The organism is Dietzia aurantiaca, from assembly GCF_021033825.1.
Lineage (GTDB): Bacteria > Actinomycetota > Actinomycetes > Mycobacteriales > Mycobacteriaceae > Dietzia > Dietzia aurantiaca.
Genome location: NZ_JAIFXZ010000002.1, coordinates 1 through 115019, shown reverse-complemented (window position 1 = coordinate 115019; position 115019 = coordinate 1). Strand labels below are relative to the sequence as shown.

Below are 115019 nucleotides of genomic sequence, written 5' to 3'. Positions count from 1 at the left end.
CGTCCGCTCCCCCGGCGACGCCCGAGAGCAGGTACTTCTCGGCGGCGGGAGCCGACACGTAGGGATCGGTGTCGAGTACGCGCGAGAGCGCGGCGGACTCTCCGGGTCCGACCTCCCGGCAGTCGCCGACCCCGGAAGGTGGGGCAACCGTGTCGGTCACGGCCTATCGCGTGACCTTGACCTGGGGGCCCTGGCCCTCCACGGCCTCTCCGACGGGCTCGCCCATCTCCTCGGCGATCCGCATCGCCTCCTCGATCAGCGTCTCGACGATCATCGCCTCGGGGACGGTCTTGATGACCTCACCCTTGACGAAGATCTGCCCCTTGCCGTTTCCGGATGCCACGCCGAGATCCGCCTCGCGGGCCTCGCCCGGGCCGTTGACGACGCAGCCCATCACGGCCACACGTAGCGGGACGCTCATGCCCTCGAGGCCGGCCGTGACCTCATCGGCGAGCTTGTAGACGTCCACCTGCGCGCGCCCACACGACGGGCAGGAGACGATCTCGAGCTTGCGGGGTCGCAGGTTGAGCGACTGAAGGATCTGGGTGCCGACCTTGATCTCTTCCGCCGGAGGTGCGGAGAGGGAGACACGGATGGTGTCGCCGATACCCTCGGAGAGCAGCGCCCCGAACGCCACCGACGACTTGATGGTGCCCTGGAACGCCGGGCCGGCCTCGGTCACGCCCAGGTGCAGCGGGTAATCGGTCCGGGCCGCGAGCTGGCGGTAGGCCTCCACCATGATCACCGGGTCGTTGTGCTTGACCGAGATCTTGATGTCGCCGAACCCGTGCTCCTCGAACAGTGAGGCCTCCCAGACCGCGGACTCGACCAGCGCCTCGGGGGTGGCCTTGCCGTACTTGGCCAGCAGACGCGGATCAAGAGAGCCGGCATTGACGCCGATCCGGATGGGGATCCCGGCCTCCCCGGCCGCCTTGGCGACCTCCTTGACCCGCCCGTCGAACTCCTTGATGTTGCCCGGGTTGACGCGCACGGCCGCACACCCGGCATCGATCGCCGCGAAGATGTACTTCGGCTGGAAGTGGATATCCGCGATCACCGGGATCGGGGACTTGCGGGCGATGGTCGCCAGCGCGTCCGCGTCCTCCTGTCGAGGACACGCCACCCGGACGATGTCGCAGCCCGACGCCGTGAGCTCGGCGATCTGCTGGAGCGTCGAGTTCACGTCGTGGGTCTTGGTGGTGGTCATGGACTGGACCGAGATCGGATGGTCGCTGCCCACGCCCACCTGTCCCACGAAGAGCTGACGGGTCTTCCGACGCGGCGCCAGGGCGGGCAGCGGCGCGTCGGGCATTCCCAGACCGACGGGGATGGAGGACGAGTCGTTCACGTGAAGGGCCTTCCTTAGGGGCTTGGCAGCCGGATGCTGATGAGTCCCGCCCGCCATTATCCGGGTCGGGGCCACCGCGTGCGAGCAGGAGTCGCCGGGATCACCCGGTCAGCAGGATCGGGTTGACGAAATCAGCGGTGATGACGATCGCGGACACGCCGATCAACAGCACGAACACGGTCATGGTGATCGGGGCCAGCTTCTCGTAGTCGGCCGGCCCGCCCGGGGCCAGGCCGCGGAGGCGGCGCAGGGCATCCCGGATCTTCTCGTAGAACACGACCGCGACGTGGCCGCCGTCGAACGGGGTGAGCGGGACCAGGTTGAACGCGCCGAGGAACAGGTTGAGCCCGGCCAGGAAGAGCACGAACAGCCACCACGCGCCCTGCTCGGCCGCCTGGCCGCCGATATGGCTCGCGCCGACGACCGAGACCGGCGAATCCTCGGCCCGCTCGGCCCCGAAGATCGAGGCCGCCACAGCCGGGATCTTGGACGGGAACGAGATGAGCCCCTGCACGGTCGCGTCGACCATGTCCCCGGTGAACACGATCGTCGCCGGGACCGCGCTCCACACGTCATAGGTGTTGACGGTCTGATAGGCGGGATCGTCCAGGATCTCCTGTGGGATCCCCTCATCCGAGAGCCGCACACCGAGCGCACCGCGCTCCTGCCCGTCGACGGTGGACGAGGTCAACGTCGCCGTCGTCGTCGTCTCCTCACCGCCCCTGTCCACGACCACCGGCACGGTCTCGCCGGGTAGCCCCGCGACCTCCTCCGACAGATCGGCCCAACTCGATACCGGCACACCGTCGACCGCGACGATCCGGTCGCCGGGGAGGATCCCCGCCGCACCGGCGGGGCCCAGCCCCGGTCCACACGCCGGCTCCCCCGCCTGTCCGGCCGCGCAGGTGTCCCCCACGACCGCCGCCACCCGATCGGTCGGGATCGGCTGCACATCCCGGTTCACCAGACCCCACCCGAGGGCCACGCCATAGAACAGCGCGATTGCCAGGAGGATGTTCATGGCCGGCCCTGCCAACAGCACAGCCACGCGCTTCCACCACGCCTGCCGCCACATCGCCCGGGGCTCGTCCTCGGGAGACAACTCGTCGTACGCCGTCATTCCCGCGATGTCGCAGAACCCGCCGAGCGGGACGGCCTTGAGCCCGTACTCGATCCCACCGCGGTTGGTCGACCAGACGGTCGGGCCGAAACCGACGAAGAACCTGCGGACCTTCATCCCCGACCACTGCGCGACCTTCATATGGCCGAACTCGTGCAGCACGATCGACAGCATGATCCCGAGGGCGAACAGGATGATTCCCACGACCAACACGTCTCAGCCCTCCAGCCCGGTCACGAGCGTAGCCGCATGACGGCGCGCCCAGGATTCAGCGGCCACGACATCGTCCAGATCCCGGGGATCGGCGGACCACTCGTCCGCCGCCCCGACCGTCGCCGCGACCACGTCGACGATCTCGGTGAAACGGATACGCCCGTCGAGGAAGGCCGGCGCGGCCTCCTCGTTGGCGGCGTTGAAGACAGCCGTGCGCAACCCGCCGGCCACGCCTGCGGCACGCGCCACGGAGATCGCCGGGAACGTCACCTCGTCGACGGGCTCGAACGTCCAGGTGTGCGACTGCGAGAAGTCCAGGGGCGTCGACACCCCCGCGATCCGCGACGGCCAGCCCAAGGCCAACGCGATAGGCAATTTCATCGACGGCGGCGAGGCTTTGGCCACTGTCGCGCCGTCCACGAAGGTCACCGCGGAATGCACCACCGACTGGGGATGGACCGTCACGTCGATCCGGTCATACGGCACCCCGAACAGCAGGTGCGCCTCGATCAGTTCGAGGGACTTGTTGACCAGGGTCGCGGAGTTCAGCGTGATCATCCGACCCATCGCCCAGGTGGGGTGCCGGAGGGCCTGCGCCGACGTCACGTCGGCGAGCTCCGCACGACTCCGGCCACGGAACGGGCCGCCCGATGCGGTGAGCACGAGCGACGCCACCTCGTCGGATGTGCCGGCACGTAGGCACTGGGCCATCGCCGAGTGCTCCGAATCGACCGGGACCAGCTGCCCGGGCGCGGCCCTGCCCGTCACGAGCGCCCCGCCGGCGACGAGGGACTCCTTGTTCGCGAGCGCCAGCCGGGCGCCGGTGTCCAGTGCGGCGAGGGTCGGCCCGAGACCGATCGACCCGTCGATCCCGTTGAGGACGACATCGGCCTCGACCTCGCGGACGAGCCTTGTCGCGGCCTCCGGGCCGTCGAGCACCCTGACCTCGGGGAACTCTGCCCGGATCTTCTCCGCGGCGATCGGATCCGACACCGCGACGGTCCCGGCCCCGGTACTGCGGAGCTGGTCGGTGAGCAGATCCACGCGGCCACCGCCTGCGGCAAGACCCACCACCAGGAAGTGGTCGGGGCCGGACTCGGAGGTCACCTCGAGGGCCTGGGTACCGATCGATCCGGTACTGCCGAGGACGAGAACACGCGTGGTCACCCTGTCATTGTCCACATCATCGGTGTCTGATGCCGCATCGCGGCACCCGGTGTGTGGGGCGACACGGGCGGGTTACCCGTCGGCCGCCCGACCCGGTGTGACAAACTGGGTCCGATGTCGGCGGCCCGCAGGGCTGCCAGCGAGCCGTGAGGAGAACCGGGGAGCATGAGCGCGGACGGACACACCAGTGCAGAGGTCGTCGTGGACGGGGTCAGCTCGCTCGACGAGCCGTCGGTCGAGTGGGGCTGGCACAAGCACAGCGCGAAGTTCGGCTGGGCGGTGGGAGGCTTCTTCGTCCTGTTCCTGCTCGGCATGCTCTTCGGCAATCACATCGGAAACGTCGAGAACATCTGGCTGGTCGCGATCGCCGCGTTCCTGCTGATCTGGATGATCCTCTCGCTGCGCCCCAAGAAGGACACCTACGCCAAGTCGCACAGGGTCTTCTCGGTCCCCTCGGACCACTACGCCGTGGCCGGCGGTGTGGCCACCGGCGCCATCACCGCCTCCCGCGCCAACTGATTCCGGAACCACAACCGGCTGACGAGGGCCGCCCCGCTTAAAGCGCGGGGCGGCCCTTGTTCTGGTCGGTGAGGCGGCGGGGTGTCACTCCTCTGCGGCGAGCTGGCCGCAGGCGGCCGCGATCTCCTGCCCCCGTGTGTCACGGACGGTGCAGGAGACGCCCGCTGCACGAACCGCCTCGACGAACGCGTCCTGCTGATGCCTGGGGCTGGCGTCCCACTCACTCCCCGGGGTCGGGTTCAGCGGGATGAGATTCACGTGCGCCATCGCGCCCAGGCGCTGCGCGAGGAGACGGCCGAGCATCTCGCCCCGCCACGTGTGGTCGTTCACGTCACGGATCAGCGCGTACTCGATCGATACGCGACGACCGGTCGCATCCGCGTAGTGGCGGGCGGCGTCCATGACCTCGGAGACCGGCCACCGGTTGTTGACCGGCACCAGCGTGTCGCGCAGCTCGTCGTCCGGAGTGTGCAGCGACACGGCGAGGGTGACCTGCAAGCCTTCCTCGGCGAGCCGGTGGATGGCCGGGACCACGCCGACCGTCGACACCGTGACCGCGCGCTGGGAGAGCCCGAAGCCCGACGGAGGCGGCGAGACGATACCCCGCACCGCGGTGAGCACCCGCTTGTAGTTGGCCAGCGGCTCCCCCATCCCCATGAAGACCACGTTCGACAGGCGGCCGGGACCGCCCGGGATCTCGCCGTCGCGCATGGCCCGGGCGGCCACCCGGACCTGGTCGAGGATCTCCGCCGCGGACAGGTTGCGTTGGAGGCCGCCCTGCCCGGTCGCGCAGAACGGACATGCCATGCCACACCCGGCCTGGCTGGAGATGCAGACCGTCGCCCGATCCGGGTACCGCATCAGCACACTCTCCACGAGCGAACCGTCGTGGAGCTTCCACAGTGTCTTACGCGTGGTGCCCTCGTCGGTGGTGATATGCCGCAGTGAGGACGTCAGGGGCGGAAACAGCTCGTCCGCGACCCGGTCGCGCAGGCTGGCGGGGAGGTCGGTCATCTCCCGCGGGTCCGCCTCGAGACGACCGAAGTACTGGTTTGCCAGCTGCTTGGCGCGGAACGCCGGGACCTCCAACTCCGCCATCGCCTCCGCCCGCCCCTCGGCGTCGAGGTCGGCGAAGTGACGAGGGGGCAGCCCGCGGCGGGGCGCATCGAAGACGAGGGGAAGTGGTTCAGCCATGATGCGGCCATTGTGTCAGAACCGAGGCCGGACAACACACCGAGTGGCGGTGCTCACGAGCGCCGGGAAGGCTTACAGTTCACCTATGACCACGCGTTCACACGACCCTGCCGACGCCGGCAACACCGAGTCGTCCCCTGAGACGGCCGTGGTGCCCGCCGAGAATTCAATCACCGACGTGCCCGCGCCGTCGGCCCCGGAGGCGACCGATCACGATCGCCTCTCGCCTCAGGCCGTGCCCGACAGCGCGGCGGGCAGGCTCGGATCGGCGTGGGTCGGTCTGGTGCTGGGCGCGTTGGTCACGATTCTCCTGCTGATCTTCATCGCACAGAACACCACCTCGACGGACGTGCAGTACCTCGGTCTGCATTTCAGCCTGCCGCTGGGTGTCCTGATCCTCTTCGCCGCCATCGCCGGCGCATTGATCATGGCCCTGTTCGCCGGGTTCCGGATCCTGCAGCTCCGGATGCGCGCGCGCAAGGCCCGAAAGCTCTCGGCACGATCCCACTGATGTCGCTGGTCGGCCGGGCGGAACGACAGTCCGGCCGGCCGAAGTGTCCGCTATGTCGGGACGACGAATGTGAAGACGATCCAGACCACCACCGCGCTGGGCAGAACGGAATCGAGGCGGTCCATGAACCCGCCGTGACCCGGCAACAGCGTCCCCATGTCCTTGATCCCGAGGTCGCGCTTGACCTGGGACTCCACGAGATCGCCGAGGGTCGCGGTGAACACCGCGAGCACGCCGAGGAGGATGCCCTTCCAGATGTCGTCGTCGAACAGCAGCCACACGACCAGCGCACCGCCGACCATCGCGAGGATGAGTGAGCCGGCGAAGCCCTCCCAGGACTTCTTCGGACTGATGGCGGGCGCCATCGGGTGCTTTCCGAACAGCACGCCGGCGATATAGCCACCGACGTCCGAGCACACCACGAGCAGGATGAGCGCGATGACGCGTTGCGCGCCGTACTCACCGTCCGAGAGCATCGCGCCCAGGGATCCCGGCACGGCGATCCAGACCAGGACGAACACCGTGACCGAGACGTCCCGTAGATAGTTCTTCGGAGCGGTGTCGAGGCCGCCCATGAGCAACCGCCAGACCAGCACGACCACCGCCGTGGCCGCGAAAGCCGCGAAGGCCCCGGTCGCGCCGATCAGGAACCCTGACCACACCATCGCCTGACCGCCGAGGAGCAGGGGAACGAGGGGCAGCGTGAACCGGGCCTGACGGAGGCGTTTGAAAACCTCCCACGTCCCGATGGCCACGGCTCCGCCCGCGACCAGATACCACGCCCGCGGATTGAACGCGATACTGGCGATCACGAGGGCACCGAGCCCGATCCCCACCGGGATCGCCCGGGTCAGGTCGCGGCCGGCGCGGGACGGGGGCGCCGCGGCCGCGGCAGTGGGCCCGGGCGGGCCGGACGGAGCGTCATCCACGGCGTACTCCTCGACTGTTGTGGTGGTTGAACGGCTGGCGGAGAACCCGGGAGGGGTCAGACCTCCATCAGTTCGGCTTCCTTGCCCTTCACGATCTCGTCGACCTCGGCCACATAGCGCTGCGTGACCTTGTCGAGCTCCTTCTCCGCGGCGTTGACCTCGTCCTCGCCCGCCTCGCCGTCCTTGTCGATGCGCTTGAGCTCGTCCATCGCCTTGCGGCGCACCCCGCGAAGCGCGATACGACCGTCCTCCGCCTTGGCCTTGGCCTGCTTGACCAGGTCCTTGCGGCGCTCCTCGGTGAGCTGCGGGACGGTCACGCGGAGCACCTGGCCGTCGTTCGTCGGGTTGACGCCGAGGTCCGAGTTACGGATCGCGTTCTCGATGGGGCCCATCTGCGACATCTCGTACGGCTTGATGATGAGCATGCGGGGCTCCGGGACCGTGATGGTCGCCATCTGGGTGATGGGTGTCATCGTTCCGTAGTACTCGCACATGACCCGGTTGAACATGCCCGGATTCGCACGACCGGTGCGGATGGCGGAGAGCTCGTCGCGGACGTGCTCGATCGCCTTCTCCATCTTCTCCTCGGCCTCGAGCAGGGTGTCGTCGATCATCTTCGTCTCTTTTCGTTCGTGTCGGCTGGTGGGTGCGTGGTCCTACTGCGGCCGGGTCAGGCCGGGCTGCTCACCAGGGTCCCGATCTGCTCACCGGCCACCGCGCGGGCGATATTGCCCTCGGTGAGCATGTTGAAGACCAAGATCGGCATGTTGTTGTCCATGCAGAGGCTGAACGCCGTGGCGTCCGCGACCTTGAGACCCTGCTCCAGGCACTCACGGTGCTCGATGCGGGCGTACAGCTCGGCATCCGGGTTCGTCCGCGGATCATCGGAGTACACCCCGTCGACGGCCTTTGCCATGAGCAGCACGTCCGCCCGGATCTCCAGCGCCCGCTGGGCGGCGGTGGTGTCGGTGGAGAAGTAGGGCATGCCCATGCCGGCACCGAAGATCACGACCCGGCCCTTCTCGAGGTGCCGCTCGGCGCGCAGCGGGATGTACGGCTCTGCCACCTGACCCATGTGGATGGCCGTCTGCACCCGCGTGGAGATGCCCTCCTGCTCGAGGAAATCCTGGAGGGCCAGGCAGTTCATCACGGTGCCCAGCATCCCCATGTAGTCGCTCCGGGCGCGGTCGAGTCCGCGCTGCTGCAACTGGGCGCCACGGAAGAAGTTGCCACCACCGATCACGATCGCGATCTGAGCCCCGGTCCTGGAGACCTCTGCGATCTGGCGCGCGACGGACTGCACGACGTCCGGATCGATGCCCACGCCACCGCCGCCGAACATCTCGCCACCCAGCTTGAGCATCACACGCTTGTACCCGTGCAGCGGGTCGGTCATCGTTCTCCTCGTCCCGGGCGGATCGAGCCCGTGTCGCGCGTCGACGCTCCTGACACCGTGTCGTCGAGGAGCTGTTCGGCCCATGGTGGAGCCGGGTACATTCTGCCCTATCCGCACGCCCTCCACAGCGCAGCCCGCCGGTGGCGTGCGCACCCGGCGGGCACGACGAGCGACGGCGGCACCCGATCCTCGGGTACCGCCGTCGCTGGTTCACCGCACGAAGCGGTTCAGGCGCGGGTCAGGCCTGACCGACCTCGAAGCGCAGGAACGAGGTGACCTTCGCGCCGGCCTCCTCGAGAAGCGCACCGACGGTCTTCTTGCTGTCGGTGACGGAGGCCTGGTCCAGGAGGCAGACGTCCTTGTAGAAGCCGTTGAGCCGACCCTCGATGATCTTGGGCAGTGCCTGCTCCGGCTTGCCCTCCTCGCGGGCGGTGGCCTCGGCGATCTCGCGCTCCTTGGCGACGACGTCGGCGGGGACCTCGTCACGCGAGAGGTACTGGGCCTTGAGCGCGGCGATCTGCATCGCGGCGGAACGGGCCGCGGACTCGGCGGCCTCGCCCTCGCCCGAGTAGGCGACCAGGACGCCGACGGCCGGCGGCAGATCCGACGAACGCTTGTGCAGGTAGACGGCGACGGGGCCGTCGAGCTTGCCCACGCGACGCAGGACGAGCTTCTCGCCGGACTTGGCGGAGAAGGCGACGACCGCGTCGGCGACGGTGGTGCCGTCGAGCTCGGCGGCGTTCAGCGCGTCGAGATCGGAGATGCCCTGGGCGGCGGCCACGCCGACGATCTTGTCGGCGAGCGCGATGAACTCGGCGCTCTTGGCGACGAAGTCGGTCTCGGAGTTGAGCTCGACCATGACGCCGTCCTTGACGGCGACCAGGCCCTCGGCGGTGGCGCGCTCGGCGCGCTTGCCCACGTCCTTGGCCCCCTTGATGCGCAGGACCTCGACGGCCTTGTCGAAGTCGCCGTCGGTCTCCTCGAGAGCCTTCTTGCAGTCCATCATCCCGGAGCCGGTGAGCTCACGCAGACGCTTGACGTCGGCAGCGGTGTAGTTCGCCATTGTGGGGCGACCCTCCTTATTGGGGTTGGATGTGTCGTGAAAAGTAGTCGCGTCGGTCGGCGGACGAATCCGCCTCCACCCTAGACGCCGAAGCGCCGATGGAGACCGGTCCCACCGCCGGTGACACGTCGGGCCCGGCCACCCGGAGACCCCGCGAGGGTCATGGGCGGCCGGGCCCGACATGTCTCGAGCGGGTGCCTGAGGATCAGACCTCGGTGGCGGGCGCCTCGGGGGCGGCCTCGGCGGCGGGCGGCTCCGCCACGGGCGACTCGGTGCCGGTGATCTCGGCGGGGGCCTCGGCGGCCTCCGGAGCGGCGGCCTCGCCGGTGACCTGGTCGAGTTGCTCGGTCTCCCACTCGGCGAGGGGCTCGGCCTGGTCGCCGGTAGTCTTGCCGGCCTGCGAGCGGGCCTTGAGGCCCTCGGCGACGGCGGAGGCGATCACGCGGGTCAGCACGGTCACGGAGCGGATCGCGTCGTCGTTCGCCGGGATCGGGTAGTCGACGACATCCGGGTCACAGTTGGTGTCGAGGATCGCGACGACCGGGATGTTGAGCTTGCGGGCCTCGCCGACGGCGATGTGCTCCTTGTTGGTGTCGACGACCCACACGATCGAAGGTACCTTGGCCATGTCACGCATACCGCCGAGCGTGCGCTCGAGCTTGTTCTTCTCACGCGTGAGCATGAGGATTTCCTTCTTGGTGCGACCCTCGAATCCACCCGACTGCTCCATCGACTCGAGCTCCTTGAGTCGCAGGAGCCGCTGGTGCACGGTCTGGAAGTTGGTGAGCATGCCGCCCAGCCAGCGCTGGTTGACGTACGGCATCCCGACCTTGGCGGCCTCCTCGGCGATGGCCTCCTGGGCCTGCTTCTTGGTGCCGACGAACAGGACGGTGCCGCCGTGGGCGACGGTCTCCTTGACGAACTCGTACGCCTGGTCGATGTACGTCAGGGTCTGCTGCAGGTCGATGATGTAGATGCCGTTGCGGTCGGTGAAGATGAACCGACGCATCTTCGGGTTCCAGCGACGGGTCTGGTGACCGAAGTGAGCACCTGCGTCGAGCAGCTGCTTCATGGAGATAACTGCCATGATGGGTTGAGGGCTCGTCCGGCTTGGAAGCAGCCGGACCGCGAGGCCCTCGTCCTCGCTTTCTGAATCTGTATCGGGTTACGCCCTTCAGCCGGGTGGCCTCGGGCCCTGGTGTCCGCGCCGGACCTCACCCCTGAACAGCCAGGGGCACCAACTGGTCCGTCGTCCGGAGATTCCGTGATCCGGGGGATCACGGGTCCGGATGCTCCACCGCAGGCGGGGCAGGACACGCGAAGTCAATCGACTGCAGAGTCGACCGCACGGGAAGCATATCCGTTGGTGCGTCTGTCCGCCAAGACGGCGACGGCGACGAACACCTGTGGATGGTCGTCGAGTTTCTCCACACCCGGCGCCGGGACTCTCGCGCCGCGCCCCGGGACACGCTCCACTGGAGTCATGGGAGACGAGCGAGGCATACCGGGAGCCGTGCGGATCGTCCGTGCCGGAGCCACAAGGGCCGGCGCCGCCGCGGTCGGGGTGGCGGTGGCGGGGGTTCTGCTCGCCGCTGTGCTGCCCCACCCCGCCGCGCCTGCCGCCCCGACGGTGCGGTTCCGCAGCCCCGTCCCGGGCCCGGCGGTCCCGGTGACCGGCTTCGATCCCCCCGATCACCGCTGGCTCGCCGGGCATCGGGGCGTCGATCTGGCGGCCGAGCCCCTGTCGCCCGTGCTCGCGCCGGCACCCGGCACCGTGCTGTTCGCGGGGTCGGTGGGCGGAAAGCCGGTGCTCTCCCTGGATCATGGCGACGGCCTACGGACCACCTACGAACCGGTGACGGCGAGTGTCAGGAAAGGCGATGAGGTCTCGACGGGCCAGACGGTCGGCCACCTCGTCGCGGGACACCCGGGGTGCCCCATGGAAGCGTGCCTGCACTGGGGCGCACGCGTCGCTTCGGGGAACCCGGGAGGTGACGACGACGACTACGTCGACCCACTGTCGCTGACACTCGCCTCGGACCGGCCGATCCGACTCAAACCCACCCGACCCGGGGACGGCGAAGCCTGATCACTGCGCCGGGCCGCGCCTGCCTTACTCGCCCTTTCCCCCGCCCCGGTCTCATGCCCGCGGGTGGGCTCCGCGGTATGCGGCGCGGAGGCGATCGGCCGAGACATGGGTGTAGATCTGCGTGGTCGCCGGCGTCGAATGCCCCAACAGTTCCTGAACATGGCGCAGGTCGGCGCCGCCCTCGAGGAGGTGTGTCGCCGAACTGTGCCGCAGGGCGTGCGGCGAGACCCTGGGCGATCCCGGGGTCACCGCCGTAACCTCGTTGACGATCCGACGTGCGGCCCGCGGGTCGAGCCTGCCGCCCCGGGCCCCCAACAGCAGAGCTGGTCCGGAACGGTCGGTGGCAAGAGCTCGTCGCCCCGCGTCGAGCCAGACCCGCAATGCGGCCTCGGCCGGGCGGCCGTAGGGAACCGAACGTTCACGGCCACCCTTGCCGAGTACCCGCAGCAGGCGTCGTTCCCGGTCGAGGTCGTCCACGTCCAGTCCACACAGCTCGGCCACCCGGATCCCGCAGGAGTACAGGAGTTCCACGACGAGCTGGTCCCGTACGGCGATCGGGTCGCCCTCCGCCGCCCCGAGTTCGGTCGTCCGCAGCACCTCGGCGGCCTGGGCGGTCTGCAGCACCTCCGGAAGGTGCCGCTGCGCCTTCGGCGCCTCGAGGCGGGCGGCGACATCCGTCGGGACGAGTCCCACCCGGCTCGCCCAGGTGCTGAATGATCGCGCCGCCGCCACCCGCCGCGCGACGCTCGAGCGCGCCGCCCCGGCGGAGACCTGTTCGGCGAGCCACCCCCGGAGGGCGGGCAGGGTGAACGCCCCGGCGAGATCGGCTGCGCAGGCCGGGCCCCCCGGCTCGGTCGAGAGCCGGGACAGCAGCGCTCGCGCGTCGGAACGGTAGGCGCGGACCGTCGCCTCGGAGCGGGACCGGCCGGCGCGGAGATGGTCGGCGAAGTCGTCCAGGACGGGTTCGAGCGCGGGAGGCACTTCGCGACCGACCGCCCCTTGTGAACCCATGCGTCCCATGAGTCCCATCATCACCCCACCCGCGATCGCACGCAAGAAGAACACCGCGGGCTTCGCGCAGCCATCACCGGCCGGGCCCGCTGGCGCCCAGTCAGCCCACCGACAGGCTCATCTGCACGCCGCCCCCACCGGATCGTCGCCAGCCCTGCGATCCCCGGACCGCCGCTCCGGTCGACATCAGTCGACCCAGCACCGCCCGGGTCGTGCTCGGCGGGATCCCCGCCGACGCCGCGACCTCGGCCGGTGCCACACCACCGGTGGTGGGGAGGGCCTCCAGCACCCGCCGGGTCACGTCATCCAGCCCGTCCCAGGTCGAGGTGCCCCCGGACGGCGGCGCCGCCGTCTCCCCCATATCGCCGGCCAACTCCACCACGTCGGCCGTCCGTCCGATCAACACGGCTCCGCGATCGCGGATCAGCAGATGGGTCCCGACCGATGCCACCGACGTCACAGGACCCGGAATCGCGCCGACCGGCCGCTCCAGCGCCGCCGCCCACGCCGCGGTGCTCAGGGCCCCGCTCCGTGCGGCCGCCTCCACCACGATGGTCGCGGATGTCAGGGCCGCGATGATCCTGTTCCGGTCCAGGAACCTGTACCGGGTCACGCCGGTCCCCGGGGGCTGTTCCGAGATCACCGCCCCGGTTTCCGCGATCTGCCGGAGCATGGAGTCGTTCCCCCGGGGGTACAGCCGGTCCACGCCTCCTGCCAGAACCGCGATGGTCACCCCTCCCGCCCCCAACACGGCACGGTGCGCGGCGGCGTCGATCCCGAACGCTCCCCCGGAGACCACGGTGAAGTCCTCGGCCGATACCCCGGCGGACAGGTCCGCGGTCACCGCCCGCCCGTACGCGGTGGGTGCGCGGGTTCCGACCACCGCCACCGACCGACCCAGCGCCGTGGCCGGATCGGCGGGACCACGCCACCACAGCCCCAGCGGCCGTAACGCCGTGGGCACCCCGCCCGTGCCATCGCGCCGTCTCCCCCGTGGTCGATCGAGGGGCGCGACAAGCCAGTCCGGCCAGCCGGGATCGCCCGGCACCAGCAGCCGTGCCCCCGACCTGTGGGCGTCATCCAGAAGTCCGGCCCCGTCGACCACGTCTCGTCGTGCCTCGGTCTGGTCCGCCAGCCCCTCGGGCACCTGCTTCCTCCGGATCCGGTCGCGGGCCTCGACCGGCCCGACCGTGTCCACCAGGTCCCAGAGTTGTGCGGTGGGCCTTTCCGTCACCGCGCCCAGATAGGCGTACGCCGCGCGGACCTCATCCGTCGCCGGGACCACCGTCTCGAAAAGCCCTGCCATCAGTCCTCTCCTCTCAGCACCATCGCCTCGGCGACATGCGATTCGGTGGGCACGACGGCCCCCTGCAGGTCCGCGACCGTCCACGCCAGACGGAGACACCGATCCACACCACGTGGCGACAGGACACCGTGGGCCAGCGCACGGTCCAGCGGGCGGAGGGCACGCCTGTCCAGCGCCTTCAGTGATCGCAGGACCCGCCCGGGCACGCCGGCGTTGGCCGTGGCGCCGTTCGCCTCCGCGCACCCCGCCCACCGATCGGCAGCGGCGGCCCTCGCCGTCGTCACCCTGGCCCGCACGACCGCGGTGTCCTCGATCTCCCCCACCGCGAACAATCCGGAACCGACCGGCAGAGTCCGCGCGGCGATATCGATCCGGTCCCGCAGCGGACCGGTCAGAGCCCGCCCGTAGCGGCGGCGCGCGTCAGGCGAGCAGGTGCAGTCGTCCGGCCTCGCGGCGCCACAGGGGCAGTCGTTCGCCGCCATGACGAGTTGGAACCTCGCGGGAAAGACCATGATCCCGTCGCTGCGGGCGATCCGTATCTCGCCCTCCTCCAGCGGTGTCCTGAGGCTGTCGAGCACGCGGCCGGAGAACTCCGCACATTCATCGAGGAACAGCACTCCCCTGTGCGCCAGCGAGACCGCCCCGGGTCGCGGTGTGGTGGAACCGCCGCCGACGAGGGCCGCCGTCGACGCGTCGTGGTGCGGTGCGACGAACGGCGGACGACGCAGCAGCGGGTCCCGAGAGGAGAGCTTGCCCATGACCGAGTGGATCGCGGTGGCCTCGAGCGCCGCCTGCTCGTCCAGATCGGGCAGCAACCCGGGGAGCCTGCGCGCCAACATCGTCTTGCCCGTCCCGGGGGCCCCACGGAGGAGAACCGCGTGGCCGCCGGCCGCCGCGACCTCGATGGAACGTCGGCAATCGTCCTGGCCCACCACCTCGGCCAGGTCGGAGTCATCACCGTCCGCGACGCCCCGCGGCGCCGCCGCTTCCGAGACCAGATCCCCTGAGCCGCGGCACCAGACGGCGATCATCGCGAGCGAGTCCGCCCCGGCCGTGGCGATCCCCCTGACGAGACGAGCCTCCGCCAGGTTCGCCCCCGGCACGATCGCCCGTTCCAACCCGGCCTCCCGTGCGGCGAGGACCGCGGGCAGGACGCCTCTCACGGGCCTGATACGCCCGTCCAGCGCGAGTTCCCCCACCAGCAGCGTCCCCTCGAACGCCGCGGCCGGGAGCTCGCCCGACGCGGTGAGGACCCCGATCGCGAGCGGGAGATCGAAGCCCGAGCCCCGTTTGGGCACCGCCGCCGGCGACAGTGAGAGCACGACCCTACCCGGCGGCCAGGTGAGGCCGGAGTTGACGACCGCAGCCCGGACCCTGTCCCTGGCCTGCAACACCGCCTTGTCCGGCAGACCCACGATGCTCACCGCCGGTAACCCACGGCCCACATCCGCCTCGACCTCGACCAACTGTCCCCCGACCCCCTGGAGGGTGACCGCCCACGTGCGTCCGAGCGCCACTGTCACATCACGTCCTCGAGCAGCTCCAGCCGCGGACGATCGGACTCGGACAGGTCCACCCCGACGACGTCGAAGCACACCTGACGCCACCCGCCCGGGTTGGCTGCGAGCCAGTACTTCGCCACCATGCGAACCTGGTGCTGCTTGGCCGGTGTGACCGACTCGGCGGGGGTGCCGAAGCCCGGCCCCGTACGGGTGCGCACCTCGACGAACCGGAGACGACCCGCGGCGTCGAGCACCACCAGATCGAGCTCCCCGGCCGCACACCGCCAGTTCCGTGCCAGGACCTCGGCGCCCCTGGACCTCAGGAGCGATTCCGCGTGCTTCTCACCCGCCCTCCCGATCTGTTGCCTCCGGTCCGGCCTGCGTCGCCCGGACGTCCCCGCCCTCCGGCTCCGGTCCCCCTCGTGACCCGACATCGCCCGCCCCTCCCGGCGACCCGGCCCACCCGGGTCCGCCGGGGATCACCCTGCCGGACGCAGACGACCCGGCCCGCTGGACGCGAGCCGGGTCGGCGACGGTCTGTGGAGAGTCCGGGGCCTGTGGACAATCGCCCCGGATGCCTACTCGGGAAGGCGGAGCTCGGGCTTGTCCAACTCCTCGATATTGACGTCCTTGAACGTCAACACGCGCACGTACTTGACGAAACGAGCAGGTCGGTACATGTCCCACACCCAGGCATCGGACATGCGGACGTCGAAGTACACCTCGCCGTCAGCGGACCTCGGGATGAGTTCGACGGCGTTGGCGAGGTAGAAGCGGCGCTCCGTCTCGACGACATAGGTGAACTGCCCGACGATGTCGCGGTACTCGCGATAAAGCGAGAGCTCCATCTCGGTCTCGTAGTTCTCCAGATCCTCGGCGCTCATCTCGTGCTCCTCGAATGCGCCTGCGCGGCGCGACGGACGTTGGCGTACGACATGCGATGAATGTCGCTGGGACCGAGTTCCTCGATCGCCCTGGCGTGACGTGCGGTCCCGTATCCCTTGTGGGAGGCGAACCCGTAGCCCGGGTACCGCGAGTCGAGGTCCACCATAATCCGATCCCGCGTCACCTTCGCGAGGACACTCGCAGCGGCGATGGATGCGACCACCGCATCACCCCCGATGACCGCCGTGGACTGACACCCGAGCCCGTCGACGGCGAACCCGTCCGTGAACACGAAACCCGGCGACGGATCCAGCCCGGCCACCGCGCGACGCATCCCCTCGAGGTTGCAGCGGTGGATCCCCCGCGCATCGATGCGCTCCGGATCGATCACCACCACAGACATCGCCACCGCACGGCGCATGACCGCGTCGTGGAGTCGTTCACGGGTGGCGGGCGAGAGCTTCTTCGAATCATCGAGGTCCGCGAGCTCGGGGTGTAACCGGTCCCCGAGAACGCACGCCGCGACGACGAGAGGGCCGGCGCAACAACCCCGGCCCGCCTCATCGACCCCGGCGGCGGGGCCCAGACCGCGACGTGAGACGGCCGCCTCGAGAGCCAGACGACCAGCCCTGAGGGTCACCCGCGCGCGGTCCGGCAGGGCCGGCCTGAGACCGACCGGCCTCACCCGACGCTGATGTCCGGGGAGGAGACCGTCCCGATCCGGTTGAAGGGCAGGATGATCGCCTGGACCTTGCCGATGATGTTCTCGCCCGGCACCGTCCCCTGGAACTCGTCGCCCATGTGGAAACGCGAGTCGGCCGAGTTGTTCCGGTTGTCACCCATCACCCAGTAGTTGCCCTCGGGCACCGTGACGGGCCCGAACGCACAGTTCATGGGATTGCGGTTCACCGTCGGATCCTCGTTGAGGTACGGCTCGGCCAGCGGCTGACCGTCCACCAGCAGCCGGCCGTCCGGGGAACATCCGCCCACCGTCTGGCCACCCACGGCGACGACGCGCTTCACGAGGTCGTTCTGGTCGGGCGGGACGACGCCGATGACGCCGCCGATGTTCTCCAGGGTGCGGATGACGGGATTGTCCGATCGGATCGACTGGTAGCCCTGGTTCCAGGAATCCGGCCCCTTGAACACCACCACATCGCCGGGCTCCGGGTCACCGAACCGATAACTGATCTTGTCGACGAAGATCCGGTCCCCGGTGCATCCCACGCAGCCGTGGAGCGTGGGCTCCATCGACTCGGAGGGGATCTGGTACACCCGCCCCACGAAGGTCTGGAACACGAAGACCAGGACGAGCGCGATCACCACCAGCAAGGGAATCTCTATGTACCAGGGCTGGCCCTTCTTCTCGACGCCGCGAGCCGGGGCCCCGTCTTCACGGGGCCCCGGCTCGGCGGGGTCATGTCCAGGCGATTCGGTGCTGCTCACCCGGACGAGCGTAGTCGATTCCCTGCCACCGTCGGCGGCCGAGTAGGACTCGCTCTACGCGATCAGCGCTTCTCCTTGATCTTCGCGGCCTTGCCGCGGAGAGCACGCAGGTAGTACAGCTTGGCGCGACGGACGTCACCGCGCACCAGCACATCGATCCGGTCGATGTTCGGCGAGTGCACCGGGAAGGTGCGCTCGACGCCGACGCCGAACGAGACCTTGCGGATGGTGAAGGTCTCGCGGACGCCGCCGCCCTGGCGACGGATCACGACGCCCTTGAAGACCTGGATACGCTCCTTCGTGCCCTCGATGACCTTGACGTGCACGTCGAGCGTGTCGCCGGCCCGGAACTCGGGGATGTCGTCCCGCAGGGACTTGTTGTCGATGAAATCGAGAGTGTTCATTGATGTTCCTTGCATGTCAGGAATGAGGACAGAGGACCCTGGCGCCCACCGCACGCGGTGGGACAACCGGTTCGTGCCCCGGATCAGCGCGACCGACGACGGGCGTGCAGGACGCCCCGAAGGTCAACCTCGTTAGTGTGCCATCACCGGTGCGCACGCCCCAAATCAGGGCTGCGGCGGCACCCATCCGAGCTCGGCGAGCAGGGCCAGATCCGGTGTGTCCAGTTCGGCGCGGGCCAGCAGCTCCGGTCGCCGCTCGGCCGTCCGGCACAGCGACTGGTCCCGACGCCAGCGGTCTATCCTGGCGTGGTTCCCGGACTTGAGTACCTCCGGCACCGCGCGATCCCGCCAGACCTCGGGCCTGGTGTACGAGGGCCCCTCGAGCAGGCCGTCGGAGAAGGAGTCCTCCTCGTGGCTGCGGCGATTGCCCAGAACTCCGGGCAGGAGGCGGACGACCGCCTCGGCGATCACGAGTACGGCCACTTCTCCCCCGATGAGGACGTAGTCGCCGATGCTGACCTCTTCGACGTCCATCGTCTCGGATGCCTCGTCGACCACACGCTGGTCGATCCCCTCGTAGCGCCCGCACGCGAACAACAGGTGTCGCCGGCGCGCGTAGCGATGGGCGTCGGACTGGGTGAACGGTCGGCCAGCGGGGGTGGGCACGATCAGCAGCGGCCGGTCGTCACCTCCGGTGTCCGGGTGCGGCACGGGGACGAGATCGTCCAGTGCCTCGCCCCACACGGTGGGGCGCATGACCATGCCGGGGCCACCGCCGAACGGGGTGTCGTCCACGGATCGGTGGACGTCATGCGTCCAGTCACGCAGGTCGTGTATCCCCACCTCGACGATCCCGCGGTCGACGGCTCGGCCCAGCAGGGCCAGCCGGAGCGGGGCGAGGTACTCGGGAAACACCGTGACGACGTCGAGTCGCAGCGCCGGGCCGGCCCCACCACGTTCGTCGGCGGCGGTCACGAGCTGCCCAGTTCGAGCAGTCCTTCCGGCGGATCGATCACACACGTGCCCCCGGCGAGATCCACTTCCGGGACCATCTCCGTCACGAAGGGCACCAGCGCGTCGGATCCGTCGGCGAGACGGATGCCCAGCAGTTCGCCCGCGGCGGTGTGCACGACCTCGACGACCTCACCGAGGCGGTCGCCCGAGGTATCGAGCACACGGAGTCCGACCAACTGGTGGTCGTGGAATTCGTCCGGGTCCTGCGGGTCGGGAAGCGCCCCGGAGTCGACGAGCAGCAGCATGCCGCGCAGCGCGTCGGCGGTGTCCCGGTCCCCCACCCCTTCGAGACGCACGAGAAGCCGCCCGGAGTGACTCCGGGCGGCTTCGATCGTCACGTCACGATCCGCCGTGTTGTTGCCACGGCCGGTGCGGCCGACGAGACGGCTCGCGGGGGCGAACCGCTCCTCGGGGGAGTCGGTCCGCACCTCGACCACGAGCTCGCCGCGGACGCCGTGCGATTTGACGACGCGTCCGACGACGAGCTCCATGGTGTCCTTGTCCTCCGGCTAGCGGTGGGTCAACGGTCGGTGTCGACCACGTCGACACGGATTCCCGGGCCACCCACAGCGGTGACGATGGTCCGGATCGCCGATGCGGTGCGACCACCACGGCCGATCACCCGACCGAGGTCGGACGGGGCGACCGTCACGCGGATCACGGCGCCGCGCCGGCCACCACTCGACCGCACTGCCACCGCGTCGGGATCCGACACGATGCCGCGGACGAGATGGTCGACGGCGTCGACAACCATGTCGTTCATCAGACTCAGGCCTCTGTGGACTCGGCCTCGGCGGCCTCGCCCTCGGTGGACTCGGCCGCAGCGGCCTCCTCCGCCTTCTTGGCCTCTTCGGCCTTCTTGGCCTTCTCGGCCTTGCGCTTGGTGGTAATGGCCTCGGCGGACGGCTCGCCCTGGGCCTCCTCGAGCGCCTTGTTGAACAGGTCCAGCTTGCTGGGCTTGGGCTCGGCGACCTTCAGTGTGCCCTCGGCGCCCTCGATGCCCTTGAACTTCTGCCAGTCACCGGTCAGCTTGAGCAGCTGCTCGACGGCCTCGGTCGGCTGGGCGCCGACGCCGAGCCAGTACTGGGCGCGCTCGGAGTCGATCTGGACGAAGCTGGGCTCCTCCTTGGGACGGTAGAGACCGATGGTCTCGATCGACCGGCCATCACGACGGGTGCGGGCGTCGGCCACGATCACGCGGTACTGCGGGTTGCGGATCTTGCCGAGGCGGGTGAGCTTGATCTTGACGGCCATGTGGGCGTCTCACTTTCTGTTGCAGGTCACGTGGCGATTCAGCGACGCCCGCACTGGTTGCGGGGCCCGGTTTCGCCTTGCGGGTGACCGCCGGTCGGCACGGAGCCCGCGCTTGCGCGCGTGGTTCCACCGGTGACGGCGTCCGGCAGTCCAGTCTAGACCGCCGCGCCGCCGGGGCACCAATCGCCCCGCCCGGCGCAGCATCGTGTGTCAGCGCTTGGGGAACTTCAGGTCGTTGATGTCGATCCCCTCGAGACCGGGCGGGAGCTGATCCAATCCCGGCGGCATCTGTGACAGGTCGGGCATTCCCTGAGGCATACCGGGCATGCCGCCCGGCATCATCCCGCGGTTCTTGGGCGGTGTGGGGCCGCGCCCCTTCTTGCCCTTCTTGCCCTTGCGCTGGTTCTTGCGGCCCGCACCCGGCATACCCATCTGGCCGGCCATCCGGCTCATCATCTTGCGGGCCTCGAAGAAGCGGTCCACGAGTTGATTGACGTCGGTCACGGTCACGCCGGACCCCTTGGCGATGCGCTGGCGGCGGGACCCGTTGATGACCTTCGGGTTGGCCCGCTCCTCGGGGGTCATGCCGCGGATGATGGCCTGGATGCGGTCCAGGTACTTCTCGTCGATGTCGCCGACGGCGGACTTCATCTCCTTGCCGCCCGGGAGCATGCCGAGCAGGTTCCCGATGGGACCCATTTTGCGGATCATCAGCATCTGGTCGAGGAAGTCCTCGAGGGTGAGCTCGCCCGAGCCGATCTTCGCGGCGGTCTTCTCGGCCTCCGTGGCGTCGAAGACGGTCTCGGCCTGCTCGATCAGCGAGAGCACGTCGCCCATGCCGAGGATGCGGCTCGACATCCGCTCCGGATGGAAGACGTCGAAGTCCTCGAGCTTCTCGCCGTCGGAGGCGAACATGATCGGGGTGCCGGTCAGCTCGCGGACGCTGAGCGCCGCGCCGCCTCGGGCATCACCGTCGAGCTTGGTGAGGACGACACCGGTGAAGCCGACTCCCTCACGGAACGCCTCGGCGGTGATGACGGCGTCCTGACCGATCATGGCGTCCAGGACGAAGAAGGTCTCGTCCGGCTGGACGGCGTCACGGATCCCCCGCGCCTGGGCCATCAGCTCGTCGTCGATACCGAGCCGACCGGCGGTGTCGACGATCACGACGTCGTGCATCTTGGCGCGGGCGTGTGCGAGTCCGCGCTGGGCCACGGAGACGGGCTCCTGCACCCCGACGACCTCGCCGTCACCACCGACGGAGGTGCCGGGGTGCGGCGCGAACACCTGGACCCCGGCCCGCTCACCGACGATCTGCAGCTGATCCACCGCGCCGGGGCGCTGCAGGTCGCAGGCCACGAGCAGCGGGGTGTGGCCCTGGCCCTTGAGCCAGTGTGCGAGCTTCCCGGCGAGGGTGGTCTTACCCGCGCCCTGGAGGCCGGCCAGCATGATCACGGTCGGGGGCTGCTTGGCGAACTCGATCCGCCGCGCCTCACCGCCGAGGATCGCCGTGAGCTCGGCATCGACGATCTTGACGACCTGCTGCGCCGGGTTGAGTGCCTCGGACACCTCGGCGCCCTTGGCCCGCTCCTTGACCCGCGAGATGAAGGCGCGCACGACCGGCAGGGCGACATCAGCCTCGAGTAGCGCCAGCCTGATCTCGCGCGCCGTGGCGTCGATGTCCGCGTCACTGAGCCGGCCTTTGCCACGGAGGTCCTTGAGCGCACCTGTGAGGCGGTCGGACAAGGATTCGAACACGGCAACAGCTCCCTGGTTCGCGGCCCGGGGACGGAGAACCCCGGTGTCGTCGGCGACGACTCCACACAGGGTATCGGGACACACCGCGTCAGCACACGCGGAGGTAGTCGAGTCCGTATCAGGACAGCGCGGCCTCGACGACCGCCGCCGTGCCGAGCACTGCTCCCCGCCCGGACAGCGCGAAGGCGTCCTCGACCGCCGAGCCGCGGGTTCTCACCAGAACCCAGTCGATTCTCGCACCGGCACCCAGGAGCGACGAGACGATCGAGGCGAGCAGCCCCGGCCGATCCCGGGCCCGCACCTCCAGGATCAACCCGTCCCCGTCGGAGCGTGGGCTGACGATGACCGACGCCGGGACGTCCGGGGGCCGGTGCGCGGGTGCCCGCCCCAGCGCGTTGCGCATCGTGCTCGGCAATCCCGAATCGATCGACCGCCGCAGGTCCTTGGCGAGCAGCCGGGGGTCCACCGGCGCCCCGAATCCCGTGGACACCGTCATCGTCGCCCGCATGCCGCCGGGCGGCCGCAGGTCGATCCGTGCGTCCACGACCTCCAGCCGGTGGAATGCCAGGACCTGTGCCGCGACCTCGAGCGAGCGTCCCCCACCGGGCACGACGAGAGTGACGTCGTGACGGGTCCCGGCCCCCCGGGTCCGGAGGTCGACGACGACGTCGGGCGGCCCGTGCGGGCGGGTCGCGTCCACCGCGGGCGGCTCGAGATCCCCGGGACGACCGGACGGTGTCGCCCGGCACGCGGCCACCAGGGCTGCGTGAGCGGCCGCCCTCCCCTCGGTCCACACCGTCGGTCCGGTGGCGATCGAGTCCGCTTCGGTCAGGGCGGCCAGGACGTCCATCGCCACCGCGTCGTGTTCCAGCACCGACATGAGCATGGCGGGCGTGGCCGGGTCCCGTGGGTCGTGACGAGATCCCGACCTGGCGAACAACAGGTGGTGTCGAACGATTCGTACGAGCGTCTCGCCGTCGTCATCATCCAACCCGAGCCGTACCGCCACCGGCCGCACCATCTCCGCACCGTTCTCGCTGTGATCCCCGGGCCGGCACTTGCCGATGTCGTGGAGCAACGCCCCGAGTAACAACAGATCGGCGCGGCGCACCGAGGTGGTGAGTCGCGAGGCGACCACCACCGTCTGGATGAGGTGGCGGTCCACCGGGAAGACATGGGCGCGCTCCCGGGCCGGTAGGTCGCGGATCCCGGACCACTCGGGCAGCAGCCGCTCCCACAGCCCGCTGCGGTCGAGCGCCTCGAACACCGGCGGCAGGGTGTCGCCGGAACCCAACAACACCAGCAGATCGGACAGCGCGGCCGCGGGCCACCGCCCCTCCGGCTGCGGGCAGCGCTCCGCGAGCACACCGAGAGTCGCGGGAGCGATGGGGAGCCCTACGCGTGCCGCGGCGGAGGCGACGCGCAGCGGCAGCCACGGATCGGTCTCGACCCGCGCGCCACGGGCCAGCGCCACCTCCCCGGCGTGCTCCACCACCCCGTCCGCCAACGGACGGCGAACCGGTGACCGCCGCAGTAATCCGGTGAGCCCGCGTGTGGACAGCGCCGCGCACGACACCCGCAGCGCCTGATCGGTGGTGAAGGCGATCGTGCGGGAGGCGTCGCCGAGGGACCGGGCCAGTTCGAACCGGTCACCCACGCCGAGCGCACGGCCGACCTCGTCGCCGTACTGGGCATGCAGGACCTCGCGCGCGCGGCCGCTGATGCGGTGCAGTTCGGTTCGCGCATCGAGGACCCTGGCATGCGCTGTCGCCAGATCCTCGGGCCTGGCCGACCGACCGTCACACAGGTGCGCCAACGTCAGCGCCGACACGAGCTGGCGGTCCCGCAGGCCTCCCGCCCCGTTCTTGAGGTCGGGCTCGGTGAGATGGGCGATCACGCCGGCGCGCCGGCGGCGGGCCGCGGCCGCGTCGACCAGGTCGTCGTATCGGGAGGCGATCTGGCTCCGCCACTGACGGCGCGCGCCGTCGATCACGAGCGCTCCCAGGTCGGCGTCGCCGGCCACGACGCGGGCGTCCAGCAGACTCAGCCCGGCACACACGTCCGAGGCGGCGACGGTCAGACACTGGTCGACGGTCCGGACGCTGTGGTCGAGCTCGATCCCGGAATCCCACAACGGGTACCACAGCGACTCGGCGATTCTCGCGAGCTCCCGGTCCGGGCGCCGTTCATGCACGAGAACCAGGTCGAGATCCGAGAAGGGGAGCACTTCGCGGCGCCCGAGGCCGCCGAGCGCGACGAGCACGAACCCGCTCCGGTCCCCGATGCCGGCCTCCTGTGCCAGGAGGGCGAGTTCCCGCTCGTACAACTCGCACAGGGCGCCCCTCAGGGCGTCCGCGGGTAGGTGCTCGGGAGACACACCCAGGAGTTCCGCGCGTCCCTCGCGGAGCGCCCGGGCACGCTGGATACCGAATGTCCCGCTCATGGGGACTCCTCTCCGCCTCGCGGCGATACCCGGGCTCCGGCGGGCCGCTCAGATGGCGGCCGGGCCCTCTTCGCCGGTGCGGACCCGGACGACGGACTCGACCGGGGTGACCCAGACCTTGCCGTCGCCGATCTTGCCGGTGCGGGCCGAATCGACGACCAGGGCGATGACCGCGTCGACAGCCTCGTCGTCGACCACCACCTCCACCCTGATCTTGGGGACGAAATCCACGGCGTACTCCGCGCCTCGATAGACCTCGGTGTGTCCCTTCTGGCGGCCGTACCCCTGCACCTCGCTGATGGTCAGTCCGTGGATTCCAGCCTGCTCCAGCGCCGCCTTGACGTCGTCGAGTGTGAACGGCTTGATGATCGCGGTGACGAGCTTCATGTCGTGATGTCCTTTCGTGGGGCCGGCTCAGCGGATGAGCGCGGTGGTGGAGGGTTCGTACGCCGTCTCCGCGTGCTGGGAGCCGTCGATTCCCGACTGTTCGTCGGTAGCATCGATCCGCCACCCGAGGGGCCTGCAGATCGCCCAGGCGATCGTGGTCATCACCGCGGTGAACACCAGCGCCGCCACCGCGATCACCGCCTGGATCACGAGCAGTTTCCAACCGTCGGCGGAGTAGAACAGTCCGGCCGCGGTGTCGAAAGTGCCGGTGGCGAACAGGCCGATCGCCACGGTGCCCCAGAGCCCGGCGACGAGGTGGACACCCACCACGTCGAGAGAGTCGTCGTATCCGAACCGGTACTTCAGCCCCACCGCGAGCGCGGACAGGATGCCGGCGACCGCTCCGAGCGCGACAGCACCGAGCGGACTGACCGAGCCCGCAGCCGGCGTGACGGCCACGAGTCCGGCGACCACGCCCGAGGCGGCCCCGAGGCTGGTGGCATGCCCGTCCCGGATCCGCTCGGCGAGCAGCCAGCCGAGCATCGCGGCGGCGGCGGCCGCGGTCGTGTTGACCCATGCCAGCCCGGCCGCGCCGTCGGCACCGAAGGCCGAGCCGGCGTTGAAGCCGAACCAGCCGAACCACAGCAGTGCGGCACCGAGCATGACCAGCGGCAGGTTGTGCGGACGGTAGGCGGTGCGCCCGAACTCCAGACGTTTGCCGAGGAGCAGGACCAGCACGAGCGCAGCGATACCCGCGTTGATGTGGACGACCGTGCCGCCGGCGAAGTCGATCGGGGCGACCGACGCGGTCAGGCCGCCCTCACCGTCGTCGACGGTGCCGAAGATCCTCGCGGCGATCCCGGTCTCCGAGTGCGAGAGCAGACCGCCTCCCCACACCATGTGTGCGAGCGGGAAGTACGCCAGGGTCACCCAGACGCCCGCGAAGGCCAGCCAGGTCCCGAACCTCACCCGCTCGGCGAGCGCCCCCGAGATGAGCGCCACCGTGATGATCGCGAAGGTCACCTGGAAGGCGACGTCGACGACCTGCGGGTAGGCGCCGGAACCCGACGCCACCCAGCCCGAGGCGTCGCCGATCACCCCGGAGAGCCCGAACATCTCGAAGGGGTTGGCGAACACGCCGCCGACGGACTGTCCGCCGTAGGACATCGACCAGCCCCACAGCAGGTAGATGATGCCGACCAGGCCCATCGACCCGAACGACATCATCATCATGTTGAGCACGGACTTCTGCCGGGACATCCCGCCGTAGAACAGCGCCAGCGCGGGTGTCATGAGCAGGACCAGGGATGCCGCCATGAGCATCCAGGCCGTGTCTCCCGTATCGAACTCACCTGTCACGATGCGGTCCTCCTCGTCTCGCGGGGAGGCGTCTTGTCGCCACCCCGTCCGAGATAAGAGATTTCCGCCGTCGTGTTGCGGCCGGTGCGCCCGCACGTTTCCGGTCGGTTACGCGCGGGCGCCTTTCGTTCCGTTCCTGTGTCCTGCGCCCCGGTACTTACACGGCAGCCCCCGACCGGGTCAGGTGCCGAGCAGCGCGTCGACGAACGCCTCCGGGGTGAACGGTGCCAGGTCGTCGGCGCCCTCCCCGAGTCCGACGAGCTTCACCGGCACGCCGAGTTCGTGCTGCACCTGGAAGACGATTCCGCCCTTGGCGGTGCCGTCGAGCTTGGTCAGCACGACGCCGGAGATGTCCACGACGTCCTTGAACACGCGCGCCTGCATGAGGCCGTTCTGACCGGTGGTCGCGTCGATCACGAGCAGGACCTCGTCCACGGGGGTCTTCTTCTCCACGACGCGCTTGACCTTGCCGAGCTCATCCATGAGGCCCGTCTTGGTGTGCAGTCGACCGGCGGTGTCGACGAGCACGGCGTCGACTCCGGTCTCCACACCACGCGCGACGGCGTCGAAGGCCACGGAGGCCGGGTCGGCGCCCTCCTTGCCGCGCACGACCTCGGCGCCGACACGCTCGGCCCAGGTCTGGAGCTGGTCGGCGGCCGCAGCACGGAACGTGTCCGCGGCGCCGAGGAGGATGGCGCGGCCGTCGGCGACCAGCACGCGGGCGAGCTTGCCGGTGGTGGTGGTCTTACCCGTGCCGTTGACGCCGACGACGAGGAGGACGGCCGGCGTCCCGTCGTTCGGCAGCGCCCGCAACGAACGGTCGTACTCGGGGTGGAGGTTGTCGATGAGCGTCTGCCGCAGCAGGTCGCGCACCTGCGCCTCGGTGCGGACCTGGCGGGTGGCGATCTCCTCGCGCAACGTGTCGACCACGCGCTCGGTCATGGCGGCGCCGAGGTCGGCCATGATCAGGGTGTCCTCGATCTCCTCCCACGCGTCCTCGTCGAGATCGCCCGCACCGAGCAGTCCCAGCAGGCCCTGACCGACCGAGTTCTGCGACCGCGACAGGCGGCCGCGGAGCCGATCCAGGCGTCCGGCGGACGGATCGATGCGCTCTATGGGGGCGACCGGCTCGGGGGTGCCGGTGATGACGTCCGGCGAATGGACGGGGACCTCGTCGTCGGGGACCTCGGGTGGGACCACCACGGGCTCGACAGGGGTCGGCTCCACGACCACGGTCTCCGCGCTCGGCCCGGGTTCGATGTCCGGCTCGGGCGCCGGCTCCGGCTCCGCCGACGGCACCGGGGGCACGGCAGTCGGAGCCGACGACGCGGGCTCGGCAACCGGCGCGGCGGGCGCCGGATCGGCCGACGGGATCGAGGGCTCGACAGGGTGCGTGGTGGGCCCGGACGGAACCGCGGGTTCCGCGGGGGCGGACGTCTCGCGCGGCAGCGGCTCCTTCGGTGGCGCGGCGGTGGCAGCCCCTCCGGCCTGGGTGAACGAGAAACCCGTTCCAGCCTGATAGTTGCCGGAGCGCTCCTGTTGGGTGAGCTCCTTGTTCTCCTCGGGTTTGCTGAGGGTGATCTGTCGGTTCCTGCGGAGCTGCAGCCCCACGACGAGCGCGATGACTGCCAGCAACAGCACGACGGCGACGGCCACGATGATCCAGGTGGTGGTGTTCACGGTGCCCAGTATGGCCGAACGCCCCCTTCGTCATCTCGATCCCGGGGGTCCGGAGCGGCCCTAGACTGACGCTCGTCACCGGAAGGAGGTGCTCGTGCCGTGACCGATGTCCACGCCCCACCGCACGCCGGCCCACCGACCCCGCCCCGCGCACGCAGAGCCCCTGTCCGCCGCGCCCCGGTCGTGCCCACCTGGGTCGCCAAGGCCGTCATGGCGGTGACCGGGCTGGTCTTCACCGCCTTCGTCGTGGTGCACATGGTCGGCAATCTCAAGGTGTTCAGCGGTGCGGCCACGTTCAACGGTTACGCCGCGTGGCTGCGGTCGTTGCTCGAGCCCCTGGTCCCGCACGAGGGTGTCCTGTGGGCACTCCGCGTGGTGCTCGCGCTGTGCCTGGTCGCCCACCTGTGGTGCTCCGTGCTGTTGGTGCGCCGCTCGCGGTCGTCGGCGGGCCTGCATCGGCGGCGGCTGTCCGCCGGATCGTTCGGGGCGCGGTCGATGCTGGTGACCGGCGTGGTGCTACTGCTGTTCGTCGTCTTCCACATTCTGGATATGACCACCGGCACCCCGCCGGTCGCGCCGTCCTCCTTCGTCCCGGGCTCGGCCCACGCCAACCTCGTGGGGAGCCTCGCGCGGCCGTGGGTGGCCGCCTTCTACGGGGTCACGATGCTGCTGCTGGCCGTGCACATCGCGCACGGTGTCCGCACAGCGGCCGGCGATCTCGGCGTGACCGGGGTCCGGAGCCGTGGCGGTATCGCGGTCATCGGCGGAATCGCCGCCGTGGCGGTCCTTCTCGGCAATGCGGCGATCCCCGTGGCTGTCCAGATGGGGTGGCTGACGTGACGTTCACGCCGCCTCCGGTGTCGATCCCGGGCGTCACGCTCGGCCGGGCACTGGCGAGCGGCGTGCCGGACGGCGACCCCGCCACGGCATGGGCGCGGCGTCGCGACGCCTACCCCCTGGTCGCCCCGGGGAACCGCCGGCGCTTCCACGTGGTCGTGGTGGGTACGGGGCTGGCGGGCGCGGGAGCGGCCGCCGCGCTCGCCGAGCTCGGCTACCGGGTCACAGCCTTCACCTACCACGACGCGCCGCGCCGCGCGCACTCCGTCGCCGCCCAGGGCGGCATCAATGCGGCCCGGGGCCGCCGGGTGGACGGCGACTCGGTCGCCCGCTTCGTCACCGACACCGTCAAGGGTGGTGATTTCCGTGGTCGGGAAGCCGAGGTGTTCCGACTGGGCGAGGAGTCGGTGCGCGTGATCGACCACTTCTCCGCCATCGGCGCCCCGTTCGCCCGTGAGTACGGCGGCGTCCTGGCCACCCGTTCCTTCGGCGGGGTGCAGGTCTCCCGCACGTACTACTCCCGGGGCCAGACCGGGCAGCAGCTCCAGATCGCCGGGACACAGGCCCTACTGCGGCAGGTCCGGGCGGGCGCGGTGGAGCTGCACACCCGCCACGAGATGCTCGACCTCGTCGTCGACGACTCCGGCTGCCACGGGGTCGTGGTGCGCGACCTGGTCACCGGCCGGATCCGGGCCGAGACCGCGCACGCGGTCGTCCTGGCCACGGGCGGGTACGGCACCGTCTTCCGCGACTCCACACTCGCCGTGCACTCCAATGCCTCGGCCGTGTGGCGCGCCCACCAGCGGGGTGCTCTGTTCGCCTCGCCCTCGTTCGTCCAGTTCCACCCCACCGCCCTGCCCAAGGACACCGACTGGCAGGCCAAGACCATCCTCATGAGCGAGTCGTTGCGCAACGACGGGCGGATCTGGGTCCCGCTGCGTGCCGGCGACACGCGGGCCCCGGGGGATATCCCCGACGCCGAGCGGGACTACTTCCTCGAGCGCCGGTACCCCGCGTTCGGCAACCTGGTGCCCCGTGACGTGGCCTCGCGCGCGATCACCACCGAGATCCGGGCCGGCCGGGGCGTCGGACCCCGGAGCAATTCGGTGTACCTGGACTTCCGGGACGCGCTGGTACGCGTGGGTCGCGAGGTGATCGCCGAACGCTACGGCAACCTGTTCGACATGTACACCCACGCCACCGGCGAGGACCCGTACACGGTCCCGATGCGGATCGCCCCGACCTGCCACTTCACGATGGGCGGGCTGTGGAGCAACTACGATCTCCAGACCTCGGTTCCCGGACTGTTCGTGGGCGGAGAGTGCGGCTGGGGCTACCACGGGGCCAATCGGCTCGGCGCGAACTCGCTGCTCAGCGCCAGTGTCGACGGGTGGTTCACCCTGCCCTATTCGGTGCCGGCGCACCTGGCCACCCGTCTCGGACGGGAACTACCGGCGGACGACGACGAGGTGGTCGCGTCCGCCGTGAACCGCGCCCGCCAGCGTGTGGACGCCCTCCTCTCGGTGGGCGGGACGACCGGGCCGGGCCACTTCCACCGCGAACTCGGGCAGATCCTCTACGCCGGGTGCGGGGTCACGCGGACCGCGGAGGGGCTCACCGAGGCGATCGACCGTGTCCGTGAGCTGCGCGCCCGTTTCTGGGCGGATCTCCGGGTCACCGGGTCCGGAGAGCACCTCAACCAGGTCCTCGAACTGGCCGGCCGAGTGGCCGACTATCTGGAGCTGGCCGAGCTGATGTGCGTCGACGCCCTGGACCGGGACGAATCCTGCGGCGCCCATTTCCGCGACGAACACCAGACCCCGGACGGGGAGGCGCTACGCGACGACGCGTCGTGGTGCTTCGCCTCGGCGTGGGAGTCCACGGGCGACGACCGGGGCGGCCCGCGCGCCTTCACCCGGCACGCCGAGCCTCTCGGATTCCAGACGGTCGGTGTGACCACGAGGGACTACCGATGAGAGCCGCCGACGAGGGGCAACCGATGAGGTCTCAGACCGGGAGGCGGACACCATGGATCTGACACTGCGCATCTGGCGCCAGGACGGGCCGGAGGACACGGGACGGTACGAGCGTCACGAGGTGTCCGGCGCCCGGCCGGAGATGAGCGTGCTGGAACTGCTCGACGTGCTCAATGAACGGTTGGTGGACTCCGGTCGGGAGCCCGTGGCGTTCGACTCCGACTGCCGCGAGGGGATCTGCGGCGCGTGCGGGGTGACGGTCGACGGTCGCCCCCACGGTCCGGCGGCGAACACCCCGTCGTGCCACCAGCGGCTCACCGCGTACTCCGACGGAGACACCCTGCGCATCGAACCACTGCGTGCGGCCGCCTTCCCGGTGGTGCGGGACCTGGTGGTAGACCGCTCCGCTCTCGACGGCGTGGTCGAGGCCGGTGCGTACGTGCGCATTCCCGCGGGGACCGCGCCCGACGCCGACAGCACGTTGCAGGACCGCGACACGGCCGACACCGCCCTGGACTTCGCGGCCTGCACCGGCTGCGGCGCCTGCGTCGCGGCGTGCCCCAACGGGTCGGCGAACCTGTTCGTCGGTGCCAAGCTCGGACACCTGGCGCTCATGCCGGTGTCCGCGCTCGACCGCGCCCCGCGCGCCCGGGAGATGGTCCGGGAGGCGGACCGCGAGTTCGGTCCCTGCTCGCTCTACGGCGAGTGTTCGAGGGTGTGCCCCGCCGGGATCCCGCTGCGCGCGATCGGGGCCGTCAACCGTGAGCGCCTGCGCTCGGTGTTCCGCCGGGGGTGAGCGGCTAGACGTCGTCCTCTCCGACGGGGCCGCCCTCGCCCTCCCATCGCTCGATCATCCGGACCTTTGTCCTCGTGAACTTCCGTCGCACCCCCACGCCCCCGCCGTCGTCCTCGGCGATGAAGCGCGCCCCGAAGTGCGACAGCGCGTCGGTGAGCGCCTGGACCTCGGCATCGCTGAGGTCGACGACCCCGCGTTCGTAGTCCTTGAGAAGCTGTGGATCGATCCCCGACCGCAGTGCGACCACCTTGGTGGAGACCTGACAGAGGATCCGCGCGGCCCGTGCCAGTGCGGCGTCCATGTAGAACTCGTGATCAGTCATGACCCCAGCCTGCCAGTGGTTCAGCGCATCCGTTGCGAGATGACCTTGGAGATGCCGTCGCCCTGCATGGACACGCCGTAGAGGACGTCGGCGACGTCCATGGTGGGCTTCTGGTGGGTGATCACGATGAGCTGGCTGGTCTCGCGGAGCTGCTCGAACAGCCCGATCAGACGCCGTAGGTTGGTGTCGTCGAGCGCGGCCTCGACCTCGTCCATCACGTAGAACGGACTCGGGCGCGCCTTGAAGATCGCCACGAGCATCGCCACCGCGGTGAGCGACTTCTCGCCACCGGACAGCAGGGACAGTCGCTTGATCTTCTTGCCCGGCGGCCGGGCCTCGACCTCGATGCCCGTGGCCAGCATGTCCTCGGGCTCGGTCAGGATCAGCCGGCCCTCGCCGCCGGGGAACAGCACCGAGAACACGTCACGGAACTCCCGCTCGACATCGATCCACGCTTCGGTGAAGATCTGCTCGATGCGCTCATCGACGTCGTCGATCACACCCTCGAGGTCCGAGCGGGCCTTCTTGACGTCGTCGAGCTGGGTGGACAGGAACGCGTACCGCTCCTCCAGGGCCGCGAATTCCTCCAACGCCAGCGGATTGACCTTACCCAGCGTGGCCAGATCCTTCTCCGCGCGCTTGAGTCGGCGTTCCTGCTCGGCACGGACGAACGGCATCGGGGGCGGTGGGGTCACGTCCTCGCCCCGCTCGCGGGCCGCCTCGTATTCCTCCATCTCCAGGGCCGACGGGGGCAGTTCGATATCCGGCCCGTAGTCGGTCACCAGCGCCTCGGGTTCAATGCCGTGGCGCTCCAGTACCGATGACTCCAATTCCGAGACCTTGACCTCGAGTTGCGCCCGGACGACCTCGTCCCGGTGTGCGGCGTCCCCCAGCCGACCGACCTCGGATTCCGCCGCGGTCAGCTCGCTGCGGAGCGTCGACAGTCCCGTGGTCGCCGCCGTACGGGCGGCCGCCAGCCGGTCGCGTTCCGCTCCGGCGGTGCTGATGACCTCGTCGAGTCTGGCCAGCAGTCGCTCGCTGAGTTCGTCGACGACCCCGGCGACCTCCGCGCCCCTGCGTCTGGCTGCGGCGGCGCGGGCGGCCCGGGCGCGCGATTCCCGCTCGGCCTGGGCGGCACGGCGCAGTGAAGCCGATTTGCCGCGCACGCCGGTGGCTCGCTCCTCGGCCGACCGATGCGCGAGCCGGGCCTCGATCTCCGCAGCCCGCGCGGTGGAGACCGCCGCCTGCGCGGCGAGTCGACCGTCATCGGCGGGCATCTGGTCCTCGTCGTGGTCCTCTCCCGCCCGCGCGAGTCGATCGGTGAGTTCGGTGTGCTCCGCGCGGGCGGCGTCGAGTTTGTCGACGGCGATCCGCCGCGTCTGCTCCAGGCGCCGGACTTCGGCTTCTGCGCGGCGGCGTCGCTGTCCGATCCGGGCGAGTTCCGCGTAGATCTCCTCGATCGCCGCGTCGGATTCGGTGATCGCGGCCATCGTCTCCGCGAACCGGTCGGCGCGGTCCGCATCCTCTGCCTCGGCTCCGGCGAGCTCGGCGCGAGCGGTCTCGATCTCCGCGCGGACGGTGTCCCGCTCGGCGACCGCCGCATCGATCGCCGACTGGATCTCGATTCCGGTCCGCCCCGACGCGGAACCACCCACCGCCCATCCGGATCCCGCGAGTTCGCCGGCCCGGGTGACGGCCCGGACGCGCCGGTCGGCGTCGACCTGCGCGGAGGCGACGGCCAGTTCATCGACGAGCACGACGTCGACCAGCAGAGCCGTGACGGACGCGGTCAGGCCGTCGGGGACGTCCACCACGTCCAGCGCCCAGCGCGCCCCGTCGACCAGCTCCACCTCGAGGCGGTAATCGCCTCCCGGCGCGCCCCGTCCGAGCAGACCTGCGCGACCGGCGTCCGCCTCGCGCAAGGCTGCCAGGACTTCGCTACGGTCGACGGTCTGATCCACCACCACGGCGTCGACGGCCGGGCCCAGCGCCACACTGATCGCGCGCTCCCATCCGTCGCGGACGCCGAGCATCTCCCCCACCGTCCCGGCGACCGCGTCGGTACCCAGGTGGCGGATCACCCACTCGGCGCCGTCGCCGGCGCCCTTGTTCTGCTCGAGAGTCTCGATGCGGGCCGCCAGCCGGGCGATCCTCTGGTCGGCCTCGCGCTCGATACCCCGTAGCTCCGCGAGTCGGGCGCGCGCGGACAGGTGGGCCCGTTCGGCGCGGCCGAGGTGCTCGTCGAGGGTCTGTTCACCCTCACCGTGGGCACCGACGCGCGCATGGACGGTGTCGAACTCGGCCTCCGTATCGGCCACCGCTTCGCGGGCGGCCACCGTCTCGGCGTCCACCCGCGCGATCTCCGCCTCGGTGGACTCCACCCGCGCGGCCAGGGTCTCGACCTTGCCCGCCAGTCGTGCCACGCCTTCACGACGATCGGCGATCGCCCTGACCGCCTTGAGGTGCTCGGCTTCCAGCGCGGCCGACGCCGACTCGGCCGCGGAGAGAGCGTCCGTCGCGTGACGTGCGCGTTCGGCCGCCCGCTTGACGTCGTCGGCGAGCTCCTTCTCGTGGGCCTCGGCGCGGTCCGCCTGGCGGTCGAGATCGTCCGGATCCGTGCCGTGATGAACGGCCACCTCGGCGGCGAGCGAGCGGGCCCGGTCGGAGGCGATGCGGGCGGTGGCCCGGGCACGCTCGGCGAGCGTCGACAGGGCGAACCAACGCTGCTGTGCCGCCTCCGCTTCCGGCGTGAGCCGGTCCAGCTCGGACTGGGTCGCCGCGACCTCACGGGCGAGTTCGTCGCGACGATTAACAGCCTCGGCGACGCGCTCCTCCAGGCGGCCGCGCACGCTCTCGGCGTCCGCGAGTTCGCGGCGACGCGTGACGAGATCGTCGGCGGCCAGTCGGAAGGTCGCGTCGCGCAGGTCGGCCTGGATGGTCTGTGCCCGCCTGGCCACCTCGGCCTGTCGGCCCAGCGGCTTGAGCTGACGGCGCAGTTCGGTGGTCAGGTCGCTGAGGCGGTCCAGGTTCCCCTGCATCCCGGCGAGCTTGCGCTGGGCCTTCTCCTTGCGGCGACGGTGCTTGAGGATGCCCGCGGCCTCCTCGATGAACGCCCTGCGCTCCTCCGGCTTGGACTCGAGGATCTCGGAGAGCTTCCCCTGCCCCACGATTACATGCATCTCGCGGCCGATACCGGAATCCGAGAGCAGCTCCTGCACGTCCATAAGGCGGGCGCGGTCGCCGTTGATCTCGTACTCGGCAGCGCCGTCGCGGAACATGCGGCGCGTGAGTGAGACCTCCGCGTAGTCGATCGGCAGCGCGCCGTCCGAGTTGTCCAGGGTGAGTGTGACCTCGGCGCGACCGAGGGGCTGCTTGCCCGAGGTGCCGGCGAAGATGACGTCCTGCATCTTGCCGCCACGCAGTGTCTTGGCACTGTGTTCGCCCATGACCCAGGTGAGCGCGTCCACGACGTTGGACTTACCGGAGCCGTTCGGGCCCACCACGCAGCAGATGCCGGGTTCGAACCTCATGGTCGTGGGCGCCGCAAAGGACTTGAAGCCCTTGAGCGTCAGCGACTTGAGGTACACGGGAGCTGATCCTAGGTCAGCGCTCGACGAATCCCGTGAGCCCGCCCCGCGCCGCCTCCCACGAGTCCACGACGAGCTCGACGATCCCCGGCGTGCCGTCTCCGCGCAGCTTGCCGAGCAACTCCAGGCAGGATTGCTCGGGTCCCTCGGCCACCACGTGCACGCGGCCGTCCGACTTGTTGGTGGCGTACCCGGCGAGTCCGAGCTCGAGGGCACGACTGCGTGTCCACCAGCGGAACCCCACGCCCTGTACCCGGCCGTGCACCCACGCGACCAACCGCACGTGACCGGTTGCCGGTTCACTCACCGCGGATCGATCCCGGTCTCGATCTCCAGCGCGATCTCGGTGCCCGCCTGCAGGGTTCGGCCTACCGTGCAGGCCTTGTCGACGGAGCGACGGATCATGGCGACCAGCCGCTCGGCCGTGGCCGCGTCGATCTCGGACATGTCGAGCTCGTAGAGCTCCTCGAGCCGCGGGTAACGCTCGCTCTCGCGATCGGCGTCGCCGGAGATGTGAACGGTCGCGTCGTAGTCCTCGCCCAGCCGGCGGGACACGGTGAAGTCCGAGGCCATCGCGGTGCAGGCGCCGAGCGCGATCTTGAGCAGCTCACCTGGGGTGAACACGCCCTCCACGTCTGCCGAGCCGATCTCGACCCGCGCGCCGCGTGACGACAGACCCACGTATCGGCGCGTGCCGGTCCGCTCCACCCGAAGCTCGGTGCTGGTGGGCGCGGTCTGGGGGGCGGGACTCTGCGGAGTGCTCTCGGACATGACACTCATCGTACGATCGGTCCGCTTCGGCTCCCGGCTCGGCGTGGTGTCACCCGCCGTGCGACCGTGCTCCGTCGTGGAGCGGGCTGGCAGACGGGACAGAAGTGCGAACCGCGGTTCATGAAATCCTCCCGCACCACCGCGGTACCGCAGCGGGCACACGGCAGGCCGGTGCGGCCGTAGGCGTCCAGGGAGCGGTCGAAGTACCCGGAGGCGCCGTTGACGTTGACGTACAGCGCATCGAAGGAGGTGCCGCCCGCGACCAGGGCATCGGACATCACGTCCCTGGCGTGCTCCAGGGTCTGGGTGACCGAACGGAGCGTGAGTGCGCCGGCGCGGCGGCGACCGTGGATCCCGGATCGCCACAGCGCCTCGTCGGCGTAGATGTTGCCGATCCCGGACACGACGGTCTGGTCCAGCAGGAGCCGCTTGATCTCGGTGTCCCGTCGCCGGATCGACCGGGCGGTGGCGAGGGGGTCGAACCCCTCCTCGAACGGGTCCGCGGCGATGTGGGCCGCCGGCGCCGGCAGGAGCACGCCGGTGCCGTCGAGAGCGTCGGTCAACGGCACGACCGTCCATCCACCGAAGGTGCGCTGGTCGACGAAACGCAGCTCCCGGCCGTCGTCGAGGAGCGCCCGGGCGTGCATGTGCCGCACGGGCGGCGCGCCCTCATCCGTCACCAGCATCTGTCCGCTCATCCCCAGATGAACCAGCAGACAGTCGGCACCGACGGCGTCGTCGTCATCGAAGGTCAACCACAGGTACTTGCCGCGCCGCCGGGCCCCGGTTACCGTCCGACCGGTCAGCCGGTCCTCGATCTCCGCGCCCCCGCCGGGCTGGCGGCGCGCGGTGCGGACGCCGGTCACGTCGACGCCGACCATTCGCCGCCCCACGACATGGTCCTCGAGACCGCGTCGGACGACTTCCACCTCGGGCAACTCGGGCATCTCGTCAGCCCGACTTCCCGTCCAGTGCGGCCCAGGCCTGCTCGGCGGCCTTCTGCTCGGCTTCCTTCTTCGTGCGCCCGACACCCCGCCCCAGTCCCTCCTGCCCCACGAACACCACCGCAGTGAAGGTCTTGTCGTGATCCGGGCCGGTCGAGGTGATGTCGTAGTGGGCCTTGGGTCGGCCCGACGACGCGCACTTCTCCTGCAGGCTGGTCTTCCAGTCGAGGGCGGCGCCCAGCGTGGGCACGACCTGCAGCCGCTCGCCGATGATCCGCTCGATCAGTGCCCGCGCCGGCTCGAGACCGTGCGTGAGATATACCGCCCCGAACACCGCCTCCAACGTGTCGGCGAGGATCGAATGCTTGTCCCGGCCTCCCGTGAGCTCCTCCCCGCGGCCGAGTCGCAGGTGGGCGCCCAACCCGCCGGGCCCGAGCTCGCGGGCGATATCGGCCAGCACGTAGGTGTTGACCAGGCTCGCCCGGATCTTGGCCAGGTCTCCCTCCGGACGGTCCGGGTAGGCGCTGTAGAGGTACTCCGTCACGACCAACTCGAGGACCGCGTCCCCGAGGAATTCGAGCCGCTCGTTGTGGGGCGCTCCCCCGTTCTCGTACGCGAACGAGCGGTGAGTGACCGCCTGGGTGGCCAGTTCGGCGGGAAGCTCGATGCCCAGGGCCGTACCCAGTGAGCCGGGCCGATCCGTCACGCGCGGCCCTCGTCCGTGCCGGTGGTGCCGAACTTCTCGGCCAACCCCGCCCAGCGGGGGTCGATCCGCCCCTCGGTCTCCCCGGAGACCCCGTCGGGGCGCGGGGTGTCGGCGTTGATGCACTCGGCGTGACCGTAGTCCGTGCACGTCGGCGACAGCGGGAACTCCAGACCGAACGCGTCGACCAGCGCCGGCTCCAGGTCCAGCAGATCACCATCGAGCAGGCGAACCTCGTCCTGCTCGGCGCCCTCGGCCGCGGCCTTGTTCTCCAGTGCGTACATCTCGGTGAGGTCCACCGCGACCTCGGCGTGGAACTCGCCGAGGCACCGCGCGCATTCGATCTTCGCCTGTCCGCTGACCGAACCGGTGACGAGGACGCCCTCGTCGACGAATGTCAGCATCAGGTCGAGATCGAGTTCGGCCCCCTCGGGGATCGCGATCATCTCGACCCCGATCGTGGACGGCGCCACGGCGACGCGCTGAATCGGCGTCATCGCGCCGGGTGTCCTGCTGATACTGCGCGTATCGAGGACGAGGGGGCCGGGCGCGGAACGATGGGACCTGGAGGTGGTGGACACGACCAGCAGACTACCCGCCTCGGGTCAGTAGTCTCCGTACCCGTCGCCGTGGAGCGCATCGTCACGCCCGGCGCGGCGCCCGCCTGGCTCACGGCGTCCCGAGGGGGCTACGCCGTGGAGCTCCTCGCGGCCGCGGGTGACGGTACGGATGGTGGTTCCGAGGAACTCCTCGAACCGCGCCATCTTGTCGTCGATGTAGGCGTCGCACTCCTCGCGACGGCGATCGCTCTCCGCATGTGCGGCGTCGCGCACCCGTGAGGCCTCCTCGTCGGCGATACGGACGACCTCGGACTCGGACAGCATGCGCTGCTGCTCCTGCCGCGCCTCGGTGATGGTGCGGTCGTAGAGGATGTTGGCCTGTTCGGTGAGGCGCTCGGCCTCGGCGCGGGCGCGAACAGTGGTGGACTCGGCGTCGCGGCGCGATCGCTCGAGCAGCTCCCCCGCCTCGGCGCGGGCGTCGCCCACCAGTTCGTCGGCGTGCGTGGTGGCCTCGGCGACCATGCGGTCGGCGCGGGCCTTGGCGTCGGCGAGCATCGCGTCGGCGTCCTCGCGCGCGTTCCGCAGGGTCCGGTCCGCTTCGGCATCCGCCGCCGCGACGGTCTGGTGCGCCGTGTCCTCGGCCTCCGCCAGCACTCGATCGCGCTGGTCGAGCACGTCCTGCGCATCGTCGAGTTCGCCGGGGAAGGAATCGCGGATGTCGTCGAGCAACAACAGGGACTCGTGCCGCGGGACCACACAGTTCGCGGTCATGGGCAGACTGCGGGCGTCCTCGATCATCGCGTTCAGCTCGTCGAGGGCCTGGAACACTCGGTACACGCTCGTCCCTTCACCGGTTCGTCACTCTTGCCACACCAGTGTGCCCGCAACACACGCGCAGTGGCCGGTGCGGCGGCGGTGTGTCCTACTCTCCGGCGTTCAGACCAGCCGCTCCCTGAGCGCCGTGGCGACGGGCTCTGGCAGCAGGTGGGACACATCGCCACCGAGCCGGGTGACCTCCCGACAGAGCGAGGACGAGACGAACGACAGGTCGGCGCGGGTGGGCAGGAAGACGGTGTCGATCTCGGCGATCGACCGGTTCATGTGCGCCATCGGCAGTTCGTAGTCGTAGTCCGTGGAGTCCCGCAGCCCCTTGATCACGGCGGTGGCGCCCTGGTCGCGGCAGTAGTCCACGAGCAGGCCATAGAAGCTGTCGACCCGCACGCCGGGGATGTCGGCGCAGACCTCCTCGATGAGCGCCTTGCGCTCGGAGATGGTGAAGGTGCCCTGTTTGTTGGGGTTGGCCACCACGCACACGATCACGTCGTCGAACAGCGCCGCGGCGCGGCGGATGATGTCGAGGTGCCCGAGGGTCACCGGATCGAAGGAGCCTGGGCACACGACTGTGGTCATCGCCTGACCGTATCAACCGGTCGCGCCATCTCGACGGCGGTCTCACCGTAGGTGCGCTCGAACTCTCGCGCGTACCCCTCGGGCCACCGCACCGCCGGGTCGCGCCTGGACCGCTCCCACACCACCAGCGCGTCGGGGGCGAGCCAACCGCCGTCCCGCAGCGCCAGGAGAATCGGCTCGTCGAGCACGCCGGAGCGTTCGTACGGCGGGTCCGCGAGGACCAGGTCGAATCCACCCGGGACGGGGCACGGGCCACCGAGGGCGCCGGGGAGGGACGCCCGTCTGATGGTCGCCGTGATGGACGACGACGACAACGCCGACGCCCCGGCGACGTTCTTCTTGAGGCAGGCGACGGCACGGGGGTTCTCCTCGACGAACCATCCCGTGTCGGCGCCACGGGAGAGTGCTTCGAGTCCGAGCGCGCCGGAGCCGGCGAACAGGTCGAGCACCGACGCCCCGGCGAGGTCGACCCGACTGTCGATCGCGCTGAACAACGCCTCGCGGACCCGGTCCGTGGTGGGCCGGGTGCCGGCCGGCGGGACGACGATCGAGAGTCCTCGGAGTCGGCCGGAGATGATGCGGGTCATGTCAGTCCTGCTCGTTCGGTGGGCGGGTCATTGACTGGCGGGCGATGCGGACACCGCGGGCGGTGTGCTCAGTATCGCTCCAGATAGGCGGACTCCTCGGACCCGACCAGCCGGAAGACCCTCTCGGCGAGCGCCGGATGCGTGTGCAGGCCCGGGTCGGAATCCAGGATCTGCTCGGCGTACTGGCGGGCGATCCCGATGACCGCACCGTCCTCGACCACCGAGAGGATCCGCAGCGCCGACAGGGCACCCGACTGCGCATCGCCGAGCACGTCGCCCTCCCGGCGTTGGGTGAGATCGAGCTGGGCCAACACGAATCCGTCGGTGGTCGAAGCCACGGCGCTGAGCCTGTCCATCGCCCGGCTGTCGAATCGCGAGTTGGTGACCAGGAGGCACAGCCCCGACAGGCCACCCCGGCCCACACGGCCGCGGAGCTGGTGCAGCTGGCTCACACCGAAGCGTTCGGCGTCCATGACCACGATGACCGTGGCCTCGGGGACGTCCACGCCGACCTCGATCACCGTCGTTGACACGAGTACGTCGAGCCGGCCGGCGGCGAACGCCGTCATCGCCGTGTCCTTCTCCTCCGGCGACAGTCGGCCGTGCATGAGACCGACCCGCAGGCCGGCGAGCGGCCCGGTCGACAGGCTGTGGTGCAGGTCCACGGCCGCTGTCAAGGGGATGCTCCCGTCGTCCTTGGCGGCGGGCTTGTCGTCGTCGCCGTCGATCCGTGCGCACACCACATAGGCGCGATGTCCGGCGGCCACCTCCTCGCGGACCCTCTCCCACGTCCGCTCCAACCACCGGGGCTTCTCCCGCGCCGGCACCACCGACGTGGAGATGGGGCGGCGGCCGCCCGGCAGCTCCCCCAGTTCCGACACCTCGAGGTCCCCGAACACCGTCATCGCGATGGTGCGCGGGATCGGCGTGGCCGTCATCACCAACAGGTGCGGCACCATGCCGTCCCGCCCCTTGGTCCGAAGTCGGTCCCGCTGCCGGACGCCGAATCGGTGCTGCTCGTCCACCACGACCAGCCCCAGGTCGAAGAAGTCGACCGAATCCTGGATCAACGCATGCGTACCGACGATGATCCCGGCCTCACCCGTCACGATGTCCAACAACGCCTGCCGCCGCGCGGCGGTCGACATCGACCCGGTCAGCAGTACCACGCGGGTGGCGCCCTCCGCCGCACCGAGCCGACCGCCCTCCCCGAGGTCGCCGAGCATCGCGGTCAGGGATCGGTGATGTTGTACGGCCAGTACCTCCGTGGGCGCCAGCATCACGCACTGGCGGCCCGCATCGAGGACCTGCAGCATCGCGAGCAGCGCCACCACGGTCTTACCCGAGCCGACCTCACCCTGCAGCAACCTGTTCATCGGCTGATCGCGGGTCAGGTCCGCCGAGATGTCCTCCAGCACCGACTGCTGTCCCGCGGTGAGCGCGAACGGCAGCCGGGACCACATCGCGGCGCGGAGCCCGTCTGCACGGACCGGGCTGGGCGGGGCCGGATCACGGGAGAAGAAGCGCCGCCGGGCACCGAGCAGCAACTGGAGCGCCAGCGCCTCGTCGAAACGCAGGCGGTACCCCGCGGCGTCCATCTCCTCCTGGCTCGACGGCATGTGGGCCTTGTGCAGTGCGTCGTCCAGGCTCATGAGATTCACAGCGTCGATCACCGACTGATCGAGTGGGTCGACCACCGGAATCAACGCCCGTAGAGCCGTGACCACGGCGCCGAACACCTCCCAGGAGGTCACCCCCTCCCTGGACGCGTAGACCGGAAGGAGCCTGCGGCCGAAGAGGCTCTCACCCCCCTCGGCCTGCACCTTCGCCGACAGCTCGGCCAGAGCGGCCAGGTTGCCCGAGCCCTTGAGCTCTCCGGACCCGCCCGCGGCGGTGGCGAGGATGAGGAACTCGGGGTGTTTGAGGTTCAGTTTGCCGCGGAACGTGGACAGAGTGCCGTCGAACATCGCCTCGGTGCCGACCGGGAGGATGTTCTTGATTCCCCACCCGGCGAAGAAGACCACCTCGAACTCGATGCCCCCGTCTGTGACCACGAGGGTCACCCGTTGGCGCTGCTTGGAACCTTTCTTGGACGTGTAGGTCGAGGACGACAGTCGCTCCACAGTGCCGATCACGGTCACGCGCTCGCCCTCGACGAGGGATTTCCTGTCGACGCGCTGCCCCTGCCGGCGGAACCTCCGGGGAAGGGTGTGGAGCAGGTCCCCGACCGTGCGGTGCCCGAACGCCGTGCCGATCCGGCGGGCGAGGTCGGCGTCGAGGATCTCGGCGAGCGGGGTCTCAGTGGTGGCGAAGGTCGTCATTCGACCCCGACACGCGCCAGGATCCTGCCGGGGCCCGCGCTGTAGGCCACCACCTCGACATCCGGATGGTCGGTTCGCAGCCGCGTCAGGACGTTCTCGGTCGCGGGCTCGTCGTACTCATCACCCAGCAGGAGGGTGACCAGTTCGCCCCCTGCCGTGAGCATCCGGTCGACGATGGAGCACACCGTCCCCACCGGGTCACTGTCGATCAGCGCTACGTCGTGGCCGATCACGCCCAGCAGATCCCCGGCCGCACACCGCCCCACCAGGGTCAGCGCATCCTGTTCGGCCCTGACCAGGTGCGCGTGGCGGGTCGCCGCCGCCGCGTCGGCCATACCGAAACCGTCCAGCGAGAGGGTCGAGGACGCGTCGTGAACCGCCAACGCCGCGAGCCCCTGGACCACCGAGGCGGTCGGGAGGATCAGTGCGTGCCGGCCCATGTCGCGCAGCGCCTCATCGAGGGAGCCGATCTGCGCTCGGGACAGCTCGCCGTTGGGCAGGACGACGCACTCGTCGGCCTCCAGGGCCAGAACCGCGTCGATCACTCCCTCACCACTATCGCCAGGGTCGATTGCCGCCGCTCCGGCGTCGGTGAACAACTCCGCCAGCGAGCCGGGACGTACGACCGCGGCGACAGTCCGGGTCGGGGTGCCGGTGGGTCGCGCCGCAGCCGGCGAGGCCCCCGCGCTCCCCGTGCCCACGGCATCGTCGGTGGCGCGGCCCTCGCCCAGGGGGTCGAGCATGTCGGTCACCCTGATCTCCACGATCCGCCCCAGGGACAGTGCGGACTCGATCGCCGGGCCGATGTCGTCCGTGTGCACGTGAACCGCCCAGCGGGCATGGTCGCCCGCACCTCCGTCGCCCACCACCACGACGCTGTCACCGAGCGTCCGGAGAGCCGACCTGAGCTCATCGGCACGGGCATCGTCGGAGTGCGTCAGTGAGTACATGACCTCGTAGCGCGTCTGCGTCGATGCCTGAACAGCACGCCCACCCGCATCGTCCCGGTCAGAACTCTCTGTGCCGGCTCCGGCTGCGCACTCGCCCGCGCCCGGATCTGATGGGACGCCGTAGTCAGGGCGGTCGGGGGTCTCTCCCGTCAGTACACCGACCATGGTGTCCAGCAGGATCAGCAGTCCCCGGCCGCCGGCGTCGACGACCCCGGCATTTCGCAGTACCGACAACTGGGCGGTCGTCCGCGACAGGGCGTCCGCCGCGGAGTCCGCCGCGGCGCGGGCGACCTCGACGAGCGACGTGGCGGTGGAGCGGCCGGCACCGGCGGCGGCCTCCCGGAGGACGGTGACGATGGTTCCCTCGACCGGGTCGCTCAACGCGTTGTCGACGAGCGTCACGGCGGTACGCAGGGCGCGCCGGTAGGTGGCCGCATCGACGACGGTGAACGTCGCGGCCTCACCGACCGCGCGCAGGACCTGGGACAGGATCACCCCGGAGTTGCCCCGCGCGCCGTGAACCGCTCCCCGGCCCAGCGCGACCGCGACCTCCCGGGCGCCGGCGGTGCCGCCGCCCTCGGCGATCCATGCGTCCTCGCCTTCCGCCCGGTCCAGAGCGGCTCTCATCGTGTAGAGGAGGTTGGTCCCGGTATCGGAGTCCGGCACGGGGAAGACGTTGAGCGCGTTGATCTCCTCGCGATGCTCGGCCAGCTGCTCGACGCAGCGCCGGGCCCACGTGAGCACCCCCTGCGCATCGAGGGTCGTGGGACGGTCCTCGACGCGCGTGCTCTCCTGCGTCATCGCCCCTCCTCGTCGCCCCTGGCACCCCTGTCACCCGGATGTGCACGGGTGGCCCGGACAAGCCTAGTACCCTCACCTGTCGACAGCCGTCGAACAGGCCGAGACGGTGGACACCACAGGGAGCACCACGATGACCTTTGACCTCTCAGCGACACCCCTCGTCACTCTCGAGGAGGGGGTTCTGACGCTGCCCATCTCGCTGGACGGCAAGGGCAACGCGCTCGACTCCGACGCGGTCGACCAGATGGGCACCGCACTGGCCGCCCTCCTCGCCGGCGACCTCGAGGCCCGTGCGGTGCTCCTGATCGGCCTCGGCAAGAACTTCTGCGCCGGCGGCAACGTGGCCGGATTCGCCTCCGCCGACGATCGTTCCGCGCACGTCCGCGAGCTCGCGGACCGCCTGCACGCTGTGATCCGGCAGCTCGACGAGGTATCCGTCCCCGTGGTGGCGGCCGTGGCCGGCTGGGCCGCCGGCGCCGGGCTCTCCCTGGCCCTCACGGCCGATTTCTCGGTGGCCGGCCCCGACACGCGTCTGCTGGCCGCCTATCCGGGGATCGGCCTGTCCCCGGACGGCGGGATGTCGTGGAACCTGCCCCGCGCGATCGGGCAGAACGCGGCGCGCGCCTTCATCCTCGGCAACGAGCCGATGACCGGCGAGCGCGGCTACGCGCTCGGCATGCTCTCTACATTCGTCGAGGGCGACGTTCGCGAGGCGGCCCGCGACCTCGCCGTGCGTCTCGCCTCGGGCCCCGGTGAGTCCTACGCCGCGGTCAAGGCCCTGCTGCGCGCCTCGGCGGCGTCCAGCCTGTCCGACCACCTCGATGCGGAGCGGGACTCCATCTCTCGATTGGCCACCTCGCCGGATGGGATCGAGGGTGTAGACGCCTTCGTCGCCAAGCGGGCCCCGGAATTCGGCCGCGACTGATCTACGAACGGCGGCCGACCCGCCACCCGCGACCAGGTTCGGAGAACCCGGAATCCGCTACTCACCGTCACGATTCGCTACCCGGGCGCCGGTAGCGGATCCGGCGTCGCAGTAGCCGTTTTCGCGTGTGCGCTCAGGGCTCGAGCGGGAGGCGCCAGTCCACGGGTTCCGCCCCGAGCGTGGCCAGCGCCTCGTTGGCGCGGGTGAATGGCCGCGAGCCGAAGAATCCCCGTCGGGCCGAGAGCGGCGACGGGTGTGCCGAGGCGATCACGGGGGTCTCGCCGAGCATCCCGGTCAATGACCGGGCGTCGCGCCCCCAGAGGATCGCGACCATCGGCCGGTCACGCTCTACGAGCGCCTCGATGGCCCGCTGGGTGACGGCCTCCCATCCCTTGCGCCGGTGGGAACCGGCGTCGCCCGGGGACACGGTCAGCACCCTGTTGAGCAGCAACACCCCGGACCGCGTCCAGGCGCCCAGATCGCCGTGCGGCGGTGCGGGCAGCCCCAGGTCGTCGGTGTACTCACGGTAGATGTTGCCCAGACTGCGGGGCAGCGGACGCACCGCACCGTCGACGGCGAAACTCAACCCGACGGGATGCCCGGGGGTCGGGTACGGGTCCTGCCCCACGATGAGCACACGCACGTCGTCGAAGGGTTGGGTGAACGCGCGAAGCACCCGATCCGACGCCGGTAGGTAACCGCGCCCCGCCGCGTTCTCCGCACGCAGGAAATCACCCATCCGGTGGATCTGCTCCTCCACCGGGGCCAGCTCCCGCGCCCAGCCCGGATCGAGCAGGTGCTCCAGCGGCGGCCGCGCCGAGCTCTCCGGTCTCACGGATCAGTCGAGCCGGCGGAGTTCGGCACGGTACCGCATCGCGTTCTCGTGGTACTTCTGCGTGTTGCCCTCGAGCATCGCCGGGTCGACCTCGTAGCCGTCTCGGATCCTCGCCGGCGTGCCCATCGCCATCCGTCGGTCGGGCAGGTCGAAGCGAGGCGGGATGAGACACCCGGCGGCGACGATCGCGCCGGAGCCGATCACCGCCCCGTTGAGCACCACCGAGCCGGACGAGATCAGCGCGCCGCTCCCGATCGTCGCGCCCTCGATGTGGGCGTTGTGTCCCACGATGCAGTGCTCACCGAACACGGTCGGCTCGCTCTCGGTGCAGTGGACGATCGTGCCGTCCTGGATATTGGTCATCGCACCGACCTCGATCCGCCCGTAGTCACCGCGCAGCACCGCGGTGGGCCACACCGAGGCGCCCGGGCCGAGCGTCACGCGCCCGATCACCACCGCGTCGGGGTGCACCCAGGCGTCGGGGGCGATGTCGGGTTCGAGGTCTCCGAGTGCATAGACAGCCATGGGCCCACCCTAGTTCGCGCCGCGCGCGGAGTCCCAGCCCCCGGGCGTCCGGGCGGTGCCGTCGATCGTCACCTCGCCGGGCTCGCCGGCACGGATCGTGCCGATGATCGTGAACTCGTCCGGCACGGCACATCCGGGCGGGAAGGTACCGAGCAGCCCGTGGTCCTCTCCCCCGTCGAGCATCCAGTCGAGGACGCGGACGTCGACGTCGGCGGCGCCGAGCGACTCCGCCGCGGCGAACAGTTCCGGGTCGACCGGCAGTGCAGCGCGGTCCAGGTCCGCGGCGACCCCCGACGCGCGGGTGAGGCCGGACAGGTCGCGCAGGAGCCCGTCGCTGACGTCGGTGAGTGACGAGGCCCCGGTCACTCGCGCGGCGGTGCCCGTGCCGACCGGGGTGCAGGGCACGCGGTATGCCCGGGCGAGCGGGCCGTCCGGGTGTCCGGCGAGGAGGAGGGCGAGCCCCGCGGCCGACCGCCCGGGGAGTCCGGTGAGGCCGATGCGGTCCCCGGGGGCCGCGCCGTCGATCCGCACCGGGGCGGCCCCGTGCGGAAGTGTGCCGATGGCGGTGACGCCGACGACGACGAAGTCGGCACTCGTGAGGTCCCCACCGACCACGACCGCCCCGGATCGGGCCGCCTCGGAGTGGATCCCGTCGGCGAGATCCGAGATCTCCCGCATCGTGGTGCGGCCCGGTACCGCGAGAGCCACCAGGATCCGTGTGCATTCGGCGCCCATCGCCAGGACGTCGGAGACGTTCTGTGCCACGGCTCGCCTGCCGAGGTCCCGCCAGCCTGTGAGATCCCTACGGAAGTGGGTTCCCTCAACGAGCATGTCGGTGGTCACCACGGTGGCCCAGGCGGGCCCCAGGACGGCGGCGTCGTCGCCGTTGCCCACCGGGTCGTCCCCCACCTGCACCGGGGCACCACTGAGCACCTCGAGAACCGCGGCTTCGCCGGCCTCGGCCACGGTCACGGCCCCATCGGTCACGTCTGTCCTCCCCTTCCGGGTGGAGTCGCGCACCGGGTGTGCGGGCGCGGGTCTGTAGCGTTGCCGTCAGGTTAGCGGCCGCCCGGACGGCGTCCGCCCCGGGGAGGAAGGACGACACCTGTGGCTTCGACGGACTCGGATCCGGAGGATCGGTACGACGCCGGTCCGCGGAACACCAGGGCTTTCGACGGGGATGTTCGCCCCGTCCCCACCGCTGTCGTGGTCGCGGGGGTCATCGTCCCCCTGATCGTTCTCGCGGTGGTGTTGGTGCTGTTCCGGAACATGGGCGACGAGGCCGCGGAAGCCGCCGTGAGCGAGCCGTACGCGGCGGTACCCCTCCCCGCGCCGGGCGCCGGGTCCGAGGCGTGCACGGCCCTGATCGAGTCGTTGCCGCCGGAGCTCGGAGACGCGACCCAGGTCGCCCTGACCGAGCCGGACACGGCGGGCATCGCGGCCTACCGCATGCCCGACGCCGAGCCGGTGGTCGTGCGCTGCGGCCTGCCGGCGCCGCCGACCTTCGTCGTGGGCGTGGGGCTGCAGGAGGTCAACGGGGTCCAGTGGTTCAACGAGCCTGACCCGGACCCGGCGATCACGTCATCGACATGGGTGGCCGTGGACCGGCCCGAGTTCGTCGCGATCACGCTGCCCGAGGGCAGCGGCACCGGCCCGATCCAGAATCTGTCCGACGCGATCACCGCGTCCCTCGACGAGATCGAGCCGGCTCCGGCCCCGGTGGGCTGACCCGCCACGGGCCGTGCCGGCCGCACCGCGGCGATCGCCCGGATCTGCCGGGGGCCGCCCGCGGAGGGTGGGTCAGCCGCGTGCGAGCGCCGTCTGGACGAGGGTGCCCAACAGAGTCGGGTAGTCGACGTCCGTGGCGGCCCACATCTGCGGGTACATCGAGATCGGGGTGAAGCCAGGCATGGTGTTGACCTCGTTGATCACCGGACCGTCGACCGTGACGAAGAAGTCCACCCGGGTGAGCCCGGTGGCGTCGATCGCCCGGAACGCCGCCACGGCGAGCTCGCGAAGCCGCTCGATGTCGGCGGCCGGGAGCTGCGCCGGAAGGTCGAACGTACACACGTCGTCGAGGTACTTGGTGTCGAAGTCGTAGAAGGAATCGCCCTCGGACTCACCCTCGCGACCGGTCGGCTCGCAGGGGATGTGCAGTTCGGCCGGGAGGCTGGCCTCGACGCGCCCGTCGGGGTACTCCAGGACCCCACATTCGACCTCGCGACCGACGATCGCGGCCTCGACGATCACCTTGGGGTCGAACCGACGGGCCTCGGCGATCGCGGGATCGAGGTCGTCGATCCGGGAGACCTTGGTTATCCCGATCGACGAGCCGCCGCGGGCGGGTTTGACGAACAGTGGCAGCCCGAGGCGATCACGTTCCTCTGCGGTGAGGGACCGTGTTCCGGGGCGCAGCACGACCTGTTCGCCGATCGGCAGTCCGGCGGCGCCGAGGACGATCTTGGTGAACTCCTTGTCCATGCCCGCGGCGCTGGCGAGCACCCCAGGCCCCACGTACGGCAGTCCGGACAACTCGAGGAGCCCCTGGATGGTCCCGTCCTCGGCGTAGGTGCCGTGCATGACCGGAAAGACCACGTCGATACGCGCGAGCTCCTCCCCGGCGCGGTCCCCGTCCACGTACCGCAGGACACCCCGGTCCTCGGTGGACAACCCCAGCGCGACCCGCGGGCGGTGCGGATCGACGACCGGCATCGAGCGATCGATGATGCGCAGGTCGGAGACATCGTCCGGGCCCAGTGTCCACGCCCCGGTCGAGGTGATCCCCACGGGGATGACGTCGTACTCGGACCGGTCGAGGTGGGAGATGACGGCGCCGGCGGACACGCAGCTCACGGAATGTTCCGTGCTGCGGCCGCCGTAGAGGACGGCAACGGTGGTGCGGTTCACCGGGCCGAGGCTACTCGGGCTTGGTGCTCCGTCTCATGAGGCGCACCGCCACCTCGACGGCGTTACCCCCTTCGTGGCAGATCTCGTGCACCGCCTCGGTCAGGGGCATCTCCACGCCCGCCCGGTGGCTGAGCTCGACGATCGAGGTGCAGGACTTCACGCCCTCGGCCACCTGGCCGTTGGTCGCCTCCTGTGCCTGCTCCAGGGTCTCGCCCCTGCCGAGTCGCTCACCGAACGTCCGGTTCCGGGACAGCGGCGACGTACAGGTGGCCACCAGGTCGCCCAGACCCGCGAGGCCGGCGAAGGTCATCTGGCTGGCGCCCAGTGCCACCCCGAGCCGGGTGGATTCCGCCAGACCCCGTGTGACCAGCGTCGCCGCGGTGTTGTCACCCAGACCCATCCCCGAGGCGATGCCACACACAAGCGCGATCACGTTCTTGGTGGCCCCGCCGATCTCGCAACCCACCACGTCGTTGTTGGTGTACGGCCGGAAGTAACGGGTGGAGAAGGCGTCCTGGAGTCGCGCGGCGCGCGCCGCGTCGGTGCAGGCGATGACGGTCGCGGCGGGCTGCCCCTCCGCGACCTCGCGGGCGAGGTTGGGGCCCGACAGGACGGCGATCTGCCCCTCGGGGAGGTCGGCCACCTCGGCGACGACCTCGCTGATCCGCATGAGCGTGCCCGTCTCGATGCCCTTGGCCAGGGAGATGACCCCGACGTTCGTCGCCAGCAGGTCGACCCAGTTCTCGAGGTTCGCACGCAGGGTCTGTGACGGCACCGCGAGGACGACCTCCTCCGCACCGTCGAGGACCTGCGCCGGGTCGGTCGATGCGCTGACCGCCGACGGCAGTACGACGCCCGGGAGGTACTTGCCGTTGCAGTGGTTGGTATTGATGTCGTCGGCGGCCTCCTCGCGCCGCGCCCACATGACGACCTCGGAGCCGGCGTCCGCGAGAACCTTGCCCACCGCGGTCCCCCAGGACCCCGCACCCATCACTGCGATCCGCGCCATGGCCGCCTCCCCACTCTCGTCGCCACCTGGCCTCGCCCAGGGTGAATCACGGCAGTGACGCTACCCGGCGCCGGGCGATCGCGAGGCGGTGCTGGCAGGATGGCGTTCGATGAACGCAGTGGGTGGCCGGGAGCGAACGGGAGACGGGTGGACGATCGTCGTCCCCGTCAAATCCCTCGATCGCGCCAAAAGCCGACTGGGGTCGACACTCTCGCCGGACTCCCGCCGCGGCCTCGTGGTGGCGATGACCACCGACGTCGTCACCGCCTGCCTCCACAGTCAGCAGGTCGGGCGCGTTCGGATCGTCTCCTCCGACCCCGAGATCGCCGTCCTCGCCGACCGATTGGGGACGGAGTTCGTCGCCGAGACGCCGCCGGACCCCGGCACCGACGTGGACCCGCTCAATGCCGCGCTGACCGAGGCTCTCGCCGGTCTTACCGGACGGGTCGCAGTGGTCGCCGCCGACCTCCCCGAGCTGGACGCGCAGTCGCTGACCCGCGTACTCGATTCGGCGGCCGGGCACCCGCATTCGGTCGTCGTCGATCATCGCGGCGAGGGCACCACGATGGCCTTCTGGGCCGGCGGCGCCGCCCGTGTGTGCCGGTTCGGCCCCCGGTCCGCGGAGCGCTATCGGATCGAGGGCGGGGCGACGGTGCTCGACCTCGACGACACCGCACGGGGCGCGGCCTCCCGCGACGTGGACATTCCCGAGGACGTGGTCCGACTGGCCGGGCGACGGGTCGGGGCCGCCACCGCCCGGGCGTTGCCGGGCGTTTCCCCTCCCCTTGACTGCCGGGACCACCCTCGATCGGCCACAATGGTCTGGTGACAGTCGAAGACCACGCCCCGCAGGCGCTGCCCCGGCCCCGTGACCGCTACCTCAACCGTGAACTCAGCTGGCTCGACTTCAACGCGCGCGTCCTCGCGCTGGCCGGCGAGACATCTCTCCCGCTGTTGGAACGAGCCAAGTTCCTCGCGATCTTCGCCTCCAATCTCGACGAGTTCTACATGGTCCGGGTGGCGGGCCTGAAGCGTCGTGACAAGACCGGCCTCTCGGTCCGCTCCGCCGACGGACGCACACCCGCCGAACAGCTCAGTCGGATCAGCCTGCGTAGCCGCGAACTGTGCGACGAGCAGTCACGGTTGTTCCACGATGAGATCCGGCCGACGCTGGAGGCGAACGGCATCAGGATCCTGCCCTGGTCGGCGCTCTCCGCAGAGGAGCGTGTCGAGCTCTCCGAGCTGTTCCGTAACCAGATCTTCCCGGTTCTCACGCCGCTCGCCGTCGACCCGGCGCATCCGTTCCCCTACATCTCGGGCCTGAGTCTCAATCTCGCGGTGATCATCCGCGATGCGGATTCAGGACAGGAACACTTCGCGCGGGTGAAGATCCCGCACAACGTGCCCCGCTTCATCCGTGTCCGGCGCGAGAGCGCCGAGGAGTTCGCGTTCGTCTCCGCCGAAGAGCTCATCGCCGCCCATCTGGGCGAGTTGTTCCAGGGCATGGAGATCGTCGAGCACCACGTGTTCCGCGTGACGCGAAACGCGGACATGGAGGTCGAGGAGGACCGGGACGAGGACCTCCTGCAGGCCCTCGAGCGCGAGTTGGCACGCCGTCGATTCGGCTCCGCCGTCCGCCTCGAGATCGCCGAGGACACCACCCCCCGGATGTTGCGGATCCTCAAGCGCGAGCTCGACATCGAGTCCGGGGACGTGATCCGCTTCCGCGGCCTGCTCGACCTGACCGGGCTGTGGCAGCTCCACGGACTCGAGCTCCCGGATCTCAAGGACCCGGCGATGGTGCCGGCCACTCCTCCGGCGTTCGGTGAACGGGAGACGGCCCGCAACATCTTCGACTCACTCCACGAGGGCGACGTCCTGGTCGAGCACCCCTACGACTCGTTCTCCACCACCGTCCAGCGATTCATCGAGCAGGCGGCGGCGGACGAGAACGTACTGGCCATCAAGCAGACTCTCTACCGCACCTCCGGTGACTCGCCCATCGTCAACGCCCTCGTCGACGCCGCCGCAGCCGGCAAGCAGGTGGTGGCGCTGGTCGAGATCAAGGCCCGGTTCGACGAGCAGAACAACATCCGGTGGGCGCGCGAACTCGAGCAGGCCGGCGTGCATGTCGTGTACGGGCTGGTGGGTTTGAAGACGCACTGTAAGACGTGTCTGGTCGTGCGCAAGGAGGGCGATCGCCTCCAGCGCTACGCCCACATCGGGACCGGCAACTACAACCCCAAAACGGCGCGCCTGTACGAGGACGTGGGGCTGTTCACCGCCGACGAGGACGTGGTCTCGGACCTGACCGACCTGTTCAACCACCTCACGGGCTTCTCCAATGTCAGCAAGTACCGGCGGCTGCTCGTCGCCCCCGAGGGCATCCGCTCCGGGATCATCGAGCGCATCGACCGGGAGATCGCGTTGGCCGCAGAGGGCCGGGAGGCGGGCATCCGCCTCAAGGCCAACGCCCTGGTCGACGAGCAGGTGATCGACGCCCTGTACCGCGCCTCGCAGGCCGGCGTCCCGGTCGACATCGTCGTGCGGGGAATCTGCTCACTTCGTGCCGGCGTTCCCGGACTGAGCGAGAATATCCACGTCCGGTCGATCCTCGGCCGGTTCCTCGAGCATTCACGCATCCTGCATTTCCGTGGTGCGGACGAGGTGTTGCTGGGCAGCGCGGACATGATGCACCGAAACCTCGATCGGCGCGTCGAGGTGATGGTCACGGTCACCGACCCGCGCCTCAAGGCGCAGGTGAACCGCATCTTCACCTCGGCTCTCGATCCCGCCACGCGCAGCTTCCAGCTGCAGCCCGACGCCACGTGGCGCCGGATGCCCGCGCCGGAGGACTGGGCGGACTCGGTCGACCACCAGGAACGCATGGCCGCCGAGCACGCGGGATTCCGTGACCGATGAGCAAGTCCAAGTCCAAAATCCGGGTCGTCCCCGCCGCGGGTGCGGTGTTGTACCGCGTGGAGAACGGGGTGCCGGTGTGCGCGATCGTCCACCGGTCCCGGTACGACGACTGGTCGCTACCGAAGGGCAAGGTCGATTCAGGAGAGTCCCTGCCGACGACCGCGGTCAGGGAGATCCTCGAGGAGACCGGGTTCGAGTCGGTGCTCGAGTCACTCATCGGGACCACCGCGTACCCGCTGAAGGAGAGCACCCGCAAGGAGGTCACCTACTGGTCCGCCCGGTCGCTCGGCGGCCGCTTCGCGCCGAACTCCGAGGTCGACGAACTCCGGTGGCTCCCCGTGGAGGAGGCCAAGGCTCTGGTCTCCTACGCCCTGGACCGCAAGATACTCACCCGCTTCGCCGGCATGCCGCCGCTGGAGACGGTGGTTCTCCTCGTGCGGCACGCCAAGGCGGGCGACAGGAGCGAGTGGAGCGGGGATGACGCGCTTCGACCACTCGAGAAGTCCGGGCGAGCGCAGGCGGAGATGCTGGCACCGATGTTGAGGGCGTTCGGCGTCAGTCGGCTGTACAGCGCGCCCCGGGTGCGCTGCGAACAGACCCTGGGGCCGCTCGCCGATGAACTCGGTATCGACATCTCGATCGAGCCCGCCCTGAGCGACGAGGCCTACCTGGAGTCCCCTGCGGACGCCGTGCAGCGGCTGCTCGAGATCGCGGCCGCCGGCGGTGGCGTCGCGGCGATCAGTTCCCAGGGCACCGCGATCCCCGGGATGCTCGACGATTTGGCCGCGGCGGCGGGGATCGACATCGGCGATACCTCCACCAAGAAGGCGGGCGCGTGGGGACTCGGCTTCTCCGGCACGACCCTGCTCTATGCGGACTACTACCGGAGCCCTCTCCCACTGCACTGACCGGCGAGCGCGGCGGTACCGTGGTTCCCCCGACGACGCGGTGTGGGTCAGCCGAAGCTCAGCTGACCCTGCCGGGGTGCTCGACGCCATTCTGTCCCAGCCCACCGAACGACTGGTGCGAGCTCGATCGCTTTGCCGCCAGCCGTCCTTCCGGGAGCGCCTCCGCGCCCTGGATGACCGCCTTGAAGTACTGTCCCGGACGGAAGACCGGCGAATACGTGGGAGGAACGGGGATCGACTCCCCGGTGTGCGGGTTGCGGGCGACCCGTGCGGCCCGGGCCTTCTTCTCGAAGATGCCGAACCCCATGATGGTGATCGACTCCCCGGACGCCACCGTCCGCACGATAATATCGAGGGTGTTCTCCAGAGCCTCGGTGGCTAACTGGTGGTCACCGCCCATACGTTCAGCCAGTTCCTCGATGAGATCGGCTTTGTTCACGTGGGAACCCCCTCTGTGCGAGTGTCGCTGTCGCGGAACCGATCCGCACCCAGTGCGGATAAGCATACTCACACAAAGAAGGATAAAGAAGCCTCAATATCAGCTCGCCATCGTGTCCCGCAGCTTTCCCGAGCCACCCACCGAGGGGCGCGGATCCCCGCCTACCGCGGCTCGGTGACGGGCTTGAAGGACGGGCGCCGCGCTTCGTACTCCTCGATGAGGTCCTCACGCCGGAGGGTGAGGCCGATGTCGTCGAGCCCCTCCATGAGACGCCACCTGGTGTAGTCATCGATGTCGAACGGGACGGTCACGTCCCCGGCCGTGACGGTCCGCGCACCCAGGTCGACGGTCAGCTCGATCCCGGGCTGGTCATCCATGACCTTCCAGAGCAGCTCCACGTTCTCCTGCTCCACCTGGGCCGCGACGAGCCCGGATTTGCCGGAGTTCCCGCGGAAGATGTCGGCGAAGCGCGAGGAGATGACCACGCGGAACCCGAAGTCCATCAGCGCCCAGACAGCGTGCTCCCGGGAGGAACCGGTGCCGAAGTCGGGACCGGCGACCAGGACGGAAGCCTTGTCGTAGGGCGCGCGGTTGAGCACGAAGTCGGGCTCCTTCGCGCGCCATGACGAGAACAGCCCGTCCTCGAAGCCTGTGCGGGTCACGCGCTTGAGGTAGACGGCGGGGATGATCTGATCGGTGTCGACGTTGGAACGGCGCAGCGGGGCACCGATGCCGGTGTGGGTGGTGATCGGCTCCATGAGGTGTCAGGCCCCCTTCGCGGGCTCGAGGTCGGCGGGAGAGGCGAAGCGGCCGAGCACGGCCGTGGCAGCCGCGACGGACGGACTGACCAGGTGGGTGCGCGCACCCTTGCCCTGACGCCCCTCGAAATTGCGGTTGGAGGTCGAGGCGCATCGCTGCCCGGGCTCGAGCGAGTCGGGATTCATCCCGAGACACATCGAACATCCGGGCTGACGCCATTCGGCCCCGAACTCGGTGAAGATCCGGTCCAGTCCCTCGGCCTCGGCCTGCTCGCGCACCCGCATCGAACCGGGGACGACGAGCACTCGGACGTCGTCGGCGACCCTGCGGCCAGCGACGACCTCGGCCACCTCGCGCAGGTCCTCGATCCGCCCGTTGGTGCAGGAGCCCACGAACACCACGTCGACGGGCACGTCCCGCATCGGGGTCCCCGCCCGGAGATCCATGTACTCCAGGGCGCTCTCGGCGGCGATCCGCTCACTCTCGTCCGTGAACGACTCCGGGTCCGGCACGGCCGCACCCAGCGGCACTCCCTGGCCGGGGTTGGTGCCCCAGGTGACGAACGGGGTCAGTGCGGAGCCGTCGATCACGACCTCGGTGTCGAACCCCGCGTCCTCGTCGGTGCGCAGGCCGCGCCAATACTCGACGGCGGCGTCCCACTCGGCGCCCTGCGGAGCGTGCGGGCGTCCCTCGAGATAGTCGAAGGTGGTCTGGTCCGGGGCGATCATGCCCGCGCGGGCGCCGGCCTCGATGCTCATGTTGCACACGGTCATACGGGCCTCCATCGAGAGCTTCTCGATGGCCTCTCCGCGGTACTCGATGATGTAGCCCTGCCCGCCGCCGGTACCGATCTGGGCGATCACGGCCAGGATGAGGTCCTTCGCGGTGACGCCGGGCCGCAGTTCGCCGGTCACGGTGATCGCCATCGTCTTGAACGGCCGCAGCGACAGTGTCTGGGTGGCCATGACGTGCTCCACCTCGGAGGTGCCGATCCCCATCGCGATGGAGCCGAACGCGCCGTGCGTCGAGGTGTGCGAATCGCCGCACACGACGGTCATCCCGGGCTGGGTCAGGCCCAGCTGCGGTCCGATGATGTGGACGATGCCCTGCTCGGCATCACCCATCGGGTAGAGGCGGACACCGAACTCCTCGCAGTTGCGGCGCAGCGTCTCGATCTGCGTCCGCGAGGTCTGGTCGGCGATGAGGTTCACCGCTCCCCCGACGATGTCGGTGGGCACGTTGTGGTCCTCCGTCGCCAGCGTGAGGTCGGGCCGGCGGAGCCGCCGACCGGCGAGCCGGAGTCCGTCGAACGCCTGTGGGCTGGTCACCTCATGGATGAGGTGCAGGTCGATGAAGATGAGGTCGGGCTGACGCGACCCGCCCTCGCCCTCACCCCTGGCGACCACGTGGTCATCCCAGACCTTCTCGGCCAGGGTCCGCGGCCGTCCGCCGCCGGACACCGTCTCACTCATCACGCCTCCAAGTCCACGCCCTCGGCAAGTTCACGATGGATTCTCACCATGTAGGACGCTATAGTCGAACTGTGAGACAGTATAGCGGGATCGGGGTCCTCGACAAAGCAATGACGGTGCTGCACGCCGTGGCCGAGCAACCGTGCGTCCTGTCAGACCTGTGCGAGCGAACCGGGCTGCCCCGGGCGACCGCACACCGACTGGCGGTGGGCCTGGAGACGCATCAACTCCTGGCCCGTGACGATGCCGGCATCTGGACCCTGGGACCCGGTCTCGCCAAGCTCGCGGCCAACCTCCCCGACCCGCTCGCCGAGGCCGCCTCCTCGGTCCTGCCCCGCCTGCGCGAGACCACGGACGAGAGCGTCCAAGTCTACCGCCGCGACGGCGACCGCCGTGTCTGCGTGGCCTCGGCCGAGCCCCTCACCGGACTGCGCGACACGGTGCCCGTCGGAGCGGTCCTGCCCATGACGCGCGGCTCGGGCGCCAAGGTGCTCGCCGCATGGGCCGACGTCCACACGCAGCGCGCGCTGTTGGCCGAGGCGGGCTACACCGAGCGCCAGCTCGCCGAGATCCGCAAGCGCGGCTGGGCCCAGTCCGTCGCCGAGCGCGAGCCCGGCGTCGCGTCCATCTCGGCGCCGATCCGCGACTCCTCGGGCGCCGTGATCGCTGCCATCTCCGTCTCCGGCCCGGTGGACCGCATCGGCCGCCGCCCCGGTGTGCGCTGGGCCGCCGACCTTCTCGCCGCCGCCGAAGCCATCCACAAGCGCCTCTAACCGACACCCGCCCCACCGGCCGGGACGCGCACCGAACCAGGCGCCGCCCGCCCTGCGCCCCGGCCCGGCATGCCACCCGTCGGGTCAGCCCGGGCGCCGCCCCCGGACGAGCCGCTCCAGCGCCCAGGGCAGGCTGGACACGCTCGGCTGCCGGACCGCGGCCACGAGATCACCGTCCCGTGGGTCGACGCGAACGACCTGCACGCCGGGCCGTCGCAGTTCTCGGAAGACGACCGGCCCGGGATAGGTCACCACCTCGAACCCGAGTGCCCGCAGCTCGGCGAGGAGCGGTGGGTCGGCCGCGAGGGTGGCCACGGCGGTGTCGGGGTCAGCGCCGGTCCCGATGACGACGACGAAGCCCTCCACCCCCAGCCGGCGCTGCCGCTCGGCCCACGCCCCGAGCACCTCCCCGGTGACCCGTTCCGCCGGGGCGGGGTCGGCCCCCACCGCGTCGGCGATCAGGTGGAGATGATCGCGCCAACCGGGTCGCCCCTCCGGGCCGACGATCACGGCGCCCAGACGTTCATAGGCCCGCAGTTGCGACTCGGTGACATCCGCGGACGCCATCGCGAACGCGTCCACCCCGAAAGGTAGGAGGGATCTGAGGCTCGGCGGCCCGGCCTCGGACCACTCCGGCGCCGGCGGGGCGGGCTGCTCGCGCCAGGGCCGGGGCCCGGTGCCGTCCGCCGCCCAGGCCGCCGTCGGCGCATGGTCAAGAGCGTGCAGGACGTCGAGGTCCGCCGAGGACATCGCGACCACCCGTCGCGCAGGGGCGTCGGGCGTGACGGTCCGGACCGGCTCCGGGGGCGCGAGCGACCCGGACGTGGACGCGCCCGGGGTCGACGGTGCCGTCGTCTGGCCCGGATCGTCCGTCCGTACACATCCGGACGCTCCCACCGTCGCCAGCCCGGCACCGAGGGCGAGGCGGAGGAGGTCACGGCGCGAGGTCACGACGGCGATCCTCTCATGCACCCAAATGCAGGATGTCCCGGCTCGTCTGATCAGACCAGCCGGGACATCTCCCTGGTACCCCCGATGGGATTCGAACCCACGCTACCGCCGTGAGAGGGCGGCGTCCTAGGCCGCTAGACGACGGGGGCTTAGTGCTGAACCACTATAGGCAGACCCGGTTCGGGATTCCAAATCAGGGAGAGTGGCGAAGTTCACCAGGTGTAAATATGCACTCAGTGCACGGTTTCGCTAGGCTTCCGGCATGACTTCCCCACCCGACGCCGACTCACTCCGCGAGCGCAAGCGGCGCGCGACGATGGTCGCCATCGAGGATGCCGCCACGTCGATCGTTCTCGAGCACGGCTATGACGCGGTGACCGTCGACCAGATCTGCGCGGCCGCCGAGGTCTCCAAGCGGACCTTCTTCAACTACGTCGCCTCCAAGGAGGCCGCGGTCATCGGCACGACCCCCGAGGACGTCCCCGACGCCGCACGCGCGGAGTTCCTCGCCGGGGCCGACCCGGACGTCCCGCGCGCCCTGCTCACGCTGTTCCTCTCGGCGTTCTCCGCGGTCCGCACGGCCGACGACGCGCAGACCGCCGTCCTTCTGCAGCGGCGGCGCGCCATCTTCCGTGAGCACCCCGACCTGGCCGCCGCGCGGATGACCGCCTCGTCGAAGTTCCAGCTCCGGCTCGTCGACCTGCTCACCCAGCATTTCGGGCGGAGCCCACAGCTACGGCGGCTCACCACCGTCCCCGTCGACGCCGAGGCCCGTGCCTACGTCGCACTGATCGCCGCCTCCGGGAGCCTCGGGCTGTCGACCTGGCTCACCCGCGAACACGCCACGCTCGCCGATCTCAACGCCGACTGCCTCATGGCCCTCGGCCAACTCGCCCAGCTCGCAGCCCTCTCAGAGAGGTCAGTATGACCGACACCACCACCCGACCACACGCGGAGACGAACGCCCCGGCCACGCCCGGCCACAACGTCCCGCTGGTCTTCACCTCGCTGTTGCTGGGGATGCTCATCGTGTCCCTGGGGCAGATGATCTTCGCCACCGCGCTCCCGACCATCGTCGCCGACCTCGGCGGCGTCGACCGGATGAGCTGGGTCATCACCGTCTACCTGCTCACCATGACCATCGGCCTGCCGGTATACGGCAAGCTCGGTGACCAGATCGGCCGCAAACCCCTGTTCGTGGCCGCGATACTGCTGTTCTCCGCCGGCTCGCTCCTCGGCGCACTGTCCTGGAACATCGACGTCCTCATCGTTGCGCGCGCCATCCAGGGGCTGGGCGGCGGCGGGCTCATGGTCCTGTCGCAGGCGATCGTCGCCGACGTCGTGCCCGCCCGCCAGCGCGGTCGGTACATGGGCATCATGGGCGCGGTCTTCGGGCTCTCCTCCGTCCTGGGGCCGCTCCTCGGCGGGTTCTTCACCGAGGGGCCCGGCTGGCGCTGGGCGCTGTGGTTCAACCTCCCGGTCTGCCTCCTCGCCCTGGTCGTGGCGGTGGCCTTCCTCCGTCTCCCCCGCCGCGGCGCCGGCCGACGGACGGACTGGGCCGGCACGCTCCTCATGGCCACCGGCACCACCGCGCTCATCCTGCTCTCGTCGTGGGGCGGCCACCGGTTCGGCTGGACCGACCCGGTGATCTTCGCCCTGGGTGCGCTGTTCCTCGTCTGCGCGGTCGCGTTCGTCCTGTTCGAGCTGCGCTCCGCCGATCCGCTGATCCCCATGACCCTGTTCCGCCAGCGAAATTTCACCCTGTCCACCGCGGCCGGGCTCATCATCGGCGTGTCGATGTTCGGGTGCATCGCCTACCTGCCCACCTACATCCAGATGGTCCACGGACTCAGCCCCACCGCCGCCGGCCTCATGATGACGCCCATGATGGCCGGAATGATGGGCACCTCGATCGTCGTGGGCAACATCGTCAGCCGCACCGGCCGCTACAAGTGGTACCCGGTGGTCGGCTCGGTGGTCATGGCCGTCGGCCTCTGGCTGATCGGCTCGCTCCGGGCCGAGGACACCCTCACGCACCTCGGGGTGGTCCTGTTCGTGTTCGGCTTCGGACTCGGCCTGTGCATGCAGCTGCTGGTCCTCATCGTGCAGAACTCGTTCCCCATCACCATGGTCGGCACGGCCACCGCGTCCAACAACTTCTTCCGTCAGATCGGCGCCACGCTGGGGTCTGCGGTCGTGGGCTCGGTGTTCGTCAGCCGCCTCGCCGATCTCATGGGCGAGCGGATCCCCGCCGCGGCCCAGCAGATGGGGCCCGAAGGCGCTGAGGTCGCCGCCGGTTTCTCGAACGGCTCCGGCGCCGCGAACTCGATGAGCCCGGAGATACTCGCCGGGCTTCCCGGGCCGCTGCACGACGCGATCGTCGGAGCGTACAACGACGCCCTGGTTCCGATCTACCACGTCGTGGTGCCGCTGCTCCTCGTCGCGACCGTGATGCTGTTGTTCATCCGCGAGGACAAGCTCAAGGAGACGATCGACTGAGCAGGCCGGCGACGCCGGTGGCCGCCCCGGCCGCCCGCGTCGCTCGTCGCGCTCCCTCGCACGGCCCGGCCGCGGGCGGAGCGACACCAGACGAGACGAGAAAAGCGCCCGGAGCATGTGCTCCGGGCGCCTTCTGCGTTGTACCCCCGATGGGATTCGAACCCACGCTACCGCCGTGAGAGGGCGGCGTCCTAGGCCGCTAGACGACGGGGGCCAGAACGCGGATCCGTCAAGGATCCGCTCGCGTGAACGCTCACGAGGAGCGCTCAGCTGGCCTACCAGGACTCGAACCTAGAACGACTGAACCAGAATCAGCTGTGTTGCCAATTACACCATAGGCCACTGTTATTCACTTCTCTGCCGCTCTTCGGCGACCTCGAAGAGATTACAAAACTTCGAGAGTGAATAGCAAATCGGCAGGTCAATCCGCGATGGGCGCCGCCTTCAGGCGAGCGATCGTGGACTCGCGACCGAGCAGTTCGAGGGATTCGAACAGCGGCGGCGAGATGTGCGATCCCGTCACCGCCACGCGCACCGGGCCGTAGGCCTTGCGCGGCTTGATCCCCAGCTCCTCCACGAGCGCGGCGGACAGCGCGGCCTCGATGGCCGGCGTGGTCCACTCCCCGAGCCCCTCCAGCGCCGCCACGGCCGCGTCCACGACCTCGCGCGCCTCGGCCTTCAGGTTCTTGGCCGCCGACTGCGGGTCGACCGCGAACCTCGCTTCCGACACGACGAGGAACCGGATCAGGTCCCACGCGTCGGACAGCACCACGATGCGGGTCTGCAGGAGTTCTGCGACCGTCGACCAACGATCGCCGTCAAGGCTCTCCGGGAGGGTCAACCCGTCCTCTGCGGGATGCGCCACGAGGAACTCACGCAACCGGCGCGCGAACTCCTCGGCCGGCAGCTGCCGGATGTGCTCGGCGTTGATCGCGTCGGCCTTCTTCTGGTCGAAACGGGCCGGGTTGGCATTGACCTGGCGGATGTCGAACGCGTCCACCATCTCGCCGAGCGAGAACACGTCCCGATCCTCCGACAGACCCCAGCCCAGCAGCGCGAGGTAGTTGAGGAGTCCCTCGGGCAGCATCCCGCGGTCGCGGTGCAGGAACAGGTCCGACTGCGGATCGCGCTTGGACAGCTTCTTGTTCCCGTCACCCATCACGAACGGCAGATGCCCGAACGCGGGCACACCGTCCGCCACCCCGATGCGCTCCAGCGCCCGGTAGAGGGCGATCTGGCGTGGCGTGGAGCTGAGCAGGTCCTCACCGCGCAGGACGTGCGTGATCTTCATCAGAGCGTCATCCACCGGGTTGACCAGGGTGTAGAGCGGGATGCCGTTCCCGCGCGTCAGCGCGAAGTCCGGGACCGTGCCCGCCTTGAACACCGTCTCTCCCCGGACGAGGTCGTCCCATCCCAGGTCCTCGTCCGGCATCCGGAGGCGGACCACCGCGCCACGCCCCTCATCGCGGTATGCCTGCTTCTGCTCCTCGGTGAGGTCACGATCGAAACCGTCATATCCCAGCTTCGGATCCCGTCCGGCCGCACGATGGCGGGCCTCGACCTCCTCCGCCGTGGAGAACGACTCGTAGGCCTCCCCGGACTCGACCAGCCTGCGCACGACATCCAGGTGGAGGTCGCGACGCTCGGACTGGCGGTACGGCGCGTACGGCCCTCCGACCTCCGGGCCCTCGTCCCAGTCCAACCCGAGCCACCGCAGCGCGTCGAGCAACGCCTCGTAGGACTCCTCCGAGTCGCGCGCGGCGTCGGTGTCCTCGATCCGGAAGACGAACGTCCCTCCCGTGTGCCGGGCGTGCGCCCAGTTGAACAAGGCGGTTCGGACGAGACCCACGTGGGGGGTCCCGGTGGGAGACGGACAGAAGCGGACGCGAACGTTCGAGGCGGTCATGGCGACCATCCTAGTGACGATCCCGCCTCCCGCCCCCGGCGAGGACCGGCCTAGGATCAACCGAGTACTCGTGGGCGCCGTCAGGGCGTGGATCCACGGGGTGCCCGAGTCGAGGGAGGCCAGCCGTGGCGTCAGGGAACACCCCCGACGTCGGCCGCCCCGTGACCGCGCCGGACTTCCTGCTCTCCCGGCCCACCGGATCGTTGCGGTCCCAGGGCGTCGTCCAGTCCTTCACCGACCCTGCCGACGCGGCCCTCGCCCTGAGATCCGGCGCCTGTGGCCTCGTCGTGGGTGCGATCGGGTTCGAGCCCGACGCGCCCGCCGCGCTCACGGAACCGGAGCTGGTGGTCCGCACCGACGGTCCGCTGGAACCCCCGGCCTACTTCCGCGGCATCCGCACCCGCGCCCGCGTCGTCGAGGAGATCCCGTCCCCCGCCGAGCACCGGGCGCGGGTGTCGACCGCGCTGACCGCGATCAACGCCGGTGGGGTGGGCAAAGTCGTGCTGGCCCGTGCGGTCCGGCTGGAGTCCGACGAGCCGATCGACCCCCATGCGGTGTGTGCCACCCTGATCGACTCCAGCTCGCACGCAGACGGTTTTCTCGTCGACCTCTCCCCCGCCGGCGACCACTGCGACGGGCGCGTCCTGGTGGGCTCGAGCCCCGAACTGCTCGTGCGGCGCCGCGGGGACGTCGTCGAGTGCCACCCGCTGGCCGGCTCGGCGCCGCGTGACGCGGACCCCGCCGTCGACCAGGCCTCCGCCCGCGCACTGCGCGACTCCGGAAAGGACGCGTTCGAGCACGCCTTCGTCGTGAATTCGATCGCCGAGGCGCTGGGCCCGCTGTGCGGGGACCTGGAGATCCCCGACCGTCCTTCACTCACCTCCACCCGCGAGATGTGGCACCTCGGCACGCGGATCCGCGGCCGCATCGCCGACCGTCGAACCACCGCGCTGGATCTGGCACTCGCGGTCCATCCCACCCCGGCGGTGTGCGGGACACCGACGGACGAGGCGAGACGGCTGATCGCCGGCGTCGAGGGCCCACGCGGTTTCTACGCCGGGACGGTGGGATGGGCCGATGCCTCCGGTGACGGCGACTGGATGGTCTCCATCCGCTGCGCGGAGATCGACGCCGGACGGACCGGGGCCATCGCCTGGGCCGGCGGGGGGATCGTGGCCGACTCCGACCCCGACGACGAGGTGGCCGAGACCGCGGCCAAGCTGCGGACCGTGCTCAAGGCGTTCAACGTCTCCTGAGCCGGCAGAACCGGCCACCGAAACCGCGTCGGTGGCCGGAAGAACCGACTGCCGGACGTGACTAGCGGTCGACGACCGGATTGCTCAGCGAGCCGATCCCCTCGATCTCGACCGTGACCCGGTCCCCCGGCAGCATCGGACCGACACCGGCGGGCGTGCCGGTGAGCACCACATCGCCCGGCAACAGCGTCATGACCCGGCTGATGTACTCGATGATCTCCCCGACGGTGTGCATGAACTGCGAGGTGTTGCCGTCCTGCTTCAGCTCCGAGCCACCGTCCTCGCTCGTCAGCGTCGTGCGCACATCCAGGCCATTGGGGTCGAGATCCGTGACGATCCACGGGCCGAGCGGGCAGAACGTGTCGTAGCCCTTGCCGCGGGTCCACTGCCCGTCCGATTTCTGCTGATCACGCGCGGTCACGTCGTTCGCACAGGTGTAGCCGAGGATCACCTCGTGGGCGCGCGCGGCGGAGACATCGCGACAGGGCTGACCGATCACCACGGCCAGCTCGCCCTCGTAATCGACCCGCTCCGAGCTGGGCGGGTACGCGATCGCGGCCTCGGGCCCCACGACCGACGTGTTGGGCTTGAGGAAGATCAACGGCTCCGCAGGAGCCTCGCCCCCCATCTCCGCGGCGTGCTCCGCATAGTTCTTGCCGATGCACACCACCTTGGAGGCCAGGATCGGGGCCAGGAGACGGACATCGGCCAGCGGCCACTCACGGCCGGTGAACTCGGGGGTGCCGAAGGGATGTTCGGAGATCTCCGCGCAGGTCAGCGACGACGGGTCGGAGACGTCACCACGGACCTCAACGAAGGCGAACCCCTGCGGGTGGGCAATTCGGGCGAGACGCATGCCCCGATCCTAGGCCGTTCGCAGATCCCGGAGAGTGCGCGCCCCGCGCTCCCCGAGCTCGGCGATCTGGGCGAGGTACAGCTCGGCGCAGGCCACCGCGTCGACGAGCGCGTCGTGGGCCCGGTACCGCGGCAGTCCGTATCTCTCGCGCGCTCCCCACAAACGGAGGTCGTCCGGGTGGGGGTCGGCCGTGAACCCCATGTCGACGCCCGGCCGCACCACCCACCTCTGCAGCTCGAGGGTGTCGACGGCCACGAGCGGCGGACGCACGCCGTACACACGGCGACACATCTCGCCGAGGAAATCGATCTCGATCGGGCTGTAGTGGGCGAGCAACACGCGACCGACCATGGCATCGAAGAGCAGGTCCACCACCTCGCACACATCCGAGCCCTCGGCGATCCTGTCGTCCGTGATGCCGTGCACGGTCGCGCTCTGGCCCACCCCGTCGTCGTCGCTCCGGGCGTCCGCCCGCACCAACACCGTCCCGGCGCCCCCGAGGGCGATCCGCGTCCCGTCCACGGGCACGAACCCCACCGCGAGGACCCTGTCACGCCGCGGGTCCAGCCCCGTGGTCTCGACGTCGACGGCGAGCAACGACAGCTCGTCCACCGGCGTCGACCGGTCGGGCACAGGGCTCTCGAGATAGCGGCGCAGCCCACCATCCGGTACCTTCGCCGCGGCCCTGCGCCTGCCGCGCTCACCGTCCCGCCGGCCGAACGCCATCACATCCGTCCGACCGGGTACTTGAGCGCCAGTGCGTCCTGCGCCGCGGCGATGATCCGGAACGCCGCCCGCAGTCGGTGTCGGTCTTTGCTACCCAGGCTCCTCGGGTCGACGTTGTTGTCCTGTGGCCTGCCCTCCGCGATCTGGAGGGCGTGATGTCGGTAGGCGAGCCGGCGCAGGAAGCGGAAGGCCTCGGCCAGATTCTCGGCGTCACCACGGGTCATCCCCCCGGCGCTCGCCGCGGCGTCGAGCCGGTCCAGCGTCGCCACCTCCTCCACCCCGGCCGCCACGGCATGAAGTCGCGCGATCTGTACGACCGGGGCGATCCCGCCCGCCTTGATCTCGAGCGTGTTGCGGTACTCGCCCCGGCGCGCCACCACCAGTCCACGGAAGAACCCCAGCGGGGGTTGCCACTCGCACGCGATCCTCGCCAGGTGAGCCTGGAATCGGGGGCTGGCCCTGGCGCGCGCGAGCATATCCCGGCGAATCGGCGCGAGAAGCGCTGCCGGGCCGCCGATGGCCCGGATATCGAAGAACACCTGCGCATGAAGCATCGCCTCGGGATCCGGGGCGCCGATCCAGTCCGCGACCTGGTCGATCCACTCCGTCGTCGTACGACGCCACGCGGGCTTGGCGGCCATCACGTCTCCGGGGCACAGAGGGAATCCCGCGCGGTCCAGGCCGTGGCAGACCCGAACGGCCAGGGCCGCGAAGTAGTCGTCGGCGCCCGCGACCGTGGCGGCGTCGTCCGCCAGCACCAGGGCGTTGTCCTGGTCGCTCGCCACCCCGAGCTCGCCGCGGGCCTGCGACCCGAGCCCCACCCAGCAGTACGGGACCGGCGCGGGGCCGAGCTCCTCCTCCGCCAGTGCCAACAGCCGACGCGTGGCGGCGTCCGCGGTCGCCGTGACCACGCGGCCGATGTCCTGAGGCGTCGTCCCCCTGCGGACGAACTCACCCACCAGCGGCGGCAGCCTCTCCGCCAGCCCGGCGACCGCCGCGACATCGGGAGCACGCGCGATCCGCGCCGCCAGATACACCGGGTCGGCCTGGACCATGCGCAGTAGGTCCCCGGACGTCACCACCCCCACCGGCACCCCGCCGTCGACCACCGGCAGGTGGTGGACCCCGCGGTCCATCTGCAGGAGTGTGGCATCGAACGCGCGGGTGTGGACGTCGACGGAGACCGGGTCGGGGCTCATGATGGACGACACCGGCGCACTCGTGTTGGCGTCGACGGCCACCACCTTCGACCGCAGGTCACGGTCGGTGAAGATCCCGATCACCGCGGCGGACTCGACCACCAGCAGCGACGAGACCCGGCGCTCGGTCATGATCCGTGCGGCCTCACGGATACTGGTCTCCGGCCCGATGGTCACCGCGTCCCGCGTCAGCATCTCCCCGACCGGCGTTCCCAGTACATCGCCTCCGCAGGCCGCCACCCGTGCCGAGGCGAGGTCCTCGCGGATCCTGTCGCTGCGTTCGCCGAAGAAGTCCTTCAGGACCGGGTGCTCCGCCGCGACCTCGTCGAACACCTCCCTCGACATCTCGAGCAGCAGAGTGTCGGCGACCGCGTCCATCCGGTACCGGGACGGTCCGGCGTGGGCCAGGGTCGAGTAGCCGAAGCAGTCACCCTCGTCGCGGGTGTCGAGCAGCGTGCCCTCCGGGTCGCAGATCTCGACGGCGCCGGACCGGATGATGTGCAGGGTGTCGTTGGTCTCCCCCGCCCCGACGATCACGCTGCCGCGCCGGTGGTAGCGCTGGGTCAGTCTGGCGGGCAGTCGATCGAGCACGGACCCGGGCAGCTCATCGAACGGCGCGCACCGCGCGAGAAAGTCCCGCACCTCGACCAGTTCGACGTCCATGACTCCACTGTGAACGCCGACGGCCCGCGGTGTGATCCTCTTCACGCGAATCACACCCGCGGGCCGTCGGCACCCGGTCCCGACGCCCGGCGCCGTACCGAGGGATCTAGGCGCTGACCGCCGCCACGATCCGGTCGCCCACCTCGGCGGTGACGATCTCGGTGTCGCCTCGCGACGCGAGATCCGCCTCGACGGCGGCCTCGACACGATCGGCCTCGGCGTCCTTGCCGACGTGGCGCAGCAGCAGCGCCACAGACAGGATCGCGGCCGTCGGGTCGGCCTTGCCCTGTCCGGCGATGTCCGGCGCCGAGCCGTGAACCGGCTCGAACATGGACGGGTTGGTGCCCGAGGCGTCGATGTTCCCCGACGCCGCGGTCCCGATGCCGCCGGTGACCGCCGCCGCCAGGTCGGTGATGATGTCGCCGAACAGGTTGTCGGTGACGATCACGTCGAAGCGCGACGGGTCGGTGACCATGTAGATGGTCGCCGCGTCGATGTGGCAGTAGCCCACCTCGACCTCGGGGAACTCCGGCGCCACCTCGTCGACGGTGCGCTGCCACAGCCCGCCGGCGTTGACCAACACGTTGGTCTTGTGGACCAGCGTGAGCTTGCCGCGCCGCGACGTGGCCCGGGCGAACGCGTCGCGCACGACGCGCTCCACGCCGTAGCGGGTGTTGACCGAGGTCTCGGTGCCCATCTCGTGCGGCGTTCCGACACGGATGGCGCCACCGTTACCGGTGTAGAGGCCCTCGGTGCCCTCGCGGACGACGACGAAGTCGATCTCGCCGGGCTCCTTCAGCGGCGTGGCCGAGCCCGGGTAGAGCTTGGACGGCCGCAGGTTGACGTGATGATCCAGGGCGAACCGCAGCGGGAGCAGCATGCCCCGCTCGAGAACGCCGGCCGGCACGGACCGGGGGTCGCCGATCGCGCCGAGCAGGATCACGTCGTGCTCCTTGAGGCTCGCGATGTCCTCGTCGGTGAGGGTCTCCCCGTTGCGGAGGAAACGGCGCGCGCCGAGGTCGTACTCGGTCTTCTCGACTCCGGGCACGAGTGCGTCGAGCACCTTGAGCGCCTCGGCCGTGACCTCGACACCGATGCCGTCTCCGGGTATGACTGCCAGCTTCATGAGGGTGGTCGGTTCCTTTTCGCTTCTAGTCCAGGTTGATCTGGGTGGCGGTGGCGCTGAGCTCCGAGACGATTCGGTCGACGGTGGGCTCGGCCACGGCGCGGTCCACCCGCAGGATCAGCGAAGCCCCCTCGCCGCTGGCGTCCTGGCTCAGGGCCGCGGCCTGGATGTCGATGCCCTCGCCGCCGAGGATGGAGCCGACGCGGCCGAGCACGCCGGGGCGGTCGGCGTAGTGGACGAACAGGTTCTGCCCCTCGGCACGCATGTCGAAGCCGCGCTCGTTGATCCGCACGATCTTCTGGACCTTCTCCAGGCCCGAGAGCGTGCCGGTGACGCTCGCGCTCGCACCGTCCGCGGTCACAGCGGTGACGGAGACGGTGCTGCGGTAGGACTTGGACTCGCTGCGGGTCTCCACCGAGTGGGTGACGCCGCGCTGCTCGGCCATCTGGCCCACGTTGACGAACGTGGCCGGCTCGTCGGTGATGGCGGAGAACATGCCGCGCAGCGCGGCCAGGCCGAGCACGTCGACCGACTCGGCGGCGAGCTCGCCGGAGACCTCGACCTTGACGGTGGTGGGGACGCCGGGGCACAGGTGCCCGGAGACGAGGCCGACCTTGCGGACGAGATCGAGCCAGGGGGCGACCTCGTCGCCCACGGGACCGCCGGAGACGTTGACCGCATCCGGGACGAACTCCCCGCGGAGGGCGAGGAGGACGCTGCGGGCGACGTCGGTGCCGGCGCGGTCCTGGGCTTCGCTGGTGGAAGCGCCCAGGTGCGGGGTGACGACGGTGTTGGAGAGCTCGAACAGCGGCGAATCGGTGCAGGGCTCGGTGTCGAACACGTCGAGCGCGGCGGCGCGGACCTTGCCGGACTTGAGTGCGTCGACCAGCGCGGACTCGACGATCAGGCCACCACGTGCGGCGTTGACGATCACGACGCCGTCCTTCGCACGGGCCAGACGGTCCGCGTCGAAGAGGCCGGCGGTCTCCTTGGTCTTGGGCAGGTGCATCGTGATGATGTCCGCACGCGCGACCAGCTCGTCGATGTCGACGAGCTCGATACCCAGCTGTGCGGCGCGTGCGGCCGGGAGGTACGGGTCGTAGGCGATGAGGTTGGTCTCGAACGCCGCCAGGCGCTGCGCGACGAGCTGTCCGATCCGGCCCAGGCCGACCACGCCGACGGTCTTGCCGAGCAACTCGACACCGTTGAACGAGCTGCGCTTCCAGGTGTGCTCGCGCAGCGTCGCGTCGGCAGCGGGGATCTGGCGGCAGGCGGACATCAGCAGCGCCACCGCGTGCTCGGCGGCGGAGTGGATGTTCGACGTGGGGGCGTTGACGACCATGACGCCGCGCTCGGTGGCCGCGGGGATCTCGACGTTGTCCAGGCCGACGCCGGCACGGCCGATGATCTTGAGACCGGGCGCTGCCGCGAGCACCTCGGCGTCGACGGTCGTGGCCGAGCGCACGAGAAGCGCGTCGGCGTCCTTGACCGCCTCGAGGAGCTTCGGGCGATCCGGGCCATCGACCCATCGGACCTCGACGGCGTCGCCGAGCGCATCGACGGTCGACTGGGCGAGCTTGTCGGCGATGAGGACGACGGGACGTCCGGATGCTGTCACAGTGGGAACTCCTCAGTGTCAATTCGGGCACGGTCAGTCTAGGCCACCCATCCCCGCCGCTCACCAGTGGCCGCCGGTGGCCTACAGAGGCCTCGACGGCCTACCGTGACGAACGCCTCACCCGTAGCCTCGGTGTTCTCCTGATGATCGGAAGGTCGCCCCCATGGCCCGCTCACACCGTTCGACGTCCGGGCCCGACCGGTTCCCCGGGTCGCGGGCCGCCGCCCTACGCCCCACCCGCGGTCGGTCGGCGACGGCGATGTACCTCCGTGCGCACCTCTACGGCGCCGCGGTGGGCCGCACGATCCTCGATCGGTGCATCAGCGCGGTCGATCCCGCGGACAGGGCGCGGCTCGCGCCACTCCGCCCCCAGTTCGAGGGGGAGATCGCCACGACGCGGCGCCTGCTGACGGGGATCTCGCCGGTGGGTGCGCCGGGCCGCCGCATGGTGCGGGTGTCGGCGACGATCGCCCTCGCCGCGCTCCCGGCGGGGCCGATCGTGCGCGATCCGCTGACCAGACTCGGCCTGCTCGAGAGCCTGCGCACCCTGGTCGTGGCGAAGAGGTCGATGTGGGAGTTGCTCGCCGAGTCGTGGGTGGCTGACGGCGATGACGCCGCCGTCGTCGACGCCCGCGCCCCCGGGCCCGACGACGACGACGACACAATGCTCCCCGGCGACGTCCGGAGCCTCCTGCTCGCTCTCGCAGACCAGGCCCGGTCACAGGAGAACCTGCTGGAGGAGCTACGCCGTGGCTACGGCCTGGAGCTGTTCGGGTGAGCGCGACCGGCCGGATACGCGCGGACGTCGCCGTGGTGGGCTCCGGCCCGAACGGTCTCGCCGCGGCGCTGCTGTGCGCGCGATCCGGCCGCCAGGTCGTCGTGCTGGAGGAGCAGGAGAGCATCGGCGGCGGTTGTCGAACCGTTCCCCTGCCCGACCTCCTCTCCGGCGACAACCGGGAACGGGCACTGTCGTCCGGCCACTGGGACGGGCTGGTCGTCGATCCGTGCTCGGCCGTCCATCCGATGGCCGGGTCGTCGCCGTTCTTCCGCGAGTTCGACCTCGCCGCGCACGGTGTCGAGATGGTCACTCCCCCGGTGCAACTGGCGCACGCGCTGCCCGGCCGGGATGCGATCGTCGTGCCGACCAACCCCGCTCCGGATGCCCTCGCGGCCGGGTTCGGCTCAGTGCGGGAAGCATCCGCGTGGTGGTCTCTGATGGGCGCGCTCGCCCGTCGGCCCGTCGAGGTGGCCGCCGCAGCGCTGTCGGACCAGCGTTCCGTCCCGCCCCCGGCCGCCACCGCAGCCCTCGCCGGCGCCTTTGTCCGCGCACACCCCCGGGGCGCGCTGCCGGACTCACTGGGCATCGACGGGCGGACGCTGATGTCCGGGATCGCCGCCCACGCCATCACCCCGCTCGGCTCCCCGGCCGCCACGGCGGCCGGCCTCGTTCTCGGATCCCTCCTCCACGCCCCCCTGGGCTGGGCCCTGCCGGCGGGTGGGAGCGGCGCGCTCACGGCCGCACTCGCCGACGCACTGCGCGCTGCCGGCGGGGAGATCCGGACAGGCGTCCGCATCGGCGGCCTGGCAGAACTCGACGCCCCGGACGTCGTGTTCACCACCTCGCCGCGCGGACTGGGCTCGATCCTGCTGGCGTCCTCGCCCTCGCCCGCCACGGCCCGACGCGCTCGCCGTCTCAACCGCGTCCCCGTGGGCGGCGCGGCGGCCAAGGTGGATCTCGTTCTCTCCGGGCCGGTGCCGTGGCGAGATGCCCGGCTCCGCGAGGCGGGCACCGTGCATCTCGGTGGCGATACCCACGCCATCCGGCTCGCCGAACGTGAGGTGTCGGCCGGCCGCCATGCCGACAAGCCGATGATCCTGATCTCCCAGCCCTGGGTCACGGACCCCGGCCGCATCGCCGACGACGGCCGCCGGCCGCTCTGGACCTACGCCCACGTCCCGGCGTTCTCGGAGCAGGACCAGACCGAGCAGGTCCTGGACGCGCTGGAGGCCGTCGCCCCGGGGGTGCGCGACGTGGTGGTGGCAACGCACTGCACTCCGGCCTCCCGGATGTCCGAGCACAATGCGAACCACCTCGGCGGTGATATCGCCGGTGGCCGGGTGGACCTGCGCGGGCTGATCGCCCGCCCCGTCCCCCGCGTGGATCCGTTCGCCACCGGGATCCCCGGCGTCTGGCACGCCTCCGGTTCGACCCCGCCCGGCCCCGGCGTCCACGGCATGGCCGGGCAGCACGTGGCGCGTCGGATCCTCCGCGCCTGACCCACCCGGCTCAGCCGGTCACTGGTAGGAGACGAACCACGGCCTGGGCTCGACCGCCATCGTCTGCTCCGGCGTGAAGGTGGGGGTGTCCTCGTCGTAGAAGTTCTTCCACGCCAACCGGATCTCGGGCGACAGGCCTGAACGCAGGGCATCCCACGTCCCCAGTTTGAGGTCCGGGGTGCCGTGGCCGTCGGCGTGCAGCGCGATGGCCAACTCGGGCCGCGAGGTGTCGATCTGTTCGCGGTTCGAGATCATCGCCGTGCTGAACTGATGGAGGATCAGGAGCTTCTGGGGTCCGCCCGACTCCCTGGTCAGATCAGCCAGCCAGTCGACGACGCGATTGATCTCCTCGGCATCCACCGACCCGATCTGGGCCCCGGGCTGCTGCCCCGGCTCCAGCTTCCACTCCGGATCCAGCGCGAGCCCCACGTCCGGTCGCTTCAGCAGGTCCTCGAAGATCCTGGCCTGGTCGACCATGTCGGCCATTCCGGGCTGCAGATCGATCACCGCGTAGCCGCCGGCGGCCGTGATCGCGTCGACCAGCGGTTCGAACTCTTCCGGGCCCCACTCGTTGGTGAAGTTCCCGTCGTCACCCGGCGCGCCGGAAGCGACGGTGCCGATGATCTCGAAGGCGGGCACGACCTGTTCCGGGGAGTACGGCTGGTACTGCTCGACCAACCTCTGGACCCGGGCCACGCTCTCCTGCGGTCCCTGCTCACCGAGGATCCCGAGAGCCGGGGTGATCGGCGAACCGTACGCCGCGACGAAGCGCCGGCCCGGGAACACCAGCTGGCCACCGCCGGGAAGCTCGGGAACGGCGCGGGCCTTCTCGACCCGGTCCGCGACCTCCTCCTCACTCCCCCAGTCCGGCCCGAGCGCGTAGATGACCTCGGCGTCCCGCACTGCCTCCACCGATCCGCCGTCGACCCGCGGGTCCGGCGTGCGTAGATGCGACACCGCGCCTCCGGTGGCCACGGCGGTGGCGATCGCGGCGACAGGGGTCCCGTCGTGCACGAGAACCGTGGGAGCCTCGTCGCCTGCCCACGCCGGAGATCCGGTCTCGAACGGTTCGGCATCAGCCACCCCGGCCGAGCCCGCACCCGTGTCCCGCGACAGGGGCGTGCCCGAGGTCATCAACGCCGGTGCACCGGGGCTCAGATGGACAGTGGTGTCGTCTATGCGGGTCTCGGGAACATCGACCTCGGCCTCGAAGGAGACCCCGGTCAGTTCCTCGAGTCCGGCGCGGTCCCCGGGGGCGTCGACCACGTCGGCGTCGTCGGGTTCGAACGAGACGTCTCCGACCCGGAGCACCCGCTCGGCGCCGAGTCTCGCGATCTCCTCGGCCAGCTCCGCGTCCCCGCCCGGCACCGAGGTCAACATGGGCGCCCGCAGCCCCACCGCCACCGACGCCGCACGAGCCTGCGCGGCCGCGTCCGGGGCGGCCACGACGACCACCGGAGCGGTGTCCAACAGGAGGGCGGCCGCCTCCACGCCCGAGCCATCCGTGTCCACGGCCACCCGCGTGCCCTGCTCATCGGCTGCCCGGGCACCCGGCCCGTCGCCTGACGAACCGGAGGCACAGGCGACCGTGGACGAGGCCAGGCAAATGGCGAGGACCGCCGCACCCACACCTCGTTTGATGTGACGCACGACGGTCCTCCAAGCACTCGGGATCAGATCCCGGTGGACCCTACAGGCATCTCACCGGGATCTCCCCCGCAACACTCAGGCGGTCTCCGTGATCGGACGGTCGACCCAGCTCATGAGGTCGCGCAGCTTCTGGCCGGTGACCTCGATCGGGTGCTCAGCGTTCTCCTTGCGGAGCTGCTCGAGCTCCGAGTTGCCGCCCTCGACGTTGGCGACGAGACGCTTGGTGAACTCGCCGTTCTGGATGTCGGCGAGGATCTCCTTCATGCGCTCCTTGGTGCCGGCGTCGATCACCCGGGGGCCGGAGAGGTAGCCGCCGAACTCCGCGGTGTCGGACACCGAGTAGTTCATGCGGGCGATGCCGCCCTCGTACATGAGGTCGACGATGAGCTTGAGCTCGTGGAGCACCTCGAAGTAGGCGAGCTCTGGCTCGTAGCCGGCCTCGACCATGACCTCGAAGCCCGTCTTGACGAGCTCCTCGGTGCCACCGCAGAGCACGGCCTGCTCACCGAACAGGTCGGTCTCGGTCTCGTCCTTGAAGGTGGTCTTGATGACACCGGCGCGGGTGCCGCCGATGGCCTTGGCGTAGGAGAGCGCGAGCGCCTCGCCCTCACCCTTCGGGTCCTGCTCGACGGCGATGAGCGCCGGGACGCCCTTGCCGTCGACGAACTGACGACGCACGAGGTGACCGGGGCCCTTGGGCGCGACCATCGCGATGGTGATGTTGTCAGCGGGCTTGATCAGACCGAAGTGGACGTTCAGGCCGTGCCCGAAGAACAGGGCGTCGCCGTCGTTCAGGTTGGGCTCGATGTCCTCGGTGAAGATCGCGGCCTGCGAGGTGTCCGGGGCCAGCAGCATGACGACGTCGGCCCACTTGGCGGCCTCCGCGGCGGTCATGACCGTCAGCCCGGCCTCTTCGGCCTTGGCACGCGACTTGGAGCCCTCGCGCAGGCCGATGACGACCTCGACACCCGAGTCGCGCAGGCTCAGCGAATGCGCGTGGCCCTGCGAGCCGTAGCCGATGACGGCGACCTTGCGCCCCTGGATGAGCGACAGATCAGCCGCGTCGTCGTAGAACATCTCCACTGCCATGGTGATGGATTCCCTTCTTAAGGTTGGTGATAGAAGTCGAGACTATCGAGTGGTGGTGATGGACTTGGGGCCGCGTCCCAGCGCGACCATGCCGGACTGCACGATCTCGCGGATGCCGTAACCGTCGAGCATCCGCAGGAGCGCGTCGAGCTTGTCCGGGGTACCGGTCGCCTCGAGCGTCACCGACTCCGGGGCGACGTCCACGACATGGGCACGGAACAGGCTGGCGATCTCCACGATCTGACCACGGTTCGTCGCGTCGGCGCGGACCTTGACCAGGGTGAGTTCGCGGGAGACCGAGCCGGCCGGGTCCTGCTCGACGATCTTGATGACGTTGACCAGCTTGTTTAGCTGCTTGGTCACCTGCTCGAGCGGGAAGTCCTCGACGTTGACGACGATCGTCATCCGCGACAGACCATCCGTTTCCGTCGGGCCGACGGCGAGCGACTCGATGTTGAACCCGCGCCGGGAGAAGAGCGAGGCCACGCGTGCGAGCACGCCCGGCTTGTCCTCCACCAGAACGCTCAGGGTGTGGGAGCGAGCGGTCACTGGTCCTCCTCCTGGGCGGCGATCACCGCGGCGTCGATCCGCTCGGTCGCCTCGTGGATCTCCGCGGGCTCGTCCGCCGCGGAGTCGCTGTCGTCGAACAGCGGCCGGATGTCCCGGGCCGCCATGATCTCGTCGTTGGACGTTCCGGCCGCGACCATGGGCCACACCTGGGCGTCCTTGCCCACGATGAAGTCGATGAGCACCGGCCGGTCGTTGATCTCCCGGGCCTGGGCGATCACCGCGTCGACGTCCTCCGCGCGCTCACAGCGCAGCGCCACGCAACCGAGCGCCTCGCCGAGCTTGACGAAGTCGGGGATGTGCATCGAGTGGGTCGACAGATCGGTCTGCGAGTAACGCTGGTCGTAGAACAGCGTCTGCCACTGTCGGACCATGCCCAGGTTGCCGTTGTTGATCAGCGCGACCTTGATCGGTGCGCCCTCGATCGCACAGGTGGCGAGCTCCTGATTGGTCATCTGGAAGCAGCCGTCGCCGTCGATGGACCACACCTCGGCATCGGGACGGCCGAACTTCGCGCCCATCGCGGCGGGGACCGAGTACCCCATGGTCCCGAGCCCGCCCGAGTTGAGCCACGTGCGCGGCTTCTCGTACCGCACGAACTGCGCGGCCCACATCTGGTGCTGACCGACGCCCGCGCAGTAGATGGCGTCGGGACCGGCGGCCGCACTGAGCCGCTCGATGACGTACTCGGGCGACAGCGAACCGTCGGACTGCGGGGCGTACCCGAGCGGGTACTCGCTGCGGATCTCGTCGAGCTGCTCGACCCAGGTCGCGGGGGCCTTCATCGATCCCGAGTCACGCTCGCCTCGAAGGGTCTGGACGAGCTCGGCGAGCACCTCCTTGATGTCGCCGACGATCGGGACGTCCACGGCACGGTTCTTGCCGATCTCGGCCGGATCGATGTCCGCGTGGATGACCTTGGCATCCGGTGCGAAGGTGTCGAGGCGGCCGGTGACCCGGTCGTCGAAACGCGCGCCCAGGGTGATGAGCAGATCCGAGCGCTGCAGGGCGGCGACCGCGGCGACGGTACCGTGCATGCCCGGCATGCCGTAGTGCAGCCGGTGCGAATCCGGGAACGCGCCACGCGCCATCAGGGTGGTGACGACCGGGATCCCCGTCAACTCGGCGAGCTCCATGAGCTCCGCCGAGGCGTCCGCCTTGATGACGCCACCACCGACGTAGAGCACCGGACGCTTGGCACGGGCCATCATCCGGGCGGCCTCGCGGATCTGCTTGCCGTGCGGCTTCGTGACCGGACGGTAGCCGGGCAGCTTCATCTCCGGCGGCCAGGAGAAGGTCATCTCGTTCTGCAGGACGTCCTTGGGGATGTCCACGAGCACCGCGCCCGGGCGACCGGACTGCGCGATGTGGAAGGCCTCGGCGATCATCCGCGGGATGTCGTCACCATGCGAGACCAGGAAGTTGTGCTTGGTGATCGGCATCGTGATGCCGGAGATGTCGGCCTCCTGGAAGCCGTCCGTGCCGATGAGGGCGGTACCGACCTGGCCTGTGATGGCCACGACGGGGACCGAGTCCATCTGTGCGTCGGCGAGTGGGGTCACCAGGTTGGTGGCACCGGGGCCGGAGGTCGCCATGCAGACGCCGACCTTGCCGGTGACCTGCGCGTACCCGGTCGCCGCGTGACCGGCGCCCTGTTCATGACGCACGAGAACGTGCCGGACCCTGGCCGAGTCGTACAGCGGGTCGTAGACCGGCAGGATGGCCCCGCCGGGGATTCCGAAGACGACCTCGGTGCCGATCTCCTCGAGAGACCGGACCACGGCCTGGGCTCCGGTCATCCGCTCAGGGGCCGTGGACCGGGCCTTGTGCTCTGTGCCCGGACGAGGCCCGGGCTGTGCCGTTGGTGCGCTCACTTCAACTATCCTTCATGCTGGTCGTGGAGCAGTGGATTGTCGCCCTCCGCGGCCCGGTCGGCCCGCGGGTACCCGGCAACAAAAAACCCCCGACGGCCACGGGGCCGGCGAGGGTGCGCGTCGTCGAGAAGCCAGGTGACGGCTCAGGCGCCGACGCGCCGGCCGAGTACGAGACCGTTCCGTGTGTTCATGGCACCCAGACTAGGTGGGCGCCGACCACAGCGTCAACTCGTGGAACCCCGATCCCACTATGTGGACCGTGAGACACTATCGAGCATCATGAGCGCGCAATTTTCAGCCCCCCTCCCGGAATCTACTCCCCGCGACCGGTCACTTTTCCGGGTCAATCCCATGTCGTACATCGTCATCGCGATCTTCCTGCTGGCGATCGCCTGGCCCGCGACGGCCTACCCGCTCGCGCTCGGCTGGCTCGTGCTGCTTCCGATCGCCTTCGCCTGGTGGGTGGCCCGTACCTCGACCAGACTCGACGACGAGGGCGTCCACCTGTCGACCTGGCGCAGCCGCCGGTCCGTTCCGTGGGATGAGGTCAAGGGTGTGATGTTCCCCAAGAACGGCTTCGCGCGCCTGGTCACGACCGATGAGGCGTCACTGCCGATGGGCGGCGTCTCCTTCCACGACCTGCCCCGGCTCTCCCGGGCCAGCGGGGGCCGGATCCGAGACCCCTACAGCGCCACCACCCCCGACGCCGACTGAGTCCCGTGCCTCTGCCTCACCGGTCCCTGATGAGCGTGTCCGGCTGACGCCGTTCCGGATCGGCAGCCCACTGGCCACACCCCTGCCCGCGGGCACCCGGTCCGCGACAGCTTGTCGCCGTAACCCCATCCGCTCGTACAACAGCGTGACGGCCACCCCGAGGACCACGCCGGCGACACACCACCCGCCGAGCACCCAGACCGCGTGACCAAGGCCCGCACCCCAGTTCGAGTCGAAGAACATGATCGACCGCAGGCCCAGGTACGCCTGGTGCATCGGCTGGAGGGAGCCGATCGCGACGAAGATCTGCGGCAGCATCTGAGTGGGTGTCGCCCCTCCGGACGTCGGGATGCCCAACACGACGAACAGCACCAGGTTGACGAGCAACCCCGCGTTGCCGATCGCCGCGAGGATCGCGTGGGCGCACACCCCGACCGCGATGATCACCAGGTTCGAGAACCAGAACATGTCCCACGCGTCGTACCCCGTCACACCGATGATGTCCGCGACCCACAGGCACAGCGCCGACACCAGCGGTGCCGTGACCACGGTGACCGCCCACTTCCGGAACATCGTCTGCAGACGCCCGAACGGCGCGACGTGCACGTGGAGCGCGAGCGGGCCGATCTCGAGCGGGATGAAGCCCAGCCGGGCGTCGAGGAGATTCGAGATGATCATGGCCCCGGTGAACCCGGCGAGGATCACGATGAGCGCATAGAACATCGGCAGCGAGGCATTGGTCACCCCGTCCGGCAGCGGATTCCACTCGGTCACATCGACCTCGACCGGGTACTGCAGTGCCAGGGCCGCGGCGGCGCCGATCTGTCGACCATCGGCGTCGGCGAGCATCGTGGAATCGGACAGCAGTGTGGCACCCATGCTCTCGTGGAGCGATGCCCGCATCCGTTCGGCGACCGTGTTCATGACCTGGCCTGACACGATCGAGACCCTGGGCGAGTACTGCAACGTGACCGACGCCCGTTCGGGAGACTCGCCGGTCTCGCCCGCCTCCGTCGCCGCCGCGTTCACCAGGTCCACGACCTGCCGGCTCAACTCGGGCGGGATCCGTACCGCGCCGAAATACGAACCGTCCCGCAGTCCCTCCTCCGCCTCCGCGGCGTCCACGATGTGCAGGCGGAGCTTCTCCCAGTCATTGTTCTGCAGCAGGCCGGCGGTGATCTGGGTACCCACGTCGAGGTTCCGGGGGCCGATCGGCGTCTCGAGGGTCGCGCCCGCGTCCTCGTTCACCACGGCAACGGGAACGTGTCGCGCGTGGGCCTGCGGGTCCGCGGTGCCCCCCAGGTACATGAACGCCAGCAGGAAGAACAGTCCGCAGACGACAGCGATCGCCCCCGCGGAGTGGGAGGCGAACTCGCGGAAGCCACCAGTGTGTCCGGAATCGGTCATGCGGGTCCTCATTCACGTCTGACGTGCCGACCGAACGGCCGACCGAGAGAAGGGTAACCCCGTACCGGGGCGTATCGTGGGGAGGTCACGGCGCGTATGTCCCTTCACCGGGAGCCACCACGCAGCCTTCCTGTTGACGACCACACAGTCACCGAATCGGATCGAGGTCCCATGCCGCCCCTGAGGTCACGAACCAGCACCGCCGGACGCAATGCCGCAGGGGCCCGGGCCCTCTGGCGTGCCACCGGGATGACGGACTCGGACTTCGGCAAGCCGATCATCGCGATCGCGAACTCCTACACCCAGTTCGTTCCGGGCCACGTGCACCTGAAGAACGTGGGCGAGATCGTGGCCGAGCAGATCGCCGAGGCCGGTGGGGTGGCCCGCGAGTTCCACACGATCGCCGTGGATGACGGCATCGCAATGGGCCACGCGGGAATGCTCTACTCGCTGCCGAGCCGCGAGATCATCGCCGATTCCGTGGAGTACATGGTCAACGCGCATACCGCGGACGCACTGGTCTGTATCTCCAACTGCGACAAGATCACGCCGGGCATGCTCAACGCGGCGATGCGTCTGAACATCCCCACCGTGTTCGTCTCCGGCGGCCCGATGGAGTCGGGTTTCTCCGTCGTCGTCGACGGGGTGGTCAAGGCCGGCTCCGATCTCATCACCGCCATCTCCGCCTCGGCCAACGCGGCGATCGACGACGACAACCTCGACGCGATCGAACGTTCGGCATGTCCGACGTGCGGCTCGTGCTCGGGCATGTTCACCGCCAACTCCATGAACTGCCTGACCGAGGCCCTGGGTCTCTCCCTGCCCGGCAACGGCTCGACCCTGGCCACCCACAGCGCACGGCGTGAACTGTTCGCGGAGGCGGGCCGCCTGATCGTCGACCTGTGCACGCGGTACTACCGCGAGGACGACGACTCGGTCCTGCCCAGGTCGGTGGCCACCAGGTCCGCGTTCAGCAACGCGATGGCCCTGGACGTGGCCATGGGCGGTTCGACCAACACGGTCCTGCACATCCTCGCGGCCGCCCAGGAGGGTGAGGTCGACTTCGACCTCCACGACATCGAGGAGATCTCCCGTCGAGTGCCCTGCCTGGCCAAGGTGGCGCCGAATTCCGATTACTACATGGAGCACGTCCACCGCGCCGGCGGCATCCCCGCGATCCTCGGCGAGCTGTACCGGGGCGGCGTGCTCGACACCGACGTCCACTCGGTCCACTCCCCCTCCCTGGAGCAGTACATCGCGGACTGGGACATCCGGAGCGGCACCGCGACGGAGAAGGCCGTCGAGCTGTTCCACGCCGCCCCGGGCGGGGTGCGCACCATCGAGCCGTTCTCGACCGACAACCGCTGGGAGTCACTCGACACGGATGCACAGAACGGCTGCATCCACTCGGTCGAGCACCCCGCCACCGAAGAGGGCGGCCTGGCCGTCCTGCGCGGGAACATCGCCCCGAACGGCTCGGTCTTCAAGACCGCGGGCGTGTCCGAGGACAACTTCCACTTCTCCGGCCCGGCCCGGGTGGTCGAATCCCAGGAGGAGGCCGTGTCCGTGATCCTGGGCAAGCAACTCCGGGCGGGCGAGGTCCTTGTCGTGCTCTACGAGGGGCCGGCCGGCGGTCCCGGTATGCAGGAGATGCTCCACCCGACCGCGTTCATCAAGGGTGCGGGGCTCGGCACCAAGTGCGCGCTGATCACCGATGGCCGGTTCTCGGGCGGGTCCTCGGGGCTGTCGATCGGCCACATCGCCCCGGAGGCGGCGGCGGGCGGCCCGATCGGGCTCGTGCGTGACGGCGACATCGTCACGATCGACGTGGCCACGCGCTCCATCTCGGTGGATGTCGACGAGGCCGAGTTGGATCGTCGTCGTCAGGAGAAGGGCCCGCTGCCCTGGCGCCCGTTCAAGCGTGACCGGAAGGTCTCGACCGCGCTCCGCGCGTACGCGTCGATGGCATCGTCGGCGGACAAGGGCGCGGTCCGCATCCTGCCGGACTGAGTTCGGGCGCCCCCGCGGGCCGGCCCGCGGCCGGGCCCGCGCCATCCGAGTTCCCTCGCAGCGCCCCGGCGCCCGGGCAGATCAGCCCGCGGTGACCGGGGCGCTGTTCCCGCTGGACGTGAGCGGGTTGGTGCCGTTGAGGAAGTACCAGACCAGTCCGGCGATCACGGCCGCGATGAGCAGCCAGATGATGCCGCTGAACCGCGGGCGGTGCGACCATCCCCACTTTCGGTCGACCGCCCACCGGCCGGGGCCGGTGAACAGCAGCGCGAGCAGGCTGGCCGCGTAGAGGACCGACGCCTCCAGGCCGCGGGTCGTCTCCCCCAGCAACGGCACGGTCTGGTCCCCGGTGAGCGTCATCGCCATGCCGAGTCCGACGAGTCCGAACAGGCCGGCCACGGCGATAGGGGTCGCCAGTCCGACCACGAGCATCACTCCCGCCACCAGCTCGATCGCGCCGCCGGCGATCGCCAGTATCCGTGCCTGCTCGAACCCCGCCTCCGTGAGCGTCGCCGCCATACCGTCGATGCCGGGGCCGTTGAACAACCCGAACAGCTTCTGCAGGCCCCGCAGCGTCAGCAGCACACCCACGGTGAGGCGGAGGATGAACAGCCCCAGATCCGTCGTTCCGCGCCTGTCGACCTCACCGCGCCCCTCCGGTGCGAGGGTGGTGGGCTGCTCGCCGAACGGCAGCGGCGCCGAGACGTCGTAGCCGCCGGACTCGGCGAACTGCGAGTAGTCCGTCACGCCGGCTGCCGGGAATGCCGTGGTGGCGGCGTCGCCGGTCGTCGCCCCCGAGGAGGAGGGGACGTCCAGCGGATAGTCGACGTCGTGGATGATCTCGGTACGGGCGTCGTCTCCGGGCTTTGAGGAAGTCACTCATCGACTGTAGGCCTCGCGCGGCGGCTGCGCCCCGAGGACACGGCGGGCCGTACTCTAGTCGGCATGAGATCGCTCGCGCTGCTCCTGGCCATGACAGTGGTGGTGTCCGGGTGCGCGAGATTCGACGACCGGCTGGACGATCCGTTCACGCCCGCCCCGGGCCCCGGGATGGGTGCCCCGCCCCCCTCGGGGCCACCGGGGTCGCCGCCGCCCCCGACCACGTCCACCGGCGGGCCGCCGGCCCCCGAGCCGGAGACCGGCCCGTGTGTCGATCCCGACCCCGCCGTGATCGCGACCTGCCTGGAACCCGCGGTCGCGGTCGCCGCGCTCGGCGACAGGGCCCTGGTCGCCGAGTCGACCGGCGGGGTGAAGATCGTCGGACCGGACACCTCGCCCGAGGACTTCGGACGGGTCGATCCCCGCGGAGGCAGAGTCGCGGCGGTGGCGCCGTCGCCGGACTTCGACCAGGACAGGCTGGTCTACCTCCTCGTGGTGGGCGACGGCCCCACCCGGGTCGAGCGTCTCGCCCGCGGCGACACCCCCCGCACGGTCGCCGAGCTCCAGCCCGCGGAGGCCGGGGGCATGGCCTTCGTCGACAAGGTGCTCACCGTGGGCGTCGGGGACCAACTGGTCCGGTTCCCGGGGTTCACGGGTATCGGCCGGGCCGAGGGCCCCGAGGTGGTCGCCGGCGGCCTGGGTCGGATCATGGCCCTGTGCACCTTCGACGACGACCTGTTCGTCTCCACGATCTCGGACCGTGGCGCAGCGTTGCGCACTGCCGATCGTGTGGTGTGGACCTGGCCGGATCAGCGTTCGGCGGGTGGATGCGCGGCCGCTGAGGGCTCCCTGTCCATCGCGCTACCCGACGCCGAGCGGGTCGACACCGTCGAGACCGCCGGGGGCGCCGCCAGGGGCCAGCCGGAGGCGATCGCCGAAGGCCGCTACGGGCGGCTGAGCGGACTCACCACGATCGCCGATGGCGTGCTGCTGGCCGGCACCGCCAACAAGGCGGGCGGCGCACCCGTGCCGACCGATGACCGTGCGGTGATCCTGCCGCAATCCGGTGGCGGCGGAGACGCCCGGACATAGGTCCCGACGGGCAGGGCCCGCCGGGGCACCGGGCCCCTAGCTGCAGGCGGCGATCACGAGTTCCTTGACCCGGGCCGGGTCGGCCTGGCCGCGGGTCGCCTTCATTACGGCGCCGACGATCGCGCCTGCAGCCTGCACCTTGCCCGAGCGGATCTTCTCGGCGATGTCGGGCTGGTCCGCGAGTGCGTCGTCGACCGCCTTCTGCAGTGCCGAGTCATCACGGACGACCTCGAGACCCTTGTCCGCCACGACCTGGTCGGGCTCCCCGTCACCGTCGAGCACGGCGTCGACGACCTGTCGGCCGAGCTTGTTGGTGAGCTTGCCCTCGGCAACGAGCTCGATCACGCGAGCGACCTGGGCCGGTGTGATCGACAACGCGTCGAGTTCCACTTCCCGCTTGTTGGCCTGCTGGGTCAGGTAGGACACCCACCACGAGCGGGCCTCCGCCGGGGACGCTCCGGCGTCCACGGTGGCGAGGATCAGGTCGAGCGCACCGGCGTTGACGAGGTCACGCATCTCCTCGTCGGAGACACCCCACTGCTCCTGCACGCGGGCGCGACGCACCCATGGCAGCTCCGGCAGGGTTGCGCGGATCTCCTCGACGAGGTCCGCCGAGGGCTCGACCGGCGCCAGGTCGGGCTCGGGGAAGTAGCGGTAGTCCTCAGCCGACTCCTTGGGACGGCCGGCCGTGGTGGTGCCGTCCCCCTCGTGGAAGTGGCGGGTCTCGAGGACCACCTCGCCGCCCTCGGCGAGGACGTCGGCCTGTCGACACATCTCGAATCGAACGGCCGTCTCGACGCTGCGCAGCGAGTTGACGTTCTTGGTCTCCGTCCGCGTGCCGAACTCGGCGGCACCCTTCTCCATCAGGGACACGTTGGCGTCGCAACGCATCGATCCCTGATCCATACGGACATCGGAGACGTCGAGACTCTTGAGTAGATCCCGGAGTGCCGAGACGTAGGCGCGCGCGATCTCGGGCGCTCGCTCTCCTGCTCCGACGATGGGCTTGGAGACGATCTCGATCAGCGGCACCCCCGCCCGGTTGAAGTCGAGCAGCGAGTGGGTGGCCCCGTGGATCCGACCGGATGCCGAGCCGACGTGGGTCGACTTACCGGTGTCCTCCTCCATGTGGGCCCGCTCGACGTCCACGCGCCAGGTGCTGCCGTCCTCGAGCTGGACGTCGAGGTAACCGTCGAAGGCGATCGGCTCATCGTACTGCGAGATCTGGTAGTTCTTCGGCTGATCCGGATAGAAGTAGTTCTTCCGGGCGAAGCGACTGTGCGGGGCGATCGAGCAGTTCAGCGCGAGACCGATCTTGATCGCCCACTCCACGGCCTGGCGGTTGGCGACGGGCAGCGCGCCGGGCAGTCCGATGCACACCGGACAGACCTGGGTGTTGGGCTCGGCCCCGAAGGCGGTCGGACAACCGCAGAACATCTTGGTGGCGGTGTGCAGCTCGACGTGCACCTCCATACCCATGACGGGATCGAAACGTGACACGACCTCGGTGAACTCCATGCGGAACAATCTAGCCGAAGAGGCAGGCGGCCTCGCGGTAGCGGTCCTCTGGAACGGTCTTGAGCACGGCCACCGCGTCCTCTACCGGCACCATCTCGATCGACTCGCCCCGCAGGGCGACGATCTGGCCGAAATCTCCACGATGCACCGCGCGCGCGGCGTGCACCCCGAACCGGGTCGCGAGCACGCGATCATAGGCCGTGGGTGTACCACCTCGCTGGATGTGACCGAGCACGGTCGTGCGGACGTCGCGATTCATCCGCTCGGAGATCGCGGCGGCCATCTGGTCCGCCACCCCCGTGAACACCTCGTGACCGAACTGGTCGGTGCCGCCCTCGCGGAGGGTCATGCCGGAACCCTCGACGGGGGTGGCCCCCTCCGCGACGACGCAGATCCCGTAGGCCTCACCCATCTGGAATCGACGACTCATCACCTTGCACACGTAATCGATGTCGAACGGGACCTCCGGGATGACGATCATGTGCGCGCCCGAGGCCAGGCCGGCGTGGAGCGCGATCCACCCCGCGTGCCGTCCCATCACCTCCACCAGCATCACCCGCTCATGGGACTCCGCCGTAGTGTGCAGCCGGTCGATGGCATCCGAGGCGATCGAGACCGCGGTGTCGAACCCGAAGGTGTAGTCGGTCCCGCCCACGTCGTTGTCGATCGTCTTGGGCACACCCACCACCGGGATGCCGTTCTCCGTCAGCCACCGGGCGGCCTTGAGCGTCCCGTCGCCGCCGATCGCGACCAGTGCGTCGATCGCGTGCCTGTCCAGCGTCTGCCGGATCTCCGGCAGGCTGGACCTGAGGGTGTCCGGATTGAGACGGCCCGTGCCGAGGATGGTGCCGCCGCGGAGCAGGATGCGGTCGATCCCCTCGTCGTCGAACAGCGGTACCGCACGGTCGTGCACCAACCCGGACCACCCGTCCTGGAAGCCCAGGACCGGCGAGTCATACTCGGAATGGGCGGTCCGGACCAGCGCCCGGATGACCGCGTTGAGTCCGGGGCAGTCGCCACCGGCGGTCAGCACGCCTATACGCACGTGGAGCTCCTCTCGGTTCTCCCGCAGTCTAGGTGCGAGACGAGGTCAGCGCGCCGTGCTCACCGGCTGTTCACCGGTACGGAACGCCATCGTGGCCAGGCCGCCGAGCAGGACCACGACGGCGGGGAGGAACATCGCGTCCGCCACGGCCTGACCGACATCCGCGTGCGCCACGAGACGCGCTTGCATCAACGCACCGATCGCCGCGGAGCCCAGGACCGCGCCCACCTGGCGGGTGGTGTTGTACACACCCGACCCTGCGCCCGCCGACGCCAGTTCCAACCGACGCATCGCGGTCGACGAGGTGGGCGCCCACACACACCCGTTGGCCACCCCCATCAGTGCGATCGGGCCGAGCAGCACCGGGATCGACGTGTGGGAATCCATGACGAGCGCCAGCCAGAACAGCGACACCGCGTACGAGAAGTAGCCGATGCCGGTGAAGATCCTGGGGTCGAGCCGGTCCGCGAGGCGGCCCACCAGCGGAGCCAGGATGCCGGCGATGACCGCCATGGGCAGCAGCATGAGTCCGGCGCTCGTCGGGCTGAGCGCCTTGACTCCCTGCAGATAGAACATCAGCGGGACCATGGTGCCGGCGGTGACGAACCCGATCGTCGATACGCCGAAGTTCCCGATCGAGAAGTTGCGGTCGCGGAACAGCCGCAGCGGGACCAGGGGTTCGGTCCGGACGCGAGACTGCCACCACAGGAACGCGGCGATAGCGAGCACTCCCGCCACGACGAGTGAGATGGTGGTGGCACCCCAGCCGTGAGACTCTCCCTGCTGGATGCCGTACACGAGCCAGAACATCCCGACGGCCGACAGCAGGATGCCCGGGATGTCATAGGAGTGGCCGCGGGGCTCCATCTTGGGCACCCACAGCCAGACCAGCACCACGGCGATGATCCCGAAGGGGATGTTGACGAAGAAGATCCACCGCCAGTCGAGGGCATCGATGAGCACGCCACCGGCGACCGGCCCGACCACCGAGGCGATGCCGGCCACGGCGCCCCAGGCGCCCATCGCGGCGCCGCGCCGCGACGGCGCGAACACGCGCGTGATGACACTCAACGACTGCGGCGTCAGCAAGGCGGCTCCGACGCCCTGGAACACCCTGGCCACGATGAGGGTCTCTATGTTCGGGGCGAGCCCGCACCACAGCGAGGCACCGGTGAAGACCACCAGGCCGGCGATCGCCACCGTGCGGGGCCCGATCTGATCGCCGAGCCGTCCGGTGAACAGCAGCGGCACGACGTAGGCCAGCAGATAGGCGCTGGTGACCCAGATGACCTGGTTGGTGGTGGCGCCCAGCTGGGTGACGAACGCCTCGGTGGCCACCGCGACGATCGTCTGGTCCACCAGGATCATGAAGAACCCGATGACCAGGGCCGCGAGAGCCTTCCACGCGTCCCGCTCGGGGACCACGGTCACGCGATCGCGCCCCTCGCGGCCTCGAACGCCGCGCCGACCCGGTACAGGCGCTCGTCGGCCAGGGCCGGGGCCATGATCTGCATACCCACCGGCAGCCCGTCGACGAAGCCGCTCGGCACGGACATCCCACAGTGGCCGGCGAGGTTGAGCGGAAGCGTGCACAGGTCGAACTGGTACATCGCGACCGGGTCCTCCACCTTGTCCCCCAGCGGGAACGCCGTGGTGGGCGTGGTGGGCGAGACCAGGACGTCGACCTTCTCGTAGGCGGCGTCGAAGTCGCGCGCGATGAGCGTGCGGATCTTCTGCGCCTGGCCGTAGAAGGCGTCGTAGTAGCCGGCCGACAGGGCGTAGGTGCCGAGCATGATCCGGCGTTTGACCTCGGGACCCAGCCCGGCGGCGCGGCTCGCCGCCATCACCTGATCGGCGGATCCCTCACCGGTACGCAGGCCGTAACGCATGGCGTCGAAGCGGGCCAGGTTGCTCGAGACCTCGGACGGGAGGATGAGGTAGTACGCGGGCAGGGCGTACTGGAAGTTGGGGCACGAGACCTCCACGACCTCGGCGCCCAGACCTCGGAGGGTCTCGACCGCGGTCTGGAAGGACGCCTCGACACCGGCCTGGTAGCCGTCGCCGGCGAGTTCGCGGACGACGCCAACGCGGACACCCTTCAGGTCACCGCGCGCGCCTTCACGGGCGGCCGCCACCATGTCCGGGATGGCCACGTCGAGGCTCGTCGAATCGCCGGGGTCGTGGCCGGCGATCACCTGGTGCAGCAGGGCCGCGTCCTCGACGGTCCGGGCGCAGGGCCCACCCTGGTCGAGAGACGAGGCCGAGGCCACCAGGCCGTGCCGCGAGACCGTGCCGTACGTGGGCTTGACCCCGACGGTCGCCGTGAGCGCGGCAGGCTGACGAATGGAGCCGCCGGTGTCGGTGCCCACGGCCAGCGGTGCCTGGTTGGAGGACAGGGCTGCCGCCGAGCCGCCGCCGGACCCGCCGGGCGTACGGGTGTGGTCCCACGGGTTGCGGGTCGGACCGTACGCCGAGTTCTCGGTGGAGGAACCCATCGCGAACTCGTCGAGGTTGGTCTTGCCGAGGATCGGGATACCAGCGGCGCGCAGTCGGGTGGTCACCGTCGCGTCGTAGGGCGACATGTAGCCCTCGAGCATCTTCGACGCGCACGTGGTCGGCGCGTCGGTGGTGGTGAACACGTCCTTGAGGGCGACGGGAACGCCGGCCAGTGGTCCGAGTTCCTCGCCGGCCGCCAGCCTGGCGTCGACGGCACGAGCGGCCTCGAGTGCCGCGTCGGCGCCCACATGGAGGTAGGCGTTGATCTCGCCGTCGACCTCGGCGATCCGGTCCAGGTGCGCCTGGGTGACCTCTTCCGAGGAGACCTCGCGGGCGGCGATCCGCCCGGCGAGCTCGGCGGCCGTGGCGGTGGTCAGGTCGGTCATGCGTCCTCTCCCAGGATCTGCGGAACCTCGAAGCGCTGCTGGTCGGATTCGGGGGCCTGGTCGAGCGCCTGCTCCGGGGTCAATCCGGGCGCGACGACGTCCTCGCGGTACACATTGCTGATCGCGGTGGGATGGCTCATCGCCGGGACGTCGTCCGCGGCGACCTCGGACACCGTCTGCACGTGGACGAGGATGTCGGTGAGCTGCTGCGCGTACGAGTCCAGCTCGGCGTCGCTCAGATCCAGGCGGGAGAGCCTGGCCAGATGCGCGACGTCTCCGCGTGAGATCGAGGTCACGTGCCTGCCCCTTTCCGTGACGTGGTCGGTACCGGCCCAGCCTAGTCAGCCCGGATCGGTGCGGCACAATGGCGTCATGTCTTATCTGCTCCGCGTCCTGCTTCCCGACCGACCGGGGAGCCTCGGATCGCTCGCCGTGGCACTGGGAACCGCGGGCGCGGACATCATCAGCCTGGACGTCGTGGACCGTTTCGACGGGGTGGCGGTGGACGACATCGTGGTGCACGTCCCCCACGGGACCTTCCCGGACACACTCATCACCGCGGCCGAACGGCTCGACGGCGTGCTGGTCGACTCCCTCCGTCCGTTCGGCGGGATCCTCGACGCGCACCGCGAGCTCGAACTGGTCGACGCGGTCGCCGGCGCGGGTGCGGGCGCCGCACAGTTGCTCGCCGACGAGTTGCCGGCGGCATTACGGGTCGGATGGGCTCTGGTGGTGGACGTCACGGGCGAGGCCTGCCAGTTGGTCGCCCGCGGCGAATCCGCCCCCATGTGGGAGGGCGGCAGGGTCGCGGCGCTGTGCGGACTGGAGCAAGCCGTCGCACTGGAGGACGACGACGACACGCCGGCGAGCTGGGTGGCCATGGACACGGCGCTCGCCGCGGCCCCGCTCCCGGCGGATCAGGTCCTGGTGGTGGGTCGGCCGGGCGGTCCCTCGTTCCGGCCGTCCGAGATCGCCAGGTTGGGCTACCTCACCGGGATCCTGCGGACCCTCCTGGCGGGTTGATCCCGGGCCCCTCCCCGCGCCACCGGTGCGCGAGGGGCCTCAGCAGGGGCGCCGCCGGCGTCACCCGTCCAAATCCTCCGCGGCGCCGTCGGGGGCGGGGCCGTTCTCGAGAAGCTCGACGAACCCGGCCTCGTCGAGGATCGTCAGTCCGAGTTCCTCCGCCTTGGTGGCCTTGGATCCGGGGTTGTCCCCGACCACCACATAGTCAGTCTTCCTGGACACCGAGCCCGACGCCTTGCCGCCGCGGGAGATGATCGCCTCCTTGATCCCGTCCCGGGTGAAGCCCTCGAGCGATCCGGTCGCGACGATCGTCAGCCCCTCCAGCGTGCGCGGGATCGACTCGTCCCGTTCGTCCGCCATCGAGACCCCGGCTGCCGCCCACCGGTCGACGATCTCCCTGTGCCAGTCGACGTCGAACCACTCGACCACCGATGTGGCGATGGTGCCGCCTACGCCGTCCGTCTCCGCCAACTCCTCCTGGCTCGCCGCACGGATGGCCTCCATGGTGCCGAACCGCGTCGCGAGCGCCCTGGCGGCGGTCGGGCCGACGTGCCGGATCGACAACGCGACCAGCACGCGCCACAGTGGGCGCTGCTTGGCGGTGGCGAGGTTGGCCAGCAGCTTGCGGCCGTTCTCTGTGAGGACTGTCCGCTGGGGTTCGGCACCACCCTCGATCTGCTTCTTGGTTGCCTTGTCGGTACGGGTGTAGAGATCGGTCCGGAGCAGGTCCGCCTCGGTGAGGTCGAAGAGTGTGGCCTCGTTCTCCAGCACCCCACTGGCGAGAAGATCCGATGCGCCCTCGTACCCGAGAGCTTCGATGTCCAGGGCGTTGCGGGAGGCCAGGTAGAACAGTCGCTCGCGCAATTGCGCAGGACAGGATCGCTGGTTGGGACACCTCCAGTCGGCATCGCCTTCCCTGGCCGGCGCCAGCACGGTATCGCATTCGGGGCACCGCTCAGGGAAGACGAACTCGCGTTCACTCCCGTCCCGTCGATCCACGACGGGTCCCAACACCTCCGGAATCACGTCCCCCGCCTTGCGTATCACCACCGTGTCCCCGATGAGGACGCCCTTGCGGATCACCTCGGTCTGGTTGTGCAGAGTGGCCAGCGACACCGTCGACCCGGCGACGAGCACCGGCTCCATGTGCGCGAACGGCGTCACGCGCCCGGTCCGCCCCACCGAGACCCGGATGTCGAGCAGTCGGGTCATGACCTCTTCCGGCGGGTACTTGAACGCGATCGCCCATCTCGGCGCACGTGAGGTCTGACCGAGGCGCCGCTGGACCGCCCTGTCGTCGATCTTCACCACGAGCCCGTCGATCTCGTGCTCGGGATCGCCGCGGTGCTCTCCCCAGTACCGGACCCGCTCGAGGACGGCATCCGTTCCGGTGGCCGGCGCGGTGTAGGGCGAGACGGGCAGTCCCCAGTCGGCGAGGGCGAGATAGACATCGTGGAGGCTGTCGAAGGTCGCGCCCTCCACCGCTCCCAGCCCGTGGCAGTACATCCGGAGGCGGCGCCGGGCCGTGATCGCCGGGTTCTTCTGCCGCAGGGATCCCGCTGCGCTGTTCCGGGGGTTGGCGAACGGGGCCTTGCCCTCCGCGACGAGCCCGGCATTGAGGTCGGAGAAGTCCTCCAAGCGGAAGAACACCTCCCCCCTGACCTCGAGCAGGGCGGGCACCGGCCGGTCAGGAGTCGCGGTAAGTGTCACCGGGATGTCGTCGATGGTCCGCGCGTTGAGCGTCACGTCCTCGCCGGTGCGGCCGTCCCCGCGTGTGGCGGCGCTGACGAGCTTGCCCTCACGGTAGACGAGGTCCAGCGCGACGCCGTCGATCTTGACCTCGCAGAGAAACGGCAACGCGTCCTCGGCGACGTTGGCCTGCTCGACTGCGGAGGCGATCCAGTCACGGAGCTCGTCCTCGGAGAACACGTTGTCCAGACTCGTCATCCGCTCGAGGTGCTCGACCGGCGCGAAGTCCGTGGAGAACCCGCCACCGACGAGCTGCGTGGGCGAGTCCGCACCCTGCAGTCCCGGGTGGCGTTCCTCGAGCTCCTGCAGTTGCACGAACAGCTTGTCGAACTCCGCATCGGAGACGATCGGGGCGTCCTTGACGTAGTACCGGAACTGATGATCGCGGACGGTTTCTGCAAGCTCGTTCCACGAATGCCGCACCTCGGGCGGGATGTCCCCGGTGCCGGCGGGCTCACTGATATCGACGGGTTCGCTCACGTGGACAGGTTAGTCCCGCCCGCAACCGGATTGTCGGAGTGCTGCCCTACGGTATGACCATGGCAAACGATATCCAGGCCCCCGTCACCATCGACCGCACCCGTCTGCTGGCGTTCGACCTCGAGACCACCGGTCCCGACCCCCGGACAGCACATGTGGTCACGTCGGCGTTACTGGCCATCGACGGTGCCCGCAAACACGAACGCACCTGGCTCGCGGACCCGGGTGTGGCGATTCCCGAGGGTGCCACGGCGGTCCACGGGATCACCACCGAACACGCGCGGGCGAACGGCCGCCCGCATGCCGACGTGATCGCCGAGACGGTGGCCGGCATCCGTCTCGGCTGGCGCGAGGGCCGGACCCTGGTGGCCTTCAACGCGTGTTTCGATCTGACCATCCTGCGCCGCTGGGACCCCACCTTCGAGATCCTCGGGCCGGTCCTCGACCCGTTCGTGGTGGACCGGGCGACCGACCCGTATCGCAAGGGCAAGCGCACGCTGGAAGCGGTCTGCGAGATCCACGGTGTACGTCTGGAGAACGCGCATGAGGCGTCCGCCGACGCGCTGGCCGCAGCAAGGCTCGCGTGGAAGCTGCTCGGCGCACTCCCGGATCTCGCCGGTACGGACTGGCGGGACGTCAACGAGCAGCAGGCCCGATGGCACGAGGAACGGCAACGGGACTTCGCCGCCTACCTCGAGCGAACCGGCAAGGACGCCTCGGGGGTCAACATCGCATGGCCGCTGGCCGCGGTCTGATATCGCGGCCGCGCCCGCCCTCGGACGCTACTCGGCGATGTGCGGAGCTATCTCGGCCATCTGACGCACGCCGGCCAGGGCACGGGTGGTGGCGCTCGAATCCCGGGCCACCTGACCTTCGGTCGGTGTGAGCACGAGCCTCGCCAGGCTCTCGTACCGAGGCGCGGCCAGTCGGTCGAGCAGACCGAGAAGAGCGTTCGCCGCCTGTTCGGCCGCGGCCCGGTCGGCGATCGGCCGACCGACTCCCGCGGCGCCCTCCAGTTGCAGGATGCGTCCGTCGCCGAGCACCGTCCCCGCCGCGTCGAGGGCGTCGTGTGAGCGCGCCGCATAGAGGGGCGCAGCATCGAGACACAGACCGTCGAGCGGGGTCTCGCCGCGAGGTGTCTCGGCGAAGGCGGTAAACAGGGCCGGCGCCTCGGGCCCGGACGTGGTGGGTACCCGCAACAGGACCTCGTCCGCCCCGGCGGCCCTCAGCGCGTCCGCGAATCGACACAACGCCAGCACGAGTTGCACGACGGGCACGGGCGGAACCGGATCGAATTGGCTGGGGGCGGGAACCGTCCCTGCCGCGACCCGCCAGAGCATCGGTTCGTCCAGCACGATTCGGGTCCCCGCGCGCATCCGTCCCGCGAGCCGAGCCGCCCACGCCGCGGAGCCCTCCGCGAGCGAGGCTGCCAGGTCCCGCCTCGCCCCGCGGTCGGTCAACACCGGTAGACCGCCCGGTAACTCGAGAGCCGCCGCGAGCGTCCACGGACCCACCACGCGGACCTGAAGTCGTCGAGCTGCCGCCAGGGGCGCGGATTCTGGGTCGCGGGCCAGCTCGTCGGCTTCCTCGAGGGCGTCGCCGTCACGATCCACCAGGTCCGCGGCAACGCGCGCCAGGCGTCCCCGGGACTGCGCCAGCCGCCAGCCACGCGGCGAGACGTCGACCGGCAGGTCCGCCAGCATCGCGAGCGAGCGGCCGGCCAGGTCGGCGCCCGGCCCGCGCCCGGGCAACTCGGGCAGGAAGGGCAGGCCGGGGCATTCGCCCATCACGATCCGGGCCGCTTCCCGGGGGTCGCTGCCCGGCATCGGGCCGGGGCCGGTGTGGGCCGGGGCCACCGGGGCCACCGCGCTCACGGAGCCCCCGCAGCCGGGCGCGCGACCGAGATCGTCCCGCTGCCCAGGACGCGGTCGCCCTCCGGCTCGGGGCGGTAGAGCACGGCGGCCTGGCCGGGCGCCACGCCACGCACCGGCTCGTCGAGGGTGATCTCGAGACGGGCGTCCGGGCCTTCGCCGACGCGCCGAACGTGGCCCGGGGTCGCCTCACCGTGTGCCCGGATCTGGATCCGACAGTCGGACTCCCGGATGTCGTCGTCGACCAACCAGTACGGCGAGGTGGCGGTCATCGCTGCCGAGAGCAGATGATCGGCCCCGCCGACGGTGACGGTCCCGCTGTCCGCGTCGATCGCCGTCACGTACCGTGGGCGTCCGTCCGGCGCGGGGCCCGGCAGTCCGAGTCCCTTGCGCTGGCCGATGGTGAAGCCGTGGACACCGTCGTGCCGGCCGAGTTCATCGCCGGAGTCCGCGTCCACCACGGCGCCCGGCCGCAGCCCGATGTGGGCGCCGAGGAAGGCCTGCGTGTCCCCGGAGGGGATGAAGCAGATGTCGTGACTGTCCGGCTTGGACGCCACCGGCAGGCCGGCCGCGTCCGCCTCCGCCCGGATCTCGGACTTGTGGGTGTCCCCGAGGGGGAACATCGAGTGGGCCAACTGTCGTGGCGTGAGGACACCCAGAACGTAGGACTGGTCCTTCGCCTCGTCGACTGCGCGACGCAGGACCGGCCGGGTCGAACCGTCCGCGAGTTCTTCGTGCGAGAGCCGCGCGTAGTGGCCGGTGGCCACCGCGTCGAAACCCAGCGCCATTCCCCGCTCCAGCAGGGCTTCGAACTTGATGCGCTCGTTGCAGCGCAGACACGGGTTGGGGGTCTCTCCTCTGGCGTAGGAGTCGACGAAGTCGTCGATCACGTCCGCGCGGAATCGCTCGGCGAAGTCCCAGACATAGAACGGGATGCCCAGCAGGTCGGCTACGCGTCGGGCGTCACCGGCGTCCTCCCGGGAACAGCAGCCGCGGGAACCGGTCCGTAGGGTGGTCGGGTCGGCGCTGAGCGCCAGGTGCACACCCACCACGTCGTGTCCGGCGGCGACCGCTCTCGCGGCCGCCACCGCGGAGTCCACTCCCCCGCTCATCGCGGCGAGAACCCTCATGACGCCCCCGCCCCTGCGCGGGACAGCCCGAGTCCGGCGACGCGGGCCCGCTCGGCCGCCGGCCCGAGGGCGGCGATCGTGGCGTCCACGTCAGCCTCCGTGGTGGTGTATCCCAAGCTCAGCCGTAGGCTGCTGCGCGCTGCAGCCTCGTCGGCTCCGGCGGCCAACAGGACGTGACTGGGCTCGGCGACACCGGCCGTGCAGGCCGAGCCCGTCGAACACTCGATTCCGGCGGCATCCAGCAGCAGGATCAGCGATTCCCCGGAGCATCCGGGGAAGGTGAGGTTGGCGATCCCCGGGAGTCGGTCTCCCCCGCCGTTGGCGATGACCCCGGGGACGGTGGCGCGGACGCCCTCCATGAGCCGGTCACGTAGGCCGGACAGTCGCCGGGCCTCGGACTCCATCTCCCGGACCGCCTCGTCGAGCGCCGCGGCCATGGCCACGACCCCGGGCACGTCGACGGAGCCGGAACGCAGGTCCCGTTCCTGGCCCCCGCCGAATCCGATGGGCGCGATCTCCGCGCCGCGGTCGAGCAACAGTGCGCCGACGCCCAGCGGGCCGCCGAACTTGTGCGCGGACAGGCTCATCGAGGTCACACCGAGCGCCTCGAAGTCCACGGGTACGTGGCCGACCGCCTGCACCGCGTCGGTGTGGACCGACGCGCCCGCGGCGCGCGCGGGCCCGGCGACCGCCGCCACGTCGGTGATGCTGCCGATCTCGTTGTTGGCCAGCATCGTCGCGACCAGTGCGAGCCGGGGTCCGACCTCGCCCGCGAGGTCGCGCACGGTCTCTGCCAGCACCACACCGCGTGAGTCGACGGGCAGGACACGGACGTCATTGCGCCCGCCGCGCCCGGTAGTCAGATGTTCCGCGGCATCGAGGACCGAGTGGTGCTCGGCGGCGCCGACGGCCACCACGTCACCGGACGAGGCTGTCGCCAGACCGATGACTGCCAGGTTGTCGGCCTCGGTCCCGCCGGAGGTGAACACCACCTCAGAGGGTCGGCAACCCAGGTGGTGCGCAAGCAGTTCCCGGGCTTCCTCGACGCGCCGCCGCGCGCGTCGACCGGAGCCGTGGAGCGACGAGGCGTTGCCCACGGTCGAGGCGGCCTCGGTGTAGGCGGCGACGGCCGCCGGTCGCATCGGGGTGGTCGCGGCGTGGTCCAGGTAGTGGACGGGACGGGTGGTGCGCATATCGCAGGCAAGGATACGCCCGAATGCACTGAACCCCGGCACCGCAGGGGTGTCGGGGTTCAGTGGGAGCGTGTCGACGCCGGGACGTCAGTGCTCAGACGGGACTCACTTACGGGCGTTGATGGCCTCGGTGAGCTGCGGGGCGACGTTGAACAGGTCGCCCACGATGCCGTAGTCCGCGATCTCGAAGATCGGGGCCTCTTCGTCCTTGTTGACGGCGACGATCGTCTTGGAGGTCTGCATACCGGCGCGGTGCTGTATGGCACCGGAGATGCCCAGCGCGATGTACAGCTGCGGCGAGACCGTCTTACCGGTCTGACCGACCTGGAACTGGCCCGGGTAGTAGCCCGAGTCGACCGCGGCACGCGACGCGCCGACGGCACCCTTGAGGGAGTCGGCGAGCGGCTCGACGACCTCTTCGAACTTCTCTGCCGAACCGACGCCACGGCCACCGGCGACCACGACGGTGGCCTCGGTGAGCTCGGGGCGGTCGCCACCGACGATCGGGTTGCTCGAGATCACCTTGGCGGCGTTCTCGGGCTCGGGGACCTGAACCTCGACGACCTCGCCGGCCCCGGCGGCCGGGGTGGCCTCGACGGAGCCCGGGCGCACGGTGTAGACGGGGGTGTCGCCGGAGACGGTCGCCTCGACGGTGTACGCGCCACCGAAGATCGAGTGGACGGCGGAGCCGTCCTCACGGATCTCGACGACGTCGCCGAGGATGCCGGAGCCGGTACGGGCCGCCAGTCGTCCGGCGACCTCCTTACCTTCGAACGTGGCGGCGAGCAGCACTGCAGCGGCGCCCTGTTCGGCCAGGCCGGCCAGAACGTCGACCTTCGGGGTGACGAGGAAGTTCTGGACCGCATCGCCCTCGGCGACGTAGATCTTCTCCGCGCCGGCCTCCTTGAGGGCGTCGGTGAGAGCGGCGGCGGAGCCGGACTCACCGAACACGACAGCGGACGGCTCGCCGAGCGCGCGGGCGGCGGTCAGCAGCTCGAGAGTGACCTTCTTGAGTTCGCCGTCGACATGCTCGACCGCGACGAGGACTTCAGCCATGGTGGATTCTCCTTGAAAAGTCTGGGATGAGTCGGTCGGTTGAGCTCGGGTCAGATGAGCTTCTGCGCGACGAGGTACTTGGCGACGTCGTTGCCGCCCTCGCCCTCGTCGGTGACCTTCTCGCCCGCGGTGCGCGGCGGCTTGGGGGTCGAAGCGGTGACGGTGGAGGCGGCGTTGTCCTTGCCGACCTGCCCGGCCTCGACGTTGGTGTCGGCCAGGGTCAGGGTCTCGACCGGCTTCTTCTTGGCCGCCATGATCCCCTTGAACGACGGGAAGCGCGGCTCGTTGATCTTCTCGCCGACGGACACGACGCAGGGCAGCTGGGCCTCGACCTCGAAGACGCCCTCATCGGTCTCGCGCTCGCCCTTGGCGACGCCACCGGAGACCTCGAGGGTCCGCATGTGGGTCAGGTGCGGCAGTCCGAGGTACTCGGCGAGGATGGCCGGAAGCGCGCCCATACGGCCGTCGGTGGCCTCGTTACCGCAGACCACCAGTTCGGTGCCCTCGATGGTGCCCAGGACGTTGGCGAGAGCCCACGAGGTCTGGACGACGTCGGAGCCGTGCAGCGCCTCGTCGTTGAGGTGGACGGCCTTGTCGGCACCCATCGACAGCGCCTTGCGGATCGCCTCGGTGGCGCGGTCCGGACCGGCACACAGGACGGTGACCTCGCCACCGTCGGCCTCCTTGATCTGGAGAGCCTGCTCGACGGCCTTCTCGTTGATCTCGTCCAGAACCGCGTCGGCGGCCTCGCGGTCCAGGGTGAAGTCCCCATCGGAGAGCTTGCGCTCGGAGTACGTATCGGGAACCTGCTTGATCAGTACGACGATGTTCGTCATGGGCCTGCGTCGACCTCCTGCGAGTCGGGGCTGGGTGTGGTCCGTCAGGTGCGGCGGAACACACCGGATTATGGTCCTTCGACACAGAATAACGTCACCCTGCCCGCAGAGGGTGTGTCGGGGCCGTCAGTTGATGCGCTTCTCCCAGCCCGACCAGGCGGCGTCTCGCAGTTCGTTCTTGCGGACCTTGCCCGTCGAGGTCCGCGGCAACGCCTCGGTGAGCTCCACCGCCCCGGGCACCTTGTACCGCGCGATCCTGGTCCGGCAGTGCTCGATCAGGCCCGCCTCGTCGAGCTCGGAGCCGGGCCGCACCACGACGTACGCCTTGGGCCGCTCACCCCACTTCTCGTCGGGCATCGAGACGACCGCACAATCCATGACGTCCGGGTGTGAGGCGATCGCCTGTTCGACCTCGATCGTCGAGATGTTCTCGCCGCCGGAGACCACGACGTCCTTGGCCCGGTCGAGGAGCTGGACGTAGCCGTCCGGGTGCATCACTCCGAGGTCCCCGGAGTGGAACCATCCGCCGGCGAACGCGGTGGCGGTGGCGTCGGGGTCCTGGAAGTACCCTTTCATGACACCGTTGCCGGTCATGACCACCTCGCCCATCGTGACACCGTCCGCGGGCACGTCGACCAGGGTCGTCTCACCCGGGGAGGTCCGTTCGACCACGCGCACGGTGTCGGCGTGGATCATCGCCACGCCCTGGCGGGACTTGAGCGCAGCCCGCGCATCCGGCTCGAGGCCAGCCCAGTCGGGCTGCGGGGTGCACACCGTGAACGGTCCGTAGGTCTCGGTGAGGCCGTAGACCTGCGTCACGTCGATGCCCAGGTCCTCGAACCGCCGCAGGATGGTCGGTGACGGCGGGGCGCCGGCGGTCACCATGCTGATGCCCTCCACGGGCCGGGCCGCCGGGTCGTCGGCGATCGTGGACAGCACCGCCGGGGCGCCGGCGAGTCTGTTGACGCCCTCGGAGTCGAACAGCCGCCAGATGTCCTCGCCGCGGACCGCCCGCAGGCAGACATGGGTGCCGAGCGCGCCGGTGAGTGCCCACGTGGTGCACCACCCGTTGCAGTGGAACATCGGCAGTGTCCACAGGTAGCGCGAGTCGGCGTCGAGCTTCTGGGTGACGATCTCGCCCAGTGCGTTGAGGAAGGCACCGCGGTGGGTGTACATGACGCCCTTGGGGCGGCCCGTGGTCCCGGACGTGTAGTTGACGGCGATGACCGATTCCTCGTCGTCGACGGTCCAGGGCACGGCCCGCGGCGAGGCCAGCTCCAACGCCTCCTCGAGCGCCTCGGCCACGGGCCCGAAGCGGGCCGGGTCGGGCTGGGTGCCGTCGGCGTCGGGCGCGACGAGGATGAGGCGCAACTGCTCGGGCACCTCGTTCCCCAACCCCGCGAGCAGCTCAGCGTCGGCGATCAGGACCTCGATGCCCGCGTGGTCGACGATGTAGGCGATCTCCGCTGGCGCAAGCCGGGTGTTGAGCGCGACCACCGCGCCACCGGCGAGCGGGACACCGAACTGCGCCAGCAGCGCCTCCGCCGAGTTCGGCGCGAGTACACCGACCCGGTCGCCCCGCGCGACGCCGCGCATCTTCAATATCGAGGCCATCCGTGTCGCCCGTTCCGCGAACTCGGCGTACGTCTGCCGCCGGGGGCCGTCCACCACCGCGATCGCGTGGGGCACCACCCTGGCCGCCTTCTCGAGGAAACCCAGCGGGCTCAGAGCGGTATCAAGTCCGGAATCAGCAGTCATCGCGGGTGGTTCGCCTCTCGTCGGGACGGTCGTGATGTCGGCCACCGTAACGGCGGGCCCGCCCGGCCGCGGTCCGATCGCGCCGATTCCCCCCGCGGTCGGCACCTCTGTCGGAGCGTCCGCCACAGCGCGTGCCGGGGCGGCGACTAGTCTCATTCGGTGACTCTCACCACGGGAGTGCGGACGAGGGGGGATCTGTGGGACCGGCAACGACACCGCGCGTCGCGCGGACACTGGGCGTCGCCGCTCTCGCGGTGGCGTTTCTCGCCGGCTGCACCTCTCACACCGAGAGCGGCGATGCGCGCCTGCCGCAGGCCGCCAGCTGGTCGTCGGTGGCAGGCGGCCCGTCCAACTCGGGCCGGGCCCACGGCTCCGTGTCGCAGACCCCGGAGTTGCTGTGGTCCCGCACGTTGGGCGCCCCGGCGATCGGCGTCGCCTCCTCCGACGGCATCGGCTCGTCGTTCCAGGCCACGATCTCCGAGCGCGGCTGCAATCTGTTCTCCCTCTCCGCCGACGACGGCCGCAAGCGGTGGTGCACGCGGTTGCCCACCGACGGGCCGCGGATCACGGCGACCGTCGACGGCCGCGGGTCGTTGTTCGTGCCCATGTTCGGCGGGGTGGGCGCGGTCGCGTCGGAGGGTGAGAACCGCTGGTTCCTACCCACCCGGGGAACGCCGACCACCGTGACGTTGCTGAACAACCGCCACCTGCTGGTGATCTCCCATCAGGGGGCCGCGAAGGTCGTCAACGCGCACACGGGACTGGACGCCTCGCCCGAGCTGCGGTTGGCGGGCCGGATCGGCACCGATGATCGCGGCTACGGACTGCCGTGGTGCGGCATCGGCGAACGTGGCTGCCCCGTGCCCGGCCCTGCCGCCGTGGACACCTCGTCGGCCACCGCGTACGTCACCGTGTGGACACCGGACGCCGACGAACCGGAACTGGTGGCCGTCCGCTACAACGCGGACGACTCCGCCGCGGTCGACGGCGCCCTCGACGTGCTCTGGCGCGCGCCGCTGGCGGACGGCCGCCTCGGTGTGCCGGCGGTGCTGTCGAACGATCGGAGCGAGGTCTACGTGCACTCGCGCGACGGTGACCTCGCCGCCTACTCCGCCGTCGACGGCTCGCGACTGTGGTCGGTACCGGTGGGTTACCGCCCGGACCTGCCCCCGGCCCTGCTGCCGGACGGAACCCTGGTCACCGGAGGCCGCACGACGACGATGTGGAAGGGAACCGACGACGACCACGACGACGACGCCGGCCCGTCACCCGTCGTGGCCGTCCGCGGGGAGGACGGCTCCGGCCGGGAACTCTGGCGGCGCGACGATCTGCAGCAGCTGACCAACCCGGCGGCGACCGAGGACGGCAGGGTGCTGGTCGCGGTGCGCACCGACGGGGTCGACGACGTGCCCGGAATCGCCGTGCACGTCCTCGACGGTGGCAGCGGCGAGACCCTGCACCGCATCGAGGTGCCGGCGGCCGGCGGCCCGGTGTCCGGGCTGAGCATCGATTCCGACGGCCGCATCATGCTGACCACCGGACTCGGCGCGGTCTACGTCTTCGACTAGTCCGCGGCGCGGGTGCGCGGTCCGCACACGAAGACCACCGCCGACCGCTCGATGCGTGTCACCACGAGCGCCAACGGCCGGGACCCCTTCAGCGCGAGCGAGCGGCGCAGCGTGTCGGGGTCCACGTCGACGCCCCGGACGAGGATCTCCAGCGACCCGCAGTCCCGTTCGCGCAGGACGCGGCGCAGCTCCTTGCGGTCGAGTCGACAGCGGTCGAGGACCTCGAAGCCCGAGTACCCGCCCGGGATCCGCGGACCGGTCAGATGCGCGATCCGGGCGTCCAACTGCCGGAGCCCATGTCGGCGGGCCCAGTGCCGCACCAGCCCCGCCCGGACGACGGCCCCGTCCGGATCCACGATGAACCGGTCCGGTTCCCCGGAGGCGTCGACGTCGTCGTCGTCTCCATCGGTGACCTCCTCCACGTGGACCGCGACCCCGTCCGCGTCCATCCACGGCGCACCCCACGACGCGCCCCACGGATCCCGCGCGTCGACCGGCGACGTGCGCACCACCGTGGCCCTGCGGCCCACCCCGCCGGAAAGACCCGGCGACCACAGGCACGCCTCGCGCACGGACCCGTCCAGCGACACCACCTCCACCGCTCCGCGGTGCCCCAGCGTTGAGACGTCGAGGCCGGGCGCGCACTTGATCACGTGATCACGCTCGGCGACGGTCGCCAACAGCGCCGGCAGCGAAGGGCTGAGCTGCGCCGGGTCGTGGATCCGCCGCCCGCCCGAGCGACGCGCGGGGTCCGCCACCACCACGGCATCCCGCGTCGGCGGGCACAGTGCGTCGGCCACACAGACCAGCGCGTCCGGCACATTGTGTGCGGCCATCCGCGCACGCACCGGATCCAGATCCGAGCCCACCACCCGCCCGGCGGTATGCACCAACTCCGCGAGCTCGGCTCCGACCGAACAGGTCACGTCGTGGACGTCGCGGCCGGCGAGGCGGCGCGCACGCAGCGCCGCCACGGGCCAGGCGGTGGCCTGTTGGACCGCCTCATCGGTGAGCAGCATCCCCTCCGCGCCCCGGATGCGGCCGACGGCGCGCGACCGCGCGGTCACCACGTCGATCGCCGCGGCCGCGTGCTCGGGATCCGCGCGCCGGACGGCCGCCGTCGAGGCGACCGTGTGGGCGCGGGAGAAGTCGAGCCCGGCGGCGAGGTCGAGCAGGGCCCGTCCCGCGTCGGTGCGCAGAAAGTCCAGATCCTCCGGGGTCACGAGCGCACTCTAGTTCCCGCCCGGCGCGATCGTCCGCGGCCGCTCCAGGACCTCGGCCACATTCGCGGCCGTGGCCAGGTCGGAGACCACGTGCAGCGTCGGACGGAGCATTCCCAGGTGGCCCAGGGTGCCCGCCAGTGCCGCGTCCTCCGCCCGGATCCACTCGGCGGCCCGCGCCTCGCTCGTGACCGCGTCCGGCTCGGCGCCCTGGGGCAGGGCCGCCACGAAGAACAGCGTGTCGTAACGGCGCGGCGGGCCGAGCGGCGTGGTCCACCGGTCCCACGGGCGCAACAGATGCGCCGACAGGACCAGCCCGTGCTGCGCCAGCAGACCGTCCAGGTCCCCCTCGCCGGCGTCGAGCGCGCGACGCTCGGCGTGGCCCGGCTGATCGGAAGGTGTGGGCCCGGGTTCGGTTTCGGGCTCGGCGAGCAGGACCCCTGTCTCCTCGAACAGTTCGCGCGCGACACCCCGCACCGCGGCGGCCGCCCGCTCCTCGCCGATCGCGAAGCGGCTCGCCCACCACCGCGCCTCCGGGCCGCGCCACGCGCGGGTTCCGCGGTAGTCCCGCGGCTCCACACCGCCGCCGGGGAACACCGACATACCCGCGGCGAACTGCATCGTGGGCACGCGATGCTGCAGGAAGACCTCCACTCCGCCACCGACCCTCGCATCTCTGATCAGGGCGACCGTCGCGGCCTCACGGATCGGGACGGCCCCGGGGTCGAACGGCGCGGGCGGAGTCGTCATGCCCGTCGATGCCGGCCGGCACGGCGGGAGCGGCGCGCGAAATAACGACCGTCGATCTCGTCCACGACGATCGACTGGGAGAAGGCCCGGCTGAGATTCTCCGAGGTGATCACATCGTCGATCAGCCCCATCGCGGTGACCTCGCCCTCCGACAGCAACATCGCGTGGGTGAAGCCCGGCGGGATCTCCTCGACGTGATGGGTCACCAGGACCGTCGCGGGCGCGTCCGGATCCATCGCCATGTCCCCGAGCCGCGCGACGAGATCCTCGCGGCCGCCCAGGTCCAGCCCCGCGCCCGGCTCGTCCAGGAGCAGCAGTTCGGGATCGGTCATCAGCGCGCGGGCGATGAGCACCCGCTTGCGCTCACCCTCCGACAGGGTGCCCCAGGTCCGCTCCGCGAGGTGCTCCGCGCCGATCGACTCGAGGGTGTCCGCGGCGCGGTCGAAATCCTGACGGTCGTACTGCTCACGCCACCGGCCCAGGACCGCGTAACCGGCGGAGACCACCAGGTCCTGCACCACCTCGTCACCCGGGATGCGGCCGGCGACCGCGACCGAGGAGAGCCCCAGGCGGCTACGGAGCTCGGTCACCTCCGTCCGGCCGAGCTGCTCGCCGAGGATCACGGCGGTCCCGGTGCTCGGGTAGTCGAGCGCGGCGGCGATCTTGAGCAGCGACGTCTTGCCCGCACCGTTGGGCCCCAGCACCACCCATCGTTCGTCCAACTCCACCTGCCAGGTCAGTGGCCCGACGAGGTTCGTGCCGTCGCGGCGTAGCGAGACGTCCCGGAGGTCGAGGACGAGGTCTGGGTCGATGTCGATCACGGTGCTCACGGCGCCCATCTAACCCCGTATCGGGGAGCGGGGTGGCGAGGAACACGGCCCCGACAGATGAACCGGAGGTGACCGGGCTCCCGGAACGCCCCGCCTTCGCTAGCGTCGAGGGGGTGACACCGCCCACCATGGCGGTTCAGCAGCCGAGAGGAGCACCGACGTGAACGACCGTCTGGCCATCGACGAGGTCCTCCCCCTCGTCGCGTGCGGGAGGTTCCCCTCCAAGTCCGTTGTGGGCGAGGTGCTGCCGATCTCGGCCGTGGTGTGGCGCGAGGGCCACGACGCACTGTCGGCCACGGTGGTCGTCCGGCGTCCGGGCGGGGCCGCCACCCGCACCACGATGGTGCCCGGTACCGAGCCCGACACCATGCACGCACTCCTGCTGACCGACTCGCCCGGGATGTGGTCGTTCCGCGTCGAGGCGTGGTCCGATCCCTTCGCGACCTGGCGCAGCGGCATCGTCAAGAAGATGGCGGCCGGGCAGGACGCGGACGAGCTCGGCAACGAACTGGAAGTCGGCGCCCGCGTCCTCGACACCGCGATCGGGCGCGCCACGACAGCCGGCCGTTCCGACGACGCCGGGCTATTGACCCGCGCTGCGGCCGATCTGCGGGGCCGGGGAGACGCGGGCGCACGCACCGCGGCCGCTCTCTCCGGGCCGGTCGCGGAAGCCCTGGCCGCCGACCCGGTCCGCGAGCTCGTCACGGTCGGGCGGACCCATCGCGTGTGGGTCGACCGGCGCGCGGCCCAGTTCAGTTCGTGGTACGAGTTCTTCCCCCGGTCGACTGGCGGTCGCGACCCGGATGGTCGTCCCGTGCACGGGACGTTCCGCACCTCGCGTTCGGCCATCGACCACGCCGCCGACCTCGGCTTCGATGTGGCGTACCTGCCCCCGGTACATCCGATCGGGAGGGTCAACCGGAAGGGCCGCAACAACACGCTCACCCCGGAGGCTGACGATGTCGGTTCCCCGTGGGCGATCGGCTCCTCCGAGGGGGGTCACGATAGCGTCCATCCCGAACTCGGCACGATCGACGACTTCCGTGACCTCGTCGAGTACTCGACTGAACGCGGGGTCGAGATAGCCCTCGACCTGGCGCTGCAGTGCGCGCCCGACCATCCGTGGGCGCAGGCCCACCCGGAGTGGTTCACGGTCCTGCCGGACGGACAAATCGCCTACGCCGAGAACCCACCCAAGAAGTACCAGGACATCTATCCGATCAACTTCGACCTCGATCCCGAGGGCATCTTCACGGAGGTCCTGCGAGTCGTCCGTCACTGGACCGCGCTCGGGGTCCGCATCTTCCGCGTGGACAACCCCCACACCAAGCCGGGCGACTTCTGGCACCGGCTCATCAGCGAGGTCAAGCGGACCGAACCGGACGTGCTTTTCCTGTCCGAGGCCTTCACCCGGCCGGCCCGCCTCTTCGGCCTGGCCCGGCGCGGCTTCTCGCAGTCGTACACCTACTTCACCTGGAAGACCACCAAGGCCGAGCTCGTGGAGTTCTGCGAACAGCTTCTCGAGCATGTCGACGAGGCGCGCCCCAACATGTTCACCAACACCCCGGACATCCTCCACGAATCCCTGCAGCGGGGCGGCCCGGCGATGTTCGCCATCCGGGCGGCGCTCGCGGCCACCCTCTCCCCCGCGTGGGGTGTCTACTCCGGATTCGAACTCTACGAATGGCAGCCCGTCGCCGCGGGCAGCGAGGAGTACATGGACTCCGAGAAGTACGAGCTCCGGCCCCGGGACTTCGCCGCTGCCGAGAACGCCGGCCAGTCACTCGCGCCATGGATCCGGACACTCAACCGCATCCGCCGCGACCATCCGGCTCTACAGCAGTTGCGGACCCTCCGCTTCCACGCGGTGGACAACGATCAGATCATCGCCTACTCCAAGCTGGACCCGGCCACCGGGGACTGCGTCCTCACGGTGGTCTCCCTCGACCCGCAGGGCGCACAGGAGGGCACGTTGACGCTCGACATGGCGGCGATGGGCTACCCGGTCGAAGCACGCTTCAGCGTCCGCGACGAGGTCACCGGATCCGAGTTCCACTGGGGATCGAGCAACTTCGTCCGGCTCGAGCCCTGGTCGGCGGTCGCCCACATCGTCGTGGTCCCGCCCTGCGACCCGGCACGTAGGGTCGAGTTGTCCTACCGCACGCACATCGTGGATTAGAGGCACACCGATGGTACAGCACCACGAGACGCAGCACTCTCAGCCCGACATGGCCGCCGGAGCGGGCACTCCCGCGCCGGCCCCGTTCCCCGACGAGGCCCTCGCCCGACTCCGCTCGGGCACCCATCACGATCCGCACTCCGTGTTCGGCGCGCACCGGGACGGCAGCGGTAGCGTCATCCGCACGATGCAGCCCGGGGCGGTGGCGGTGGAGATCCTCGTCGACGGCCGCACTGTGCCCATGTCCCCGCTCGGGCACGGGATGTTCGGGGCATCGCTTCCGGATGCCGACCTCCCCGACTACCGCTACCGGGTGTCGTACCCGGACGGCCACAGTCGGATCGTCGCCGACGCGTACCGGTTCCTGCCGACGCTCGGCGACGTCGACCTACACCTGATCGGCGAGGGCAGGCACGAGCGGCTGTGGACCGTCCTGGGCGCGCACGTCCGCACCTACGACACCCCCGGCGGGGCCGTCACGGGAACCTCGTTCGCGGTGTGGGCACCCAATGCGCGCGGTGTGAGCGTGGTGGGCGACTTCTGTGCGTGGAATCCCGTCGCGTTGCCCATGCGGTCGATCGGCTCATCCGGGGTGTGGGAACTGTTCGTCCCCGGCGTCGGGGACGGCGCCCACTACAAGTACTGCGTGCGGGGCGCCGACGGGAGAACCGTCGACCACGCCGATCCGATGGCCTCCGCGACCGAGGTGCCCCCGGCCACCGCCTCCAGGGTGTTTACCTCCGAGTACGAATGGAACGACGCCGAGTGGATCGCCGCCCGCGCGACCCGCGATCACTCGCGGTCGCCGATGGCCGTGCTCGAGGTGCACATCGGTTCATGGCGTCCCGGACTCGGCTACAGAGAGTTCGCACACCAGTTGGCCGACCACGTGGCGGAGACCGGCTTCACACACGTGGAGCTGATGCCTGTCGCCGAGCATCCGTTCGGTGGCTCGTGGGGCTATCAGGTGTCGTCCTACTACGCACCCACCAGCCGGTTCGGATCGCCGGACGACCTGCGCTACGTCATCGACCACCTCCACTCGCGTGGGATAGGCGTGCTGGTGGACTGGGTTCCCGCTCACTTCCCCAAGGACGAGTGGTCGCTCGGCCGCTTCGACGGGACCCCACTGTACGAACACCCGGATCCACGGAGGGGCGAGCAACCGGACTGGGGCACGTACGTGTTCGACTTCGGCCGACACGAGGTTCGGAACTTCCTCGTCGCCAACGCCCTGTTCTGGGCCGAGGAGTTCCATGTCGACGGGCTGCGCGTGGATGCCGTCGCCTCGATGCTCTACCTGGACTACTCGCGCGAGGAAGGCCAGTGGGAGCCCAATCTGCACGGTGGCCGGGAGAACCTCGAGGCGATCGCTCTGCTGCAGGAGGTCAATGCGACCCTGCACCGTGCACATCCCGGGGTCCTCACCATCGCGGAGGAATCGACCTCGTGGGGAGGCGTCACCGCCCCCACCGGGACCGGCGGGCTCGGCTTCTCCATGAAGTGGAACATGGGCTGGATGAACGACACCCTGCGCTACCTGGCGCTGGACCCCCTCTACCGGGCGCACCACCACGGCGAGATCACCTTCTCGATGATGTACGCCTGGAGCGAACGTTTCGTCCTGCCGCTGAGCCACGACGAGGTGGTTCACGGAAAGGGCTCGATGTGGGAGCGGATGCCGGGTGCCGCATGGGACCGTGCCGCCGGTATCCGCGGGCTGTACGCCTACATGTGGGCTCACCCCGGAAAGAAACTCCTGTTCCAGGGCCTCGAGTTCGGCCAGGCCACCGAATGGGACGCCGACCGCGGTGTCGTCTGGGACGACCTGGACGGCTGGGAGGGCGAGTTCCACCGCGGCATCCTCGCGTGCGTACGCGATCTCAACACCGGATACGCCGACAACCCGGGGTTGTGGGTGCTCGACGACGAGCCGGCCGGATTCTCCTGGATCGACGCCAACGACGCCGACAACAGCACGTTGTCGTTCCTACGCACCGATCACGCCGGCAACACCCTGGCCTGCATCGTGAACTTCTCGGGAAGCCCGCTACACGACTACCGCATCGGGCTTCCCTCCGCCGGCATGTGGGAGGAGATCCTCAACACCGACGCCGAGCTCTACGAGGGCTCCGGCGTGGGGAACCTGGGCGGGGTGCGCTCGCACGAGCAGGGGCATCACGGACGTCCGTACTCGGCGACAGTGGCGGTGGGGCCCCGGGCCACGGTGTGGCTGCGCCACAGCGGCTAGATCGCGGCACGACCTCGGGCGCACCACGCCAGATCTCGGGGGCGTGGCGGTGCCCGGCGGCGGTCACCGCTGCCGGCTCCGTCAGTACAGGGCGCTTGCGAGTTCTCGTCGGGCGACGAGCACCCGGGGGTCGTCAGCGGGTAGTGCCTCGAGGATCTCGAGCAGCCGGGTCCGGAGGATCTGGCGATCATCTCCGAAGTGCACCTTGACCGCGTCGGTCAGCACCGAGAACGCCGCGTCGTACTCCGCCGCGACCAGCATGAGGTCCGCCGACCGCAGTGCGGCGGGAACCGTCCCTTCCGCGGTGTCCGACTCCTCGGACACGCGCCTGCCGGCCTGGACGTACCTCAGCGCCTCGACGATCGTGTGGTCGGCCGGTCGTGCCTCGACCAGCGCCGAGAACCGCTCCTCGGCCGTGACCAGGTCCCCCTCCGACAGCGCCTCTTCGGCCGCGTCCAGTTCCGGGTCCGTCTCATCCTCCGCACCGGGAGCATCGGCGTCCGGCACCGGTCCGCTCAGTTTGCCCTCCGTGGCACGCAGAACGGCGTCGAGCCACTGGCGGAGCGCCTCCTCGGGCTGCTCCCCCTCGAAATCGGCGATCGGACGGCCGCCCGCGATGGCGAACACCGACGGCACCGCACGAGCCTGCAACGCCTGGGCGATCCCGGGGGCCACATCCACGTCGACGGTCGCATGGACCCAGGCCCCGTTCGCCTCATCCGCCAGTGCCGCCAGCTGCGCCGTCAGCGCCGTGGGCGCGCGCTGCGAGACCAGCTCGATGATGACCGGGACCTGGGTGGAGCGGACGAGGACCTCCTGCTCGAAGGTCGCCTCGTCCACCTCCACCCGTGATGCCCCGGCCCCGGGGGCGCTGCCCCCGCCCGGCTGCCCGGGGGCACGGCCGGCGGCGACCGCGCCCCGCGGGGCCTCGGCGCGACTCTTCAGCCCAGAGAGGTCGACGGCGCCGGCGAGCGACGCCGCGAGCTTCTGCTCGGCGGCGGACGGGGGACGGTTACCTGGTCTGGTCACGGCTCCGATCCTGCCACGCCGCCGCCGTCAGTGTGTCAGCCGGCCGCGGGCACCCGGATCAGGAGCGCGTCTCCCTGGCCGCCGCCGCCGCAGAGTGCCGCGGCTCCGAGACCCCCGCCCCGGCGGGCGAGCTCCATGGCGAGGGTGAGGACGACGCGGTTACCCGACACGCCGATCGGGTGGCCGAGGGCGATGGCGCCACCGTTGACGTTCACCTTGTCCGCGTCCAGGTCCAGCATGCGGGTCGAGTGCAGTCCCACCGAGGCGAAGGCCTCGTTGAACTCGAACAGATCGATGTCCGACACCGCAACACCGGCGCGCTCGCACGCGTCCAGCACCGCGTCGGCGGGCTGGTGCTGGAGGGTCGAGTCGGGCCCGGCGACCGTGCCGTAGCCGACGATCTCGGCCAGGACCGGCCAGCCCTCCGCCTCGGCGCGGGCGGCGGAGGTGACGATCACAGCCGACGCGCCGTCGGAGATCTGGGACGACGAACCGGCGGTGATGGTGCCGTCCTTGGCGAATGCGGGACGGAGCTTCGACATCGACTCGGCGGTGGAATCCGCCCGGACGCCCTCGTCCGTCTCCACGACCGTGTCGCCCTTACGCCCCTTGATGGTCACCGGGACGACCTCGTCCGCGAAGCGTCCCTCTGCCCAGGCGGCGGCGGCGCGCTGGTGCGAGATCGCGGCGAACTCGTCCTGGTGCTCACGCGTGATCTCCAGCTCGACATTCCGGGCCTCGGTGAGGGCCCCCATAGGCTGGTCGGTCGGGACGTCGTGCAGCCCGTCGTACGCCATGTGGTCGAGGACCTCTACGGAGCCGTACTTGTAACCGTTCCGGCTCTTGGGCAGGAGGTGCGGCGCCTGCGACATCGACTCCTGACCGCCCGCCACGACCACCTCGGAGTAGCCGGACCGGATGGCCTGGTCGGCCAACGCGATCGCCGTCAGGCCGGACAGGCACATCTTGTTGATGCTCAGCGCGTCGATGCTCTTCGGGAGCCCGGCGGCGAGCGAGGCCTGGCGTGCGGGCATTTGGCCGTTTCCGGCGGAGAGCACCTGTCCCATGATCACCTGGTCGACGGCCTCACCGGAGACGCCGCCACGCTCGAGGGCGGCGTTGATCGCGATGCCGCCGAGTTCGGCCGCGGACAGGGAGGACAGGCCGCCCTGCAGGCGACCGAACGGAGTGCGTGCACCGGCGACGATGACGGTGCGGGTGGGCTCGGCGGTCATGGGACACCTTCCGATCGAGGGGTGATGGTTATCCACGCCAAACTACCGTGGACCCGGACCGGCTAGCGTGGAAGGTATGACTACTACCCCAGCAGGCCAGCCCCTTCTTCCTTCCGAACTGGTCGTGGCCATCGATCACGTCGGTGTCGCGGTCCCGGATTTCGACGCGGCCGTGACCTGGTACCGGGACAACTTGGGTATGGAGAACCTCCACGAGGAGGTCAACGAGGAGCAGGGCGTCCGCGAGGCCATGCTCGGCTCCCCCGGCCGCCCCGCGGGCAGCGCCCTGCTCCAGGTACTGGCGCCTCTCGACGAGAGCTCGACCATCGCCAAGTACCTGGATCGCAACGGCCCCGGGATCCAGCAGATGGCCGTCCGGGTCACCGACATCGACGCGATCACCGCCCACCTAACCGGACGCGGAGTGCGCGTGCTCTACCCGGCCCCGAAGAACGGAACCGCCGGCTCCCGCATCAACTTCGTCCACCCCAAAGACGCCGGCGGTGTCCTCCTCGAGCTCGTGGAGCCGGCCGCCGATCAGCACTGAGCGCCGGCGCGGGCTGCGCGGCTAGGGTGGTGGCATGCCGAGCACGCACACTCCCGAATCGGCCGTGCAGCCCTTCGCGGTGGTCCGGAAGGGCTTCGACCGCGAACAGGTGTCCGCGACCCTCGCCCGACTGGAAGCCGAAGCCGAGCTGCTGCGGGCCGACCGCGACGCCGCGGTGGAGCGTGCCGAACGTGCCACCGCGGAGCTCGAGCGCCACCGCGACAAGGTCGAAAAGCTGGAGTCGCGGATCGCCGAGTTGGGCCGCGCACCGGTCACGAACGAGCAGATGTCCGACCGTCTGTCCACGATGCTCGCCCTCGCGACGGCCGAGGCCGCATCGATGCGCGACAACGCACACTCCGACGCAGACCGGATCCTCAACGAGGCTGAAGAGGACGCGTGGCGGATGCGTGAGTCGGCGGCAGCCGAGCTCTCCGCCGTCCGCACCCGTAACGACGCTGTCCGCGCCGAGCACGACGCAGCGTTGGACGCAGCGCGAACCCGGGCTGCGGAGATCGTCCGCTCGGCCGAGAGCGAGGCGAAGCGACTGGACGACGTCGCCGCACGGCGACGTGACCAGATCGACGAGGACCACCGACTCGCGTCGAACCTGCGTCGAGAGGAATCCCTCGACGAGGATCGCGCCCGGCGTGCCGCGACCAGGGGCGCAGTCCAGGCGCTCCGGTCTGAAGCCCGCGACCGCGCGGACGAGATCGTGCGTGACGCTGAGCAGCGCGCGAACGACATGATGGACCGGGCCCGGACACACACCGAGCGCCTCCGTGCACTTCGTGAGGACGTCCTGGCCGAACTGGCCTCTGTACGGGCACGACTGGAGCCGCTGCCGGCCGGCGTCGCGAACGAGGAGCCCCTGCCGGAGCCCCCTCGCTTCAACTCCAGCGACGGGTGAGCCCCCGACTGGACCGACCGTTCCAACACCCCGAATGCCAGTGGCGCCGCTCGTCGTCGCCACCCGGCCGGTCCGGCCAGGCCACGACGTGTGCCGTTCCCGACATCACCAGCTGGTCGCATCCCGGGCAGCGATAGTCCTTGCTCGCCCGGGCGCCGGGGATCCTCCGTACGTGGTACCTGTCCGGATCTCCCGCCGGCCCGGGCTCCATCGCTCCCCCGCCCAGCCCCTCACGCCTCGGCGCGGGTAGATCCCGGGCTGCGCGCCGATGTCGTCTGGGCACAGCACACCCCGCTCAGAAGAGGCGCAGGTCGTTGGAGTCTGTTCCGCGTAGCCGGTCGTAATCGAGGGTCACGCAGCGGATACCTCTGTCCTCGGCCAGCGTTCGCGCCTGCGGCTTGATCACCTGGGCGGCGAAGATCCCGTTGACCGGCGCGAGTAGCGGATCGCGATTGAGCAGCTCGAGATAGCGCGTCAGCTGCTCGACGCCGTCGATCTCGCCGCGGCGCTTGATCTCCACCGCGACCGTCGTGCCCTCGGAGTCCCGTCCGAGGATGTCGACCGGGCCGATCGCGGTCATGTATTCGCGGCGGACCAGACTGTAGCCACGGCCCAGAGTATCGATGTGTTCCGCGAGCAGCTCCTGCAGATGAGCTTCGACGCCGTCCTTGACCAGGCCGGGATCCACCCCCAGTTCGTGCTGGGACTCATGGTGGATCTCCGCGACGGTGATGCGTAGCTGCTCGCCGGCCTTGTTCTCGATCACCCACAAGCGGTGATCCTCGTTCTCCGGATGATCCTGCTCGCTCAGGGTGCACGGCGGGGTCATCCAGTTGAGCGGCTTGTATGCGCGGTCGTCCGCGTGCACACTCACCGATCCATCGGCCTTCACCAACAGCAGCCGCGGAGCCATGGGGAGATGGGCGGTGAGCCGACCGACGTAGTCGACCTGGCAGGTGGCGACGACGAGTCGCAACAGAACCTCCTGAGTTCGGCCCGGGTGGCCGGTGACGAGCGGGATTCAGCGCCTGCGACGCCTGGGACGTATCTGGTCGGTCGAGCAGGCCTCGACCCACGCCATGAGCCCGGTGAGCGCTGACGGCCCCAAGCAGATGTCACCCTCGACCAACTGGTCGCGGCGGTCACGGCCGGAGAACGGGACGATCATCTCGCCGGCCTCCGCCACGTCCAGTTCTGAGCCCGTCGGATGACGGCGCCGCCCGAGAACGAGCGTGCGCCTATCCAGTCGGACATCCGGTGTGAAGCGGATGCTGAACAGGCGATAGAAGGCGACGTCGGCGTCCGTGTACCGCACGGCTCCGTAGGTCCACGCGTCCTCGCCCGTTTGACGGGTCAGCACCGAGGTGGAGTTATGCCGGATGAACACCAGCCGATACACGACGGCCGCGACCACCGGAAGGAGTTGAACAGATTGACGGCTCCCATCGAGGTTGTCCTCGGTGTCGTCGTCCTGCTCATACTCGCGCCGGTGGTCGCGGCCGTCGTGTATCGGCTGGTGTTCATCCGGCATAACTCCACCTCGGTGCTGACCCGTCAAACGGG

The 115019-nt window shown here is 70.2% G+C and carries 107 protein-coding genes and 3 tRNA genes (1 of these 110 running past the window's edge); 27 read left to right on the top strand and 83 right to left on the bottom strand.

The window, feature by feature from the left end:
* The 4 genes from K3888_RS03120 to dxr form a co-directional block, all read right to left on the bottom strand.
* Positions 1-160: the 5' end (the start) of a GNAT family N-acetyltransferase gene (locus K3888_RS03120; protein WP_230928775.1), read on the bottom strand. Its footprint begins 695 nt before the window's first position; the window shows 160 of its 855 coding nt (coding positions 1-160); it begins with the start codon at positions 158-160; the stop codon falls past the left edge of the window.
* 3 nt (positions 161-163) lie between these two features.
* Positions 164-1312, bottom strand: a complete 1149-nt coding sequence (gene ispG, locus K3888_RS03115; protein WP_230929069.1) for a flavodoxin-dependent (E)-4-hydroxy-3-methylbut-2-enyl-diphosphate synthase — start codon at positions 1310-1312, stop codon at positions 164-166.
* Positions 1313-1448: 136 nt separating this feature from the next.
* Positions 1449-2681 carry a M50 family metallopeptidase gene (locus tag K3888_RS03110; protein ID WP_308281877.1) on the bottom strand — a complete coding sequence of 411 codons (1233 nt, stop codon included), beginning with the start codon at positions 2679-2681 and terminating at the stop codon, positions 1449-1451.
* Positions 2682-2684: 3 nt separating this feature from the next.
* Entirely contained in the window at positions 2685-3848 is a 1164-nt protein-coding gene (gene dxr, locus K3888_RS03105) for a 1-deoxy-D-xylulose-5-phosphate reductoisomerase (protein ID WP_230928774.1), read from the bottom strand.
* A gap of 165 nt (positions 3849-4013) precedes the next feature.
* Between dxr and K3888_RS03100 the strand changes: the two genes are divergently transcribed.
* On the top strand, positions 4014-4367 hold the full coding sequence (locus K3888_RS03100) for a DUF2631 domain-containing protein (RefSeq protein ID WP_230928773.1): 354 nt from the start codon (positions 4014-4016) through the stop codon (positions 4365-4367).
* A gap of 84 nt (positions 4368-4451) precedes the next feature.
* On the opposite strand, the gene rlmN is transcribed toward K3888_RS03100, so the two are convergent.
* Positions 4452-5561, bottom strand: a complete 1110-nt coding sequence (gene rlmN / locus K3888_RS03095) for a dual-specificity RNA methyltransferase RlmN (protein ID WP_230928772.1) — start codon at positions 5559-5561, stop codon at positions 4452-4454.
* Between the two features lie 85 nt (positions 5562-5646).
* On the opposite strand from rlmN, the gene K3888_RS03090 reads away from it, so the two are divergent.
* Entirely contained in the window at positions 5647-6072 is a 426-nt protein-coding gene (locus K3888_RS03090) for a LapA family protein (protein WP_230928771.1), read from the top strand.
* A gap of 50 nt (positions 6073-6122) precedes the next feature.
* Here K3888_RS03090 and K3888_RS03085 read toward each other — a convergent pair whose 3' ends face one another.
* The 5 genes from K3888_RS03085 to rpsB form a co-directional block, all read right to left on the bottom strand.
* The gene (locus K3888_RS03085) at positions 6123-7001 is read right to left on the bottom strand and encodes a phosphatidate cytidylyltransferase (RefSeq protein WP_230928770.1); all 879 of its coding nucleotides are present in this window, start codon (positions 6999-7001) and stop codon (positions 6123-6125) included.
* A 56-nt stretch (positions 7002-7057) separates the two neighbouring features.
* Positions 7058-7615, bottom strand: coding sequence for a ribosome recycling factor (gene frr, locus K3888_RS03080; protein ID WP_230928769.1), 558 nt, complete (start codon positions 7613-7615; stop codon positions 7058-7060).
* 56 nt (positions 7616-7671) lie between these two features.
* Complete coding sequence (gene pyrH / locus K3888_RS03075) at positions 7672-8397, bottom strand: UMP kinase (RefSeq protein WP_230928768.1); 726 nt, start codon at positions 8395-8397, stop codon at positions 7672-7674.
* Between the two features lie 238 nt (positions 8398-8635).
* On the bottom strand, positions 8636-9460 hold the full coding sequence (tsf, locus tag K3888_RS03070; protein ID WP_230928767.1) for a translation elongation factor Ts: 825 nt from the start codon (positions 9458-9460) through the stop codon (positions 8636-8638).
* Between the two features lie 205 nt (positions 9461-9665).
* Positions 9666-10547, bottom strand: coding sequence for a 30S ribosomal protein S2 (gene rpsB / locus K3888_RS03065; protein WP_230928766.1), 882 nt, complete (start codon positions 10545-10547; stop codon positions 9666-9668).
* Between the two features lie 396 nt (positions 10548-10943).
* Between rpsB and K3888_RS03060 the strand changes: the two genes are divergently transcribed.
* Positions 10944-11549 carry a M23 family metallopeptidase gene (locus K3888_RS03060; protein WP_230928765.1) on the top strand — a complete coding sequence of 202 codons (606 nt, stop codon included), beginning with the start codon at positions 10944-10946 and terminating at the stop codon, positions 11547-11549.
* A 51-nt stretch (positions 11550-11600) separates the two neighbouring features.
* Here K3888_RS03060 and K3888_RS03055 read toward each other — a convergent pair whose 3' ends face one another.
* From K3888_RS03055 to ftsY, 17 genes are all read right to left on the bottom strand, one after another.
* On the bottom strand, positions 11601-12560 hold the full coding sequence (locus tag K3888_RS03055; protein WP_230929067.1) for a tyrosine recombinase XerC: 960 nt from the start codon (positions 12558-12560) through the stop codon (positions 11601-11603).
* Positions 12561-12660: 100 nt separating this feature from the next.
* Positions 12661-13866: a DNA-processing protein DprA gene (dprA, locus tag K3888_RS03050; protein ID WP_230928764.1), complete on the bottom strand. Its 1206-nt coding sequence runs from the start codon at positions 13864-13866 to the stop codon at positions 12661-12663.
* Positions 13866-15383: a YifB family Mg chelatase-like AAA ATPase gene (locus tag K3888_RS03045; RefSeq protein WP_230929066.1), complete on the bottom strand. Its 1518-nt coding sequence runs from the start codon at positions 15381-15383 to the stop codon at positions 13866-13868. Before K3888_RS03045 ends, dprA begins: the two co-directional genes overlap by 1 nt.
* Positions 15384-15385: 2 nt before the next feature.
* Positions 15386-15802 carry a YraN family protein gene (locus tag K3888_RS03040; RefSeq protein ID WP_230928763.1) on the bottom strand — a complete coding sequence of 139 codons (417 nt, stop codon included), beginning with the start codon at positions 15800-15802 and terminating at the stop codon, positions 15386-15388.
* Positions 15803-15946: 144 nt separating this feature from the next.
* Positions 15947-16252 carry a DUF2469 domain-containing protein gene (locus K3888_RS03035; RefSeq protein ID WP_007632861.1) on the bottom strand — a complete coding sequence of 102 codons (306 nt, stop codon included), beginning with the start codon at positions 16250-16252 and terminating at the stop codon, positions 15947-15949.
* On the bottom strand, positions 16249-16893 hold the full coding sequence (locus tag K3888_RS03030) for a ribonuclease HII (protein ID WP_230928762.1): 645 nt from the start codon (positions 16891-16893) through the stop codon (positions 16249-16251). The genes K3888_RS03035 and K3888_RS03030 overlap by 4 nt, the downstream gene beginning before the upstream one ends.
* Positions 16894-16934: 41 nt before the next feature.
* Positions 16935-17699, bottom strand: coding sequence for a signal peptidase I (gene lepB / locus K3888_RS03025; protein WP_230928761.1), 765 nt, complete (start codon positions 17697-17699; stop codon positions 16935-16937).
* Between the two features lie 62 nt (positions 17700-17761).
* Positions 17762-18103, bottom strand: coding sequence for a 50S ribosomal protein L19 (rplS, locus tag K3888_RS03020; RefSeq protein ID WP_230928760.1), 342 nt, complete (start codon positions 18101-18103; stop codon positions 17762-17764).
* Between the two features lie 165 nt (positions 18104-18268).
* Positions 18269-19039: a tRNA (guanosine(37)-N1)-methyltransferase TrmD gene (gene trmD, locus K3888_RS03015; RefSeq protein WP_230929065.1), complete on the bottom strand. Its 771-nt coding sequence runs from the start codon at positions 19037-19039 to the stop codon at positions 18269-18271.
* A 35-nt stretch (positions 19040-19074) separates the two neighbouring features.
* On the bottom strand, positions 19075-19608 hold the full coding sequence (rimM, locus tag K3888_RS03010) for a ribosome maturation factor RimM (protein WP_230928759.1): 534 nt from the start codon (positions 19606-19608) through the stop codon (positions 19075-19077).
* A gap of 29 nt (positions 19609-19637) precedes the next feature.
* Positions 19638-19880, bottom strand: coding sequence for an RNA-binding protein (locus tag K3888_RS03005; protein WP_230928758.1), 243 nt, complete (start codon positions 19878-19880; stop codon positions 19638-19640).
* A 5-nt stretch (positions 19881-19885) separates the two neighbouring features.
* Entirely contained in the window at positions 19886-20371 is a 486-nt protein-coding gene (gene rpsP / locus K3888_RS03000) for a 30S ribosomal protein S16 (RefSeq protein WP_230928757.1), read from the bottom strand.
* A 210-nt stretch (positions 20372-20581) separates the two neighbouring features.
* A complete protein-coding gene (gene ffh / locus K3888_RS02995) occupies positions 20582-22129 on the bottom strand; it encodes a signal recognition particle protein (protein WP_230928756.1) in 1548 nt (515 codons plus the stop codon).
* Positions 22130-22247: 118 nt separating this feature from the next.
* Entirely contained in the window at positions 22248-24572 is a 2325-nt protein-coding gene (locus K3888_RS02990; RefSeq protein WP_230928755.1) for a [protein-PII] uridylyltransferase, read from the bottom strand.
* Positions 24573-24620: 48 nt separating this feature from the next.
* Complete coding sequence (locus tag K3888_RS02985) at positions 24621-24959, bottom strand: P-II family nitrogen regulator (protein WP_230928754.1); 339 nt, start codon at positions 24957-24959, stop codon at positions 24621-24623.
* Between the two features lie 27 nt (positions 24960-24986).
* Entirely contained in the window at positions 24987-26282 is a 1296-nt protein-coding gene (locus K3888_RS02980; RefSeq protein WP_230929064.1) for an ammonium transporter, read from the bottom strand.
* Between the two features lie 216 nt (positions 26283-26498).
* A complete protein-coding gene (gene ftsY, locus K3888_RS02975) occupies positions 26499-27998 on the bottom strand; it encodes a signal recognition particle-docking protein FtsY (protein WP_230928753.1) in 1500 nt (499 codons plus the stop codon).
* A 99-nt stretch (positions 27999-28097) separates the two neighbouring features.
* Between ftsY and K3888_RS02970 the strand changes: the two genes are divergently transcribed.
* The 3 genes from K3888_RS02970 to K3888_RS02960 are packed head-to-tail and all read left to right on the top strand — an operon-like array spanning position 28098 to position 31607.
* Positions 28098-28838, top strand: a complete 741-nt coding sequence (locus K3888_RS02970; RefSeq protein ID WP_230928752.1) for a succinate dehydrogenase cytochrome b subunit — start codon at positions 28098-28100, stop codon at positions 28836-28838.
* Positions 28835-30811, top strand: coding sequence for a fumarate reductase/succinate dehydrogenase flavoprotein subunit (locus K3888_RS02965; RefSeq protein ID WP_372459520.1), 1977 nt, complete (start codon positions 28835-28837; stop codon positions 30809-30811). Before K3888_RS02970 ends, K3888_RS02965 begins: the two co-directional genes overlap by 4 nt.
* Before the next feature lie 52 nt (positions 30812-30863).
* Positions 30864-31607: a succinate dehydrogenase/fumarate reductase iron-sulfur subunit gene (locus tag K3888_RS02960; RefSeq protein WP_230928751.1), complete on the top strand. Its 744-nt coding sequence runs from the start codon at positions 30864-30866 to the stop codon at positions 31605-31607.
* Between the two features lie 4 nt (positions 31608-31611).
* On the opposite strand, the gene K3888_RS02955 is transcribed toward K3888_RS02960, so the two are convergent.
* The 12 genes from K3888_RS02955 to K3888_RS02900 all read right to left on the bottom strand — a co-directional run bounded on the left by K3888_RS02955 (position 31612) and on the right by K3888_RS02900 (position 44563).
* On the bottom strand, positions 31612-31929 hold the full coding sequence (locus K3888_RS02955; protein ID WP_230928750.1) for a helix-turn-helix domain-containing protein: 318 nt from the start codon (positions 31927-31929) through the stop codon (positions 31612-31614).
* A 20-nt stretch (positions 31930-31949) separates the two neighbouring features.
* Entirely contained in the window at positions 31950-35516 is a 3567-nt protein-coding gene (gene smc / locus K3888_RS02950) for a chromosome segregation protein SMC (RefSeq protein WP_230928749.1), read from the bottom strand.
* A gap of 16 nt (positions 35517-35532) precedes the next feature.
* On the bottom strand, positions 35533-35823 hold the full coding sequence (locus tag K3888_RS02945) for an acylphosphatase (protein WP_230928748.1): 291 nt from the start codon (positions 35821-35823) through the stop codon (positions 35533-35535).
* Positions 35820-36287 (bottom strand): OsmC family protein, encoded by a 468-nt coding sequence (locus tag K3888_RS02940; RefSeq protein WP_230928747.1) that lies wholly within the window; start codon positions 36285-36287, stop codon positions 35820-35822. Before K3888_RS02940 ends, K3888_RS02945 begins: the two co-directional genes overlap by 4 nt.
* A 5-nt stretch (positions 36288-36292) precedes the next feature.
* Entirely contained in the window at positions 36293-37234 is a 942-nt protein-coding gene (gene mutM, locus K3888_RS02935; protein ID WP_230928746.1) for a bifunctional DNA-formamidopyrimidine glycosylase/DNA-(apurinic or apyrimidinic site) lyase, read from the bottom strand.
* 4 nt (positions 37235-37238) lie between these two features.
* Positions 37239-37937 (bottom strand): ribonuclease III, encoded by a 699-nt coding sequence (rnc, locus tag K3888_RS02930; protein ID WP_230928745.1) that lies wholly within the window; start codon positions 37935-37937, stop codon positions 37239-37241.
* Positions 37934-38515, bottom strand: coding sequence for a YceD family protein (locus tag K3888_RS02925; protein ID WP_230928744.1), 582 nt, complete (start codon positions 38513-38515; stop codon positions 37934-37936). Before K3888_RS02925 ends, rnc begins: the two co-directional genes overlap by 4 nt.
* A 24-nt stretch (positions 38516-38539) precedes the next feature.
* Positions 38540-39331: a DivIVA domain-containing protein gene (locus tag K3888_RS02920; protein ID WP_230928743.1), complete on the bottom strand. Its 792-nt coding sequence runs from the start codon at positions 39329-39331 to the stop codon at positions 38540-38542.
* Between the two features lie 99 nt (positions 39332-39430).
* The gene (gene coaD / locus K3888_RS02915) at positions 39431-39904 is read right to left on the bottom strand and encodes a pantetheine-phosphate adenylyltransferase (protein ID WP_230928742.1); all 474 of its coding nucleotides are present in this window, start codon (positions 39902-39904) and stop codon (positions 39431-39433) included.
* The gene (rsmD, locus tag K3888_RS02910) at positions 39901-40491 is read right to left on the bottom strand and encodes a 16S rRNA (guanine(966)-N(2))-methyltransferase RsmD (RefSeq protein ID WP_230928741.1); all 591 of its coding nucleotides are present in this window, start codon (positions 40489-40491) and stop codon (positions 39901-39903) included. Before rsmD ends, coaD begins: the two co-directional genes overlap by 4 nt.
* Before the next feature lie 68 nt (positions 40492-40559).
* Complete coding sequence (gene recG / locus K3888_RS02905; protein WP_230928740.1) at positions 40560-42812, bottom strand: ATP-dependent DNA helicase RecG; 2253 nt, start codon at positions 42810-42812, stop codon at positions 40560-40562.
* Positions 42809-44563, bottom strand: coding sequence for a DAK2 domain-containing protein (locus tag K3888_RS02900; protein WP_230928739.1), 1755 nt, complete (start codon positions 44561-44563; stop codon positions 42809-42811). The genes recG and K3888_RS02900 overlap by 4 nt, the downstream gene beginning before the upstream one ends.
* A 130-nt stretch (positions 44564-44693) precedes the next feature.
* On the opposite strand from K3888_RS02900, the gene K3888_RS02895 reads away from it, so the two are divergent.
* Positions 44694-45488, top strand: coding sequence for an enoyl-CoA hydratase/isomerase family protein (locus tag K3888_RS02895; protein ID WP_230928738.1), 795 nt, complete (start codon positions 44694-44696; stop codon positions 45486-45488).
* A gap of 133 nt (positions 45489-45621) precedes the next feature.
* On the opposite strand, the gene K3888_RS02890 is transcribed toward K3888_RS02895, so the two are convergent.
* Genes K3888_RS02890 through thiL form a run of 3 tightly spaced genes read right to left on the bottom strand, consistent with a single transcriptional unit; the run spans position 45622 to position 47835 of the window.
* A complete protein-coding gene (locus K3888_RS02890) occupies positions 45622-46323 on the bottom strand; it encodes a uracil-DNA glycosylase (RefSeq protein WP_230928737.1) in 702 nt (233 codons plus the stop codon).
* A gap of 3 nt (positions 46324-46326) precedes the next feature.
* On the bottom strand, positions 46327-46848 hold the full coding sequence (locus K3888_RS02885; RefSeq protein WP_230928736.1) for a gamma carbonic anhydrase family protein: 522 nt from the start codon (positions 46846-46848) through the stop codon (positions 46327-46329).
* Between the two features lie 9 nt (positions 46849-46857).
* Positions 46858-47835, bottom strand: coding sequence for a thiamine-phosphate kinase (thiL, locus tag K3888_RS02880; protein ID WP_230928735.1), 978 nt, complete (start codon positions 47833-47835; stop codon positions 46858-46860).
* Positions 47836-47955: 120 nt separating this feature from the next.
* Between thiL and K3888_RS02875 the strand changes: the two genes are divergently transcribed.
* Positions 47956-48576, top strand: coding sequence for a DUF3515 domain-containing protein (locus K3888_RS02875; protein ID WP_230928734.1), 621 nt, complete (start codon positions 47956-47958; stop codon positions 48574-48576).
* 72 nt (positions 48577-48648) lie between these two features.
* Here K3888_RS02875 and K3888_RS02870 read toward each other — a convergent pair whose 3' ends face one another.
* The gene (locus K3888_RS02870) at positions 48649-49755 is read right to left on the bottom strand and encodes a D-alanine--D-alanine ligase family protein (RefSeq protein WP_230928733.1); all 1107 of its coding nucleotides are present in this window, start codon (positions 49753-49755) and stop codon (positions 48649-48651) included.
* 10 nt (positions 49756-49765) lie between these two features.
* The gene (locus tag K3888_RS02865; RefSeq protein WP_230928732.1) at positions 49766-50764 is read right to left on the bottom strand and encodes an NAD(P)H-dependent glycerol-3-phosphate dehydrogenase; all 999 of its coding nucleotides are present in this window, start codon (positions 50762-50764) and stop codon (positions 49766-49768) included.
* Between the two features lie 109 nt (positions 50765-50873).
* Here K3888_RS02865 and cofC point away from each other — a divergent pair, with 109 nt between their 5' ends.
* From cofC to K3888_RS02850, 3 genes are read left to right on the top strand one after another with little or no spacing between them, the layout of a single operon-like run.
* The gene (gene cofC, locus K3888_RS02860) at positions 50874-51593 is read left to right on the top strand and encodes a 2-phospho-L-lactate guanylyltransferase (RefSeq protein WP_230928731.1); all 720 of its coding nucleotides are present in this window, start codon (positions 50874-50876) and stop codon (positions 51591-51593) included.
* Complete coding sequence (locus K3888_RS02855; protein WP_230928730.1) at positions 51590-53686, top strand: RNA degradosome polyphosphate kinase; 2097 nt, start codon at positions 51590-51592, stop codon at positions 53684-53686. Before cofC ends, K3888_RS02855 begins: the two co-directional genes overlap by 4 nt.
* The gene (locus K3888_RS02850; RefSeq protein ID WP_230928729.1) at positions 53683-54594 is read left to right on the top strand and encodes an NUDIX hydrolase; all 912 of its coding nucleotides are present in this window, start codon (positions 53683-53685) and stop codon (positions 54592-54594) included. Before K3888_RS02855 ends, K3888_RS02850 begins: the two co-directional genes overlap by 4 nt.
* 58 nt (positions 54595-54652) lie before the next feature.
* On the opposite strand, the gene K3888_RS02845 is transcribed toward K3888_RS02850, so the two are convergent.
* The 3 genes from K3888_RS02845 to leuC form a co-directional block, all read right to left on the bottom strand.
* Entirely contained in the window at positions 54653-55033 is a 381-nt protein-coding gene (locus K3888_RS02845; protein ID WP_230928728.1) for an HU family DNA-binding protein, read from the bottom strand.
* Positions 55034-55194: 161 nt separating this feature from the next.
* A complete protein-coding gene (gene leuD, locus K3888_RS02840; RefSeq protein WP_230928727.1) occupies positions 55195-55791 on the bottom strand; it encodes a 3-isopropylmalate dehydratase small subunit in 597 nt (198 codons plus the stop codon).
* 6 nt (positions 55792-55797) lie between these two features.
* The gene (leuC, locus tag K3888_RS02835) at positions 55798-57264 is read right to left on the bottom strand and encodes a 3-isopropylmalate dehydratase large subunit (RefSeq protein ID WP_230928726.1); all 1467 of its coding nucleotides are present in this window, start codon (positions 57262-57264) and stop codon (positions 55798-55800) included.
* 71 nt (positions 57265-57335) lie between these two features.
* On the opposite strand from leuC, the gene K3888_RS02830 reads away from it, so the two are divergent.
* Positions 57336-58037, top strand: coding sequence for an IclR family transcriptional regulator (locus K3888_RS02830; protein WP_230928725.1), 702 nt, complete (start codon positions 57336-57338; stop codon positions 58035-58037).
* Positions 58038-58121: 84 nt separating this feature from the next.
* Here the strand turns inward: K3888_RS02830 and K3888_RS02825 are convergent, their stop codons facing one another.
* Together K3888_RS02825 and K3888_RS02820 are read right to left on the bottom strand one after the other, a co-directional pair.
* Entirely contained in the window at positions 58122-58988 is an 867-nt protein-coding gene (locus K3888_RS02825; protein WP_230928724.1) for a TroA family protein, read from the bottom strand.
* Between the two features lie 73 nt (positions 58989-59061).
* A tRNA-Glu gene (locus K3888_RS02820) sits at positions 59062-59137 on the bottom strand.
* A gap of 113 nt (positions 59138-59250) precedes the next feature.
* Between K3888_RS02820 and K3888_RS02815 the strand changes: the two genes are divergently transcribed.
* Complete coding sequence (locus K3888_RS02815) at positions 59251-59916, top strand: TetR/AcrR family transcriptional regulator (protein ID WP_230928723.1); 666 nt, start codon at positions 59251-59253, stop codon at positions 59914-59916.
* Positions 59913-61487 (top strand): MDR family MFS transporter, encoded by a 1575-nt coding sequence (locus K3888_RS02810; RefSeq protein WP_230928722.1) that lies wholly within the window; start codon positions 59913-59915, stop codon positions 61485-61487. Before K3888_RS02815 ends, K3888_RS02810 begins: the two co-directional genes overlap by 4 nt.
* Before the next feature lie 141 nt (positions 61488-61628).
* Here the strand turns inward: K3888_RS02810 and K3888_RS02805 are convergent.
* From K3888_RS02805 to gltX, 3 genes are all read right to left on the bottom strand, one after another.
* Positions 61629-61701 (bottom strand) — tRNA-Glu (locus tag K3888_RS02805).
* A gap of 56 nt (positions 61702-61757) precedes the next feature.
* Positions 61758-61829 (bottom strand) — tRNA-Gln (locus tag K3888_RS02800).
* A gap of 79 nt (positions 61830-61908) precedes the next feature.
* Complete coding sequence (gene gltX / locus K3888_RS02795; protein WP_230928721.1) at positions 61909-63393, bottom strand: glutamate--tRNA ligase; 1485 nt, start codon at positions 63391-63393, stop codon at positions 61909-61911.
* Between the two features lie 125 nt (positions 63394-63518).
* Here gltX and K3888_RS02790 point away from each other — a divergent pair, with 125 nt between their 5' ends.
* Positions 63519-64649: an isochorismate synthase gene (locus K3888_RS02790; RefSeq protein WP_230928720.1), complete on the top strand. Its 1131-nt coding sequence runs from the start codon at positions 63519-63521 to the stop codon at positions 64647-64649.
* 61 nt (positions 64650-64710) lie between these two features.
* Here the strand turns inward: K3888_RS02790 and K3888_RS02785 are convergent, their stop codons facing one another.
* The 5 genes from K3888_RS02785 to serA form a co-directional block, all read right to left on the bottom strand.
* The gene (locus K3888_RS02785; protein WP_230928719.1) at positions 64711-65505 is read right to left on the bottom strand and encodes a fumarylacetoacetate hydrolase family protein; all 795 of its coding nucleotides are present in this window, start codon (positions 65503-65505) and stop codon (positions 64711-64713) included.
* Between the two features lie 9 nt (positions 65506-65514).
* A complete protein-coding gene (locus K3888_RS02780) occupies positions 65515-66231 on the bottom strand; it encodes an exonuclease domain-containing protein (RefSeq protein ID WP_230928718.1) in 717 nt (238 codons plus the stop codon).
* Positions 66231-68093, bottom strand: a complete 1863-nt coding sequence (locus K3888_RS02775; protein ID WP_230928717.1) for a DUF294 nucleotidyltransferase-like domain-containing protein — start codon at positions 68091-68093, stop codon at positions 66231-66233. The genes K3888_RS02780 and K3888_RS02775 overlap by 1 nt, the downstream gene beginning before the upstream one ends.
* Positions 68094-68199: 106 nt before the next feature.
* Entirely contained in the window at positions 68200-69219 is a 1020-nt protein-coding gene (locus K3888_RS02770) for a 3-isopropylmalate dehydrogenase (protein WP_230928716.1), read from the bottom strand.
* Positions 69220-69244: 25 nt separating this feature from the next.
* Positions 69245-70837: a phosphoglycerate dehydrogenase gene (serA, locus tag K3888_RS02765; protein WP_230928715.1), complete on the bottom strand. Its 1593-nt coding sequence runs from the start codon at positions 70835-70837 to the stop codon at positions 69245-69247.
* Positions 70838-71000: 163 nt separating this feature from the next.
* Here serA and K3888_RS02760 point away from each other — a divergent pair, with 163 nt between their 5' ends.
* Both K3888_RS02760 and K3888_RS02755 read left to right on the top strand, forming a co-directional pair.
* The gene (locus tag K3888_RS02760) at positions 71001-71615 is read left to right on the top strand and encodes a hypothetical protein (protein ID WP_230928714.1); all 615 of its coding nucleotides are present in this window, start codon (positions 71001-71003) and stop codon (positions 71613-71615) included.
* Positions 71612-73114, top strand: coding sequence for a phytoene desaturase family protein (locus tag K3888_RS02755; RefSeq protein ID WP_230928713.1), 1503 nt, complete (start codon positions 71612-71614; stop codon positions 73112-73114). Before K3888_RS02760 ends, K3888_RS02755 begins: the two co-directional genes overlap by 4 nt.
* Positions 73115-73132: 18 nt before the next feature.
* Here the strand turns inward: K3888_RS02755 and K3888_RS02750 are convergent, their stop codons facing one another.
* The 4 genes from K3888_RS02750 to K3888_RS02735 form a co-directional block, all read right to left on the bottom strand.
* The gene (locus K3888_RS02750) at positions 73133-74764 is read right to left on the bottom strand and encodes a hypothetical protein (protein ID WP_230928712.1); all 1632 of its coding nucleotides are present in this window, start codon (positions 74762-74764) and stop codon (positions 73133-73135) included.
* Between the two features lie 75 nt (positions 74765-74839).
* Entirely contained in the window at positions 74840-75853 is a 1014-nt protein-coding gene (ilvC, locus tag K3888_RS02745; protein ID WP_230928711.1) for a ketol-acid reductoisomerase, read from the bottom strand.
* A gap of 42 nt (positions 75854-75895) precedes the next feature.
* Entirely contained in the window at positions 75896-76402 is a 507-nt protein-coding gene (ilvN, locus tag K3888_RS02740) for an acetolactate synthase small subunit (protein WP_230928710.1), read from the bottom strand.
* A complete protein-coding gene (locus K3888_RS02735) occupies positions 76399-78294 on the bottom strand; it encodes an acetolactate synthase large subunit (RefSeq protein WP_230928709.1) in 1896 nt (631 codons plus the stop codon). The genes ilvN and K3888_RS02735 overlap by 4 nt, the downstream gene beginning before the upstream one ends.
* 351 nt (positions 78295-78645) lie before the next feature.
* On the opposite strand from K3888_RS02735, the gene K3888_RS02730 reads away from it, so the two are divergent.
* The gene (locus K3888_RS02730) at positions 78646-79008 is read left to right on the top strand and encodes a PH domain-containing protein (RefSeq protein WP_230928708.1); all 363 of its coding nucleotides are present in this window, start codon (positions 78646-78648) and stop codon (positions 79006-79008) included.
* Here K3888_RS02730 and K3888_RS02725 read toward each other — a convergent pair.
* The gene (locus K3888_RS02725; RefSeq protein ID WP_230928707.1) at positions 78901-80415 is read right to left on the bottom strand and encodes a YhgE/Pip domain-containing protein; all 1515 of its coding nucleotides are present in this window, start codon (positions 80413-80415) and stop codon (positions 78901-78903) included. The two genes, K3888_RS02730 and K3888_RS02725, sit on opposite strands and share 108 nt — an antisense overlap.
* Before the next feature lie 171 nt (positions 80416-80586).
* On the opposite strand from K3888_RS02725, the gene ilvD reads away from it, so the two are divergent.
* A complete protein-coding gene (ilvD, locus tag K3888_RS02720; protein WP_230928706.1) occupies positions 80587-82425 on the top strand; it encodes a dihydroxy-acid dehydratase in 1839 nt (612 codons plus the stop codon).
* 81 nt (positions 82426-82506) lie between these two features.
* Here the strand turns inward: ilvD and K3888_RS02715 are convergent, their stop codons facing one another.
* Entirely contained in the window at positions 82507-83304 is a 798-nt protein-coding gene (locus K3888_RS02715) for a DoxX family protein (RefSeq protein ID WP_230928705.1), read from the bottom strand.
* Positions 83305-83370: 66 nt separating this feature from the next.
* Between K3888_RS02715 and K3888_RS02710 the strand changes: the two genes are divergently transcribed.
* On the top strand, positions 83371-84396 hold the full coding sequence (locus tag K3888_RS02710; RefSeq protein ID WP_230928704.1) for a PQQ-dependent sugar dehydrogenase family protein: 1026 nt from the start codon (positions 83371-83373) through the stop codon (positions 84394-84396).
* A 36-nt stretch (positions 84397-84432) separates the two neighbouring features.
* On the opposite strand, the gene gatB is transcribed toward K3888_RS02710, so the two are convergent.
* From gatB to gatC, 5 genes are read right to left on the bottom strand one after another with little or no spacing between them, the layout of a single operon-like run.
* Positions 84433-85914, bottom strand: a complete 1482-nt coding sequence (gatB, locus tag K3888_RS02705) for an Asp-tRNA(Asn)/Glu-tRNA(Gln) amidotransferase subunit GatB (protein WP_230928703.1) — start codon at positions 85912-85914, stop codon at positions 84433-84435.
* A 10-nt stretch (positions 85915-85924) separates the two neighbouring features.
* A complete protein-coding gene (locus tag K3888_RS02700) occupies positions 85925-86959 on the bottom strand; it encodes an ATP-dependent 6-phosphofructokinase (RefSeq protein WP_230928702.1) in 1035 nt (344 codons plus the stop codon).
* Between the two features lie 45 nt (positions 86960-87004).
* Complete coding sequence (locus tag K3888_RS02695) at positions 87005-88390, bottom strand: DHA2 family efflux MFS transporter permease subunit (RefSeq protein ID WP_230928701.1); 1386 nt, start codon at positions 88388-88390, stop codon at positions 87005-87007.
* A complete protein-coding gene (gene gatA, locus K3888_RS02690; RefSeq protein WP_230928700.1) occupies positions 88387-89841 on the bottom strand; it encodes an Asp-tRNA(Asn)/Glu-tRNA(Gln) amidotransferase subunit GatA in 1455 nt (484 codons plus the stop codon). The genes K3888_RS02695 and gatA overlap by 4 nt, the downstream gene beginning before the upstream one ends.
* Complete coding sequence (gene gatC, locus K3888_RS02685; protein WP_230928699.1) at positions 89838-90137, bottom strand: Asp-tRNA(Asn)/Glu-tRNA(Gln) amidotransferase subunit GatC; 300 nt, start codon at positions 90135-90137, stop codon at positions 89838-89840. The genes gatA and gatC overlap by 4 nt, the downstream gene beginning before the upstream one ends.
* A gap of 76 nt (positions 90138-90213) precedes the next feature.
* Between gatC and K3888_RS02680 the strand changes: the two genes are divergently transcribed.
* On the top strand, positions 90214-90864 hold the full coding sequence (locus K3888_RS02680) for an ACT domain-containing protein (protein WP_230928698.1): 651 nt from the start codon (positions 90214-90216) through the stop codon (positions 90862-90864).
* Between the two features lie 60 nt (positions 90865-90924).
* Here K3888_RS02680 and ligA read toward each other — a convergent pair whose 3' ends face one another.
* On the bottom strand, positions 90925-93093 hold the full coding sequence (gene ligA / locus K3888_RS02675; RefSeq protein WP_230928697.1) for an NAD-dependent DNA ligase LigA: 2169 nt from the start codon (positions 93091-93093) through the stop codon (positions 90925-90927).
* A 59-nt stretch (positions 93094-93152) separates the two neighbouring features.
* On the opposite strand from ligA, the gene K3888_RS02670 reads away from it, so the two are divergent.
* Positions 93153-93848, top strand: a complete 696-nt coding sequence (locus K3888_RS02670; protein WP_230928696.1) for an exonuclease domain-containing protein — start codon at positions 93153-93155, stop codon at positions 93846-93848.
* 27 nt (positions 93849-93875) lie between these two features.
* On the opposite strand, the gene K3888_RS02665 is transcribed toward K3888_RS02670, so the two are convergent.
* The 6 genes from K3888_RS02665 to K3888_RS02640 form a co-directional block, all read right to left on the bottom strand.
* Positions 93876-94967, bottom strand: a complete 1092-nt coding sequence (locus K3888_RS02665; RefSeq protein ID WP_230928695.1) for a uroporphyrinogen decarboxylase/cobalamine-independent methonine synthase family protein — start codon at positions 94965-94967, stop codon at positions 93876-93878.
* Positions 94964-96094 (bottom strand): tRNA 2-thiouridine(34) synthase MnmA, encoded by a 1131-nt coding sequence (mnmA, locus tag K3888_RS02660; RefSeq protein ID WP_230928694.1) that lies wholly within the window; start codon positions 96092-96094, stop codon positions 94964-94966. Before mnmA ends, K3888_RS02665 begins: the two co-directional genes overlap by 4 nt.
* The gene (locus tag K3888_RS02655) at positions 96091-97287 is read right to left on the bottom strand and encodes a cysteine desulfurase family protein (protein WP_230928693.1); all 1197 of its coding nucleotides are present in this window, start codon (positions 97285-97287) and stop codon (positions 96091-96093) included. Before K3888_RS02655 ends, mnmA begins: the two co-directional genes overlap by 4 nt.
* A gap of 105 nt (positions 97288-97392) precedes the next feature.
* Complete coding sequence (locus K3888_RS02650; protein WP_230928692.1) at positions 97393-98343, bottom strand: electron transfer flavoprotein subunit alpha/FixB family protein; 951 nt, start codon at positions 98341-98343, stop codon at positions 97393-97395.
* Between the two features lie 50 nt (positions 98344-98393).
* Positions 98394-99179: an electron transfer flavoprotein subunit beta/FixA family protein gene (locus tag K3888_RS02645; protein ID WP_230928691.1), complete on the bottom strand. Its 786-nt coding sequence runs from the start codon at positions 99177-99179 to the stop codon at positions 98394-98396.
* 126 nt (positions 99180-99305) lie between these two features.
* Positions 99306-100937: an AMP-binding protein gene (locus tag K3888_RS02640; RefSeq protein ID WP_230928690.1), complete on the bottom strand. Its 1632-nt coding sequence runs from the start codon at positions 100935-100937 to the stop codon at positions 99306-99308.
* A 197-nt stretch (positions 100938-101134) separates the two neighbouring features.
* Between K3888_RS02640 and K3888_RS02635 the strand changes: the two genes are divergently transcribed.
* Entirely contained in the window at positions 101135-102505 is a 1371-nt protein-coding gene (locus K3888_RS02635; RefSeq protein WP_230928689.1) for an outer membrane protein assembly factor BamB family protein, read from the top strand.
* On the opposite strand, the gene K3888_RS02630 is transcribed toward K3888_RS02635, so the two are convergent.
* From K3888_RS02630 to K3888_RS02620, 3 genes are read right to left on the bottom strand one after another with little or no spacing between them, the layout of a single operon-like run.
* Positions 102502-103728: a THUMP-like domain-containing protein gene (locus tag K3888_RS02630; protein ID WP_230928688.1), complete on the bottom strand. Its 1227-nt coding sequence runs from the start codon at positions 103726-103728 to the stop codon at positions 102502-102504. The two genes, K3888_RS02635 and K3888_RS02630, sit on opposite strands and share 4 nt — an antisense overlap.
* A 9-nt stretch (positions 103729-103737) precedes the next feature.
* Positions 103738-104475, bottom strand: a complete 738-nt coding sequence (locus K3888_RS02625) for an NUDIX hydrolase (RefSeq protein WP_230928687.1) — start codon at positions 104473-104475, stop codon at positions 103738-103740.
* Positions 104472-105314: an ABC transporter ATP-binding protein gene (locus K3888_RS02620; protein ID WP_230928686.1), complete on the bottom strand. Its 843-nt coding sequence runs from the start codon at positions 105312-105314 to the stop codon at positions 104472-104474. The genes K3888_RS02625 and K3888_RS02620 overlap by 4 nt, the downstream gene beginning before the upstream one ends.
* 151 nt (positions 105315-105465) lie before the next feature.
* On the opposite strand from K3888_RS02620, the gene K3888_RS02615 reads away from it, so the two are divergent.
* Both K3888_RS02615 and glgB read left to right on the top strand, forming a co-directional pair.
* Positions 105466-107484, top strand: a complete 2019-nt coding sequence (locus tag K3888_RS02615; protein WP_230928685.1) for a maltotransferase domain-containing protein — start codon at positions 105466-105468, stop codon at positions 107482-107484.
* 49 nt (positions 107485-107533) lie between these two features.
* Positions 107534-109735 (top strand): 1,4-alpha-glucan branching protein GlgB, encoded by a 2202-nt coding sequence (gene glgB, locus K3888_RS02610; protein ID WP_230929062.1) that lies wholly within the window; start codon positions 107534-107536, stop codon positions 109733-109735.
* An 81-nt stretch (positions 109736-109816) separates the two neighbouring features.
* Here the strand turns inward: glgB and K3888_RS02605 are convergent, their stop codons facing one another.
* Together K3888_RS02605 and K3888_RS02600 are read right to left on the bottom strand one after the other, a co-directional pair.
* The gene (locus K3888_RS02605) at positions 109817-110764 is read right to left on the bottom strand and encodes a tetratricopeptide repeat protein (protein WP_230928684.1); all 948 of its coding nucleotides are present in this window, start codon (positions 110762-110764) and stop codon (positions 109817-109819) included.
* A gap of 35 nt (positions 110765-110799) precedes the next feature.
* Entirely contained in the window at positions 110800-111999 is a 1200-nt protein-coding gene (locus K3888_RS02600) for an acetyl-CoA C-acetyltransferase (RefSeq protein WP_230928683.1), read from the bottom strand.
* Positions 112000-112075: 76 nt separating this feature from the next.
* Here K3888_RS02600 and mce point away from each other — a divergent pair, with 76 nt between their 5' ends.
* Both mce and K3888_RS02590 read left to right on the top strand, forming a co-directional pair.
* Complete coding sequence (gene mce / locus K3888_RS02595) at positions 112076-112546, top strand: methylmalonyl-CoA epimerase (protein ID WP_230928682.1); 471 nt, start codon at positions 112076-112078, stop codon at positions 112544-112546.
* A gap of 34 nt (positions 112547-112580) precedes the next feature.
* Positions 112581-113456: a coiled-coil domain-containing protein gene (locus K3888_RS02590; protein WP_230928681.1), complete on the top strand. Its 876-nt coding sequence runs from the start codon at positions 112581-112583 to the stop codon at positions 113454-113456.
* Here the strand turns inward: K3888_RS02590 and K3888_RS02585 are convergent.
* The 3 genes from K3888_RS02585 to K3888_RS02575 are packed head-to-tail and all read right to left on the bottom strand — an operon-like array spanning position 113437 to position 114870.
* Positions 113437-113739 carry an Rv1322 family protein gene (locus tag K3888_RS02585; RefSeq protein WP_372459519.1) on the bottom strand — a complete coding sequence of 101 codons (303 nt, stop codon included), beginning with the start codon at positions 113737-113739 and terminating at the stop codon, positions 113437-113439. The two genes, K3888_RS02590 and K3888_RS02585, sit on opposite strands and share 20 nt — an antisense overlap.
* A 12-nt stretch (positions 113740-113751) precedes the next feature.
* Positions 113752-114432 carry an endonuclease NucS gene (gene nucS, locus K3888_RS02580; RefSeq protein ID WP_230928680.1) on the bottom strand — a complete coding sequence of 227 codons (681 nt, stop codon included), beginning with the start codon at positions 114430-114432 and terminating at the stop codon, positions 113752-113754.
* Between the two features lie 45 nt (positions 114433-114477).
* On the bottom strand, positions 114478-114870 hold the full coding sequence (locus K3888_RS02575) for a DUF2550 family protein (RefSeq protein WP_230928679.1): 393 nt from the start codon (positions 114868-114870) through the stop codon (positions 114478-114480).
* Positions 114871-115019: the final 149 nt, after the last annotated feature.

Excerpts from the sequence above, each read along its gene's own strand:
- ispG (WP_230929069.1), bottom strand. The coding sequence starts at position 1,312 with ATGCCCGACGCGCCGCTGCCCGCCCTGGCGCCGCGTCGGAAGACCCGT.
- K3888_RS03100 (WP_230928773.1), top strand. The coding sequence starts at position 4,014 with ATGAGCGCGGACGGACACACCAGTGCAGAGGTCGTCGTGGACGGGGTC.
- rlmN (WP_230928772.1), bottom strand. The coding sequence starts at position 5,561 with ATGGCTGAACCACTTCCCCTCGTCTTCGATGCGCCCCGCCGCGGGCTG.
- K3888_RS03090 (WP_230928771.1), top strand. The coding sequence starts at position 5,647 with ATGACCACGCGTTCACACGACCCTGCCGACGCCGGCAACACCGAGTCG.
- frr (WP_230928769.1), bottom strand. The coding sequence starts at position 7,615 with ATGATCGACGACACCCTGCTCGAGGCCGAGGAGAAGATGGAGAAGGCG.
- pyrH (WP_230928768.1), bottom strand. The coding sequence starts at position 8,397 with ATGACCGACCCGCTGCACGGGTACAAGCGTGTGATGCTCAAGCTGGGT.
- tsf (WP_230928767.1), bottom strand. The coding sequence starts at position 9,460 with ATGGCGAACTACACCGCTGCCGACGTCAAGCGTCTGCGTGAGCTCACC.
- rpsB (WP_230928766.1), bottom strand. The coding sequence starts at position 10,547 with ATGGCAGTTATCTCCATGAAGCAGCTGCTCGACGCAGGTGCTCACTTC.
- K3888_RS03060 (WP_230928765.1), top strand. The coding sequence starts at position 10,944 with ATGGGAGACGAGCGAGGCATACCGGGAGCCGTGCGGATCGTCCGTGCC.
- K3888_RS03055 (WP_230929067.1), bottom strand. The coding sequence starts at position 12,560 with ATGGGTTCACAAGGGGCGGTCGGTCGCGAAGTGCCTCCCGCGCTCGAA.
- dprA (WP_230928764.1), bottom strand. The coding sequence starts at position 13,866 with ATGGCAGGGCTTTTCGAGACGGTGGTCCCGGCGACGGATGAGGTCCGC.
- K3888_RS03040 (WP_230928763.1), bottom strand. The coding sequence starts at position 15,802 with ATGTCGGGTCACGAGGGGGACCGGAGCCGGAGGGCGGGGACGTCCGGG.
- K3888_RS03035 (WP_007632861.1), bottom strand. The coding sequence starts at position 16,252 with ATGAGCGCCGAGGATCTGGAGAACTACGAGACCGAGATGGAGCTCTCG.
- rplS (WP_230928760.1), bottom strand. The coding sequence starts at position 18,103 with ATGAACACTCTCGATTTCATCGACAACAAGTCCCTGCGGGACGACATC.
- rimM (WP_230928759.1), bottom strand. The coding sequence starts at position 19,608 with ATGGAGCTCGTCGTCGGACGCGTCGTCAAATCGCACGGCGTCCGCGGC.
- K3888_RS03005 (WP_230928758.1), bottom strand. The coding sequence starts at position 19,880 with ATGAACGACATGGTTGTCGACGCCGTCGACCATCTCGTCCGCGGCATC.
- rpsP (WP_230928757.1), bottom strand. The coding sequence starts at position 20,371 with ATGGCCGTCAAGATCAAGCTCACCCGCCTCGGCAAGATCCGCAACCCG.
- K3888_RS02990 (WP_230928755.1), bottom strand. The coding sequence starts at position 24,572 with ATGAGCGGGACATTCGGTATCCAGCGTGCCCGGGCGCTCCGCGAGGGA.
- K3888_RS02985 (WP_230928754.1), bottom strand. The coding sequence starts at position 24,959 with ATGAAGCTCGTCACCGCGATCATCAAGCCGTTCACACTCGACGACGTC.
- K3888_RS02980 (WP_230929064.1), bottom strand. The coding sequence starts at position 26,282 with ATGCTCATGGCGGCATCCCTGGTCCTGCTCATGACACCCGCGCTGGCG.
- K3888_RS02960 (WP_230928751.1), top strand. The coding sequence starts at position 30,864 with ATGGATCTGACACTGCGCATCTGGCGCCAGGACGGGCCGGAGGACACG.
- K3888_RS02955 (WP_230928750.1), bottom strand. The coding sequence starts at position 31,929 with ATGACTGATCACGAGTTCTACATGGACGCCGCACTGGCACGGGCCGCG.
- K3888_RS02940 (WP_230928747.1), bottom strand. The coding sequence starts at position 36,287 with ATGTCCGAGAGCACTCCGCAGAGTCCCGCCCCCCAGACCGCGCCCACC.
- mutM (WP_230928746.1), bottom strand. The coding sequence starts at position 37,234 with ATGCCCGAGTTGCCCGAGGTGGAAGTCGTCCGACGCGGTCTCGAGGAC.
- coaD (WP_230928742.1), bottom strand. The coding sequence starts at position 39,904 with ATGACCACAGTCGTGTGCCCAGGCTCCTTCGATCCGGTGACCCTCGGG.
- rsmD (WP_230928741.1), bottom strand. The coding sequence starts at position 40,491 with ATGACCCGCATCATCTCCGGCCGACTCCGAGGACTCTCGATCGTCGTC.
- recG (WP_230928740.1), bottom strand. The coding sequence starts at position 42,812 with ATGACGACCTTCGCCACCACTGAGACCCCGCTCGCCGAGATCCTCGAC.
- K3888_RS02900 (WP_230928739.1), bottom strand. The coding sequence starts at position 44,563 with ATGACGCAGGAGAGCACGCGCGTCGAGGACCGTCCCACGACCCTCGAT.
- K3888_RS02895 (WP_230928738.1), top strand. The coding sequence starts at position 44,694 with ATGACCTTTGACCTCTCAGCGACACCCCTCGTCACTCTCGAGGAGGGG.
- K3888_RS02885 (WP_230928736.1), bottom strand. The coding sequence starts at position 46,848 with ATGGCTGTCTATGCACTCGGAGACCTCGAACCCGACATCGCCCCCGAC.
- K3888_RS02865 (WP_230928732.1), bottom strand. The coding sequence starts at position 50,764 with ATGGCGCGGATCGCAGTGATGGGTGCGGGGTCCTGGGGGACCGCGGTG.
- cofC (WP_230928731.1), top strand. The coding sequence starts at position 50,874 with ATGAACGCAGTGGGTGGCCGGGAGCGAACGGGAGACGGGTGGACGATC.
- K3888_RS02850 (WP_230928729.1), top strand. The coding sequence starts at position 53,683 with ATGAGCAAGTCCAAGTCCAAAATCCGGGTCGTCCCCGCCGCGGGTGCG.
- leuD (WP_230928727.1), bottom strand. The coding sequence starts at position 55,791 with ATGGAGCCGATCACCACCCACACCGGCATCGGTGCCCCGCTGCGCCGT.
- leuC (WP_230928726.1), bottom strand. The coding sequence starts at position 57,264 with ATGAGTGAGACGGTGTCCGGCGGCGGACGGCCGCGGACCCTGGCCGAG.
- K3888_RS02815 (WP_230928723.1), top strand. The coding sequence starts at position 59,251 with ATGACTTCCCCACCCGACGCCGACTCACTCCGCGAGCGCAAGCGGCGC.
- K3888_RS02810 (WP_230928722.1), top strand. The coding sequence starts at position 59,913 with ATGACCGACACCACCACCCGACCACACGCGGAGACGAACGCCCCGGCC.
- gltX (WP_230928721.1), bottom strand. The coding sequence starts at position 63,393 with ATGACCGCCTCGAACGTTCGCGTCCGCTTCTGTCCGTCTCCCACCGGG.
- K3888_RS02785 (WP_230928719.1), bottom strand. The coding sequence starts at position 65,505 with ATGCGTCTCGCCCGAATTGCCCACCCGCAGGGGTTCGCCTTCGTTGAG.
- K3888_RS02780 (WP_230928718.1), bottom strand. The coding sequence starts at position 66,231 with ATGGCGTTCGGCCGGCGGGACGGTGAGCGCGGCAGGCGCAGGGCCGCG.
- K3888_RS02775 (WP_230928717.1), bottom strand. The coding sequence starts at position 68,093 with ATGGACGTCGAACTGGTCGAGGTGCGGGACTTTCTCGCGCGGTGCGCG.
- K3888_RS02770 (WP_230928716.1), bottom strand. The coding sequence starts at position 69,219 with ATGAAGCTGGCAGTCATACCCGGAGACGGCATCGGTGTCGAGGTCACG.
- K3888_RS02760 (WP_230928714.1), top strand. The coding sequence starts at position 71,001 with ATGGCCCGCTCACACCGTTCGACGTCCGGGCCCGACCGGTTCCCCGGG.
- ilvC (WP_230928711.1), bottom strand. The coding sequence starts at position 75,853 with ATGGCAGTGGAGATGTTCTACGACGACGCGGCTGATCTGTCGCTCATC.
- K3888_RS02730 (WP_230928708.1), top strand. The coding sequence starts at position 78,646 with ATGTCGTACATCGTCATCGCGATCTTCCTGCTGGCGATCGCCTGGCCC.
- K3888_RS02725 (WP_230928707.1), bottom strand. The coding sequence starts at position 80,415 with ATGACCGATTCCGGACACACTGGTGGCTTCCGCGAGTTCGCCTCCCAC.
- ilvD (WP_230928706.1), top strand. The coding sequence starts at position 80,587 with ATGCCGCCCCTGAGGTCACGAACCAGCACCGCCGGACGCAATGCCGCA.
- K3888_RS02710 (WP_230928704.1), top strand. The coding sequence starts at position 83,371 with ATGAGATCGCTCGCGCTGCTCCTGGCCATGACAGTGGTGGTGTCCGGG.
- gatB (WP_230928703.1), bottom strand. The coding sequence starts at position 85,914 with ATGGAGTTCACCGAGGTCGTGTCACGTTTCGATCCCGTCATGGGTATG.
- gatA (WP_230928700.1), bottom strand. The coding sequence starts at position 89,841 with ATGACCGACCTGACCACCGCCACGGCCGCCGAGCTCGCCGGGCGGATC.
- K3888_RS02680 (WP_230928698.1), top strand. The coding sequence starts at position 90,214 with ATGTCTTATCTGCTCCGCGTCCTGCTTCCCGACCGACCGGGGAGCCTC.
- K3888_RS02670 (WP_230928696.1), top strand. The coding sequence starts at position 93,153 with ATGGCAAACGATATCCAGGCCCCCGTCACCATCGACCGCACCCGTCTG.
- mnmA (WP_230928694.1), bottom strand. The coding sequence starts at position 96,094 with ATGAGGGTTCTCGCCGCGATGAGCGGGGGAGTGGACTCCGCGGTGGCG.
- K3888_RS02655 (WP_230928693.1), bottom strand. The coding sequence starts at position 97,287 with ATGCGCACCACCCGTCCCGTCCACTACCTGGACCACGCCGCGACCACC.
- K3888_RS02650 (WP_230928692.1), bottom strand. The coding sequence starts at position 98,343 with ATGGCTGAAGTCCTCGTCGCGGTCGAGCATGTCGACGGCGAACTCAAG.
- K3888_RS02645 (WP_230928691.1), bottom strand. The coding sequence starts at position 99,179 with ATGACGAACATCGTCGTACTGATCAAGCAGGTTCCCGATACGTACTCC.
- K3888_RS02640 (WP_230928690.1), bottom strand. The coding sequence starts at position 100,937 with ATGACTGCTGATTCCGGACTTGATACCGCTCTGAGCCCGCTGGGTTTC.
- K3888_RS02625 (WP_230928687.1), bottom strand. The coding sequence starts at position 104,475 with ATGACGACTCCGCCCGCGCCGTTCGACCCCGGGGCCGTCCCGATCCGT.
- K3888_RS02620 (WP_230928686.1), bottom strand. The coding sequence starts at position 105,314 with ATGGGCGCCGTGAGCACCGTGATCGACATCGACCCAGACCTCGTCCTC.
- glgB (WP_230929062.1), top strand. The coding sequence starts at position 107,534 with ATGGCCGCCGGAGCGGGCACTCCCGCGCCGGCCCCGTTCCCCGACGAG.
- K3888_RS02600 (WP_230928683.1), bottom strand. The coding sequence starts at position 111,999 with ATGACCGCCGAGCCCACCCGCACCGTCATCGTCGCCGGTGCACGCACT.
- mce (WP_230928682.1), top strand. The coding sequence starts at position 112,076 with ATGACTACTACCCCAGCAGGCCAGCCCCTTCTTCCTTCCGAACTGGTC.
- K3888_RS02590 (WP_230928681.1), top strand. The coding sequence starts at position 112,581 with ATGCCGAGCACGCACACTCCCGAATCGGCCGTGCAGCCCTTCGCGGTG.